Origin of the sequence: Aromatoleum toluclasticum ATCC 700605 (assembly GCF_000378245.1) — a bacterium.
Classification (GTDB): Bacteria; Pseudomonadota; Gammaproteobacteria; order Burkholderiales; family Rhodocyclaceae; genus Aromatoleum; species Aromatoleum toluclasticum.
The window spans coordinates 1-112,818 of record NZ_KB899501.1 but is presented as its reverse complement, the minus strand read 5'-3'; the positions used below and the strand labels follow the sequence as shown (position 1 = coordinate 112,818).

Annotated in this window: 110 protein-coding genes and 1 rRNA gene (1 of these 111 only partly in view); 48 read left to right on the top strand and 63 right to left on the bottom strand. The window is 65.8% G+C overall.

Features of this window, described 5'->3' with window-relative positions; all coding sequences use genetic code 11:
* Positions 1-17, top strand: partial view of an energy transducer TonB gene (locus F464_RS31895; protein ID WP_084600532.1) — the 3' end only. The gene continues 811 nt to the left of window position 1, outside the view; the window shows 17 of its 828 coding nt (coding positions 812-828); its start codon lies beyond the left edge, outside the window; the stop codon is at positions 15-17.
* 16 nt (positions 18-33) lie between these two features.
* Here the strand turns inward: F464_RS31895 and F464_RS0117975 are convergent, their stop codons facing one another.
* Positions 34-243: a heavy-metal-associated domain-containing protein gene (locus tag F464_RS0117975; protein WP_018991233.1), complete on the bottom strand. Its 210-nt coding sequence runs from the start codon at positions 241-243 to the stop codon at positions 34-36.
* 24 nt (positions 244-267) lie between these two features.
* Positions 268-2,649 (bottom strand): heavy metal translocating P-type ATPase, encoded by a 2,382-nt coding sequence (locus F464_RS0117970; protein WP_040395449.1) that lies wholly within the window; start codon positions 2,647-2,649, stop codon positions 268-270.
* Between the two features lie 141 nt (positions 2,650-2,790).
* Between F464_RS0117970 and F464_RS0117965 the strand changes: the two genes are divergently transcribed.
* Complete coding sequence (locus F464_RS0117965; protein ID WP_018991231.1) at positions 2,791-3,246, top strand: MerR family DNA-binding protein; 456 nt, start codon at positions 2,791-2,793, stop codon at positions 3,244-3,246.
* Positions 3,247-3,252: 6 nt separating this feature from the next.
* Here the strand turns inward: F464_RS0117965 and F464_RS0117960 are convergent, their stop codons facing one another.
* Both F464_RS0117960 and hemN read right to left on the bottom strand, forming a co-directional pair.
* Entirely contained in the window at positions 3,253-3,960 is a 708-nt protein-coding gene (locus F464_RS0117960; RefSeq protein WP_018991230.1) for a sulfite exporter TauE/SafE family protein, read from the bottom strand.
* Positions 3,961-4,092: 132 nt separating this feature from the next.
* Positions 4,093-5,484 (bottom strand): oxygen-independent coproporphyrinogen III oxidase, encoded by a 1,392-nt coding sequence (hemN, locus tag F464_RS0117955; protein ID WP_018991229.1) that lies wholly within the window; start codon positions 5,482-5,484, stop codon positions 4,093-4,095.
* A gap of 133 nt (positions 5,485-5,617) precedes the next feature.
* Here hemN and fnr point away from each other — a divergent pair, with 133 nt between their 5' ends.
* Positions 5,618-6,358 (top strand): fumarate/nitrate reduction transcriptional regulator Fnr, encoded by a 741-nt coding sequence (gene fnr / locus F464_RS0117950; RefSeq protein WP_018991228.1) that lies wholly within the window; start codon positions 5,618-5,620, stop codon positions 6,356-6,358.
* Between the two features lie 43 nt (positions 6,359-6,401).
* On the opposite strand, the gene F464_RS0117945 is transcribed toward fnr, so the two are convergent.
* From F464_RS0117945 to F464_RS0117935, 3 genes are read right to left on the bottom strand one after another with little or no spacing between them, the layout of a single operon-like run.
* The gene (locus tag F464_RS0117945; protein WP_018991227.1) at positions 6,402-6,932 is read right to left on the bottom strand and encodes a hemerythrin domain-containing protein; all 531 of its coding nucleotides are present in this window, start codon (positions 6,930-6,932) and stop codon (positions 6,402-6,404) included.
* On the bottom strand, positions 6,929-7,327 hold the full coding sequence (locus tag F464_RS0117940; RefSeq protein WP_018991226.1) for a SirB2 family protein: 399 nt from the start codon (positions 7,325-7,327) through the stop codon (positions 6,929-6,931). Before F464_RS0117940 ends, F464_RS0117945 begins: the two co-directional genes overlap by 4 nt.
* A gap of 5 nt (positions 7,328-7,332) precedes the next feature.
* Positions 7,333-8,556 (bottom strand): NnrS family protein, encoded by a 1,224-nt coding sequence (locus F464_RS0117935; RefSeq protein WP_018991225.1) that lies wholly within the window; start codon positions 8,554-8,556, stop codon positions 7,333-7,335.
* Between the two features lie 103 nt (positions 8,557-8,659).
* On the opposite strand from F464_RS0117935, the gene F464_RS0117930 reads away from it, so the two are divergent.
* On the top strand, positions 8,660-9,346 hold the full coding sequence (locus tag F464_RS0117930; RefSeq protein ID WP_018991224.1) for a Crp/Fnr family transcriptional regulator: 687 nt from the start codon (positions 8,660-8,662) through the stop codon (positions 9,344-9,346).
* A gap of 127 nt (positions 9,347-9,473) precedes the next feature.
* Here F464_RS0117930 and F464_RS0117925 read toward each other — a convergent pair whose 3' ends face one another.
* Both F464_RS0117925 and F464_RS0117920 read right to left on the bottom strand, forming a co-directional pair.
* A complete protein-coding gene (locus F464_RS0117925; protein ID WP_018991223.1) occupies positions 9,474-11,111 on the bottom strand; it encodes a PHA/PHB synthase family protein in 1,638 nt (545 codons plus the stop codon).
* 145 nt (positions 11,112-11,256) lie between these two features.
* The gene (locus F464_RS0117920; RefSeq protein WP_018991222.1) at positions 11,257-12,666 is read right to left on the bottom strand and encodes an MBL fold metallo-hydrolase RNA specificity domain-containing protein; all 1,410 of its coding nucleotides are present in this window, start codon (positions 12,664-12,666) and stop codon (positions 11,257-11,259) included.
* A gap of 145 nt (positions 12,667-12,811) precedes the next feature.
* On the opposite strand from F464_RS0117920, the gene F464_RS0117915 reads away from it, so the two are divergent.
* Entirely contained in the window at positions 12,812-13,255 is a 444-nt protein-coding gene (locus F464_RS0117915; RefSeq protein ID WP_018991221.1) for a universal stress protein, read from the top strand.
* Positions 13,256-13,318: 63 nt separating this feature from the next.
* Here the strand turns inward: F464_RS0117915 and F464_RS0117910 are convergent, their stop codons facing one another.
* The 13 genes from F464_RS0117910 to F464_RS0117850 all read right to left on the bottom strand — a co-directional run bounded on the left by F464_RS0117910 (position 13,319) and on the right by F464_RS0117850 (position 25,394).
* Positions 13,319-13,555 (bottom strand): hypothetical protein, encoded by a 237-nt coding sequence (locus tag F464_RS0117910; protein ID WP_018991220.1) that lies wholly within the window; start codon positions 13,553-13,555, stop codon positions 13,319-13,321.
* Between the two features lie 19 nt (positions 13,556-13,574).
* A complete protein-coding gene (locus tag F464_RS0117905; protein ID WP_018991219.1) occupies positions 13,575-14,087 on the bottom strand; it encodes a FixH family protein in 513 nt (170 codons plus the stop codon).
* A 14-nt stretch (positions 14,088-14,101) separates the two neighbouring features.
* Entirely contained in the window at positions 14,102-15,532 is a 1,431-nt protein-coding gene (gene ccoG / locus F464_RS0117900) for a cytochrome c oxidase accessory protein CcoG (protein ID WP_018991218.1), read from the bottom strand.
* 97 nt (positions 15,533-15,629) lie between these two features.
* Positions 15,630-16,535 (bottom strand): cytochrome-c oxidase, cbb3-type subunit III, encoded by a 906-nt coding sequence (gene ccoP, locus F464_RS0117895; protein WP_026296115.1) that lies wholly within the window; start codon positions 16,533-16,535, stop codon positions 15,630-15,632.
* Positions 16,536-16,537: 2 nt separating this feature from the next.
* Entirely contained in the window at positions 16,538-16,717 is a 180-nt protein-coding gene (locus F464_RS0117890; protein WP_018991216.1) for a CcoQ/FixQ family Cbb3-type cytochrome c oxidase assembly chaperone, read from the bottom strand.
* A gap of 17 nt (positions 16,718-16,734) precedes the next feature.
* A complete protein-coding gene (ccoO, locus tag F464_RS0117885) occupies positions 16,735-17,367 on the bottom strand; it encodes a cytochrome-c oxidase, cbb3-type subunit II (protein WP_018991215.1) in 633 nt (210 codons plus the stop codon).
* A gap of 15 nt (positions 17,368-17,382) precedes the next feature.
* A complete protein-coding gene (ccoN, locus tag F464_RS0117880) occupies positions 17,383-18,807 on the bottom strand; it encodes a cytochrome-c oxidase, cbb3-type subunit I (protein WP_018991214.1) in 1,425 nt (474 codons plus the stop codon).
* A 387-nt stretch (positions 18,808-19,194) separates the two neighbouring features.
* Positions 19,195-19,398, bottom strand: coding sequence for a cbb3-type cytochrome oxidase assembly protein CcoS (gene ccoS / locus F464_RS0117875; protein WP_018991213.1), 204 nt, complete (start codon positions 19,396-19,398; stop codon positions 19,195-19,197).
* A gap of 6 nt (positions 19,399-19,404) precedes the next feature.
* Positions 19,405-21,888, bottom strand: coding sequence for a heavy metal translocating P-type ATPase (locus F464_RS0117870; protein WP_026296114.1), 2,484 nt, complete (start codon positions 21,886-21,888; stop codon positions 19,405-19,407).
* A 181-nt stretch (positions 21,889-22,069) separates the two neighbouring features.
* Entirely contained in the window at positions 22,070-22,837 is a 768-nt protein-coding gene (locus F464_RS0117865) for a 3-hydroxyacyl-CoA dehydrogenase (protein WP_018991211.1), read from the bottom strand.
* Between the two features lie 94 nt (positions 22,838-22,931).
* Positions 22,932-23,474, bottom strand: coding sequence for a CoA pyrophosphatase (locus F464_RS28900; RefSeq protein ID WP_018991210.1), 543 nt, complete (start codon positions 23,472-23,474; stop codon positions 22,932-22,934).
* Between the two features lie 87 nt (positions 23,475-23,561).
* A complete protein-coding gene (locus tag F464_RS0117855) occupies positions 23,562-24,224 on the bottom strand; it encodes a retropepsin-like aspartic protease family protein (protein ID WP_018991209.1) in 663 nt (220 codons plus the stop codon).
* 99 nt (positions 24,225-24,323) lie between these two features.
* Entirely contained in the window at positions 24,324-25,394 is a 1,071-nt protein-coding gene (locus tag F464_RS0117850; protein WP_232428979.1) for a sensor histidine kinase, read from the bottom strand.
* A 190-nt stretch (positions 25,395-25,584) separates the two neighbouring features.
* On the opposite strand from F464_RS0117850, the gene F464_RS0117845 reads away from it, so the two are divergent.
* From F464_RS0117845 to F464_RS0117820, 6 genes are read left to right on the top strand one after another with little or no spacing between them, the layout of a single operon-like run.
* Positions 25,585-26,037: a type IV pilin protein gene (locus F464_RS0117845; protein WP_018991207.1), complete on the top strand. Its 453-nt coding sequence runs from the start codon at positions 25,585-25,587 to the stop codon at positions 26,035-26,037.
* Positions 26,034-26,537, top strand: coding sequence for a GspH/FimT family pseudopilin (locus F464_RS28895; RefSeq protein ID WP_018991206.1), 504 nt, complete (start codon positions 26,034-26,036; stop codon positions 26,535-26,537). Before F464_RS0117845 ends, F464_RS28895 begins: the two co-directional genes overlap by 4 nt.
* A complete protein-coding gene (pilV, locus tag F464_RS0117835) occupies positions 26,534-27,127 on the top strand; it encodes a type IV pilus modification protein PilV (RefSeq protein ID WP_018991205.1) in 594 nt (197 codons plus the stop codon). The genes F464_RS28895 and pilV overlap by 4 nt, the downstream gene beginning before the upstream one ends.
* Positions 27,128-27,133: 6 nt before the next feature.
* Positions 27,134-28,147 carry a PilW family protein gene (locus tag F464_RS0117830; RefSeq protein WP_084600530.1) on the top strand — a complete coding sequence of 338 codons (1,014 nt, stop codon included), beginning with the start codon at positions 27,134-27,136 and terminating at the stop codon, positions 28,145-28,147.
* On the top strand, positions 28,144-28,722 hold the full coding sequence (locus F464_RS0117825; protein ID WP_018991203.1) for a hypothetical protein: 579 nt from the start codon (positions 28,144-28,146) through the stop codon (positions 28,720-28,722). Before F464_RS0117830 ends, F464_RS0117825 begins: the two co-directional genes overlap by 4 nt.
* Before the next feature lie 34 nt (positions 28,723-28,756).
* Positions 28,757-32,197, top strand: a complete 3,441-nt coding sequence (locus tag F464_RS0117820) for a pilus assembly protein (protein ID WP_018991202.1) — start codon at positions 28,757-28,759, stop codon at positions 32,195-32,197.
* 49 nt (positions 32,198-32,246) lie between these two features.
* Here the strand turns inward: F464_RS0117820 and F464_RS0117815 are convergent, their stop codons facing one another.
* From F464_RS0117815 to F464_RS0117780, 8 genes are all read right to left on the bottom strand, one after another.
* On the bottom strand, positions 32,247-32,834 hold the full coding sequence (locus F464_RS0117815) for a GspH/FimT family pseudopilin (RefSeq protein ID WP_018991201.1): 588 nt from the start codon (positions 32,832-32,834) through the stop codon (positions 32,247-32,249).
* Between the two features lie 244 nt (positions 32,835-33,078).
* On the bottom strand, positions 33,079-33,276 hold the full coding sequence (locus F464_RS0117810; protein WP_018991200.1) for a YjfB family protein: 198 nt from the start codon (positions 33,274-33,276) through the stop codon (positions 33,079-33,081).
* A gap of 17 nt (positions 33,277-33,293) precedes the next feature.
* A complete protein-coding gene (locus F464_RS0117805; protein WP_018991199.1) occupies positions 33,294-33,779 on the bottom strand; it encodes a YajQ family cyclic di-GMP-binding protein in 486 nt (161 codons plus the stop codon).
* 21 nt (positions 33,780-33,800) lie between these two features.
* Entirely contained in the window at positions 33,801-34,124 is a 324-nt protein-coding gene (ppnP, locus tag F464_RS0117800) for a pyrimidine/purine nucleoside phosphorylase (protein ID WP_018991198.1), read from the bottom strand.
* A 14-nt stretch (positions 34,125-34,138) separates the two neighbouring features.
* Complete coding sequence (locus F464_RS0117795) at positions 34,139-34,369, bottom strand: DUF2788 domain-containing protein (protein ID WP_018991197.1); 231 nt, start codon at positions 34,367-34,369, stop codon at positions 34,139-34,141.
* 12 nt (positions 34,370-34,381) lie between these two features.
* Positions 34,382-35,611 (bottom strand): argininosuccinate synthase, encoded by a 1,230-nt coding sequence (locus tag F464_RS0117790; protein WP_018991196.1) that lies wholly within the window; start codon positions 35,609-35,611, stop codon positions 34,382-34,384.
* Positions 35,612-35,765: 154 nt separating this feature from the next.
* Positions 35,766-36,689, bottom strand: a complete 924-nt coding sequence (gene argF / locus F464_RS0117785) for an ornithine carbamoyltransferase (RefSeq protein ID WP_018991195.1) — start codon at positions 36,687-36,689, stop codon at positions 35,766-35,768.
* An 11-nt stretch (positions 36,690-36,700) separates the two neighbouring features.
* Positions 36,701-37,873 (bottom strand): aspartate aminotransferase family protein, encoded by a 1,173-nt coding sequence (locus tag F464_RS0117780; RefSeq protein ID WP_018991194.1) that lies wholly within the window; start codon positions 37,871-37,873, stop codon positions 36,701-36,703.
* Positions 37,874-38,224: 351 nt separating this feature from the next.
* Here F464_RS0117780 and F464_RS0117775 point away from each other — a divergent pair, with 351 nt between their 5' ends.
* Complete coding sequence (locus F464_RS0117775; protein WP_018991193.1) at positions 38,225-38,521, top strand: DUF3579 domain-containing protein; 297 nt, start codon at positions 38,225-38,227, stop codon at positions 38,519-38,521.
* A gap of 92 nt (positions 38,522-38,613) precedes the next feature.
* Here the strand turns inward: F464_RS0117775 and rpsT are convergent, their stop codons facing one another.
* Positions 38,614-38,880: a 30S ribosomal protein S20 gene (gene rpsT, locus F464_RS0117770; RefSeq protein ID WP_018991192.1), complete on the bottom strand. Its 267-nt coding sequence runs from the start codon at positions 38,878-38,880 to the stop codon at positions 38,614-38,616.
* A gap of 124 nt (positions 38,881-39,004) precedes the next feature.
* Between rpsT and murJ the strand changes: the two genes are divergently transcribed.
* Positions 39,005-40,540, top strand: coding sequence for a murein biosynthesis integral membrane protein MurJ (murJ, locus tag F464_RS0117765; RefSeq protein ID WP_018991191.1), 1,536 nt, complete (start codon positions 39,005-39,007; stop codon positions 40,538-40,540).
* A 109-nt stretch (positions 40,541-40,649) separates the two neighbouring features.
* Positions 40,650-41,279, top strand: coding sequence for a YbhB/YbcL family Raf kinase inhibitor-like protein (locus tag F464_RS0117760; protein ID WP_018991190.1), 630 nt, complete (start codon positions 40,650-40,652; stop codon positions 41,277-41,279).
* A gap of 43 nt (positions 41,280-41,322) precedes the next feature.
* Here the strand turns inward: F464_RS0117760 and ggt are convergent, their stop codons facing one another.
* From ggt to F464_RS0117720, 8 genes are all read right to left on the bottom strand, one after another.
* A complete protein-coding gene (ggt, locus tag F464_RS0117755; RefSeq protein ID WP_018991189.1) occupies positions 41,323-43,062 on the bottom strand; it encodes a gamma-glutamyltransferase in 1,740 nt (579 codons plus the stop codon).
* Positions 43,063-43,156: 94 nt separating this feature from the next.
* Positions 43,157-44,413 carry a 6-phosphofructokinase gene (locus tag F464_RS0117750; protein WP_018991188.1) on the bottom strand — a complete coding sequence of 419 codons (1,257 nt, stop codon included), beginning with the start codon at positions 44,411-44,413 and terminating at the stop codon, positions 43,157-43,159.
* Between the two features lie 85 nt (positions 44,414-44,498).
* Positions 44,499-45,152: an adenylate kinase gene (adk, locus tag F464_RS0117745; protein WP_018991187.1), complete on the bottom strand. Its 654-nt coding sequence runs from the start codon at positions 45,150-45,152 to the stop codon at positions 44,499-44,501.
* A 68-nt stretch (positions 45,153-45,220) separates the two neighbouring features.
* The gene (gene kdsB, locus F464_RS0117740) at positions 45,221-45,997 is read right to left on the bottom strand and encodes a 3-deoxy-manno-octulosonate cytidylyltransferase (RefSeq protein ID WP_018991186.1); all 777 of its coding nucleotides are present in this window, start codon (positions 45,995-45,997) and stop codon (positions 45,221-45,223) included.
* Positions 45,998-45,999: 2 nt separating this feature from the next.
* The gene (locus F464_RS0117735; RefSeq protein WP_018991185.1) at positions 46,000-46,191 is read right to left on the bottom strand and encodes a Trm112 family protein; all 192 of its coding nucleotides are present in this window, start codon (positions 46,189-46,191) and stop codon (positions 46,000-46,002) included.
* Entirely contained in the window at positions 46,172-47,185 is a 1,014-nt protein-coding gene (gene lpxK / locus F464_RS0117730; RefSeq protein WP_018991184.1) for a tetraacyldisaccharide 4'-kinase, read from the bottom strand. The genes F464_RS0117735 and lpxK overlap by 20 nt, the downstream gene beginning before the upstream one ends.
* Before the next feature lie 59 nt (positions 47,186-47,244).
* Complete coding sequence (locus F464_RS0117725; protein ID WP_026296111.1) at positions 47,245-47,664, bottom strand: ExbD/TolR family protein; 420 nt, start codon at positions 47,662-47,664, stop codon at positions 47,245-47,247.
* 15 nt (positions 47,665-47,679) lie between these two features.
* Positions 47,680-48,288, bottom strand: coding sequence for a MotA/TolQ/ExbB proton channel family protein (locus F464_RS0117720; protein ID WP_018991182.1), 609 nt, complete (start codon positions 48,286-48,288; stop codon positions 47,680-47,682).
* Positions 48,289-48,592: 304 nt separating this feature from the next.
* On the opposite strand from F464_RS0117720, the gene xseA reads away from it, so the two are divergent.
* The 23 genes from xseA to tal all read left to right on the top strand — a co-directional run bounded on the left by xseA (position 48,593) and on the right by tal (position 73,005).
* The gene (gene xseA, locus F464_RS0117715; RefSeq protein WP_018991181.1) at positions 48,593-49,969 is read left to right on the top strand and encodes an exodeoxyribonuclease VII large subunit; all 1,377 of its coding nucleotides are present in this window, start codon (positions 48,593-48,595) and stop codon (positions 49,967-49,969) included.
* Positions 49,970-50,108: 139 nt separating this feature from the next.
* Entirely contained in the window at positions 50,109-50,693 is a 585-nt protein-coding gene (locus F464_RS0117710; protein WP_018991180.1) for a superoxide dismutase, read from the top strand.
* Between the two features lie 172 nt (positions 50,694-50,865).
* Complete coding sequence (locus tag F464_RS0117705) at positions 50,866-51,876, top strand: sulfate ABC transporter substrate-binding protein (protein ID WP_018991179.1); 1,011 nt, start codon at positions 50,866-50,868, stop codon at positions 51,874-51,876.
* A 42-nt stretch (positions 51,877-51,918) separates the two neighbouring features.
* On the top strand, positions 51,919-52,602 hold the full coding sequence (locus F464_RS0117700; protein WP_018991178.1) for an RBBP9/YdeN family alpha/beta hydrolase: 684 nt from the start codon (positions 51,919-51,921) through the stop codon (positions 52,600-52,602).
* 266 nt (positions 52,603-52,868) lie between these two features.
* Complete coding sequence (locus tag F464_RS0117695; RefSeq protein ID WP_018991177.1) at positions 52,869-53,894, top strand: ABC transporter substrate-binding protein; 1,026 nt, start codon at positions 52,869-52,871, stop codon at positions 53,892-53,894.
* Positions 53,891-54,688 (top strand): ABC transporter ATP-binding protein, encoded by a 798-nt coding sequence (locus F464_RS0117690; RefSeq protein WP_018991176.1) that lies wholly within the window; start codon positions 53,891-53,893, stop codon positions 54,686-54,688. Before F464_RS0117695 ends, F464_RS0117690 begins: the two co-directional genes overlap by 4 nt.
* 22 nt (positions 54,689-54,710) lie before the next feature.
* Positions 54,711-55,541, top strand: coding sequence for an ABC transporter permease (locus tag F464_RS0117685; RefSeq protein ID WP_018991175.1), 831 nt, complete (start codon positions 54,711-54,713; stop codon positions 55,539-55,541).
* Between the two features lie 10 nt (positions 55,542-55,551).
* Positions 55,552-56,190, top strand: a complete 639-nt coding sequence (locus F464_RS30000) for a thioredoxin fold domain-containing protein (protein WP_051092316.1) — start codon at positions 55,552-55,554, stop codon at positions 56,188-56,190.
* A 201-nt stretch (positions 56,191-56,391) separates the two neighbouring features.
* Positions 56,392-58,044 (top strand): long-chain-fatty-acid--CoA ligase, encoded by a 1,653-nt coding sequence (locus F464_RS0117675; protein WP_018991173.1) that lies wholly within the window; start codon positions 56,392-56,394, stop codon positions 58,042-58,044.
* 237 nt (positions 58,045-58,281) lie between these two features.
* Positions 58,282-59,703 (top strand): ABC transporter substrate-binding protein, encoded by a 1,422-nt coding sequence (locus F464_RS0117670; protein ID WP_018991172.1) that lies wholly within the window; start codon positions 58,282-58,284, stop codon positions 59,701-59,703.
* Positions 59,704-59,714: 11 nt separating this feature from the next.
* On the top strand, positions 59,715-60,599 hold the full coding sequence (locus F464_RS0117665; protein ID WP_018991171.1) for an ABC transporter permease: 885 nt from the start codon (positions 59,715-59,717) through the stop codon (positions 60,597-60,599).
* Positions 60,596-61,432, top strand: a complete 837-nt coding sequence (locus F464_RS0117660; RefSeq protein ID WP_018991170.1) for an ABC transporter ATP-binding protein — start codon at positions 60,596-60,598, stop codon at positions 61,430-61,432. The genes F464_RS0117665 and F464_RS0117660 overlap by 4 nt, the downstream gene beginning before the upstream one ends.
* A gap of 53 nt (positions 61,433-61,485) precedes the next feature.
* Entirely contained in the window at positions 61,486-63,213 is a 1,728-nt protein-coding gene (locus F464_RS0117655) for a fumarate reductase/succinate dehydrogenase flavoprotein subunit (protein ID WP_018991169.1), read from the top strand.
* Between the two features lie 10 nt (positions 63,214-63,223).
* On the top strand, positions 63,224-63,457 hold the full coding sequence (locus tag F464_RS0117650) for a 4Fe-4S dicluster domain-containing protein (protein WP_018991168.1): 234 nt from the start codon (positions 63,224-63,226) through the stop codon (positions 63,455-63,457).
* A 6-nt stretch (positions 63,458-63,463) separates the two neighbouring features.
* Positions 63,464-64,414: a HEAT repeat domain-containing protein gene (locus F464_RS0117645; RefSeq protein WP_018991167.1), complete on the top strand. Its 951-nt coding sequence runs from the start codon at positions 63,464-63,466 to the stop codon at positions 64,412-64,414.
* A complete protein-coding gene (locus tag F464_RS0117640; protein ID WP_018991166.1) occupies positions 64,411-65,670 on the top strand; it encodes a 4Fe-4S binding protein in 1,260 nt (419 codons plus the stop codon). Before F464_RS0117645 ends, F464_RS0117640 begins: the two co-directional genes overlap by 4 nt.
* Before the next feature lie 471 nt (positions 65,671-66,141).
* Positions 66,142-66,978: a sulfate ABC transporter permease subunit CysT gene (gene cysT / locus F464_RS0117635; protein ID WP_018991165.1), complete on the top strand. Its 837-nt coding sequence runs from the start codon at positions 66,142-66,144 to the stop codon at positions 66,976-66,978.
* The gene (gene cysW / locus F464_RS0117630; protein ID WP_018991164.1) at positions 66,978-67,892 is read left to right on the top strand and encodes a sulfate ABC transporter permease subunit CysW; all 915 of its coding nucleotides are present in this window, start codon (positions 66,978-66,980) and stop codon (positions 67,890-67,892) included. The genes cysT and cysW overlap by 1 nt, the downstream gene beginning before the upstream one ends.
* Positions 67,889-68,989: a sulfate/molybdate ABC transporter ATP-binding protein gene (locus tag F464_RS0117625; RefSeq protein WP_018991163.1), complete on the top strand. Its 1,101-nt coding sequence runs from the start codon at positions 67,889-67,891 to the stop codon at positions 68,987-68,989. Before cysW ends, F464_RS0117625 begins: the two co-directional genes overlap by 4 nt.
* Positions 68,986-69,930: a CysB family HTH-type transcriptional regulator gene (locus F464_RS0117620; protein WP_018991162.1), complete on the top strand. Its 945-nt coding sequence runs from the start codon at positions 68,986-68,988 to the stop codon at positions 69,928-69,930. Before F464_RS0117625 ends, F464_RS0117620 begins: the two co-directional genes overlap by 4 nt.
* Positions 69,931-69,991: 61 nt before the next feature.
* A complete protein-coding gene (gene cysK, locus F464_RS0117615) occupies positions 69,992-70,969 on the top strand; it encodes a cysteine synthase A (RefSeq protein ID WP_018991161.1) in 978 nt (325 codons plus the stop codon).
* A 110-nt stretch (positions 70,970-71,079) separates the two neighbouring features.
* Entirely contained in the window at positions 71,080-71,811 is a 732-nt protein-coding gene (locus F464_RS31675) for a pseudouridine synthase (RefSeq protein ID WP_026296107.1), read from the top strand.
* 108 nt (positions 71,812-71,919) lie between these two features.
* The gene (gene tal / locus F464_RS31670) at positions 71,920-73,005 is read left to right on the top strand and encodes a transaldolase (protein ID WP_018991159.1); all 1,086 of its coding nucleotides are present in this window, start codon (positions 71,920-71,922) and stop codon (positions 73,003-73,005) included.
* A gap of 105 nt (positions 73,006-73,110) precedes the next feature.
* On the opposite strand, the gene F464_RS0117600 is transcribed toward tal, so the two are convergent.
* From F464_RS0117600 to F464_RS0117545, 12 genes are all read right to left on the bottom strand, one after another.
* A complete protein-coding gene (locus F464_RS0117600) occupies positions 73,111-74,997 on the bottom strand; it encodes a chemotaxis protein CheA (protein ID WP_018991158.1) in 1,887 nt (628 codons plus the stop codon).
* Between the two features lie 95 nt (positions 74,998-75,092).
* Complete coding sequence (cheZ, locus tag F464_RS0117595; RefSeq protein ID WP_018991157.1) at positions 75,093-75,965, bottom strand: protein phosphatase CheZ; 873 nt, start codon at positions 75,963-75,965, stop codon at positions 75,093-75,095.
* Between the two features lie 34 nt (positions 75,966-75,999).
* The gene (gene cheY / locus F464_RS0117590; protein ID WP_018991156.1) at positions 76,000-76,401 is read right to left on the bottom strand and encodes a chemotaxis response regulator CheY; all 402 of its coding nucleotides are present in this window, start codon (positions 76,399-76,401) and stop codon (positions 76,000-76,002) included.
* Between the two features lie 34 nt (positions 76,402-76,435).
* Positions 76,436-77,392 carry a chemotaxis protein gene (locus F464_RS0117585; protein ID WP_018991155.1) on the bottom strand — a complete coding sequence of 319 codons (957 nt, stop codon included), beginning with the start codon at positions 77,390-77,392 and terminating at the stop codon, positions 76,436-76,438.
* Between the two features lie 12 nt (positions 77,393-77,404).
* A complete protein-coding gene (locus tag F464_RS0117580) occupies positions 77,405-78,373 on the bottom strand; it encodes a chemotaxis protein (protein ID WP_018991154.1) in 969 nt (322 codons plus the stop codon).
* A gap of 196 nt (positions 78,374-78,569) precedes the next feature.
* Positions 78,570-79,205, bottom strand: coding sequence for a chemotaxis protein CheB (locus tag F464_RS28885; RefSeq protein WP_084600529.1), 636 nt, complete (start codon positions 79,203-79,205; stop codon positions 78,570-78,572).
* Positions 79,189-80,052, bottom strand: coding sequence for a CheR family methyltransferase (locus tag F464_RS28880; protein WP_018991152.1), 864 nt, complete (start codon positions 80,050-80,052; stop codon positions 79,189-79,191). Before F464_RS28880 ends, F464_RS28885 begins: the two co-directional genes overlap by 17 nt.
* A gap of 192 nt (positions 80,053-80,244) precedes the next feature.
* Positions 80,245-81,285 (bottom strand): flagellar motor protein MotB, encoded by a 1,041-nt coding sequence (motB, locus tag F464_RS0117565; RefSeq protein WP_018991151.1) that lies wholly within the window; start codon positions 81,283-81,285, stop codon positions 80,245-80,247.
* A 66-nt stretch (positions 81,286-81,351) separates the two neighbouring features.
* A complete protein-coding gene (gene motA / locus F464_RS0117560) occupies positions 81,352-82,206 on the bottom strand; it encodes a flagellar motor stator protein MotA (RefSeq protein WP_018991150.1) in 855 nt (284 codons plus the stop codon).
* 155 nt (positions 82,207-82,361) lie between these two features.
* Positions 82,362-82,964 (bottom strand): flagellar transcriptional regulator FlhC, encoded by a 603-nt coding sequence (gene flhC / locus F464_RS0117555; protein ID WP_018991149.1) that lies wholly within the window; start codon positions 82,962-82,964, stop codon positions 82,362-82,364.
* 112 nt (positions 82,965-83,076) lie between these two features.
* Complete coding sequence (gene flhD, locus F464_RS0117550; RefSeq protein WP_018991148.1) at positions 83,077-83,391, bottom strand: flagellar transcriptional regulator FlhD; 315 nt, start codon at positions 83,389-83,391, stop codon at positions 83,077-83,079.
* A gap of 160 nt (positions 83,392-83,551) precedes the next feature.
* Positions 83,552-85,585, bottom strand: coding sequence for a GGDEF domain-containing response regulator (locus tag F464_RS0117545; RefSeq protein WP_026296106.1), 2,034 nt, complete (start codon positions 85,583-85,585; stop codon positions 83,552-83,554).
* Positions 85,586-85,775: 190 nt separating this feature from the next.
* On the opposite strand from F464_RS0117545, the gene F464_RS0117540 reads away from it, so the two are divergent.
* Positions 85,776-86,327, top strand: coding sequence for an NUDIX hydrolase (locus F464_RS0117540; protein ID WP_018991146.1), 552 nt, complete (start codon positions 85,776-85,778; stop codon positions 86,325-86,327).
* A 10-nt stretch (positions 86,328-86,337) separates the two neighbouring features.
* Positions 86,338-87,630 (top strand): guanine deaminase, encoded by a 1,293-nt coding sequence (gene guaD, locus F464_RS0117535; RefSeq protein ID WP_018991145.1) that lies wholly within the window; start codon positions 86,338-86,340, stop codon positions 87,628-87,630.
* Between the two features lie 117 nt (positions 87,631-87,747).
* Here guaD and F464_RS0117530 read toward each other — a convergent pair whose 3' ends face one another.
* The 6 genes from F464_RS0117530 to F464_RS0117505 all read right to left on the bottom strand — a co-directional run bounded on the left by F464_RS0117530 (position 87,748) and on the right by F464_RS0117505 (position 97,122).
* Positions 87,748-89,736, bottom strand: coding sequence for an acetoacetate--CoA ligase (locus F464_RS0117530; protein ID WP_018991144.1), 1,989 nt, complete (start codon positions 89,734-89,736; stop codon positions 87,748-87,750).
* 19 nt (positions 89,737-89,755) lie between these two features.
* Positions 89,756-90,430: a glutathione S-transferase family protein gene (locus tag F464_RS0117525; RefSeq protein ID WP_018991143.1), complete on the bottom strand. Its 675-nt coding sequence runs from the start codon at positions 90,428-90,430 to the stop codon at positions 89,756-89,758.
* A 16-nt stretch (positions 90,431-90,446) separates the two neighbouring features.
* Positions 90,447-92,135 carry an AMP-binding protein gene (locus tag F464_RS0117520; RefSeq protein ID WP_018991142.1) on the bottom strand — a complete coding sequence of 563 codons (1,689 nt, stop codon included), beginning with the start codon at positions 92,133-92,135 and terminating at the stop codon, positions 90,447-90,449.
* Positions 92,136-92,325: 190 nt separating this feature from the next.
* Entirely contained in the window at positions 92,326-94,329 is a 2,004-nt protein-coding gene (locus tag F464_RS0117515; protein ID WP_018991141.1) for an acetyl/propionyl/methylcrotonyl-CoA carboxylase subunit alpha, read from the bottom strand.
* A gap of 13 nt (positions 94,330-94,342) precedes the next feature.
* A complete protein-coding gene (locus tag F464_RS0117510; protein WP_018991140.1) occupies positions 94,343-95,950 on the bottom strand; it encodes a carboxyl transferase domain-containing protein in 1,608 nt (535 codons plus the stop codon).
* On the bottom strand, positions 95,950-97,122 hold the full coding sequence (locus F464_RS0117505) for an isovaleryl-CoA dehydrogenase (RefSeq protein ID WP_018991139.1): 1,173 nt from the start codon (positions 97,120-97,122) through the stop codon (positions 95,950-95,952). The genes F464_RS0117510 and F464_RS0117505 overlap by 1 nt, the downstream gene beginning before the upstream one ends.
* A 165-nt stretch (positions 97,123-97,287) precedes the next feature.
* Between F464_RS0117505 and F464_RS0117500 the strand changes: the two genes are divergently transcribed.
* Complete coding sequence (locus F464_RS0117500) at positions 97,288-98,358, top strand: AraC family transcriptional regulator (protein WP_018991138.1); 1,071 nt, start codon at positions 97,288-97,290, stop codon at positions 98,356-98,358.
* Between the two features lie 114 nt (positions 98,359-98,472).
* On the opposite strand, the gene F464_RS0117495 is transcribed toward F464_RS0117500, so the two are convergent.
* Complete coding sequence (locus tag F464_RS0117495) at positions 98,473-99,783, bottom strand: DUF3422 family protein (protein WP_018991137.1); 1,311 nt, start codon at positions 99,781-99,783, stop codon at positions 98,473-98,475.
* A gap of 74 nt (positions 99,784-99,857) precedes the next feature.
* Positions 99,858-100,046 carry a hypothetical protein gene (locus F464_RS0117490; protein ID WP_018991136.1) on the bottom strand — a complete coding sequence of 63 codons (189 nt, stop codon included), beginning with the start codon at positions 100,044-100,046 and terminating at the stop codon, positions 99,858-99,860.
* A 199-nt stretch (positions 100,047-100,245) separates the two neighbouring features.
* On the opposite strand from F464_RS0117490, the gene gcvA reads away from it, so the two are divergent.
* Entirely contained in the window at positions 100,246-101,172 is a 927-nt protein-coding gene (gcvA, locus tag F464_RS0117485; protein WP_018991135.1) for a transcriptional regulator GcvA, read from the top strand.
* Between the two features lie 108 nt (positions 101,173-101,280).
* Here gcvA and F464_RS0117480 read toward each other — a convergent pair whose 3' ends face one another.
* Complete coding sequence (locus F464_RS0117480; RefSeq protein WP_018991134.1) at positions 101,281-102,357, bottom strand: ornithine cyclodeaminase; 1,077 nt, start codon at positions 102,355-102,357, stop codon at positions 101,281-101,283.
* A gap of 137 nt (positions 102,358-102,494) precedes the next feature.
* On the opposite strand from F464_RS0117480, the gene F464_RS0117470 reads away from it, so the two are divergent.
* Entirely contained in the window at positions 102,495-102,926 is a 432-nt protein-coding gene (locus F464_RS0117470) for an Lrp/AsnC family transcriptional regulator (protein WP_018991132.1), read from the top strand.
* 76 nt (positions 102,927-103,002) lie between these two features.
* Here F464_RS0117470 and F464_RS0117465 read toward each other — a convergent pair whose 3' ends face one another.
* Positions 103,003-103,605, bottom strand: a complete 603-nt coding sequence (locus F464_RS0117465; RefSeq protein WP_018991131.1) for a HutD/Ves family protein — start codon at positions 103,603-103,605, stop codon at positions 103,003-103,005.
* Positions 103,606-103,918: 313 nt separating this feature from the next.
* Here F464_RS0117465 and hutI point away from each other — a divergent pair, with 313 nt between their 5' ends.
* The 6 genes from hutI to hutC all read left to right on the top strand — a co-directional run bounded on the left by hutI (position 103,919) and on the right by hutC (position 111,703).
* Positions 103,919-105,160 (top strand): imidazolonepropionase, encoded by a 1,242-nt coding sequence (gene hutI / locus F464_RS0117460; RefSeq protein ID WP_018991130.1) that lies wholly within the window; start codon positions 103,919-103,921, stop codon positions 105,158-105,160.
* The gene (gene hutG, locus F464_RS0117455) at positions 105,157-106,095 is read left to right on the top strand and encodes a formimidoylglutamase (protein WP_018991129.1); all 939 of its coding nucleotides are present in this window, start codon (positions 105,157-105,159) and stop codon (positions 106,093-106,095) included. The genes hutI and hutG overlap by 4 nt, the downstream gene beginning before the upstream one ends.
* Positions 106,096-106,243: 148 nt before the next feature.
* Positions 106,244-107,584, top strand: coding sequence for a YjiH family protein (locus tag F464_RS0117450; protein WP_018991128.1), 1,341 nt, complete (start codon positions 106,244-106,246; stop codon positions 107,582-107,584).
* A gap of 35 nt (positions 107,585-107,619) precedes the next feature.
* The gene (gene hutU, locus F464_RS0117445; protein ID WP_018991127.1) at positions 107,620-109,299 is read left to right on the top strand and encodes a urocanate hydratase; all 1,680 of its coding nucleotides are present in this window, start codon (positions 107,620-107,622) and stop codon (positions 109,297-109,299) included.
* 10 nt (positions 109,300-109,309) lie between these two features.
* Positions 109,310-110,860 carry a histidine ammonia-lyase gene (gene hutH, locus F464_RS0117440; protein ID WP_198292292.1) on the top strand — a complete coding sequence of 517 codons (1,551 nt, stop codon included), beginning with the start codon at positions 109,310-109,312 and terminating at the stop codon, positions 110,858-110,860.
* 123 nt (positions 110,861-110,983) lie between these two features.
* On the top strand, positions 110,984-111,703 hold the full coding sequence (gene hutC / locus F464_RS0117435) for a histidine utilization repressor (protein ID WP_018991125.1): 720 nt from the start codon (positions 110,984-110,986) through the stop codon (positions 111,701-111,703).
* Positions 111,704-111,731: 28 nt separating this feature from the next.
* On the opposite strand, the gene F464_RS0117430 is transcribed toward hutC, so the two are convergent.
* Both F464_RS0117430 and rrf read right to left on the bottom strand, forming a co-directional pair.
* Positions 111,732-112,151, bottom strand: a complete 420-nt coding sequence (locus tag F464_RS0117430; protein WP_018991124.1) for a VOC family protein — start codon at positions 112,149-112,151, stop codon at positions 111,732-111,734.
* Positions 112,152-112,579: 428 nt separating this feature from the next.
* Positions 112,580-112,693 (bottom strand): 5S ribosomal RNA (rrf, locus tag F464_RS0117425).
* Positions 112,694-112,818 lie beyond the last annotated feature (125 nt).

Below are 112,818 nucleotides of genomic sequence, written 5' to 3'. Positions count from 1 at the left end.
TCCGTCTGGACGACTGACCCCTGCAGGCGCTCGTCAGGCAGGACAGCCGAATCCGGCATCCTCCACCGCCGCGCGCATCGCCTCGACCGACACCTTCGCCGGATCGTACCGGACCACGGCCTGAGCCGCTTCGAGCGACACCTGGGCATCGCTCACGCCCGGAAGCGCCTTGAGGACTGTCGTAACGTTGCGCACGCACCCGCCGCAGCTCATGTCCTCGACCTTGATCGTCACTTCCGCCATTTCAGTTTCTCCCGAGTAATCGGCTCACCGGTCCGGTGACCAGCGCCGCAGCAGCAGCGAATTGGTGACCGCCGAAACCGAACTCATCGCCATCGCTGCCGCCGCAATCACAGGATTGAGAAGTCCCAATGCCGCGAGCGGAATGCCCAACACGTTGTAGATAAAGGCGAAGAACAGATTCTGCCGGATCTTGGACAGCGTCGCCCGCGACAGCTCGATCGCGTCGGCAACCCCGTGCAGGCTATTCCTCACGAGGGTGATGTCGGCCGCGTCGACCGCGACGTCGGCCCCGACGCCGATCGCAAACGACACGTCGGCGGCAGCGAGTGCCGGCGCGTCGTTGATGCCGTCACCGGCCATCCCGACTCGCCCATGGCCGGCGAGCGCCTTCACTGCCGCGGCCTTGTCCCCCGGCATCACGCCCGCGCGCCAGTCCTCGATACCCGTCTGGGCCGCAATCGCAGCGGCCGTCGCCGGGTGATCGCCGGTCAGCATGACCACTCGCAGGCCGCGTGCCTTGAGGCGCGCCACCGCGGCGGCAGAATCGGCGCGGACGCGGTCTGCCACGCCGATGACGCCGGCAAACACACCGTCGACGGCGATCGCCACGAGGGTCTTGCCTCCCGCCGCAATCCGCTCGCATGCGCCTGCATCCGCCGCGACCTGCCGTTCGCCGAGAAAACCGGGCGTGCCGACCACCACGTCACGCCCGTCGACGCGGCCCGCGATCCCCTTGCCCGCCACGGCCATGATGTCCACAGCAGCAGGCAGCACCACTCCCGACTCGCGCGCCGCGCGGACGATCGCCGCAGCGATCGGGTGTGCGCTGGTGGCCTCCAGGGCGCCCGCGACCACGAGCAGCTCCTCGCGACTCCAGCCGCCCGCGGGCATCACCTCGCTGACCTCGGGCGAGCCCTCGGTCAAGGTTCCGGTTTTGTCGACCGCGAGCACCTTGATCTTCTCCGCCAGCTCGAGGGCCTCGGCATTCTTCACCAGCATGCCCTCCCGCGCGCCCTGCCCCGTTCCAACCATGATCGCAGTCGGCGTGGCCAGCCCGAGCGCACAGGGGCAGGCGATCACCAGCACCGCGACCGAGCTGATCAATGCCTGCGTGAAATCCCCCGCCAGCCACCACCATCCGACGAAGGTCAGCGCGGCGATCGCCACGACGACCGGCACGAACACGGCCGCGATACGGTCCGCAAGCCGCTGCACCGGCGCCTTCGAGCCCTGGGCCTGCTCGACCATACGGATGATTCCCGCGAGCAGCGTGTGCGCCCCCACCCCGGTCGCCCGGCAGCGCAAGACCCCCTGACCATTCAGGGTCGCAGCAAAGACCCTGTCGCCCGGGCGCTTGTCGATCGGCATGCTCTCACCAGTCAGCATCGCCTCGTTGATCGCGGACTCGCCCGACTCGACCTCGCCATCCACCGGGATTGCGTCGCCGGGACGCACGACGAACCGGTCATCCGGCTGCAGCGTCTCGACGGGCACGGAAACAATCTCGCCCTCGCGTTCGACGAATGCGAGTTTCGGCTGCAGGCGCAACAGGGCATCCAGCGCCGCCGTCGTGCGTGCCTTGGCTCGGGCCTCGAGCAACTTCCCGAGCAGGATCAGCGTGATGATCGTCGCCGATGCCTCGAAATACACGTGCAGGTCGTGGCGACCGAGCAGCGTCACCACCGTGCTGTAGATCCACGCCATCGACGTGCCGAGCACCACCAGGACATCCATATTGGCGCCACCGCCGCGCAGGGAGGACCACGCGCCGCGGTAGAAGCGCGCGCCGATCCAGAACTGTACCGGCGTAGCGAGCAACAACTGCAGCCAGCGGGGGACGAGTTCATGCGCGCCGGCCCACTGCCCTCCGAACATCAGCGGCATCTGCGCCAGTAAGGGCAAGGTGAGAAGGGCCGCGATCCAGAAGCGCTGCATCTCGCGCTTCCACGTCTGCGCCTGCTGCAGGCGTTGCTGCTCGCGTGCCGCCACGCCCGTCTCGACACCCGTGAAACCCGCACGGCGCACGGCCTCGCGAATGGCCTCCGGCACGACGAGGCCAGGCTGGTAACGCAGCGTCGCGCGCTCGGTCGCGAAATTCACCGTCGCATCCACGCCCGGCAGCCGGTTCAGGACTTTCTCCAGCCGAGTCGAGCACGCCGCGCAGGTCATGCCCGAGATCGCCAGGTCCATCGTGGCCCGCGGAACATCGAAACCCGCCTTGCGGATCGCTGCGATCACCTGTTCGGGGCCGCTGGCGGGGTCCGAGAAACTCACGCGCGCCTTTTCCGCAGCGAGATTGACCGTAGCATCGACGCCCGGCAGCCGCTTCAGCACCTTCTCTATCCGCGCCGCACATGCTGCACAGGTCATTCCAGAAACCGGCAGCTCCAGCGTCGGGCTTTTCATCGTTGTCTCGGGAGCACTCATCCGCACCACTCCATTCGGCATACCTGTTTCGTCCCGGGGTCCACGCATCCCGGCCGCCGATTGCGGAACGGAACGCCTGGTGGCAGTCTAGACCCCGTACCCGAGTACGGAGTCAACTCCATGAACGACCTCACGATCGGTGCGCTGGCGAAATCCGCCGGAGTCGGCGTCGAGACCGTGCGCTACTACCAGCGCCGCGGCCTGATCCCGGCGAACGGTGCACAAAAGGGCGCGTTTCGTGTCTACGGCAACCACGAATTCGCCCGCCTGCGCTTCATCCGCCGCGCCCAGACACTGGGCTTCAGCCTCGACGAAGTCTCCGAACTGCTCGCGCTGGACGAAGAGACAGACCGCGAACGGGCACGCGCGTTCGCCCGGGCCAAGATAGCGGACGTCGAGTCCCGCATCCGCCAGCTGGAGGAGATGCGCGGCGCGCTGCAAGGGCTCGTGACCTGTTGCGAGCACACCGAGGCACCCGCCCCCTGCCCGATTCTGCATGCCCTCGCGAACGCCCCCGAGCCACCGCCCGCGCCGCGGGGCAAGACTCGCGCCCGGTCCGCCACAAAGGCGCCCTGACTGCGCTCAGACCTCGCACACGACGCCGCGCCAGAGGGCGCCGCCGAGGCTGGGCGCATGAAACAACCCGAACACGCCGAACCCCAGCACGAGCATCCCGGCGACGAATCGCACACGGCGATTGCGCGTGATGTCCCGGAAACGCTTGAACACCATGCCAGCGAGCATCAGGTTCGGCAGCGTGCCCAGCCCGAAGGCCAGCATCAGCCCTGCCCCGCGCCCGGCCGAACCGGTCACCAGCGCCGTCGTGAGCACGCTGTAGACGAGGCCGCAGGGCAGGAATCCCCACAACAGCCCCAGCGGCAGCGCCTGCCCGACCGAACGGGCCGGGATGAAGCGCGCGGTGAAGGGCTGCACGCGCTTCCACAACACCAGGCCCGCCCGCTCGACGGGCGCGAGCAGGCGGGTGAAGCCGGTCAGGTACAAACCCAGGGCGACAAGCATCAGGTTCGCCAGTATGTACAGACCCATCTGCACCGGGAGGACGCCCGAGAACAGCATGCCGACCGTGCCGAGGGCACCGAGCGCGCCGCCGAGCATCGTGTAGGTCGCAACGCGACCGAGGTTGTAGGCGAGGTGCACCGGCCACTGCCGCCCGGCGCGGCCCGGCATGTTAACGGTGAGTGCGCCGACGATACCGCCGCACATGCTGACGCAGTGCGTGCCTCCCAGAAGGCCGATCAGGAAGGCTGCGATGTAACCGGTTTCGGGCATGGCGGTAGTAGGCAAGACGGGAAAAGCACGGGACCGCGGCACGAAAAAAACAAAGCGGGCGCCCGAGGACGCCCGCACTGTATCACCTTCTCCCGGCCCGCACAGCCCGCGGCCGCGGGCAGCAGGCCCGGCTCAGATGACCTTCGAATAGCGCGCGCGCTCGCGGTCGGCGCGCAGGTAGCGGTCGAATACCATCGCGATGCCGCGCACCAGCAGACGCCCAGGGGGCAGCACGCTGATCCACTTGTCGCTGACCTTCAGCAGGCCGGCTTCCTCCATCGCCTTCAGATCCTCGAGTTCGGAGGCAAAGTATTCGTCGAACTTGATCAGGTGCGCAATCTCGATCGAGTCGATCGACAGTTCGAAGTGGCACATCAGGGCCTGGATGATCGAACGGCGCAGCAGGTCGTCGGCGGTAAGCTCGACGCCGCGCAGCACGGGCAGCTCGTCGCGATCGAGGGCATCGTAGTACTCGTCGAGCGTCTTCACGTTCTGCGAGTACACCGGGCCGATCTTGCCGATCGCCGACACGCCGAAGGCCAGCAGGTCGCACTCGGCCTGCGTCGAATACCCCTGGAAATTGCGGTGCAGGCGTCCCTGGCGCTGCGCGATCGTCAGCTCGTCGTCCGGCTTCGCGAAGTGGTCCATGCCGATATAGACGTAGCCCGCCTCGGTCAGGCGGCGGATCGCCAGTTGCAGGATCTGCAGCTTGGTGTCCGACGTCGGCATGTCGTTGATCGCGATGCGGCGCTGCGGCTTGAACAAGCCCGGCAGGTGCGCGTAGCTGTATAGCGAGATGCGATCGGGCGACAGCTGCAGCACCTGCTCGAGCGTGCGATTGAAGCTGATGATGTTCTGGCGCGGCAGGCCGTAGATCAGGTCCATGCTGATCGACTTGAAGCCGGTAGCCCGGGCCGCATCGATGACGAGTTTCGTCTCGTCGTAGCTCTGGATGCGGTTGACCGCCTCCTGCACGTCTTCGTTGAAATCCTGCACGCCGACGCTCATGCGGTTGAACCCGAGGTCGGCGAGCAGCTTCACGGTATCGAAGTCGACCTTGCGCGGATCGACCTCGATCGAATACTCGCCGTTGGGCACCAGCGTGAAACGTCTGCGCACCGAATCCATGAGCTCGCGCAGCTCATCGTGCGACAGGAAGGTCGGCGTTCCGCCGCCGAGGTGCAGCTGCGTCACCTGATGGCTTCCGCCCAGTACAGCAGCCTGCATCTCGATTTCCTTATCGAGATATTTCAGATACTTGGCGGAACGCGCGTGATCCTTGGTGATGATCTTGTTGCAGGCGCAGTAGTAGCAGATCGTGTTACAGAACGGGATGTGGAAGTATAATGAGAGCGGTTTACTCACGCCCCCGACGCCGCGTTGCGCCAGCCAGTCCCGCAATGCACGAGCATCGAACGCTTCGACGAAGCGATCAGCCGTCGGGTAGGACGTGTAGCGCGGCCCGTTGATGTCGAACCGGCGAATCAACTGCTGGTCGAACACAAGATCTTTCTGACTGGTCATGGTTGTATCGCTTGAGTGCATTCCGTACGATCTCAAAAAGCCGCAGTTTCGTGGTTGACGTGGATCAACGGTCCATTCCGCCGGACGCCTGCCACTTCTCGGTCGATGTAGAAGGAACGATATTATCGTGCAAATGAAGGCGACGGTGCCGATTACAGTTGCGAGTCTGAAGGTCGCATGTTCCCAGTGCAACCTTGTCGAGTTGTGCCTGCCGTTCGGGATGTCGGAATCGGAAATCGACCGTCTCGACGAACTCGTCGGCGCGCGCCGCAAGATCAAGCGGCAACAGCATCTGTATCGCGCGGGCGATCCCTTCGAAGCGATCTATGCGATCCGCGCCGGGTCGTTCAAGACCGACGTGCTGCTCGAGGACGGGCGAGAGCAGGTCACCGGCTTCCAGATGACAGGCGAGATGCTGGGCCTCGACGGCATCAGCACCGAGGCGCACTCCTGCAACGCAATCGCGCTGGAGGACAGCGAAGTCTGCGTGATCGCGTACGGCAAGCTCGAAGAGCTGTCGCGGGTGGTCGAGGGGCTGCAGTTGCAGTTCCACAAGGTGATGAGCCGCGAGATCGTGCGCGATCATGGCGTGATGACGCTCCTCGGCTCGATGCGTGCGGAAGAGCGCTTGGCGGCCTTCCTGCTCAACATGTCGCAACGTTTCACGGCGCGCGGCTTCTCTCCGGCGGAGTTCCACTTGCGCATGACGCGCGAGGAGATCGGCTCCTATCTCGGCCTGAAGCTCGAAACGGTATCACGCGCCTTTTCGAAGTTCCAGGACGAGGGCCTGATCGCAGTGCAGCAGAAGCACATTCGCATTCTGGACATCGTCGGCCTGAAGCGGCTGATCCAGCACCCTTCGTCACGCCCCTGACGGGACGCTCCCCTTTCGCCCGGCAGATCGCCGGCTTCGTGCGCTATTGACGCCGCCGCGCGGTCATCGTTCCCGACAGGGCGGCGATGTCCTGCTCTGAGAGCAGAGCCCGTGCGATCGGCAGCAACTCCCCCTCCTCGCGCTGGATGTGACGACGGTAGGCATCGGCGAACGCCTCGACGTCTGCCGGTGACAGCTCGGCGTTTTCACCGCCGGCGATGCGCTCGAGCCGCGCCCGCATCCGCGCCCAGCCGGCAAAGAGCTTCTGGTGATCGGCCAGTATCCAGTCGATGAGCGTGCCGAGCTCTGCGCGCCGGGCTTCATCGGCACGTGCCCGCAGGACGGGAAGGAGGTCGTCCTCCTCGTCCTGATGGTGCTTCACGGCAGCGACATCGAAGTAGCGCATCACGTTGCTCGCCGCCTGCTGCGCCTGCCGGTCCGGACCATGCTCCGGCAGCCAGGCGGCGAGCCGCGCCAGAGTCGCAAGCTGCGCTTGCAGGCGCTCATGGCAGGCTTCGAGCATCTCGAGAGGCGTCTCGAAACCCGGGGATGAAGGAATCAGCGAATCGGTCATCGGAACACTCCGGCAAACGCGAGGAATCCTGCCGGGTCCTTGCTGAGAGCCACCGACACGATCCATGAAAAGGTAAGCAGGGCCGCGAACAGCGCCAGCACCCGGACGCGCATGGTGCGCCCCCAGCGCAGCGCTGTCGCGCCAAGCAGTATATAGACGACAAGCGCGGCGACCTTTGCCGTGACCCACGGCGCGACGAAGGGATACTGGCCGCTCATGGTCGCGAGCGTGATCGCGCTGCCGAAAAACACGCTGTCGATGACATGCGGCAGGGTGCGCGTGACGCGGTGATCGAGCAGCGGACTTCTCCGCATCATCCAGACCCCCTGCAGCAGGAAGCCGCTGATGCTCAGGACCGCGCACAGGACGTGCAGGTGCTTGATCGCCGGATACATGGCACTCAGCCCGGGCGTCCGTCGCTGCGCGGGCGCCAGTAGATCGGCAGGTAGCGCGACGCCCATGCGCCGAACACGCCCAGCCAGCCGAGCACGGCCAGCAGCATGACGACCGCCGACGAGCCCGCGGGGACGAGTTCCGCGGCAATGCGCACGACCACGACCCCTTCGAGACCGAGGAACAGCCCCCAGGTCAGACGATCCGCCGCGAGCTTGCGGCCCGAGTGCCCGAGGGTCACCCGCGACACCATCGCCATCAGGACGGATCCGAAGAATCCGACGCCCAGTGCGTGCAGCGGCGCCATTCCCAACACGCGGTAACCCAGCAGGGACGCGAGTCCCTGGATGGCGAAAAGCGCCAGCGCGATTCCAAGCCAGAGGAAACCGATGTGCAGCATCCCGAGCAGAGGCACCTTCATCGCCGGGACAGGCCTCCACTTCCATGACAGCCACAGGGCCGCGACGGCGGCCGGAGCATCCACGATCCAGCGCAGGGATTGCAGTTCCGCGACATCGAGCCCGGCATGCAGCACGCTGCCGCCGACGACGAGCACCATGACCCACGGCGGCCGCACCATCACGTAGGCCGGGATCACGCTGCTCGAAAAGAACGGCACCATGCGGTGGCACACGCCGAAGAACACCGGCAGCAGCGAGCAGAACACTGCAAGCTCGATCGCGACGCGCGCCCAGACCGGATTGCCGGTCAGCGCAAAGCCTATCCAGGCCAGCACGGCAGCCATCCCGGCGATCAGTGCATAGCACACGAGACGGGCATGCAGCGCCTCAAGGTCGCCGTGATGCGCGACCTGCCACAGGATGCGCTGCACCCCGCCCCATCCGGCAAGTACCAGCACCAGACCCGGAACGACAAGGCCGGGCACGACCATGCCCACGATGGCCAACGCCCATCCTGCCGCCAGCAGGCGCCAGGACCATACCCAGCGCCCCGACGCGATCTCGTCGTAGCCCTGCCAGCGCGGCATGGCAGTGAGGAGAAAGCCGAACATGAAGAATGGAAACACGCCGCTCGTCACGAGCAGGGCGTGCATCCACCCCGGCGGGAGCATCCAGGCGACTGCCGGCAGCAGTCCCGCACGCGCTCCAAGCTCCAAGGCCCACATCGCAAAGCTGACGAGAAGCATCACCCCGCCGGACAGGAACATTGTCCGGTGCGGCGCAACAAACAGCATGAATGAGGTGGAAGCGGGCTTCTCCGGCGCCTGCATCTTGTCTCCTGTCGCCCCCAGCGGAGACAGTTTGCGGGACGCCGGGTCGCGGCCCGTGTTGGGTTGCGGGTTAAAATGCACAAGTTTCTCCACGGAGTCCGAAATGCCCAACCGTCCAGTCGATATTCCCACCGCACTGCGCCAGGTTTCTTTCTTCAGCGAACTGACCGCAGAGGAGATCGACCGTGTTGCCCGCTTCACCCGCGAACGCCACCTCGAGAAGGGCGAAATCCTGTTCCAGCGCGGCGATCCCGTGCATGGCTTCTACTACATCGCCTCGGGTCAGATAAAGCTCGCGGTTTCGTCGGCGCAGGGTAACGAAAAGGTGGTCGAGATCATCAGCCCGATGCACACTTTCGGCGAGGCCGTGATGTTCCTCAACCGTCCCTACCCGGTTTTCGCCGAAGCCCTCACGTCGACGCAGCTGCTGCACATCGGCCAGGCCGTGGTGTCCGAGCTCATCGACCAGGATCCGGGATTTGCGCGCAAACTCCTCGCCGGCATGGCAATCCGCCTTCACGGCATGATCCAGGACGTCGAGACCTATTCCTTGCGCTCGAGCATGCAACGCGTGATCGGCTACCTGCTGCAGCAGGTCGATAGCGAAAGTGGCGTCGCCTGCGACATCGCCCTGCCGACCAGCAAGCAGGTCATCGCCTCGCGGCTCAATCTGACGCCCGAAACACTGTCGCGAATTTTTCACGACCTGTCCGAAGCGGGACTCATCACGGTACACGGCAAACACATCTCCCTGCTCGACCCCGCCCGCCTGGCCCGCCATCAGGGCTGACCGGCACCCGTTAGCGGGGTTTGCCGAGGAATTCTCGGTGCGCAGGCCCCGTGTGACCTTGACAGGGGTCAATCGGGCGAAACCACCCGGCCCCGCCTACGGATCCAGCCGCCGACCGGAGCGAGGATCAGCGCTCGAGGACGTACTGGCCGGGTGCTTTCGAAAGTTCGGGAAATGCCTCGGACGCGGCCGGACGGGCCTCGACAAGCTCGCCACAACGCGGTTTGAGCCAGTCCATCCAGTCCCCCCACCAGCTGCCGTCATGCTCGTCCGCGTGCTTGCGCCAGTCGTCGGCCTTGTCCGTGCGGCGCGCCGCCGCCGCCCAGTACTTGCGCTTCGGCGGATTCACCGGCGGATTGACGATGCCGAGGATATGGCCCGAGCTCGACAGCACGAAGCGCCGGGGGCCGGTGACGAGGTTGTTGATGCGATACGCCTGTTCCCACGGCGCGATGTGGTCGTCTTCGGCCGCCACGGCATACAAGGGCTGAACGATGCGGGACAGATCGATAGGCTGCCCGGATATCGTCAGCCCATCGACCGCGATCAGACGATTCTCAAGGTAGAGTTCGCGCAGGTACCACGAATGCATCGCATAGGGCATGCGCGTGGCGTCCATGTTCCAGTACAGCACGTCGAACGGAGCAGGCGCCTCGCCATACAGCCAGCCGTGCACGACGTAGTGCCAGATCAGGCTGTTGGAGCGGAGCAGGCGGAAGGCCGATGCCATTTCCTTGCCTTCAAGAAAGCCCTTGCGGGCCATGTTCTCCGACAGGTAGCGGACGCTCGCCTCATCGATGAAGACCTCGATGTCACCCGGACGATGAAAGTCCACAAGGGTCGTGAACAGGGTCCAGTCGGCCACCGGCACCTCGTCCGCCGCGAAGCGGCGATTTGCCCACGCCATGTACATCGCCAGGGCCGTCCCTCCGATGCAGTAACCGACAGCATGCACCTTCGGCGCGCCGGTCAACCTGCGTGCCGTTTCGACGATGGCGTGGACGCCATCCTCCAGATAGCTGTCGAAGGTGACGTCACGCATCGACGAGTCCGGGTTCTTCCAGCTCGTGATGAACACGTCCAGGCCCTGATCCAGCAGGTAGCGGACCATGCTCTTCTTCGGCGTGAGGTCGAGGATGTAAAACTTGTTGATCCAGGGCGTGACGATCACGACCGGCTCCGCATGCACCTTCGGCTGCGTCGGCGCGTAGTGGATCACCTCCAGCAGACGGTTGCGGAAGACGACCGACCCCTCGGTCGTGCCCAGAGTCACCCCCACCTTGAAATCGCCTGGACTGCTCAGGCGAATCTCGCCCGCCTCGAGGTCGGCGAGCATGTTGCGCACACCGTCCGCAAGGCTTTCGCCCTTCGTCTCGACGGCCTTGCGGATCGCAACCGGATTCGTCCAGAAGAAATTGGTCGGCGCAACGGCGTTGAGCCACTTGCGCCACCAGAACGCAGCGCGGCGACGCTCCTTGCTCGAGAGCCCCGGCGTGTCGAAGAGCATGTCCTGCATGTGGTGCGTGAGGGCGAGGTACCACTCCTTCGTCAGGTCCCACGTCGCCGAATCGGTCCACGCGGAATCGGCAAAGCGCGCATCGTCGGCATTGGGGACGACGGGATCCTTGCTGGCGAGCCCCATCGCGCGGCAGGCGGAATGCCACTGCAGGCGCCACAGATCGCTCGAGAGCTCCACCATGCGCTCGGCGAGTTCCTGGGGATGGGATAGCCATGCGAGCTGCGCATGCACGATGGGAGCCGCCATCCCCAGCGGATCGAGACTTCCTTCTACACTGTCGTGGATTTCTCGCAGCGCCCGCCGGACGGACCGCGGGGGATCACCTGAACCGTGTTTCCTGATTGCCGTTCCGTTCTTCATTCCTGGACGCTCCCGCACTTCTCGATGACGCTCAAGTCAAACTATAACAGCGCCCCGCAACGGGAACCGTGACATGCGGCCAGCCCAGTTGCTCATCGACGGCATCGGCAAGCGCAGATGCTGCTTGCTGTTCACCATGCACGACAAATGTATGCCGCGGCGGCCGCACGAACTTCGACAGCCATGCCAACAGGGCCGGCTGGTCGGCATGGGCGGACAGGCCACCAATCGTGTGGATCTCCGCCCGCACCGGTACCCGCTCGCCGAACAGGGTGACCGCACGGGCACCATCGACCAGGCGCCGGCCCAGCGTACCGGCCGCCTGGAAACCGCAGATCACGACACTGCATTCGCTGCGATCGATGTTGTAACGCAGGTGATGCTTGATCCGACCGGCCTCGCACATTCCGCTGGCCGAGATGATCACCAGTCCCGAGCGCTCGTTGTTCAGCGCCTTCGACTCTTCCACGTCCTGAACGAATCTGAGGCGCATGCGCTCGCCGTGCGCGCGAATCCATTCCAGCAACTCGCGCGTCTCGTCGTCCCACAGCTCGTCGTAGCGCAGCGTGAGTTCCGTGACCGCTGAAGCCATGGGCGAATCGACAACGACATCGAGCGCATCCACCTTACCCTGACGCACGAGGTTCGCCAGCACGAACACCATTTCCTGCGTGCGGCCAACCGCAAATGCCGGAATGATGACGTTACCCTTCCTGCGCTGCAGCGTGTCCCGCAGGACCGCGATCAGCTCCCTCTCCGTTTCAGCCATCGCACGGTGAGCGCGATTGCCGTAAGTCGACTCGACGACGAGGAAGTCCGCCTCCGGCACGGGAGTGGGATCGCGCAGTACCGGTCTGGCCGGCTGCCCGAGGTCGCCGCTGAACACCACCTTGCGCACAACGCCACCCGATTCGATATCGAGTTCGATCACCGCCGATCCGAGGATGTGCCCGGCGTCATGGAAACGGCATCGGACTCCCGGGTGCGGATTCAGCTCTTCGCCGTACGCCACCTTGCGCAGGCTCGTCAGGCTCGCCCGGGCCTGATTGACCGTATAGAGGGGCCCCGCCACGTAGCCGCGACGCAGATTTCGCTGGCGCTTGCCCCGGTTGATCCACTCCGCCTCCTTTTCCATGATGTGCGCGGAATCGAGCAACATCACGCCCAGCAGGTCAACAGTCGCTGCCGTGGCGTAGATCCTGCCCGTATAACCGAGCGACACAAGCCGCGGGACAAGACCCGAGTGATCCAGGTGGGCATGCGTCAGTAGCACGAAATCGACTCCGCGCAGATCGAAGTCGAGCGCCTGCAGATTCTTCCGGTCCGCATCCCGTCCGCCCTGGAACAGGCCGCAGTCGACGAGAAACGTACCGCCGTCGTAGTGCAGACGCGCACACGAGCCGGTAACTTCGCCGGCCGCCCCGAAAAATGTCAGATCCATGCTGCCTCCCACATGACCGTTGACTGCATGACGCGACAGCGACGAAGCTTGACGGGAATCAACAGCCTGGCTGCATTACCGTCGCTTTCGCACAAGCGGGCTCGCTATAATCGAGCCGTCCTTGCAAAACATTAGGAGATGCACGATGTTCAAGCACATACTGGTTCCCACCGATGGCTCTCTGCTTTCCGAGAGCACCGTGGCCCGTGCCGTGTCCTTCGCGAAGGACGCCGGTGCGCGTATCACGTTCTTCTATGCACAGCCCGACTTTCCCATGCCGATATACGGGGAAGGAGCGTTGATCGATCCCACCACGCCGGAGCAGTTCAGCAAGGCTGCCGCGGATGAGGCACAACGCATCCTCGATGCGGCGAAGAGCGCCGCCGATGAGGCAGGCGTCGCCTCCGACTCCGACACGATCGTCAACGAAGTACCGTATGAAGCCGTCATCGACGCCGCCCAACGCCATGGCTGTGACCTGATCTTCATGGCGTCGCACGGGCGTCGCGGCATCGCCGGCCTGCTCTTGGGCAGCGAGACGCAGAAGGTTCTCACCCACAGCAAGATCCCCGTACTCGTATACCGCTGACCCGCAGCGGACTGCGGACCAAATGCGCATCGGGCAGCGAAGGATCGCAGCCCGATGCCGACATTACGCCTTCCTGTTGATGTCCGCGGCGCTGCGCTGAAAGAACAGCGTCAGCAGGCTGGACGCTGCTCCCACCAGCCAGAATCCGAAGAAGCCGACCGAATATGTGGCCGTGAGCGAGTAATGCACGGGTTCGCCGAAGAGGTAGAGCTCCTGCGGATCGATCACCGCGAAGAAGACGGCCTCGGCAAGGCCGGCCACCAGAAATGACGGCCACAACACCTGTATCCATTTCAGCATTGCATCCCCTGGGCAGCGGTCAGGACTTGACGGGAACGATGCGGACCACAGAATCGGCCGGAATGTTCGCCGACCCGTTCATGCGCCAGTTGTGCGACTCGTCCTCCACCTGCAGCAGCCACCGTCCGGAAGACAGCGGTGCAAGCGGTGCCGCAAACACGCCATCACGACGCTTGAGCACTAGAACCTGGTCCATCCCGGCACGAGTCGGATGGGAAATCGTCAGCACGACGGTGGGCGGAAGTGGCGCATTGGCCGCGGACGAAAGTTCAAGCGTCACCTCGTCGGAGCGCAGCCTGACGTCGGCGAGCAATCCCAACTCTGCAGCCTTCAGCGACCGGGCGATCGTCTTTTCAATCGCCTTGCCCTCCTGATAATAGTCATCGACGACCAGACCGTCCCAGGAGGTCACCGCAAGCCACAGGGTCACCATCCCGGCGACCACGGATGCGGCAGGAACGGCGATCAGGAACCAGGGCCAGCCCTGCCGATACCAAGGTTCCAGAGTCTTGTGCATGTTTGCACTTTGCATGCGTCTACTCCTGATTAGCGCGGAAGGAGGAAAGTTGTACGTTCGCGGACGGCAACACCGGGGTCGCCCGGAACACCGAACTCGAAAACGATCTCGTGGCTACCCGGCGTCGCCGCCTCGGGCGGCACCTGCACCTGCACCGTTACCGATTCGGTCATGGCCGGCTTGATCTCGAACTCCTGCTGCCCTTCCAGCCGGATGCCCTCCAGACCGGACACGCGCACCACGACCGGGCGTGTGACCTCCTGCATGTTCATGATGCGTAACTGATAAACGTTCTCGATCAGTCCGCCCGGGACTTCGCGCGCCAGCGTTGCACGATCACGAATCACATCCACACGCAGGTCCGACCGCATTGCCAGGCTCCAAACCGTCGCCAGCAGAATCAAAGTCAGAACGCCGCCGTAGATCAGCGTGCGCGGACGCAGCACGTGCCGCACGATCTCGCTCCTGCCCCAATGACGGCGTACCGCATTCTCCGTCGAATAGCGGATCAAGCCGCGGGGATAGCCCATCTTGTCCATCACCTGATCGCAACCGTCGATGCAGGCGCCACACCCGATGCACTCGTACTGGAGCCCCTGGCGGATGTCGATACCCGTGGGGCACACCTGCACGCAGATGCCGCAGTCGATACAATCCCCCACTCCGACACTGCGTGGATCTACACCCTTGCGCCGGGTACCGCGCGGCTCCCCCCGCTCCTCGTCATAGGTGACGACGAGCGTATCGGCGTCGAACATGACGCTCTGGAAACGCGCATAGGGGCACATGTACTTGCACACCTGCTCGCGCATCACGCCCGCGAACAGATACGTGAAACCGCCGTAGAACAGGATCCAGAACAGCTCCCACGGTCCGAAGCCAAAGGTCCTGGCGGACTGCAGAAGCTCCGCGACCGGGGTGAAGTAGGCGACGAGCGTGAAACCCGTCCACAGGGAAAACACCCCCCACGCCGAAAACTTGGCGGCGCGCAGGCCGAACTTCCGCGCATCCATCGGAGCGGTCTCGAGCTTGCGACGCTTGTTGTGATCGCCCTCGATCTTCTCTTCGATCCACATGAAAATCTCGGTGTAGACCGTTTGCGGACAGGCATATCCGCACCACAGACGACCGGCGATCGCGGTAAAGAAGAACAGGGCGCAAGCCGAAATTATGAGCAGGATCGCAAGATAGAACACGTCCTGGGGCCAGAAGACCCAGCCGAAGATGTAGAACTTGCGTTCGGTGAGGTGGAACAGGACCGCCTGCCGGTCGTTCCAGGTCAGCCATGGCAGGCCGTAATAGATGATCTGAGTCAGCCAGACGAAGGCCCAGCGCCAGTTTGCAAAGACTCCTTTCGCCGACCGGACATGAATCTTCTGCCTAGCCACATACAGATCGTCGCCTTGCTCTTCCCGAAGCTGCGATTTCGAGACCACGCGCACGCGTACCGGATCGCTCATTATCGCTATATCCGTATCTTCTGATTTACCGGTGACAATTTTCCCCGGGGCATGCCCCGGGGACCAAGCAGCACTGCAACTAACTCAGGATTTCGACTTACTTGGCGACAGCTTGGTTCGACAGGCTATAAACATACGACGCCAGCAGATGAACCTTGGCCTCGCCGAGGAACTCGCCGAATCCGGGCATGCGGTTGGTGCGTCCAAGTTGCACGGTCTCCGTGATCGTGGCTTCCGACGAACCGTACAGCCAGTCGCTATCGGTCAGGTTCGGAGCACCCATTGCCTGGGTTCCCTTCGCCTCGGGACCGTGACACGCGACGCAGTTCTGCTGGAAAAGCTCCGCGCCGCGCTGGGCGCGCAGCGAATCGTGGGCGAGACCTGACAACGAACGCACGTAGTTCACGACGTCCTTGACCCCGTCCGGCCCGAGCACCGGTCCGAACGGGGGCATCATGGCCTGACGCCCGCCTGTGATTGTGGTCTTGATCGTCTCGGGCTCGCCACCCCAGTTCCAGACCTTGTCGCTCAGGTTCGGGAAGCCCTTCGCACCGCGGGCATCCGCCCCGTGGCACTGGGCGCAGTAGGTCACGAACAGGCGCTTGCCGGCTCCGCGTGCTTCCTCGTCGGCCGCGACCGCAGGGATTTCCATGCCTTGGAACTTGGCAAAGATCGGGGCGTAACGCTGTTCGGCCTGCCGCATTTCGGTTTCGTACTGACCGACGGCACTCCAGCCCAGCACACCTTTCGTATTACCAAAACCCGGATACATCGACAGATACACGACCGCAAAGATCAGCGTGATCCAGAAAAGGTATAACCACCAGCGCGGCAGCGGGTTGTTGTACTCGGCCAGGTTTTCGTCCCACACGTGGCCGTGCAGTTCCACCGGCCCGGTTTCCCGCTTGTTGTTCGACATGAGCACGAACAGACAGAACAGCAAGCTCAGGCCCACCAGGCCCATCACATACGCGTTCCAGAAGCCGCTAATAAAGTCAGCCATTTTTATCCTTCCTTGGTGTGCCGTCCCGCAGCAAGGGACGGCGCATCGTCATCGGTGAAGGGAAGTCGCGCCGCCTCCTCGAAACCTGCCCGCGCACTCTTGCTGTATGCCCATACGCAGATCGCGACGAAACAGGCGAGACCGAGCACGGTGATAAGGGATCGGAAATCGTTGATATCCACGGCGCGTCTCCTTTTTCTTACTTGAAGTTCGACAGAGCGATGCCCAAGCCCTGGAGGTAGGCCACGATGGCATCCATTTCCGACTTGCCTTCGAGCGCAGCCCGCGCACCGGCGATTTCCTCGGCGGTGTAAGGGTGTCCCAGCTTCTGCAGCGCGTGCATTTTGTCCTCGATGTCGTCGGACTTGACCGGGCGCAGCAGCCACGGGAACGCGGGCATGTTCGACTCAGGCACGACATCGCGCGGATTGTTCAGGTGTACGCGGTGCCACTCGTCCGAATAGCGGCCGCCGACTCGCGCGAGGTCCGGACCGGTACGCTTCGAACCCCACTGGAACGGACGGTCGTAGATGAACTCGCCTGCGACCGAGTAGTGGCCATAGCGCTCGGTTTCCGCACGGAAGGGTCGGATCATCTGCGAGTGGCAGTTGTAACAGCCTTCGCGCACATAGATGTCGCGTCCGGCCAGACGCAACGGATCGTACGGCTTGACGTCTAGCGGCTTGCCGGTGCGGTCGATCGCGGTTGTCGTGGTCTTCTGGAAGAACAGCGGGACGATCTCGACGAGACCGCCAACGCTGACCGTCAAAAGCGTCAGCACGATCAACCAGCCGACGCTGCGCTCGATAAATTCGTGTTTCGATTGAGCCATGTTCTGTCTCTCCGATTATGCGTGGGCAGCAGCGGGGGCGACCACGGGCGCCTCATACGCCTTCTCGCCTGCCATCGTCCGGACCATGTTGTAGAACATGATGAGCATGCCGGTCAGGAACAGGACACCGCCCAGCAGGCGGATCGTCCAGAACGGGTAGCTCGCCTTCACGCCCTCGACGAAGGAATAGGTCAGCGTTCCGTCCGGGTTCGTGGCGCGCCACATCAGACCCTGCATCACACCGGCAATCCACATGGAAGCGATGTACAACACGATACCGATCGTCGCGATCCAGAAGTGTGCGTTGATCAGGCCGACCGAGTACATCTGGGTCTTGCCGTACATGCGCGGGATCAGGTAGTACATCGAGCCGATCGAGATCATCGCAACCCAGCCCAGAGCGCCAGAATGGACGTGGCCGATGGTCCAGTCGGTGTAGTGCGACAGGGCATTGACCGTCTTGATCGACATCATCGGACCTTCGAAGGTCGACATGCCGTAGAAGGAAAGCGCGGTGATCAGGAACTTCAGGATCGGATCGGTGCGCAGCTTGTGCCATGCGCCCGAGAGGGTCATCACGCCGTTGATCATGCCGCCCCACGACGGCGCCAGCAGGATCAGCGAGAAGATCATCCCCACCGACTGGGTCCAGTCGGGCAGCGCCGTGTAGTGCAGGTGATGCGGACCTGCCCACATGTAGGTGAAGATCAGCGCCCAGAAGTGAACGACCGACAGGCGGTAGGAATAGACGGGGCGCTCGGCCTGCTTCGGCACGAAGTAGTACATCATCCCCAGGAAGCCCGCGGTCAGGAAGAAACCCACCGCATTGTGGCCATACCACCACTGGATCATCGCGTCCTGAACGCCGGCATAGGCGGAGTAGGACTTGGTCAGGGTGACCGGGAGTGCAGCGCTATTGACGATGTGGAGCAGCGCAACCGTGAGGATGAAGCCACCGAAGAACCAGTTCGCAACATAGATATGACTGGTCTTGCGCTTGGCGATCGTGCCGAAGAACACGATCGCATAGGACACCCACACCACGGCGATCAGGATGTCGATCGGCCACTCGAGCTCGGCGTATTCCTTGCCGGAGGTGAAGCCCAGCGGCAAGGTAATCACCGCCAGCACGATCACCAACTGCCAACCCCAGAATGTGAAGGCCGCCAGCTTCGGCGCGAACAGCGGCGTGTGACACGTCCGCTGCACGACGAAATACGAGGTCGCGAACAGCGCACAGCCACCGAAGGCAAAGATCACTGCGTTCGTGTGAAGCGGACGCAGCCTGCCGAAATGCAGCCACTCGCCCAGATTGAGCTCGGGCCAGACAAGCTGCGCCGCGACGATCACTCCCACCAGCATGCCCACCACGCCCCATACCACGGTCATGATGGAGAACTGGCGGACGACGTTGTAGTTATAAGTCGCCTGCGATTGCATGGAACTCCCCTTGAGATGAAGAAAACCTCTGCACCAGTCCGGGAGAGCATGTGCAACGGCTCGCCACGGACTCGTGACAACGGCCGACATTCTATTGCACTGCAGTAGTGGGTGAAAATACCCAATTACAAAAAAAACCTGTTGCCAGCATGGTTATGATTAATCCATCATACGCAAAAATGCCAGGCAAAAAAAAAGGGTGCGCATCAAGCGCACCCCCAACCCCAACAGAGAGACAAAAATTCCTTACCTGATTGGCGCGCTCGCATCGCGACGCACCAATCTCGAAAACCGTAGGAAAAGTATGCCAATCCTCGTCCTCGAGGGCGTTGACGTAGGTCAACAAACCCCTCGCGGCGAGCCGAAGGCGCGCCGCTGTCGCGGGAATCACTGTTTTTTGATCTGCGAGGGAGTGTCATCGGACTGTTCCGGCTTCCGGCTTTCGGGCAGGTCACGGTCGTCCATCAGCATGCGATAGGCGGGCCCTTCCATGTCATCGTACTGACCCGAGCGCAGCGACCACCAGAAGATCGCGCCGATCACGAACACCAGCACCACCGAAAGCGGCACGAGGATGTAAAGACTTTCCATGGATGGTCAATTTACCCGGCGGTTACCCTGCAGGCGTAGGGCATTTAGCACGACGAGCAGCGAACTGCCTGCCATGCCGATCCCCGCCATCCAGGGCGTGACCAGTCCCGCCATCGCGAGCGGAATGGACGTGAAGTTGTAGGCGAAGGACCACCACAGGTTCTGCCGGATGACCGTCAGGGTGCGCCGGGCGAGGTCCACGCCACGCCCAAGACCCGCCAGGTTCTCGCTCAGCAGCACGATGTCGCCCTGGTTGCGCGCGAGCTCGGTGCCTCCCCCCATCGCAACCGAAACGTGGGCCTGGGCAAGAACCGGCGCATCATTGACCCCGTCACCGACCATGACCACGACTGCCGACGGATCATGCTGCAACCCGGTAATGAAGTCGCGCTTGCCCTGCGGCGTCATTCCACCATGCGCGTCACCCAGCCCCAGGCGAACTGCGACCGAATCCGCGACGGACTGTGCGTCCCCGCTCAGCACGGTCGTACGGACGCCCTCGGCCGCCAGCTTCGCGCTCAACTGACCGGCCTCCGGCCGCGGAACGTCGGCCAGACGAAAGAGCCCTAGCCAGCGCCCCTGCCCGCCAAGTGCGACGACGGAGCCGCCGCGGCCCGACAGTTCATCGAGGCGCGCAGGCAGGCCGCAACCCAGATGCGCCGCCACGAAGTCCGGACGTCCCAGCCAGTAGGGTTCGTCATCCACCAACCCCGTGACCCCCTGCCCTGTTTCCGACGCGAGATTCCGGACAGCGGGGAGATCTGCATCGTCGCTCGAGCGGCGCAGGGCCCGGGCAACCGGATGCTCGGACGATTGCTCCAGCGCGCAGGCGATCGCCTGCAACTGTGGAACATCGAGATCGCCGAGCGGCAGCGTTTCCTCCAGCGTCGGGCGCCCCAATGTCAGAGTCCCGGTCTTGTCGAAGACAAAATGATTGGCGTTCGCCAGCGTCTCGATCGCGTGACCGCGGGTCACGAGCACGCCCATCCGCGCCAGCGCATCGGTCGCGACCGTGAGCGCGACCGGCGTCGCGAGCGACAACGCGCACGGACATGCCACGACCAGCACCGACACGAACACCCACAGGGCCCGCGAGGGATCGACGAAGTACCAGACAACTCCGGTAATGCACGCCAGGACCAGCAACGCAACGATGAAGACGACAGCGACCTTGTCCGACTGCCGGGCGATCGCCGGCTTCTCGCTTGCGGCGCGCTCCATCAGCCGCCGGATCGCGGCCAGCCGGGTCGAATCGCCCGTCTGCTCGACCCGGATTGCAAGCGGACTGGAGATGTTGATGCTCCCCCCCGTCACGTCGCTGCCGACCGATTTGGGCACCGGCAGGCTCTCGCCGGTGAGCAGGGCCTCGTTGGCATCGCTCCGACCGTCGATCACGGCGCCGTCGGCCGGAACAACCTCGCCCGGACGAACGCGCAGGACGTCACCCACCACCAGCTGCGACACGGGAACCCGCTCGCCGGTCAGGGACGGCCAGTCGGGAAGCCGTTCGGCGAAGGCCGGCAGCACCTTCCCGAGCTCTTCCACGCCGCGCACGGCCTTCTGCCGCGCGACCATTTCGAGGTAACGCCCGCAAAGGAGGAAGAAGACGAACATCGTCACGGAGTCGAAATACACTTCGCCCCCGGCCGTCAGCGTCGCCCAGACGCTTGCACCGAAAGCGCTGCCCACCCCGAGCGCGACCGGCACATCCATGCCCAGGCGACGCAGCCGGACGTCACGCCATGCTCGCCGGAAGAACGGCGCGGCGGAATACAGGACCACCGGCAGGGTCAGCACCAGGCTCGCCCAACGCATCAACAGTTCGATGTCGGGCGTCAGGTCGCCGCCGTCACCGGCGAGGTACGCCGGGAAGGCATACATCATCACCTGCATCATGCCGAAGCCGGCCACGAACAGGCGCCACAGCATCGAGCGACGTTCCCGCTGTGCGATCTGCTCGGAACGCTCCGCGTCGTAGGGATAGGCGCGGTAACCGATCGCCTGGATGGCCGCGAGGATTTCCGACAGCCGCGTGCGGCGCTCGTCCCAGCGCACCCGCGCGCGCCGCGTGGCGTAATTGATGTCGACCCGCGACACGCCCGGCTGGCGCGAGACATGCTGCTCGTTCAACCAGACGCAGGCTGCGCAGGTAATCCCCTCGAGGATCAGCGACGCCTCCCGCTCGTGCTCTCCGACAGGCTCGACGAAGCTCTTCTGGAAATCCGGGTGGTCGAACAGGCCGAGCTCTTGCAGTTCCGCGGGCAGGGCCTCCTTTTGCGGCTCCGGCATCGCGTCGCGATGCCGGTAGTAATCCGTGAGCCCGTTATCGACGATGGAGCGCGCAACCGCCTCGCAGCCCACGCAGCACATCCGCCGCTCGACACCGTCGATCGCAACGTGGTGGCTGGACTGCGACGGGACGGGCAGGCCGCAGTGGTAGCACTCCTCGGCAGGAGCTGACGCAGGGAGAGCGGTTTCGGATGAAGTCATCGGGACGGGCGGAAGGGAGCCGGACAGGTGGCCGCTGCAGCGCAGCATGAAACTGCGAGGAATGCACTTTTAGCACACTTCCCCGATCCCGACCAAGGCTGCATCCGTAGCCCCGAAAAAACGCGGGGGCGGCCGCAAACGGCGCGCCCCCTGCTCCGATCCGACAGCCCCGAATGTCGAATTACTTCGCGGTCATCCGGATAGCGCCGTCCAGGCGGATCGTCTCGCCGTTCAGGTAGGCGTTTTCCACGATGTGGCGAACGAGCGCCGCATATTCCGACGGACGCCCCATGCGCGACGGGAAGGGCACGGTCTTGCCGAGGGAGTCCTGCACTTCCTGCGGCATGCCCATCAGCATCGGCGTCTCCATGATTCCGGGCGCGATCGTCATCACCCGGATGCCGAAGCGGGCAAGCTCGCGCGCGACCGGCAGCGTCAGCCCGACCACCCCGGCCTTTGACGCCGCATAAGCAGCCTGGCCGATCTGGCCGTCGTAGGCAGCAACCGAGGCGGTACTCACGATCACGCCCCGCTCACCCTCTTCGTTCGGGGCCGCCTTGCTCATCACGTCGGCCGCAAGGCGCATCATGTTGAAGCTGCCGATCAGGTTCACACTGATCGTGCGGGCGAAGGTTTCCAGGCGGTGCGGCGCCTCGCGGCCCACGATCTTTTCCGCCGGAGCGATACCGGCGCAGTTGACGAGCCCGTGCAGTCCGCCGAATTCGCTCACCGCACGCGCGATCGCCGCCCGGGCGCTCTCCTCGCTCGTCACGTCGGTCTGCGCAAACACGGCGTTCGCCCCGAGTTCCTGCGCGACCGCTTCCCCACCCTCGCGGTTCACATCGGCAAGCACCACCCTGCCACCGGCCGCCACGAGCATGCGCGCCGTTGCCGCGCCAAGACCGGAGCCGCCCCCGGTCACCACGAATACGCTGTTTTCGATCTTCATGCCGAACTCCTCTCCATCGCCGTCCACATGCGGCACCACGGAGGCGGAACATAATTGCAGTTGACGTCAACGTCAACTGCAGCCGCCGGTCGCACTACCTTCCCTCGCCCAGAAATCTGTACAGCGAAACGAGAATTCCCGCGGTTGCGCCCCATATGAAGTACTCGCCATAGGGCATCGCGTAGTACTCGCGCATCCTTCCCTGGTACTCCGCCCGATGCTTCTGGTGCCGGGCCGGATCGAGAAAATGCGCCAGGGGCACTTCGAAGGCCTCGGCGACCTCGAAACTGTCGAGCGCCAGATCAAACGGCGGATGCACCAGCCCGACGACCGGCGTGATGCGAAACCCCGTACCGGTCCGGTATTCAGGCAACTCGCCCAGCAACTCGATGCAATCGGGATCGAGTCCGATCTCTTCTTCCGTCTCACGCAACGCAGTCATCACCGCCGAAACGTCGGTCTCCTCCACCCTTCCGCCGGGAAAACTGATCTGCCCGGGATGATGGTGCAGATGGTCGGTGCGGCGCGTCAGCAGCACGGTCAGCGCCTGTTCGCGCGCAACGACCGGCACCAGCACCGCTGCTGGCCGCAGACCACTCCCCGACGGGCTGCCATCGTCGTGCACGGCTTCGATCACACGTGCATCGGTGAATCGCCGCCGCAACCACTCCGCATCCCGGAGTACTTCCGAACGCGAATCTTCCTTCCTTGTCACGCCCACCTCTCAGAACCGTTTGCGCAGCGTCAGGCGGTCGCCTTCCCGCTGCATGTCCATGCGGCTGAGGAAGCTCATCCCGAGCAGGACGAACGGAAGATCATTCTCGTGGATCAGACCGTCGACGCCGTGCAACGTGACGTCGCCGACACGCACCGTATCCAGCCTCACTTTCCAGACCTTTGCCGGGCCGCTGGCTGTCTGGCTCACGCCGCCCACACCCTTGTGAAAGTCGATCCCCGCACGACGCGCATCCGATGCGCCCATCGAGACCATGCTCGCTCCGGTATCCACCAGGAAGCGCACCGATGCACCATTGATGCTGCCGCTGGAAAAATGATGTCCGCGAGCATCCGCGACGAGACTGACCGCAGCGGCACCGCCCTGGTCGCCCGAACTGCCGCGGACCGGGCCTGCGCCTAGCGCCACTTTCTGCCTTGCCCCGCCGATCTCGACGATCGCAGCACCTTCGGTCACGTCGAGCAAGCGCAGCCCGTCACGGGTCTGCTCGCCCACCGCGAGCGTGCGCGGAGCCCCGCCATCCACGACCAACACCGCCTTTCGTCCGAAAAGCCCGACCAATTCTACGTCTGCAGCCAGCACGGGATGCCACGCCGCAACGGCGGCGACCAGCAGAGGAATTCGATACATCTCGACCAGCCTGATCATCATTCACCTTACCGATGAAAACGCCACATGCGCACGGCGATACGCGCGTGCCTCCATCGACCAGCGTACCTTTTCGCCTCCCGCCTGCCAAATCGCGACGCCTCACGCCACCTTGCCGCCTGCGCGCCCCCCCCGCAACGGGACGCACACCTTGACGACGAAAAGCTTGTCCCGCGTCGAGATATGCAGGGTCCCCTCGGCGTCGAAATACAGGCCCAGACGCTCCTCGATGTTGGCCAGCGCAATCCGGTTCCCGGACGGGACCGGCGAGTCGCCGCCACATACCGAGTTGGTGACCTCGATGACGAGTTCGCTCGCCCCGGCGCGAATCGAAACATGCACGTCGCCACCCGCCGCGAACGGCTCCACGCCGTAACGCACCGCGTTCTCGAGCAGAGGCTGCAGGACGAGGACGGGAACACTTACAGCCAGAGGCGCACTGTCGCGCTCCCAATGCACCCGCAGGCGCTCCCCCAGGCGCAACTGTTCGATCTGAAGATAGGCCTCCGCGAGGCGGAGCTCGTCGGCGAGCGGAACAAGGGAGCGGCTGTCTTTCAGCAGCGCACGGAAAAGATCCGACATGTCGAGCAGCACCTGCTCCGCGAGGCGGGGATCCTGTCTCACCAGCGACACCGCAGTATTCAGGCTGTTGAACAGAAAATGCGGCCGGATGCGCGACTGCAGCGCGATCAGGCGTGCCTTCGCGAGGGCAGGCGAGAGAACCCGCTGGCGCCAGTTGAAGTAGCCCAGGATCAGCGCCGCGAGCAAACCGGCGATCGCAACTGACTTCAGCACCAGCCCCCAGGGAACCGCGCCCATCCACGCATGGAACGCGAGATCCAGCCCGCCGGCGACGGTGGCAGCCACTGCCACCACGGCGCCCACGCCACGCCGATACGGAAATCGCGCCAGAAGCGGCGAGAACAGGAACAACAGCAAGACAATCGCCAGCAGGGACAACTCAAAGGGCAGCGCCGCCGCCCCGATCCCCTTCAGGGCCTCGATCACATCCGGCGAGTGGGCCGCGAGCGTAACGAGATTTGCGGCCTCGGCGATGACGAGGATGCGCAGCAGTACGCCCAGGTTGCGGAAGTCCGGAAGGGTCACGATGTCGTGCGATGGTGCGCTGTCCAACGAATCAAGCTCCTGTAGAGAAACCAGCTGCCGCCACATGCATCGTGGGGCGACGTTACCGCCCGTCCGGCTCCTTGGAGCCGTCGGTAGCGCATGCATCGGGACGGGTCCGCCACTCGTGCGCCGAAAGCACTCGCTCATCGGACGCTGCTTCTGCGTCGGCCGGACTTTGAGTAGCCTCTATCCAGGATGCAGTTCCGACCATACCATCCACGTACCCCTTCATGATATGGACACGATCGTGAACTCGAAACAACTCGCACAGCAGCCGATGCGCAACGGCTTCACCCTGATCGAAGTGATGATCGTCGTCGCTGTCATCGGGATTCTCGCCGCCGTTGCCTATCCCTCCTACACGTCCTACCTTGTGCGCGCGAACCGCAGCGTCGCCACCGCCCATCTCCTCGACATCGCGACACGGCAGCAGCAATACCGGCTCGATGCACGCACATTCGGCTCGCTCAGCGACATCGGCATGGGGACAGCGCCGTCCGAAGTCAGCAAGCACTATGCGATCAGCCTCGACCCGGCGCCAACCGCCACCGAGTTCACTGCTCAAGCGATACCGACGGGGTCACAACTGACACAGGATGCCAAGTGCGGCACCCTGCGCATCAACCAGGCAGGAACCAAATCCGTCACCGGTTCCGGAAGCGTCGCGGACTGCTGGGGCGGGCGATGATCATGAAAACAACGGCCGCTGCGCCCCGTGTATCGCCGAGGCGCCACCGCTCGCGCGGATTCTCGCTCATCGAACTGATGGTGGCCGTGGCGATACTGGCGATCGTCGCGGCAATCGGTTACCCGTCATTTCAGGGACTGCTCGCCTCGCAACGAGTGCGCGCGGCCGAAGCGGCATTGTATGACTCCCTGTTGATCGCACGTAGCGAAGCACTGAAGAGCCACGCAAGCACAAACTTCGTCACGACTGATCTGGCCAGCGGATGGTCGGTTCAGGTCGGGGGCCAGGTCGTCCACGCCCAGTCAGCCCTCGCGGGCGTGAGCTTCAGCCCTTCCGCGCCCAACGTCGTTTATGACGCGACCGGCCGTCTGGGACTGGGGACCGACCCGCTTCCGATCACGGTGACGGTAACGGGGAGCGGATCGACGGCCAAGCTCTGCATCGAGATTCGCGATCAGACCGGCAGCGTGAAACGCAAGAAGGACGGAGCATGCCCATGACGACCATATGGACAACTCCCGTCGCACGGCGGGAACAGAACGGCTTCAGCCTCTTGGAGGTCCTTGTATCGATCGTGATCCTCGCCATCGGCCTGCTTGGACTCGCCGGTCTGCAGACGAAGGCGAACGAGGTCGAGATGGAGGCCTATCAGCGCTCGGTGGCCCTGATGCTGATCGAGGACATGGCCAACCGCATTGCTGCGGGCCGCACGTACGTCACCGACTTCCAGGGCGTGAGCCTCGCCGCCTACGGCGTGGGCGATACGCAGGCCGCCACCTGTCCGACCACCGGCGACGCCGCCGCGCAACTGTGCGAATGGAGCAACGCAATGAAAGGTGCTGCCGAGAAGAAGGGCAGCTCCAACATCGGAGCCCCCATCGGTATGCGTGGCTGCCTGATTTCGGTCGCACCGACCGGCGGCGCCCTCGGTGAATTCTTCGTCGTCGGCGTCTGGCAGGGCCTGATGCCTACGGCGTCCCCCCCGGCGAACACCCCGGGCGCGCAGTGTGCCGCAGATGTCGATTTCGGCACTGGCCTGCGCCGCGCAGTCGTGACTCGCGTCCTGATCCCCAGACAAGCTGCCGGGTAATCCGCCATGAAAAAACCTGGAATGTGCCCGCGCGCCCAAGAGTTCAACGATCGATCGGCCGAGAGCGGCATCTCGCTCATCGAACTGATGATCGCGATGACGCTGGGGCTGCTCGTCATCGGTGCGATGACTGCAGTGTTCATCAACAACAGCCAGGCCCGGCGCGAACTGGACAAGGCGGCGCAGCAGCTCGAAAACGGCCGCTATGCGATCCAGATCCTTCGCGACGAGATCTCGATGGCCGGCTACTACGACGCGATGGCAAGCGTCGCCAGCCCTCCTTCCACGACCGCCGGCCCCTGCTCGACCGACGTCGCGGGATGGAAGAGTTCGATGGATGTCGCCGTCGAGGGAATCAATTCCGGAAGCTTTGCATGCGTGACGTCGGCCCAGCCCGGCACCGGAATGCTCTTCGTCCAGCGGGTCTCGACTGCAGTCACCGACCCGGCCTCGCTGAAGGCGAATCTCGCCTATCTGCAAGTGTCGCTGTGCGGCGAGGAGTATGTCAGCGCGGTCGCCGACAAACCCTTCCGGGTCAAGCTGGGCACGGACCCGTTCGATCTCCAGAAGATAGACTGCAACGCCGCCAATCGCGCCCCCATTCGGCAGTATGTGCGGAGAGTGTTCTTTATCGACCGGAACAACGTGGCAGGCGACGGCATTCCCACCCTGAAGCGCGCGGATTTTCGCCCCGAGGCGCTTGGCGGCACAAACCCCGACATCCAGGCTCTCGTCGAAGGCGTCGAAGACCTGCACTTCGAATATGCAGTCGACACCAACGGCGATGGTTCACCGGACATATTCGACGAAACCCCGTTAGCCAACCAGCTCGTCAACATCGTCGGTGTCCGTGTCTGGTTGATCGCCCGCGCCCTCGACCCGACGCCAGGTTACGACGCGAGTACGAAGACTTTCAGTCTTGGTTCAAAAGCGCCCAATACCCCCAATGACGCTTTCAAACGGCACGTGTTCAGCACATACATCGAATTGATCCACCCCGTGGGGCGGAGAACCAAATGAACCACGCACACGCACACCCGAGGCAAGACGGCGCGGTCTTGTTCGTCGGCCTGATCATGCTGATCCTGATCACCCTGCTCGCTGTCTCTGCGATCAGGATGGCCAATACCAATCTTCTCGTCGTCGGCAACGAACAGTTCCAGAAGGAGGCGGAGGACGCCGCAAACTATCATCTCGATCTCGCGCTCAACTCGGACAAATTCACGGCGCTCAACCTCGACCAAAGCGCGCCTCTGCCTGCATTCTCCGGCGCCGCCACCACGGCCGAAACGAGTTATACCGTCAAGATTCCTCCGCCGGCATGCAAGCGCTACCGATACATAAAGAAGGGGGAGTTGGTCAATCCCGTCGATAACAGCGTACCGATGGATAACCTTCCATGCTTCGGCAGCAGTCCGGGCGGCGGCCTGACCATCGTGGAAACCACCGCCCTCAACGACAACTCCTTGTGCGCGACCTCGCTGTGGGAGATGACCGCCGACGTCGATCTGCCCGGCACCGGCGCGAAGGCCCAGGTCGTGCAGGGCGTCGAAATGCGGATCGACTACGCCGAAGCGAAGAACGCGTGTAAATAAATCGTCCGGACAGCAGCATGAATCGGAGTACAAAATGAGCAAACGACTGCACTTCACGCTGGCACTCGCCTCGCTTGGAATCGGCATTTCCGCACCTATCCACGCGGAAGATATCGACATCTACACGGCGCCTCCGAACGCGCTTGCAGCCCCCAACGTTCTCCTCGTCCTCGACAATACTTCGAACTGGGCGGCCACGGACCAGCAATGGACGTATACCGGCGCCAAAAGCAAATGCGGAACCGATACCGAATGCCTCCGATATGTCGAAGCCGTATTCGCGGGAATAACCAGTGGCCCCGTGACCCAGGGCGAAGTGGAAGCGCGTACGCTCAAGGTCGTGCTCGACGAAGTCGTATGCTCGGCGGCCGAGCCTTTGCCTGTAAACATGGGTTTGATGATGCTGTCCGACGGCGGGACCGCCGCACCGGGGAACGAAAAAGGGGTCGGAGCCTATATCCGGCGTGCGATCCAGTTTCTCGGCCCGACCACCGAAGGACTCGCAGGCTGCGCCAACCTGAAAGGCGAGCTGACCGATATTTATCAGAATATCACCGCACCCCGAAACAAAATCCAGTCTTCGGGTGATTACGGTGCGGCGATGTTCGAGGCTTTCAAGTATTTCGGAGGATATGCGAGAACGCAAGGTATCGCGGCCACAGTTGGCGGAACACCCACCGACGCAACGCACTTCGGACCTATCCGTTATTCAGCGCTGGACCCGAAAAACTTCCCCACCGACCGCGCCGCATTCACTTCGGACGCCATGACTACGTACGCGAGTCCACTCGCCACGAATTCCTGCGGAAAGAATTACATCGTTTTCATTGGAAACGCTTTCCCGAAAGAAGATTTCGGTACAGACAAGAAGGTAAGCCCTCCGTCCAACATCCTTCTCAAAAACCTGGGCCTGACTCCGAGCCAGCTGCCGGAGGCGAACGACCCCAACAACATCCGGTTCGCCGACGAATGGGCCCAGTTCCTGGCCCGTACCGATGTCAGTGAACTCTCGGGCTACCAGCCTCTCAAGACCTTCACGATCGACGTCTTCAACGCCAAGGAGGACAAGGCCGAGACGGCCCTCCTCAACAGCATGGCCAAACATGGCGGCACGGGGGCCGGCGGCGCCTTCATCGTCAATGGCAACATCAAGGCGCTGGTCGATGCCATCAAGACCATCCTCACGCAGATCAGCGCCGTCAACAGCGCGTTCGCGTCGGCCTCCCTTCCGATCAGCGTCAACACCCAGGGCACCTACCTGAACCAGGTCTTCATCGGCATGTTCCGCCCGGCCGAGAACGGTTTCCCGCGCTGGGCGGGAAACCTGAAGCAATACCAATTCGCACTGCGCGAAACCACCAGTGGCGGCGTCATTTCCCGCACGCTGTTTCTTGCCGACGCGAAAAACGATCCTGCCATCGACAACGCGAACACGGGCTTCATCAATGGATGCGCCCGAAGCTTCTGGACAAAGGACTCTTCCCCCCTCACCTACTGGCAAACCGTGAGCGGGGCGGAGCGGAACATTCCTGAAGGCAGTTGCCCCAGCTCCTCGGACGAGAATGCCGTGCACAACGACAGCCCGGATGGATGGGTCGTCGAGCGTGGGGGTAACGCACAAAGGCTACGCAGCATCGGAAGCGCCAGTTCGCGTACGATCGCGACATGCGCTCCCGCACCCAGTAACTGCGACTCCACAACGGCAACGACGTTCACTCCGTCGACAGCGGACGGGAACTGGATCCAGGGAGCCAATACCGGCGACGGCTACAACCTGTCAACGCCCATCGCCGACACCGAACAATACGGCAAGACGTCGACCGAGGTGCGACCCACGGTGCATGGAGGGGTGATCCATTCACGCCCGCTAGCCATCAACTACGGCTCCGGCACTAGCGATGCCGTGGTTGTATTTTATGGCGGCGACGACGGCTTCTTGCGCGCCATAGACGGAAACAAGGATGGCAAGAGCACCAACGGCAACGAATTGTGGGCCTTTCTTGCGCCCGAATTCAGCGCAGTAAATCCCGCCACCGGCAAATCGCGTCTCGCACGAAGCAGAGACAACTATCCGCAAATCACCTTCGCGGACGATCCGACCGCGCCGAAGGACTATTTCTTCGATGGCTCGATCGGTGCCTATATCGGCCCTCAGAACGCCGACGGCACTGGATCCCGGGTAACCTATATCTATCCCGCTATGCGCCGCGGCGGCCGCATGATTTATGCATTTGATGCAACCAAGAACCCCGCAACTAGCGCTCCCATCCCCATGTGGCGCTTCGGCTGCGACAACTTCGGAAAATGTTTCGGCGGCGATGACGCGGCCAAGCTCGGCCAGACATGGTCGGCGCCCCGAGTCATCCGCGTCAAGAACCAGACCACGCTTTACACCGTGTTTGGAGGCGGCTACGACAGCTGCGAGGACAAGCAGCCGCGAGACTGCACCTCCAGCAGCCCGGGAGCCGGAATCTTTGTGCTCAATGCGAAAACCGGCGAGAAACTTCGCCACATCGCCCTCGGTAACGGACGAGTCACAGCCGACCTGGTGCCGATCGACACGGACGGCGATGGCTATTCCGATTTGATCTACGCAGCCGATACGTCCGGTAACTTGTGGCGCGTCAATCTAAGGGACCCTAGCGACGCGTCCACATCGCAGAATCAAGATAACTGGACCGTGACGCAGGTCGCGAAAGTGGGTGAATGGTCCAGCACGTCGAACGGGAACGAGCGGAAACGCAAATTCCTGTTCGCACCCGATGTGGTCCAGGTAGGAAAGTACAACGTGGTTCTCATCGGCTCGGGCGACCGGGAAAAACCGCTGCTCAAGTCCGAAGCGACCACGGTCAGGAACCGTTTCTACGGTTTCTGGGACGAATACGGCGTAATCGGCAGTGGCGGTACGGGAAGGCAGAAATTCCCCATCGATGACAGCGCAGATTGTGACGTGGCGGGCGACACGCGGGTGAGTGCCAACTGCGACGACACACTGAATCTCTTGAATACCACGGATACCACACTCGACTACCTTCCCATATTCTCAGTCGAAGCCACCCGGCCGCGCGGATGGGTGATAGATCTTACCGTCACAGCGTCAGGACAACCGTGGGAACAGGTCGTTACGACACCCGCAACGGTTGGCGGACTCGTGAACTTCAGCACTTTCCAGGCCAACAATCCGAATAGCTGCTCCTCGCTCGGAATCGCACGCGGCTATGCAGCCTGCTTCATCCACGGAGGCGCGACCTGCGGAACGCCGTCTCCCGACGGCGCGGAGCGCTCGGCCGAGTTTGTCGGAGGAGGCATGGCCCCGTCCCCGGTCACGGGAACAGTTGTGGTCGACGGCAAGATCGTTCCCTTCATCATCGGCGGCAAGCCCGAGGGCACGGGCTCAGCGCTGGAAGCCAAGTTGCCCCCTATTCCGATCAAGAAAGACAGAACCAAGGTGTATCGTTACAAGAAGATCGATTGATCGCGTCACGCAGCGTCGTAAACGGGCCGCAGCTGCGGCCTTTTTTTTTTCAGCATGTCGCAGGCACGGTACGCGGGCGACCAACCCGATTGATGATGATCTGCCTCGCGATCCCTTCGCTGCACACGGTCAAGGTACCGGCCTGCCATGCCCCCGTGTTCAACTGCTGGGTACGCCCGGAACCGACGTAGGACACGTAGTTCCCCACGCTACCATCGCCGGAAATCGTCACCCGGCCGCCACGCGCCTCCCCTGTTCTGAGCAGCGCCTCATCCGCATCCCGCTGCCCACTTTCGTTTTCGTCGTTGAAAACGATCCAGCCGCTATCCCAGCGTATATCGTCGATACAGCGATTCAAATCCGCGCTCTTGCACAGAACGGCGCGTCCATGCCGCTTCAACGCTTCCGAGCGGGTCTGGATCACCGCTGCGAAAAGATCGCTGGAGGCGTCCCTGACACGCGTCTCGGCCAATAGCCGCGCAAATGACGGCGCTGCGATCGCGGACAGTACGCCGAGAACCGCTAGCACCATCATCAGTTCAACAAGGGAGTATCCGTATTCGAGCAGGCCCCCCGCACGACAACGAACCTCGACCCTGCCTGAGTGCTGACAGCCGTCACAGATTCCCTCCGACATCGCCTTCTCCCCCGAAAAATCAGAGGAGCAATTCTAATAGCATACACAGAGTCGATGCCATAGGCATTATCTCAAGGAAAGCGCGAGAAACCGCGCGACGACTGCCCAAACGTGTCGTATTGCACAGAATCGAATCGGGGTCCCGAAGACCAAGCGACTGCCAGCTCCCGAGAGGGCGCCAGCCAGATGCCGCTCAGCGAACGGAGTGAGATCTTTGCGCGACCTTCGTCGCACGAAGAGAAACTCAGACGAAGACGTCGATCGTCCCGCCGATGCTTGCGCCCGGCGTCGGACCTGCGGGAGTGGGAAAAGCCTGCAGGAGCTGCGCTGCGTTGAGCGTCTGCAGCTCCAGCGCTTTCCTGAGGACCAGGACGGAAGCCTGGGCCTGCAGGGAAGCCGAGGCGTTGGCGGAGGCGATGGAAGCGATCGTCGTGATGTCCATGCTACCGCCAACCGGTATCAGTCGCGGAAATTTCCGAACTGCAAGGGGAAGTCGTCTACGCCCTTCTTCACCAGTGCGATAGCATCCTGCAGCACGTCGCGCTTGGCACCGGAAACGCGCACCACGTCACCCTGGATCGCCGCCTGGACCTTCATCTTGCTGTCCTTGAGGAGCTTGACGATTTTCTTCGCCAGATCCTGATCGACGCCGACCCGCACCTTCACTTCCTGCTTGACCTTGTTGCCCGAAATCTTCTGCACGTCGCCGTAGTCGAGGCAGCGCACGTCGACCTTCTTCTTGGTCATCTCGGGCAGCAGGATGGTCTTCATCTGATCGAGCTGGAAGTCGGTGTCGCCGAACATCGTGATCAGCTTGTCACCAAGCTCGAGGTTTGCGCTGGTGCCCTTGAAGTCATGGCGCCCGGCGATCTTGCTGTTGGCGACGTCCAGGGCGTTCTTCAGCGAGGGCTGGTCGACCTCGGACATGATGTCGAAAGACGGCATGTTCGGCTCCCTGCGCGATAATCAGCCGAAGTGGCAGATGTAGTGGTAAGGCTCGCCGATCACTTCGATGTCGAAGCTCGAATTGCCCGGAACCTTGAACGACTCGCCCGCGCCCCAAGTCGTCCACTCCGTCTCGCCCTTCAGGCGTACGCGGCAGCTGCCACCGACGCCTTCCATGATTTCGGGCGCGCCGGTACTGAAGGTCAGCGCCGCCGGCATGATCACGCCGACCGACTTGCGGGTGCCGTCGGCGAAAGTGATGGCGTGCGAGACGCACTTGCCGTCGAAATAGACGTTGGCCTTGGTCGTGACGGCGATGCCGTCGATCTTCTCGGTAATGCTCATGAAACGACGCTTCCTTATTCGATACCCATTAATTTCTGGATGAAGCTCTTGGCGATGAAGCCGACGAAACCGAGGCCGAGCGCGACGAACAGCCAGATCGTTCCGTAGCGTCCTGCCTTCGACTGCTTCGCGAGGTTGCCGATGATAAACAACATGTACACGATCAGCGCGGAAACGAGGATCTTGAGCGACCAGTCCTCGAATTCCGCTACCGTCAGCCCGAATATGATCGGGTCGCCCTCCATCCAGACTGCTCCTTAACCGCGCTTATTGCGGGCGTTCGCCGCAATGCGCATGCGCAGCGCGTTGAGACGGATGAAGCCGTGCGCATCCTTCTGGTTGTACGCGCCCTGGTCGTCCTCGAAGGTCGCGATCGTCGGGTCGAACAGCGAATCGGTCTTCGAATCGCGGCCGGTGACGATGACGTTGCCCTTGTAGAGTTTGAGGCGGACCCAGCCGTTGACGGTCTGCTGCGTATGGTCGATGAGCGCCTGCATGGCCTGGCGCTCGGGACTCCACCAGTAGCCGTTGTAGATCAGGCTGGCGTAACGGGCGAGCAGGTCGTCCTTGAGGTGGGCGACTTCGCGGTCGAGCGTGATCGATTCGATGGCACGGTGCGCACGCAGGAGGATGGTTCCCCCCGGGGTTTCGTAGCAGCCGCGCGACTTCATGCCGACGTAGCGGTTCTCGACGAGGTCGAGGCGGCCGATGCCGTGCTTGCCGCCGAGCTTGTTGAGCTCCGCCAGCAGCTCGTGCGCCTTCATGCGCTTGCCGTTGATCGCGACGAGGTCGCCCTTCTCGAACTCGAGGTCGACGTATTCGGCGGCATCCGGTGCAGCTTCGGGCGACACGGTCCAGCGCCACATCGACTCTTCGGCTTCCGCGGCGGGGTTCTCGAGATGGCGGCCTTCGAAGGAGATGTGCAGCAGGTTCGCATCCATCGAGTACGGCGAGCCGCCCTGCTTGTGCTTCATCTCGATGGGAATGCCATGCTTCTCGGCATAGGCGAGCAGCTTCTCGCGCGAGAGCAGGTCCCACTCGCGCCACGGGGCGATAACCTTCACGCCGGGCATGAGCGCGTAGTAGCCGAGCTCGAAGCGCACCTGGTCGTTGCCCTTGCCGGTCGCGCCGTGCGACACGGCGTCGGCGTTGGTCGCGCGCGCGATCTCGATCTGGCGCTTGGCGATCAGCGGACGGGCGATCGAGGTGCCGAGCAGGTACTCGCCTTCGTAGACGGTGTTGCAGCGGAACATCGGGAAGACAAAGTCGCGCACGAACTCTTCGCGCAGGTCGTCGATGAAGATGTTTTCCGGCTTGATGCCGAACTTCAGTGCCTTCTGGCGCGCGGGTTCGAGTTCCTCGCCCTGGCCGAGATCGGCCGTGAAGGTGACCACTTCGCACTTGTAGGTGTCCTGCAGCCACTTGAGGATGACTGAGGTATCGAGTCCGCCCGAATAGGCGAGGACAACTTTATTGACGTCGCTCATGTGGATTTCCGCTCTTTCCTTACCGCTTGACTGAAGGCCGTGTTGCCACGACCGCTTTTCGTTCCGGGATCGGCGAAGTTTTCGCGTGCCCCGGCCAAATCCTGTTTCCTGGCCTCGCCCCGCCGCGGTCGCTCCGCGTGCGCAGGGCGACACCTCAGCTTTCGACCTTGCCGAGCACCAGATACTCCATCAGCGCCTTCTGCACGTGCAGTCGGTTCTCCGCCTCGTCCCACACGACGGACTGCGGTCCGTCGATCACTTCGGCCGTGACCTCCTCGCCGCGGTGTGCCGGCAGGCAGTGCATGAACAGCGCACCGGGGTTGGCGGCCGCCATCATGTCGGCATCGACGCACCAGTCGGCAAAGGCCTTCATGCGCGCATCGTTCTCGGCTTCGTAACCCATCGACGTCCACACGTCGGTGGTAACGAGGTCGGCACCGCGGCACGCCTCCATCGGATCGTCGAACAGTTCGAAGTGTCCGCCGCCGGCGAGACCGGCGCGCGCGGGGTCGATCGCATAGCCCGGCGGCGTGGATACGCGGACCTTGAAGTCGAGGACCTCGGCGGCCTGCAGCCAGGTGTAGGACATGTTGTTGGCGTCCCCGACCCAGGCGACGGTCCTGCCCTGGATCGAGCCGCGATGCTCGATGAAGGTGAAGATGTCGGCCAGGATCTGGCAGGGATGGTATTCGTTGGTCAGCCCGTTGATCACGGGCACGCGGGAATTCCCGGCGAAGCGGTCGATGATGTCCTGCTCGAAGGTGCGGATCATCACGACATCGCTCATGCGCGAGATCACCTGTGCCGCGTCTTCGACGGGCTCACCGCGGCCGAGCTGCGAGTCGCGCGTGTTGAGGTAGATCGCCGAGCCGCCGAGCTGCTGCATGCCGGCCTCGAAGGACAGGCGCGTGCGGGTACTGGCCTTCTCGAAGATCATGACCAGCGTACGGTCGAACAGCGGGTGATACGGTTCGTAGCGCTTGAACTTGTCCTTGATCCAGCGCACGCGGCCGAACAGGTAGTCGTATTCCTCGCGCGTGAAATCCTTGAACTGCAGGTAGTGCCGCGGGGTGTTCATCCGGTGCCTCCTTATTGCGCGAGGAACTTGCGCACCAGCGGCGCGAGCGCCGACACGAGGGCTCCGGCGTCCTGCTCGGTGAACACGAGCGCGGGAAGCAGCCGGATGACGCGTTCGGCCGTGACGTTGATCAGCAGGCCGGCGTCGAGCGCCTGGCGCACGAGATCGCCGCAGGGGCGGTCGAGTTCGATGCCGATCATCAGACCGCGGCCGCGGATGTCGACGACCCCGGCCACGCCGGCCAGCGCTTCGCGCATGCCGTTGCAGATGGCGGCACCGACACGGACGGCGTTGTCCCGCAGCGCCTTGTCCTCGATCTCGTCGAGCGTCGCAAGGCCTGCAGCGCATGCGAGCGGATTGCCGCCGAAGGTGGAGCCGTGGTTTCCGGGCCCGAACAGGCCCGCCGCGCGCCCCGCAGTGACACATGCACCAATCGGCACGCCCGAACCGAGGCCCTTCGCCAGCGTCATGATGTCCGGCTTGACACCCGATTGCTGGAAGCCGAACCAATGGCCGGTGCGGCCGATGCCGCACTGCACTTCGTCGCAGATCAGCAGCCAGCCGCGCTCGTCGCATATCGCGCGCAGCTCGCGCTGGAAGGCGTCGTCGGCGATGTTGATGCCACCTTCGCCCTGAACCATCTCGAGCATGATGGCAACGACGTTGTGGTTATGCTCGCCGACCGCGCGGATCGCCGCGAGGTCCTTGTACGGGACGCGCACGAAGCCCGTCACGAGGGGCTCGAAGCCGGCCTGCGTCTTGCGGTTGCCCGTTGCAGAGAGGGTGGCGAGCGTACGGCCATGAAAGGCGTTTTCCATGACGATGATCTCGGGATGGTCGACGTTCTTCTTGTGGCCGTAGAAGCGCGCGAGTTTGATGGCGGCCTCGTTGGCTTCGCAGCCGGAATTGCAGAAGAACACTTCGTCCATGCCGGACAGGGCGGCTATGCGGTCGCCCAGTTCCTCCTGACGCGGGATGCGGTACAGGTTGGACGTGTGGAGCACGCTCGCGGCCTGTTCGGAAATGGCGCGCACAAGCCGCGGGTGGTTGTGACCGAGCGTAGACACGGCAATGCCCGAAAGCGCATCCAGATAGCGCTTGCCGGTCTCATCAAAGAGCCAGACGCCCTCCCCATGCGTGAAAGCAACGGGCAATCTGGCGTAGGTATTCATGAGATGCGACATGGGGGACCCCGTTCAGGATGTAGCAGAAACGCGCACGGCGGCACATGCCGCCGTGAATTGGTTGAAGGTCGATGTTAAGCGAAAACCGCAGGCGTTGTACAGGTTCGGGATCGACAGGCGGGTGATCCGGGCCGCTACCGGGCAAGGACGACGCGGGGCAGCGAGGGGCCGGTACGTGCGTGTTTTTTTCGGGGCCCGGCGACACCCGCATTCCGGAATCATCTGTCGCATCGCGGGATAAAGAGGGGCTTTTCTGCTAAAATGCGCCCCGTCTTTCGCGGTGCCAGCAGTTCCGGCTCCAGCCGGCGCACCATTCCCCAGGAAACACCCGCAGCCGCCGAGCCCCGCCCTATGAATCAATCGATCGAAAGCTTCGTCATCATCGGAGTCACGCGCGAAGGGAAGACCTTCCGCCCGAGCGACTGGGCTGATCGGTTATGCGGAATCATGTCGGCCTTCGGCTCCGACAACCGGATGATGTATTCGCCCCATGTGCGGCCGGGATGCACACTCAAGGGCCACAAGGCCGTGCTGGTGGACGCCCGGCTGTATGACGTCGAACCGCTCGCTTACAAGTTCCTGATCAACTTTGCGAAAGACAACGATCTGATCATCGACAGGATCGATGACGATCAGATGAAGATCTGAGGCAGGCGCGGACCGCAAGCGCGCGGCAAATGAACCGGAAATAAAAAACGGCGACCAGGGTCGCCGTTTTCTTTATCGCAGGAACGCGCGGATCAGGCAGCCATCGCCTTGATCGCTGCGGACAGGCGGCTCTTGTGACGCGAAGCCTTGTTCTTGTGGATGATCTTCTTGTCGGCGATGCTGTCGATCGTGCTCATCGAGGTGCGGAACACCGCTTGGGCAGCAGCCTTGTCGCCACCGACGACGGCCTTTTGCACAGCCTTGATCGCGGTACGCAGACGAGAACGGAGGCTGCCATTGTGAGCGCGGGCCACGACCGCCTGACGGGCGCGCTTGCGGGCTTGTGCCGAGTTGGCCATATCTATGTTCTTCCGTTGAGTGGTTCTTGAAAACGCGCGAGTTTAACCATTCGATCGACAAGGCGCAAGTGCACCAGCGGGCAACAGCGGCTATCATCGCGTCTTTTCCCACGGCACCCCCCCGATGAACCTGTTGCGCGCCCTCGCCACCGTCAGCAGCATGACCTTGCTGTCGCGTATCCTCGGCTTCGTCCGGGATTTCGTGATCGCGCGCACCTTCGGTGCCGGCATGGCGACCGACGCCTTCTTCGTCGCGTTCCGGCTGCCCAACCTGCTGCGACGCATGTTCGCGGAAGGGGCGTTCTCGCAGGCCTTCGTGCCGATTCTTGCAGAATACAAGAACCGCCAGGGCCCCGAGGAGACACACAAGCTGGTCAGTCGCGTGGCCACGGCCCTCGCGCTGGCCGTAACGGCGGTGACCGCGATCGGCATCGTCGCCGCGCCGCTGATAATCTGGGCATCCGCGCCAGGTTTCGCGGATGAGCCCGACAAGTTCGCGCTGACGGTCGAACTGACCCGCATCACTTTCCCCTATATCCTGTTCATGTCGCTGGTGGCACTGGCCGGCGGCGTGCTGAACTCCTGGAGCCGGTTCGCCATTCCCGCGTTCACGCCGGTGCTGCTGAACATTTCGTTCATCGGCATGGCGCTGTTCGCCGCCCCGTGGTTCGACCCGCCGGTCCTCGTACTGGCCTGGGCAGTGTTCATCGGCGGCATCCTGCAACTGGCGCTGCAGCTGCGTCCGCTCGCACGCATCGGGCTACTGCCGCGCTTCGACCTGAACCTGTCCGACCCGGGCGTGCGCCGCATCGGCAAACTGATGCTGCCGGCAATGCTCGGCGTTTCGGTGAGCCAGGTGTCGCTGATCATCAACACGATCTTCGCGTCCTTCCTCGAAAGCGGCAGCGTGTCGTGGCTGTATTACGCCGATCGCCTGATGGAGTTCCCGGCCGGGCTGCTTGGTGCCGCGCTAGGGACGATCCTGCTGCCCAGTCTGTCGAAACTGCATGCGGACGAGCAGCCAGAAGCGTTCTCGTCGCTTCTCGACTGGGGACTGCGCCTGACGCTGATGCTGACGCTGCCGGCCGCCCTCGCGCTGGCCCTGCTGGCCGTGCCGCTGCTGTCGACGCTGTTCCAGCACGGTGCCTTCACGGCGGCGGACGTGCAGCAGACGCGCCTCGCGCTCGTCGCCTACAGCGTGGGGCTGAGCGGCCTGATCCTGGTGAAGATCCTCGCGCCCGGCTTCTATGCGCGACAGGACATCCGCACGCCGGTGAAGATCGCGCTGATCACGCTGGCTGCGACGCAATTGATGAACCTGGCGTTCATCGTGCCGCTCAGGCATGCCGGCCTCGCCCTGTCGATCGGGCTCGCCTCGCTGCTGAATGCGGCGCTGCTGTACCGGGGATTGCGCCGGCGCGGGGTATATCTTCCGCTGCCGCGCTGGGGGCTTTTCGCGCTGCGCCTGCTGGTCGCGCTGGCAGCCCTGGGGGTCGTGCTGTGGTTCGGCATGGGTGAGGAGACGTGGTGGTACGCGCAGCCTGCGACGATGCGCGTGCTGCGCCTGTCCGCGGTCGTGCTGGCGGGCATCGCGGCCTACTTCCTGACGCTGTTCGCGCTCGGGATCCGCGTGCGGGACTTCCGCCGGCGCGCGGCCTGACGGACGCACACCTGCCGGCTGCCTCGCGGGCACGGCGCCACTGGACGCGTGCGCGGCATTACAATGAAATGGTTGCCATTCCCGACTGACATGTAAGGAGTTCCCTGGCATGAAACTCAGCAGCCAAAGCTTCGCCGACGGTGCGCGCATCCCCGACGAATTCTCGTTCTGCATTCCCGCTGCCGAGGGCCACGCATGCCTCGGCAGCAATCGCAATCCGCATCTGGCCTGGAGCGGCGTACCGGCGGGCACGCGTTCCTTCGTGCTGATCTGCCACGATCCGGACGTGCCGAGCAAGGGTGATGACGTCAACCAGGAAGGTCGCGTCGTGCCGGCAAGCCTGCCGCGCGTGGACTTCTTCCACTGGGTCGTCGTCGACCTCCCGGCAGACCTGCGGGAGATCGCCGCCGGCAGCTTTTCGGGCGAAGTGACGCCGGGCGGGAAGAACGGGCCGGAAGGGCCGCTCGGCTCGCGCCAGGGCATCAACGATTACACGGCATGGTTCGCCGGGGACGAAACGATGCGCGGGAACTACCACGGCTACGATGGCCCCTGCCCGCCGTGGAACGACGAACTCGTGCATCGCTACGTGTTCACGCTGTATGCGCTGGACAAGGAATGCAGCAGCGTCGACGGCCAGTTCGGCGGAGCGCAGGTGCGCAATGCGATCGCCGGCCATGTGCTCGCGGAGGCCAGGCTCACGGGCACCTATACGCTGAACCCCGCGCTGCTCGGCTGAAACGCGCACGGGAGACGGCAGCGGCCCGGCGCCGGCAATTCATTCAGAATCCGGCGGCAACGCCCTCGCGACGCGGGTCGGCCGCACCGACCCACTCGCCGCCACGCCTTACGATCACGCCCAGCCCGCTGGTCAGGTCGCGCATCACGGTTTTGTGGCCGAAGGCGGCGAGGCGGTCCGCCAGCGGCCGCGCGTCTGGGCGATCCTCGATCTCGGTGGGGCCGTTGCGGCTGCCGACGTGCGGACGCGCGAGCAGGATGTCGGGCGCCATATGCCAGTCAAGCAGACCAACGAGGTTTTCCGCGACGTAGTTGATGATCTGGCTGCCGCCCGGAGAGCCCGTCACCGCGTACAGTTTTCCTCCGGCGTCGAACACGAGCGTGGGCGACATCGAGCTGCGCGGGCGCTTGCCCGGACCGACGCGGTTCGGGTGAGGGCCGCGCTCATCGGCGGGCACGAAGGAAAAATCGGTGAGCTGGTTGTTGAGCAGGAAGCCCCGCACCATGCGTCGGCTGCCGAAGGCATCCTCGATCGAGGCGGTCATGGAAACCGCGTTACCCGCGGCATCGACGATCGAGACGTGGGAGGTCGCCGGCTGCTCGACGTTCACTGCCCGCGGCGCCACCGCCTTGCCCGGCGTGCCGGGCAGTGCCCGGTCGAGGCTGTCGGCAAGGCGGATCTGTCGTGCGCGGCCGTCGAGATAATCCCGCGCGAGCAGTCGCGCCGGCGCGAGCGGCATCGCAGCGGGGTCGCCGTACCATGCATCGCGATCGGCAAACGCAAGGCGCCCCGCCTCGCTGAACAGATGCGCGGCGAACGCCGAATCGGGTGGAATGTCGGCGAGCCGGAAGCGTTCGAGCATGCCCAGCATGGCGAGCACGGTCGCCGCGCCCGAGCTGGGCGGGGGCATGCCGCAGACACGGTAGGCGCGGTACGGGCCGCACAAGGGGGTGCGCTCGACGGCACGGTAGCCGGCGAGATCGTCGGATGACAGCGCCCCCGGGTTCGGAGCGGAGGTGACGGCAGCGACGATGTCCCGCGCGATCGGTCCGGCATAGAAGGCATCGGCCCCCTGCTCCGCCACCGTGCGCAACACCTCCGCCAGCGCGGGGTTGCGCAGCGTGGCGCCCTGCGCCAGCGGACGCCCCTCGGCGTCGAAGAAGAACCGCCGCGCAGCCGGATCGCGGATCAGGAAGCGATCCTGCGCGATCAGCGTGTGCAACCGTGGCGACACCGGGAAGCCCTCGGCGGCGAGGCGGATCGCGGGCGAGAACAGGCGCTGCCAGGGCATCCGGCCATGACGGGCATGGACTTCTGCAAACATGCGCAGCAGCCCCGGCACGCCTACCGAACGCCCGCCCACGACGGCTTCGTAGAACGCCATCTTGTCCCCTTGCGGCGTGAGGAAGAGACCCTCGTCCACGGCGCGGGGTGCCGTCTCGCGGCCATCCCACGCGCTCGTCCTGCCCCTTCGCGCATCATGGTGGACGAGGAATCCCCCTCCTCCGATTCCGGATGACTGCGGTTCGACGACATTGAGCACCAGCGCGGCAGCGATCGCGGCATCGACGGCACTGCCGCCGTCGCGCAGCACGCCCACGGCGGCGTCGGTCGCGTGCCGGTTCGCGGTAACGACCATCGCCCGGGGCGCAACGACGGCCGGCCGCATGTTGAATCCGGTCGCCGCTTCCGGCTGCACGGGGATCTGCCCGAAGACCGCGCCGGGCGCGGACAACGCCGCCAGCGCCAGGATTGCAGCAAACCTCGCTCGCGATACGTTCATGGTCCCTCCCGGCCCCGCATGCCGTCGGATTGGCATGCCGGAACGATACGCGCAGCCGACACAGGCCGGGCTGCATGGAGTGTATCGCGACGTTTCAGGGGACGTAGGCGGCAAGCTGGCGCGCGACCGACGACAGATGCAGCCGCCGGTAGTCCGGTACGCCCGCGACGAATGCGGGATAGACCTCGCCTTCGATCAGGGGGTGCAGATAGCGCCTTGCCGCGTCTGTGACGTGAAGGCCATCGGCGCGGATGAAATGGGCGGGTACCCGGCGCTCCAGGTTGGCGATCGCGGCCACGTCCGGGAACACGATATCCCAGCAATAGGGATCGTCCGACAGGCGACGGATCGCCGGCATGACGCAGTCACGTCCGGCGAGGGCGGCTTCGACGGCAGCGCGCCCGACGGCGCACGCTTGGGCGTGATCGACGGCGGAAACGAGGTGCCCCGCCGCGCGCTGCAGGTAATCGGGAATCGCCCAGTGGTGCTTGTGGCCGAGACGCGCGTGAATCAAGCGTGCGATGCATTGGCCCGCACCGCCGAGTTGAACGTGCCCCTTGCGGTCGTGATCCTGTTCCATCAGGAGCGTGCCGTCGGCGCGACGGACCCCCTCCGAAACGGTGATGGCGCAGAAGCCGAGACGTTTCACGGTGGCGTCGACGGCGGCGAGGAAAGCCTCTTCGTCGAACGGAACTTCCGGCATCAGGACGATGTGTGGCGGCTCGTCCGCCGTACGGGCAGCGAGCGCACTGGCCGCGGCGATCCACCCGGCGTTGCGCCCCATCACCTCGAGCACGAAGACGCGCCCGGTGCTGCTGGCCATCGATGCGATGTCGATGCCGGCTTCCAGCATCGCCACTGCCGCATATTTGGCGGCCGACCCGAACCCGGGCGAGCAGTCGGTGCCTTCGAGGTCGTTGTCGACCGTCTTGGGCACGCCCACGCACACCAGCGGATATCCCCGCGCACGCGCGGCTGCGGAGATCTTGGCGACCGTGTCCATCGAGCCGTTTCCGCCGTTGTAGAGGAAGTAGCCGATATCGTGGGCGGCGAAGACCGCGAACAGGCGGTCGTACTGGGCCGGGTTCCGGTCGGGCGGATCGAGGTCGAAGCGGCACGAGCCGAAGGCACCGCCCGGCATGTGCGCCAGCGCATCGAGATCGTCCGCGCCGAGCGCGGCCGTGTCGATCAGATCCTCGTCGAGGGCACCGAGAATGCCGTGGCGCGCAGCGAGCACCGTCCCGATGGTGTCGGCACGTGCGCGGGCCGCGGCGATGACCGCAGCAGCGGTGGCGTTGATGACCGCAGTGACGCCCCCGGACTGCGCGTAGAGTAGATTGGTCCTGGCCATCGCCTTCTCGTGTGATGCAAAAGAAAACGCGGCGAGGAACGGGATGATTCCCGCTGCTCGCCGCGCCAGTGCCGGAGAGGCCTGCTTACTTCAGCGCTTCGAAGGCACGCGCGGTGATCGCGTCGACTGCGCCGAGCCCAGCGATCTTGCGGACCTTCGGAGCCGTCGCCGCACCGGAGGCAGCCCACTTGGTGTAGTAATCGACCAGCGGCTTGGTCTGGGAATGATAGACCTCGAGGCGCTTCGTCACCGTTTCCTCGCGGTCGTCGTCGCGCTGGATGAGGTCCTCGCCGGTCACGTCGTCCTTGCCGGCGACCTTGGGCGGGTTGTACTTGACGTGGTAGGTGCGGCCCGAGGCGACGTGCACGCGGCGGCCGCTCATGCGCTCGACGATCTCGCTGTCGGGAACGTCGATCTCGAGCACGAAGTCGATCGGCACGCCAGCCTCCTTCATCGCGTCAGCTTGCGGAATCGTGCGCGGGAAGCCGTCGAACATATAGCCGGACTTGCAGTCGTCCTGCTGCAGGCGATCCTTCACCAGGCCGATGATGATGTCGTCGGAAACCAGGCCGCCCGCATCCATCACCTTCTTGGCTTCGATACCCAGCGGGGTGCCGGCCTTGACCGCGGCGCGCAGCATGTCGCCGGTGGAAATCTGCGGAATGCCGAACTTTTCCTTGATGAAGTTCGCCTGAGTACCCTTGCCTGCGCCCGGGGGCCCCAACAGAATCAAACGCATGAATCCTCTCCTCCCTGTCATGCCGCGCCAATCCGGCCGCATGGTTCCCAAAAAATGAAGCCCGAAACTTACTCGACTCGCCCCGCGCGGTCAAACGCGGCTCGGACCCGTTCAAGGTCTTCCGCGGTATCGACGCCCGCAGCCGGCGCGCGTTCTACCGAAAGTACCCGAATGCGGTAACCGTGCCACAGCGCGCGCAACTGCTCGAGCGCTTCCCAGTTTTCCAGCGGCGACGGCGCGAGGCCTGCGTAGCGGCGCAGGAAGTCCACGCGGTAGGCGTAGATGCCGACGTGGCGCTGCACCGGAAGGCCGGACGGGATCGCGTCCCGCGACTTCGCGAAGTCGTCGCGTGCCCAGGGGATCGGGGCGCGCGAGAAGTACAGCGCCTGATCGCGTGCGTCGCACACGACCTTGACGACGTTCGGATTGAAGAGTTCGGCGGCATCACGCAGCGGATGCGCAGCCGTCGCGATCGCGGCGTCCGGTGCATCGGCGAGCGCACGGGCGACGTCGGCGATCAGGGCCGGATCGATCAGCGGCTCGTCGCCCTGGACATTGACGACGATCTCGTCATCGCCCCAGCCGAGCGCAGCGACGACCTCGGCGAGGCGATCGGTGCCGCTGGGGTGGTCGGCGCGCGTCATCAGCACGTCGCCGCCGGCAGCCTTCACGGCATCGACGACGCGCGCATCGTCGGTCGCGACCCACGCGGACAGCGGCGCTGCCTTGCGCGCCTGTTCGAGCACGCGCACCACCATCGGCTTGCCGCCGATGTCAGCGAGCGGCTTGCCCGGCAGGCGGGTCGACGCGTAGCGCGCCGGAATGACGACGTGGAAGCCCGCCATGCTCAGCGGCGCAGGGCGTCGACTTCTTCGGCAGGAAGCTGGCGCGCCTCTTCCTCGAGCATCACCGGAATGCCGTCGCGGATCGGGAACGCGAGACGGTCGGCCTTGCAAACGAGTTCCTGCTTGTCCTTGACGAAGTCGAGGGGGCCCTTGCAGACGGGGCACACGAGGATTTCAAGCAGTCTGGCGTCCATGCGGCAATTTCTCCAGGATAAGTTCGGCAGCGCCTGCCGGGATCTGTGCCCTGACCGGGAACTCCCAGGTGTCGGCAGGCGCGAAAGCCGAGCATTTTACCGCATCCTTGCTGGTCAGGACTTTCGCCTCGCCCGGCGCGAACGCGAGGTCGGCGGCAGCGAACGGGTGATGATCGGGGAAGGGGTGCGGCACCACGTCCAGCCCCATCGCCCGCAGCTGATCGAAGAAGCGCTCCGGGCGCCCGATGCCGGCGACCGCGTGCACGGGGCGCCCGCGGAATGCGCGGGACTGGCAGCGTTTCGCGGCATCGTGCAGGGAGATGAAGGTATCGCCTTCGAGCCGCATCGGAAACACCGGCGTGTCGCCGAGCGCCTGTTTCAGCCCGACCGAGAGCGGCCCGTGCGCGATCACGGCATCGACTTCGCGTAGCCGGGACACCGGTTCGCGCAGCGGCCCCGCGGGCAGCAGCCATCCGTTGCCCAGCGTGCGTTCGTCGACGACCACGAGTTCGATGTCGCGCGCGAGGCGGTAGTGCTGCAGGCCGTCATCGGAGACGATGACGTTGCACGCAGGATGTTCGGCGAGCAGCGCGCGCGCGGCGGCGGGGCGGTCGGCGCCGACGGCGACGGGACAGCTTGTCAGGCGCGCGAGGAGGACGGGCTCGTCGCCATATAGTGCCGGATCGCCGTCTGCGGGGACGACAGCAACACCGCCGACCCTGCCGCCATAACCACGGCTGACGACGCCGGGCACCCAGCCGGCTGCGCGCAGTTGGCGCACAAGCCAGTCGACCACCGGGGTCTTGCCGCTTCCACCGACGGCGATGTTGCCCACGACGATGACGGGAACGGGAAGACGCTCGACGCGCCGCGGATCACTGCGGTAACGCTCGCGCCGGGCCGCGGCGAGCGCGCCGAACAGCGCCGACAGGGGACGAAGCAGGAACGCTCCGGGCGAACGGCGCCGCCACCAGCCCGGGCTGCTGTGCGCCATGGATCAGGTGCGCGGCAGCGGCGATTGCGGCGTCGGCGACGCCCCGGCAGCGAAACCGCTCACCGGGCGGACTGGGTGGCGAAGGTGATGTGCGGCAGGCCCGCACGCTGCGCCGCCTGCATCACGTCGATGACGTTCTGGTGCGCAGCCTTGGCGTCTGCAGTGATGACCACGACCGGATCCTTGCTGCCGGCGGGAGCGGCACGGGCGAGCGCCGCACCGATCGCGTTGATGCTCTTGTCGCCGACCGGCTGACGATTGACCAGCACGTCGCCGGCGGCGTTCACCGCGACGACGATTTCGTTCGGCGTGACTTCCGCCTCCTTGGTGTCGGCCGTCGGCAGATTGATTTCCAGCCCCGAGACCTTGGAATATGTCGTCGTCAGGACGAGGAAGATGATGAGCACCAACAGGACATCGATCAACGGGATCAGATTGATGTCAGGGGCTTCGTGCTTGCGTCCGCGCTGGAAGTTCATGCGCTGCATTCCCGCTCAGTGGCGACGTTCGCCGTGCACGACCTCGACCAGCTTGATCGCCTGCTGCTCCATGTCGACGACGAAGCCATCGACCGTGGCGCGATAGTGGCGCCAGAAGATGATCGAGGGGATCGCGATGATCAGGCCCAGGCCCGTGGCGTAGAGGGCAGTCGAGATGCCCTGGGCGAGCTGCTGCGGGTTGGTCGTGGCCGCGCCCTGGGCGGCGAAGATGTCGATCATGCCGATGATGGTGCCGAACAGCCCCATCAACGGGGCGACCGACGCGATGGTGCCGAGCGTGTTGAGGAAACGCTCGAGCTCGTGCGCGACGGCGCGACCGGTTTCCTCGATCGCCTCCTTCATGACTTCGCGCGAGCTGCTGACGTTGCGCAGGCCCGCGGCGAGGACACGCCCGAGCGGGGAATGGGCGGCGACGTGGCTGGCCATCTCGGACGTGGCGCCCTTCTGGCGCAGGTCCGCGAGAACCTTGTCGAGCAGGCCGTCGGGCACGATGCGCGAACGGCGCAGGGTCACTCCGCGTTCGATGATGAGGGCGACGGCAACGATGGATACCAGCAGGAGGGGCCAGACGGGCCAGCCCGCGGACTGGATGAGCGCGAACACGCAGAAACTCCGGAAGCTCGAAAAAAGATGAACTCTAAACCCCGGCAGCGAACACGGCAAGGGCGCACCCTTTTGTCATGGATACGGGAAGAATCCACAAAACCTGTGGATAAGTTTGTGGATTCTTCGAGAATTAGTCGCCAAATAACTGGTGCAACAAGCACTTCCTTACTGCGCTGAAAAATTAAGCAACATTTTATTCGTTTAAAAACAATAACTTAAAAATCCACTTAATTACTTCACGAGTCCGTAAATACACCATTGACAGAACGGGCGCCTTGTGGATTCCGTTACAATCGCGGCCATGCAAAATACCGTTTCCTTCCCCGCCGGCGGCCCCGGCGACACGAATGGCGCCGGCCGGGCAATCAGCGTTTCCGCGCTCAACCGGGTCGCACGCGAGGCGCTCGAAGCGCGCTTCCCGCTGCTGTGGGTGAGCGGCGAGATTTCCAACCTGACGCGGGCGCCTTCTGGCCACCTGTACTTCACGCTGAAGGACGCGCAGGCGCAGGTTCGCTGCACGATGTGGCGCAATCGCGCCCAGTTGCTGCCTTTCCGCCCGGAGAACGGCATGCGCGTGGACGCCCGCTCCCTGGTGACGCTGTACGAGGCACGCGGCGATTTCCAGCTCAGCGTCGAGGCCTTGCGCCAGACCGGGCAGGGCAACCTGTTCGAGGCCTTCCTGCGCCTCAAGGAAAAACTTGCGGCGGAAGGCCTGTTCGATCCGGCTGCGAAGCGGGAACTGCCGCCCTACCCGCGCCGCATCGGCGTGGTGACTTCGCCTGCGGCCGCGGCATGGAAGGACGTGTTGGCGGCGTTGCAGCGGCGTGCGCCGCACTTGGCGGTGGTCCTCTACCCGTCGCCGGTGCAGGGCGCGGACGCCGGCGCGAAGCTCGCGGAAGCCGTGCGGACGGCGGATGCGCGCGCCGCGGAAGACGGCATCGACCTGCTGCTGGTGGTACGCGGCGGCGGCAGCATCGAGGACTTGTGGGCCTTCAACGACGAGGCGCTGGCGCGCGCAATCCGCGCGTGCACGGTGCCGGTCGTGAGCGGCGTCGGCCACGAGACGGACTTCACAATCGCCGATTTCGCGGCGGACGTGCGCGCGGCAACGCCCACGGGGGCAGCCGAGCTGGCGAGCGCGGGCTACCACGCCGCGCGGGCCCGCACGGGCGAACTGGAGCGATCGCTGTCCGCGGGGATGGAGCGGCGTCTGCACGGACTGGCGCAGCGGCTGGACCGGGCGGCGCTGCGGCTGGTGCATCCACGCGAGCGGCTGGGGCTCGCGCACGAGCGCAGCGAACGGCTCGCCGTCCGCCTGAGCACGGCGATGACGCGCCGCATCGAGCGCCTTGAAGGGGCGCGACGCATCCTGGAGTTGCGCCTTGGCGCGCGCAAGCCCGACCTGCGCCGGGAAATGGAACGCTGCGCCCGCGCGGCACAACGGCTCGGCGCCGCGGGCGAGCAGGTGGTGCAGCGCCGCGCGGAGCGGCTCGCCGCGCTGGCGACGCACCTGCAGCACCTGGCGCCGCAGGCGGTGCTGGCGCGCGGCTACAGCATCACGCGCGACGCGGAGGGCCGCATCCTGCGGATCGCCGATGAGGCGGCCGCAGGCGAGGAAATCTCGGTGGAACTCGCAATCGGGCGCCTGCGTGCTATCGTGAATAGCACGGAAGCATGAAGCACGCACCGTCGCGTGCTAAAGGATCCTCCTGCGGACAGGCTGCACGGCCCGCCGGATTGCCAGCGGGGTCAAATCCCGACTAGAATAGTCAGGCTTTAACCCCGACAAACCTGAAACGAAACAGGAAGGAGAACAAATGGAACATACCCTGCCCCCCCTGCCCTACGCGAAGGACGCCCTGGCTCCGCACATCTCGGCCGAGACCATGGAGTTCCACTACGGCAAGCACCATCAGGCCTATGTAACCAACCTGAACAACCTGATCAAGGGTACCGAGTACGAGAACCTCGACCTCGAGGCGATCATCAAGAAGGCCCCGGCTGGCGGCGTGTATAACAACTCCGCGCAGGTGTGGAACCACACCTTCTTCTGGAACGGCATGAAGCCGAACGGCGGCGGGGAGCCGACGGGCGCGCTGGCCGAGGCGATCAAGGCCAAGTGGGGCTCGTTCGAGGACTTCAAGAAGGCCTTCACGACCTCGGCCGTGGGCAACTTCGGTTCGGGCTGGACGTGGCTGGTGAAGAAGGCCGACGGCAGCGTCGACATCGTCAACATGGGCGCCGCCGGCACCCCGCTGACGACCGGCGACAAGGCCCTGCTCTGTATCGACGTGTGGGAACACGCCTACTACATCGACTACCGCAACCGTCGTCCCGATTTCGTCGCGACCTTCCTGAACAGCCTCGCCAACTGGGACTTCGCCGCGAAGAACTTCGCCTGATCCCGGCCTGTTGTTCGACCGGCCTGGCATGGGCCGGGCACGTGGCCTCCCCCGCCCGGCGGGTGGAGGCCACGTCGTTTCTGAATATGCATTCCATTTTTTCTTCGTTCGGGTAATAAGCGCGAGCCGGTAGATTTTCTCCATCGAATACCACTCATCGGAGAAAATCATCATGACGCTCAACATCCTTCGCCGCAGCCTGCTGGCCTTGGCACTCACCGCAAGTCTCGTCGGCACCGCACAGGCGGAGACGACGCTGCTCAACGTTTCCTACGATCCGACGCGCGAGCTGTACCAGGCGTTCAACCCCGAGTTCGCGAAGTACTGGAAGGCGAAGACCGGCCAAGACGTGACGATCAAGCAGTCGCATGGCGGCGCAGGCAAGCAGGCGCGCGCGGTGATCGACGGGCTGGAGGCGGACGTGGTGACGCTGGCGCTGGCCTACGACATCGATGCGATCGCGGCGAAGACGGGCAAGATCCCGGCGGACTGGCAGAAGCGGCTCGCGCACAACAGCTCGCCCTACACCTCGACCATCGTTTTCCTGGTACGCAAGGGCAATCCGAAGGGCATCAAGGACTGGGGCGACCTGGTGAGGCCGGGCGTGGAGGTGATCACGCCGAACCCCAAGACGTCCGGTGGCGCACGCTGGAATTACCTTGCGGCGTGGGGTTACGCATTGCAGCAGCCGGGCGGCGACGAGGCGAAAGCGAAGGCGTTCATCACGGAACTGTTCAAGCACGTCCCGGTGCTCGATTCGGGGGCACGCGGCGCAACCAATACCTTCGTGCAGCGCGGGATCGGTGACGTGCTGCTTGCGTGGGAGAACGAGGCTTTCCTGTCTGTGAACGAACTGGGGCCGGACAAGTTCGAAATCATCGTGCCATCGGTGACGATCGTCGCCGAACCGCCGGTCACCGTCGTCGATGGCGTGGCAAACAAGCGCGGCACGACCGAGATCGCGAAGGCTTACCTCGAGTACCTGTACTCGCCGGCCGGCCAGAAAATCGCGGCGCAGCACTACTATCGCCCGGTGAAGCCGGAACTGGCCGACCCGAAGGACGTGGCGCGCTTCCCGAAGGTGAAGACCTTCACCATCGACGGCCTGTTCGGCGGCTGGGCGAAGACGCAGAAGGCGCACTTCGACGACGGCGGCGTGTTCGACCAGATCTTCACGCGTTGAAGCGCACATCACGACAGACGAAAAGTGCACGGAGAGCCGCGTATGCGACACACGACGCTGATCGTTCCGGGCTTCCACGGTAGCGGGCCGGGCCACTGGCAGACGTGGCTGGAACAGGGCCTGCCGGACGCGCGGCGCGTGCGCGGCGTTGATTGGGAGGCGCCGGTGCTGGCGCGCTGGGCGGCGGCGGTGCGGCGCGAGATCGACGAATCGGCGCATGCGGTGTGGCTCGTCGCGCACAGCTTCGGCTGCCTGGCGAGCGTGGTCGCGGCGGCTGACCGGCCCGAACGGGTGGCCGGGGCGCTGCTCGTCGCGCCGGCCGATCCCGCCCGTTTCGGGCCGCTCGGTCTGCTCGAGGAGGCGCCGGCACCCGCCGACGACTTGGGGGCGTGGCTGCCGCAGGGACAGCTCGGCTTTCCCGTTGCGGTGATCGCGAGCACCAACGACCCCTGGGTGCGGCTGACGGTGGCGGCCTACTGGGCTGAGCGCTGGGGGGCGCGCTTCATCAACATCGGCGCGGCCGGGCACATCAACGTCGACGCCGGCTTCGGCGCCTGGCCGTATTGCCGTGATCTGCTCGACGGCATGCAACAGGCGCACGAGGATCTGCCGCTGGGGTCGATCTCCGGCCGGCGCGAATCGCACAAGGGCAGGCGCAGTGCGCTCGCACGCCTGCGTCACCACACGCGCAGTTCGATCGAACTGCGGCCCACCGATCAGGACTAGGTCCCGCCGCCCACATCCCGGCTCATCGACCACAGAAACTTCAGCGGCGCCCGCCATCGGGCGGACTTCGGTCCGTTCGCTGGCGGGCGCAGTGCCATGCGGCCTTATCACATTTGGTGATAAGGCCGCGCTTTCCTCGCGCTGCAATACTTCCGAATTCTTCTTGGTTCGTCGCCGATCGGCGGCCGCGTAGATTTTATGCATAGGACGGCGGCAGCGCATGAGCGCTGGCCGCGGACGTCGCGCCTCGCCCAGGGAGAGTTCCAATGGATCCATTTCGAATCGCACACGCCGGCATCGTCGCGCTGTCGCTGTTTGCCGCAACCGGCCTCGCGCAAGCGGAAAGCCTGAAGGTGGGCTATCTGCCAGTCACGGGCCACGCCAAGTTCTTCGTTGCGAAGGAATACGGCCTGTTCACGCAGGAGGGGCTGGACGTCGAGCTGATCGAGTTCCAGAACTCGGCGGACGGGCTCAATGCCGTCACCGCGGGCAAGCTCGACGTCGGCGCCTTCGGCACCACTGCGCCGCTCGCGCACTACGCGAAGGGGGCCGACCTGAAGGTGATCGGCGGCATCATGGGGCTGGATGCGGCGCTGGTGGTGACGCCCGACAAGGCGGCGTCGATCCGCAACATCGGCGACCTGCGGGGCAAGAAGGTCGCGACGGTGCGACTGGCGACGGGCGACGCGGTGCTGCGCGGGGCGCTGAAGGACGAGAAGATCGACTGGAAGAACGACCTGAAGATCTTCGAGTTGAAGAATCCGCCGGCGGTGATCGAGGCGGTGAAGTCGGGCCAGGTCGATGCGGGGGTGGTGTGGGGCCCGCACGATATCCGCGCCGAGCGCCAGGGACTGAAGATCGTCGTGCGCTCGTCGGAATTGCAGCCGGGGCATCCGTGCTGCCGCATCGTCGTGACCTCGGACAAGCTCAAGCAGGGCGACACGCACGTGCGCTTCCTGCGGGCGATCCTGAAGGCGGAGAAATTCACCGCCGAGAAGAAGAAGGAGACGATCGACGCGATCCAGAAGTACGTGAAGCTCGATCGCGACGTGCTCGAACAGGGTTATTACTCGCCCTTCCTCGACCAGAGCTCGGATCCGAATGTGCAGGGGACGCAGAAGTTCTGGACGACGCTGGTGAGCTCCGAGGTCGTCGACGGCACGCGGCCCCTCGCGCCGATCTTCGACGTGGCGCCTTACCGGAAGGCGCTGGAAAGCCTGGTGAAGGAGAACCCGCGCGAGGCCTTCTGGCAGACCCGGCTCAAGAGCGAACCCGCGAGGAACTCGCTGTGAGCGGCGAGACGACTGGGGCCTTGCGCGTGGAGGGACTGCGCTTCGGCTATGGCGGGACGACCGTGCTGGACGGCATCGACCTGGCGGTGGAGGAAGGCAGCTTCCTCGCCCTGCTGGGGCCCAGCGGTTCGGGCAAGAGCACGCTGCTGCGCCTGATCGCGGGCCTGGAACAGCCCGGACGCGGGCGAGTGCTCACCGGGGACCGGCAGGTCGCGGGGCCGGGCATCGAACGTGCGGTGGTGTTCCAGAACTATGCGCTGTTTCCGTGGATGCGCGTGGTGGACAACGTCGCAGAGGGCGTGCGCAAGGCGGCGCCCGGCATCTCGCGGGCCGAGGCGCGTGTGCGGGCGGTCGACTACCTCGAACGGGTGGGGCTGCGGGACGTCGCGGAGCGCTACCCGTTCGAGCTGTCCGGCGGGATGCAGCAACGGGCGGCCATCGCCCGCGCGCTGGCGCTGGAATCGCCCTTCCTGCTGATGGATGAGCCCTTCGGGGCGCTGGACCCGGTCAACCGCGCGCGCCTGCAGGATCTTTTGATCGGGCTGTGGCAGGCGCGTACGCCGCGGCCGACGGTGGTGTTCGTGACGCACGACGTCGACGAGGCGCTGCTGCTCGCCGACCGCGTCGCCGTGCTGGGGGCCTCGCCGGGACGGGTGATCGAGGACTTCGCAGTGCCCTTCGAGCGTCCGCGCTCGCGGGCAGCGCTGTTCGCCGACGATCGCTTCCATGCGCTTCGGGAATCGATCGCCGAGGCGCTCGACGCCGACACGCTCGCCCGCCTCGCCTCGGCCTGAAACCTCATCTGGAGTGTTGTTCATGATTTCCGAAACCTCGACGCTTGACGCCGTGTCGCTGCCGGCTCAGCAGCGGGAACGTGCCGAGGCGGCGTCCGTGCGTCCCGGCCGACTGGCCTTCGCGTGGGAACCGTGGCTGCTGTGGGGGGCGCTGGTCGCCGCGTGGCAGGCCATCGCCGGCGCCATCGCCGGACAGGGCAATCCGCTGCTTCCGCCTCCCGCGGTGGTCCTCGATGCGCTGTGGCAGTCGCTGCCGGAACTGTTCACGGGGACGTGGTCGTCGCTGCTGATCCTCATGCCCGGCTTCGCACTGGCGGTCGTCGCCGGCGTCGCACTGGGCCTCGTGACCGGGACCTCGCCGCGGCTGGGACGCGCGTTCTTCCCCTTCGCGAAGGTGGCCGCGCCGGTGCCGCCGACGGTCTATATCCCCTACGCGATCGCGGTGCTGCCGACCTTCCACCTGTCGGCGACCTTCGTCGTGTTCGTCGGCGCGTTCTGGCCGGTATTCCAGAACACGGTGGCCGGCGCCCATGCGGTCGAGGGTCGGCATCGCGACAATGCGGCGGTGCTGGGATTTTCCCGGTTCGAGTACCTGCGCAAGGTGGTCTTCCCGGCGAGCCTGCCGCACATCTTCTCCGGAATGGGCGTGGGGCTGGGCTTCGGTTTCATCCTGCTGACGGTCGCCGAACTTTTCGGAGCGAACGCGGGACTCGGGCGCTTCGTCCAATACTACGCGGACTTCGCCGACTACCCGCGCATGGTGGCAGGCATCCTGTACACGGGGGTCGTCACCTGGGCTGCGATGACCGCGCTGGAACGGGTTCGCGCACGCGCGCTCTTCTGGCTGCGCTGAGGGGGCGGCGATGAGCACTTTTCTGCGCAAGCACGATTTTCGGGGGAGCACGGTCATGCCCGAAGCGCCACGCCCTGACGACGAGGAAGAAAAGGAACGCTACGTTTCACGCCAGCTGTGGTGGGCGCTGGCCGGCCTGCTGCTGTTCGCGCTGACGCTGCTGTTCGGCTGGGGCGGCGCGCAGGCCGCGGGTACGCATGCCGCGGTCAACGCCCCCCTCTTCCCGCCGACCGCCGACCTCGCGGCCGCGCTGGCCGACGCGCGCCGCGCTGGGCGCAAGGGCGTGGCGGTACTGTACGAGATGGAAGGTTGCGGGGAATGCGCGCGCGCCAAGGCTTCGACCTTTCGGGATCCCGCGCTGCAGCGCGAGCTGCGCACCCATTTCGTGCCGGTGAGCCTGCGTGCGGACGAGCCGGCCGCGCTGCGCGACTTCGACGGCGGCGCGACGACGCAGGCCTCGTTTGCCAACGCCCAGCGCGTGTTCGCCCTCCCGACGGTGGTGTTCTACGACCTCGACGGCATCGCCGTGGCGCGCCAGCCCGGCAGCCGCTGGCCGCCCTCGGAATGGCTGCGACTGGCGCGCTACGTGCGCGACGGCGGCTACGAGAACGCGCCCTTCGAGCCGAGAGCGGCGTCGATCGAACGCTGATCGCCGCTCGCACGGTCTCCCCCGTAGCTCGCACGGCGCCGGGCTCGCGCAGGGCTGCGCGCACTTCCCCTTCAGTGCTACCAACCCGGCAATGCCGTGCCGTTCGGGCGGGGCCACTCGAGGGCCCCGCCATTGCCCGTCGACCGGCTCAGGGCGAACGGCGGGATGCGATTGCCACATCAACAACAGGAGATTTTGAGAATGCAGGGATTGATGATGCAGCTGCCGCTGCTGATTTCCGGCCTGATCGCCCATGCCGATCGCAATCACGGCGATACCGGGATCGTCAGCCGGCTCGCCGAAGACCCGCATGGCCCGCTGCACCGCACGACCTGGCGCGAAACCCACCGCCGGGCACGCCAGCTGGCCAACGCGCTCGCGCACCTGGGGGTTCGCCGCGGCGACCGCGTCGCGACGCTGGCGTGGAACACGCACCGCCATGTCGAGCTGTATTACGCCGTCGCGGGCAGCGGCGCCGTCTGCCATACGGTGAACCCGCGCCTCTTCGACGAGCAGATCGCGTGGATCCTCGCGCATGCGGATTCGCAGGTGCTGTTCTTCGATCTGACCTTCACGGACATCGTCGCGCGCATCGCGCACAAGCTGCCGCAGGTGACGCACTTCGTACAGATGACGGGCCGCGAACACCTGCCGGCGAACTTCCCGCGCGAGCTCCTCGCCTACGAGGATCTCGTGCATCGCCACTCGGAGCATTACGCGTGGCCGCAGCTCGACGAGAACGCGGCGTCCAGCCTGTGCTACACGTCCGGCACGACCGGCCATCCGAAGGGCGTGCTGTACAGCCATCGCTCGACGGTGCTGCACGCCTATGCCTGCGCCCTGCCGGACAGTTTCGGCATCTCCGCGCGCGATACGGTGATGCCCGTCGTGCCCATGTACCACGTCAATGCCTGGGGCCTGCCCTACCTCGCGGCACTCACGGGCTCGCGTCTCGTGTTGCCGGGGCCGCTGCTCGACGGTGCCTCGCTGCACCGGTTGATCGTCGACGAGGGAGTGAGCTTCTCGAACGGCGTGCCGACCGTGTGGTCCGGCCTGTTGCAGCATCTCGCGCAGCATGGCGGCGGGCTCGGGGAGCTGCGCCGCCTGGCGATCGGCGGGTCTGCGTGTCCACCGGCCATGGCCGAATTCTTCGCGCATCGCGGCATCGAGGTGCTGCGCACCTGGGGCATGACGGAGCTGTCGCCGATCGGCACCGTGAATGTGCCGCGCGCCGACGACGCAACGCTTGCCCCGGACCGGCGCGAAGCGCAAAGGCTGACGCAGGGACGGCCGCTGCCCGGGGTGGAACTGGCGATCCTCGACGACGACGGCCAGCCGCTGCCGCAGGACGGGGAGTCCTTCGGCGAGTTGGTGGTGCGCGCACCGTGGGCGCTGCGCCAGTATTACGGCCGCGAGGGAGGCGACGGCTTCACCGCCGACGGCTGGTTCCGCACCGGCGACGTCGCGACGATCGACGCCGGCGGCTTCATGCAGATCACCGACCGCGCCAAGGACGTGATCAAGTCAGGCGGCGAGTGGATCAGCTCGATCGAGCTGGAGAACATCCTCGCCGCACATCCGGCCGTCACCGAAGCCGCCGCGGTAGCGGTGCCGCATCCGCGGTGGGACGAGCGCCCCTTGATGGCGGTGGTGCTGAAGCCGGGGAAGACGCTGGAGCGCGACGCGATGCGCCGCTACTTCAGCGGCAAGATCGCGCACTGGTGGCTACCCGACGATCTCGTGGTGGTCGACGAGATTCCGCACACCGCCACCGGCAAGATCAACAAGCTCGCGCTGCGCGAGCGTTTCAGGCATCACCGCTGGCCGGAGCGCATCGCATCGACCACGGCGTGAGCGGCCGCCAAGCGTCCTGGCCGCGCGTCCGGGGCGCTGCCACGCGGCTATCGGGCGGCTTCGCATCCGCCCGCCTGCAGGCAATCCATCATGCGCGATCTTCGTCATCCGTTACCTGCGGCCTGATAAGCATTGCAACCCGATCCGGATATGCAAAGCAGAAATTATTGGTTCTGCGCGAGAAAGCCGGCTCTTAGCATTTGCATCGAATTCACATCGATCATGCAAAGGAAAGCCATGAAATTCCGTTCGACGCTGGCCGGCCTCGGCCTCCTGCTCCTCGTGGGCAATGCGCACGCTGAAACGATCCGGGTCGCGATCGGCACCCAGGATCCGACCATCAACACCGCCACCGGCGGCCTGATCATCCGCGAGCTGAAGTTGCTCGAAAAATACCTGCCCAGGGACGGCAAGTACAAGGACGTGCAGTGGGACATCCAATGGAAGAGCTTCACCTCCGGCCCGCCGCTGACGAACGAGCAGGTCGCAGGCAAGCTCGACATCGGCTCGATGGCGGACTTTCCTGCCGTGCTGAACTACGCCGCCCACCTCAAGGCCGGGAAGAAGACCTTGTTCATCACGGCGTTGTCGGGCAGCACGACGGGCAGCGGCAACGGCATCGTGGTGCCGGCCGGCTCGTCGGTGCATAGCCTCGCGGACCTCAAGGGCAAGCAGATCTCGGTCCCCTTCGGCTCGACCGCCCACAACCTGCTGCTGCGGGCGATCACGGCGCAGGGCTGGGATCCCGAGAAGGACGTGAATCTGGTGTCGCAGGCGCCGGACGTGGGTGGCAGCGCGCTGCAGGCCAACAAGATCGACGCGCACGCGGACTTCGTGCCCTTCGCCGAGTTGTTCCCCTACCGGGGCTTCGCCCGCAAGATTTACGACGGCGCGCAGGCGAAGAACCCGACTTTCCACGGCACGCTCGTCGATGCGGAATACGCGGCCAAGTATCCGGAAGTGATCGTCGCCTACCTGCGTGCATCCATCGAAGCCGACCAGCTCGTCGCGGCGGAGCCGGAGAAGTTCAGCGAACTGATCGAAAAGATCACCGGCGTCGAAGCCGAGGTGAACTACCTCTTCCACGGCCCGCTGGGCATCCAGACGCGCGACCAGACGTGGAAGCCCGAGTACCGCGCGGCAACGAAAACGGCTGCGGACACGCTGAAGCTGCTCAAGCGCACCGACACCGACCTCGATATCGACGCCTTCATCGACGACCGCTTCATCCGCGCCGCTTACAAGCAGGCGGGCCTCGACTACGACGCGCGGCTCAAAGACTACGGCAAAGCGCCGCTGAAGGCGAAGAATGCGAAGACCGGCGAGACGATCGCGGATCCCCTTCAGGTGGCACAGGTGTGGGTCGCCGGCGAACCGCAGGTGCGCCACTACGCGTCCCCGCGCAACGCGCTGGAAGCGGCCAGGGCGGCGGAGGCCGCGGGCAGGAAGGTGCGTGTGGTGTATGCCCACGACCGCAACACCGGCATCAAGCTCTTCGCCAACCAGGCGTGGTTCGCCCGCGATGCCAAGGGCAATCTTTCCGCCTTCCTGCTGAAAGAGGATGCCGAGGCCTGGACCAAGGCCAAGGGCGGCGCGGTGCTCGACTATGCGGCCGCGTCGGCGGGCGCGGCGACGGCTGCCGTCGCGTCGGCGAAGTGAGCGGGATTGCCATGTCCGCCAGCTCCATCGCGCTTTCCGCAGCGAGCACGACAGCGACGCCACCGGCCGTGCCGGAAATCCCCGCCACGGGACTCGTGACGAAGTGGCGGGCAGCCTTGCGGCTCGACCGGGTCGCGCTGCGTGTGCTCGCGCTGATCCTGTGTGTCGCCTTGTGGCAGGCGGCCTCCGTGCATCACCTCGACCTTGGCGTCCTCACCTTCCGCTTCGTGCCGGCGCCGACCGAGGTGGCGGCCGCCGCCTGGGCCCTGTTCCAGTCACCCAAGCTGTCCGCCCATGTCACCAACAGCCTGATCCGTGTCTTCGCCGGCTTCGGCGTCGCGGCCCTGCTGGGGATAGCACTGGGCCTCGTGATCGGGCGATCGCGCCGGCTCGAAGACGCCTTGCTGCCACCGCTGGAGGTGCTGCGTCCGATTCCGGGGGTGGCGTGGATTCCGCTCGCGATCCTGATGTTCCCGTCGTCCGAGCTGAGCATGATCTTCATCACCTTCATGGGCGCGCTGTTTCCGGTGCTGCTCAACACCATCCACGGCGTGGAAGCGATTGACCGCCGCCTCGTCGCGTCGTCGCGCAGCCTGGGGGCCGGGCGCTGGTCGGTGTTCGCCGAGGTGGTGCTGCCGGGCGCGCTGCCCAGCATCGTCACCGGCCTTGCGATCGGCATGGGCACGTCGTGGTTCTGCCTGGTCACCGCGGAGATGATCGCGGGCCAGTACGGCATCGGCTACTACACCTGGGAGTCCTACACCTTGCAGAACTACGCGGACATCGTCGTCGGGATGCTTTTCATCGGCGCCTTCGGCATGGCCAGCAGCGGCCTGATCAAGCTCGTCGGGCGGCTGCTGATGCCGTGGCATCGCATCCAGGAGCGCCACACATGACCACGTTTGGCACGCAAAAAGCGGGGCGCATCGAGCTGCGCGACATCGCGATCCACCTGCCGGGGAAGCAGCGCTTCGAGGCCGTCCGCAACATCGGCACGACGATCGCCGGCGGTGAGTTTGTCAGCATCATCGGTCCGTCGGGTTGTGGCAAATCGACGCTGCTCAACGCGGTCGCTGGTTACCTCAAACCGAGCAGCGGACGTCTGCACGTCGATGGCGAAGCGGTGTCGGGCCCGGGCTCCGATCGCGGCATGGTCTTCCAGCACCATTCGCTGCTGCCGTGGCGCACCGCATTGGACAATGTCGCCTTCGGGCTGAAGATGAGCGGCGTCGGCCGGCGCGAACGCCGCGCGCGGGCGGAGGAATTCCTGCGGCTCGTGGGGCTCGCAGAATTCTCCGACCGCTACCCGGCGCAGCTCTCCGGCGGCATGCAGCAGCGGGTGGAGATTGCCCGCGTGCTGATCAACAACCCGCGCGTGGTGCTGATGGACGAGCCCTTCGGCGCCCTCGACGCGCAGACGCGCGAGCGCATGCAGCAATTGCTGCTGGAAATCTGGGGACGCCTGCAGCCGACGGTGCTGTTCGTCACGCACGACATCGACGAAGCCCTGGTGCTGTCGGACCGCGTGCTTGTCATGACGCATCGTCCGGGACGGATACGCGAGGAGATCCTCGTCGACCTGCGCCGCCCGCGACCGGAGGACATCACCGTGTCACCCGACTTCATCGCGCTCAAGAAGCGCTGCCTCGCGCTCGTGCAGGACGAGGTGCGCCAGTCGCTCGTCGGCGGCCTCGAAGCTGCACGCATCGAGCTTCCGGTCGAAGCTTGACCACATCGACTCGGGCGGGACGCCCCGCCGAAACATTCACAGGAACACCCACCATGAGCACCAGAGAACAGACGGTCGACATCCTCGTCATCGGCGGTGGAACCGCCGGCCCCATCGCGGCGATCAAGGCGAAAGCCAAGGCCCCGCACCTGAAGGTGCTGCTGCTCGACAAGGCCAACGTCAAGCGCGCGGGTGCCATCGCCGAGGGCATGGACAGCGTCAATAACGCCGTCATTCCCGGCCACGCCACGCCCGAGCAGTACGTGAAGGAAATCACCATCGCCAACGACGGCATCGTGAACCAGGCCGCGATCAACGCCTATGCCGTGCGCAGCCACGACATGATCCGCGAACTCGACTCGTGGGGCGTCAAATTCGAAAAGGACGAGACGGGCGACTACGCGGTCAAGAAGGTGCATCACCTGGGTGCCTACGTGCTGCCCATGCCCGAGGGCTACAACGTCAAGAAGGTGATCTTCAAGCAGTTGCGGAAGCAGGGCGTGGCGGTCAGCAACCGCCTGACGACGACGCGCCTGCTGGTCGGCAGCGACGGCCGCATCGCCGGTGCGATGGCGCTCGACTCGCGCAGCGGCGAGTTCGTCGTAATCCGCGCCAAGGCGGTCGTGCTGTGTACCGGCGCCGCCGGGCGACTCGGCCTGCCCTCCTCGGGCTACCTCTTCGGCACCTACGAGAATCCCACCAACGCAGGCGACGGCTATAGCATGGCTTACCACGCCGGTGCGGAGCTCTCGGGTCTCGAATGCTTCCAGATCAACCCGCTGATCAAGGACTACAACGGCCCCGCATGCGCCTACGTCACCGGCCCTTTCGGCGGCTACACGGTCAATGCGAAGGGCGAGCGCTTCATCAAGAGCGACTACTGGAGCGGCCAGATGATGCTGGAGTTCTGGCGCGAGCTCGAAGGCGGCAACGGCCCCGTCTTCCTCAAGCTCGACCACCTCGCCGACGAGACGGTGACGAAGATCGAGAACGTCCTGCACATCACCGAGCGCCCGACGCGCGGCCTGTTCCACGAGGGGCGCGGCACGGACTACCGCACGGATCTGGTGGAAATGCACATCTCGGAGATCGGCCTGTGCGGCGGTCACAGTGCGTCCGGCGTGTGGGTGGACGAACACGCGCGCACGACGGTGCCCGGTCTATACGCTGCCGGCGACCTGTGCAACGTCGCGCACAACTACATGCTCGGCGCGATGGTGTTCGGGCAGATCGCGGGCGAGGATGCGGTGGACTTCATCGCCGACAAGGAACCGGCGGAAGTGGACGCCGCCGCCGTCGCCGCCGAGCGCGAGCGCATCTTCGCCCCGCTGCTGCGCGAGGAAGGCATTCCGCCGACGCAGGTGGAATACAAGCTGCGCCGCCTGGTGAACGACTACCTGCAGCCGCCCAAGGTCACGCGCAAGATGCTGATCGGGCTGCAGCGCTTCGCCGAAATCCGCGCAGACCTCGCGCAGATGAAAGCCGAAAACCCGCACGAACTGATGCGCGCGATGGAGGCGCACGCGATCCTCGACTGCGCCGAGCTCGCCGCGGCGGCCTCGCTCTACCGCACCGAAAGCCGCTGGGGCCTGTACCACTACCGCACGGATTACCCGGAGCGCGACGACGCCGAGTGGTTCCACTTCGTGCAGGTGAAGAAGGGCAACGACGGCCGGCCGCAATGCTTCAAACGCGCCGTGCCACCCTATCTCTATCCCATCGACGCCGACGAACGCGACGCATACGACCAGTTGCGGGTCGACGCGCCCCTGGCCGCCTGAGGAAGAACCCATGCCCTCCATCCAGAATCGCAACATCGCCTCCGTCATCGTCGACGCGGACAAGTGCATCGCCGACAAGGGCTGCCGCGTCTGCATTGACGTGTGCCCCACCGACATCCTCGTGCTCGACCCCGCGCAAGGGAAGGTCCGCATGGCCTATGACGAATGCTGGTACTGCCTGCCCTGCGAACACGATTGCCCGACCAAGGCCATCCGGGTTGAAATCCCCTACCTGCTGCGTTGATGCCTCATGAATCACTACGATCCCGAAATCGCCGCAGTCCTGCCACGCCTGACGGCCCCCGACCCCGCGGTGCGCCGCCTCGCCCTGCGCGAGATCGCCGACCTTGCCGACGACTACCCTGAGCCGTTCACCCGCGCGGCCCGCGATGCCGACGCGGGAGTGCGCCTCGAAGCCGCCCTCGCCCTCGATGGCACGACCGACGACGACGCGATCGATGCGCTGGTCGGGCTGCTCGATGACGTCGACGAGGACGTCGTCGCGGCGGCAGGCACGGCCTTGGCCGAGATCCTCGACCCGGCCGCCGCACCCGCGCTGCTGCGCAACCTGACGGCCGCACGCGGGGCAACTCGCGCGACAGTGCTCACCGGCCTGCGCCAGTTGCGCCATCCCGACGCGCTCGCACCCGCCCTGGCGGCGCTCGACGACGCGCTGCCCGCGGTACGTCGCGCAGCGGTCGGCGTGCTCGCCTACCTGAAAAACGAGAGCGCGCTGCCCGCGCTCGAGCGACGCGTCGCCAACGATGGCGACGCCGCGGTACGCACTGCCGCGGTCGCCGCGCTCACGTTCGCGCCGGTGGGCACGCCGCTGGCCTCGCTCCTCGTCGCGCTGCGGGACAGAGACTGGCAGGTGCGCCACGAAGCGGCCATCACGCTCGGCCGGGTGCGCCCGCCCGGTGCCACCGACGCCTTGATCGCCGCCCTTGCCGACCCTTCATGGGAGGTGCGGCAGAAGTCGGCCGCCACACTCGGCGCCTGCCGCGCGACGAAAGCGATTGCCGCCCTCGCCAAGGCGCTCGACCACCCGATCAGCAACGTGCGCAAGGAAGCCGCCAGCGCCCTCGATGCCATCGGCGATGCGGCGGCGATTCCTCACCTCGAGCGGGCCTTGGCGGACCCCGACGTCGAGGTGCGCAAGATTGTCGCACGTGCCCTCGCCCGTCTGACCACCCAGGCATGAAGCACTCACCGGCCACCCTCCCCCTGCCCCGCCGCTTCGGTAACGCCCTGCGCGACAACCGACCGGCGATTGCCGCGCTGCAGTGGACCTTCGTCGTTCTCTACCTCGTGCTGCTGATCACGCCGGCGCTCTTCCCGGACGATGACGCGAATACCGGCGCCCTCCACACCCTTGGCCGCTTCGCCGAGGTGCTGTTCTGGGGCGTGTGGTGGCCGGGCGTGATCCTGTCGGTGATGCTGATCGGGCAGTTCTGGTGCGGCCTGTTGTGCCCCGACGGCACGCTGACGGAATTCGCCAGCCGCCACGGCAAGGGCGGCAAGATCCCCGGCTGGTTGCGCCGGCCGGCGCTGCCGCTCGCGACCTTCGCCTTCATCACGGTCTTCGAATACGCGCTGCAGGCGCACGACACGCCGCGGGGCACCCTGCTCGCCGTCGGCACAATGACCGCCTTTGCGCTCGCCTGCGGTGCGTTCCTCGGCCGCGGCAAGCGCGTCTGGTGCCGTTATGCCTGTCCGATCGGCGGCCTCTTCTCGCTGCTTTCCCGCTGCGCGGTGCTGCACTTCCGGGTGGACCGGGCGGCGTGGGACGCAGCGCCCCGCCCCATTCCGAAGCCGGTGGATTGTCCCGCCCTGCTCGACATCCGGCGCCTGCGCAGCAACGAGAAGTGCAACATGTGCGGGCGCTGCAGCGATCACCGGAACGCCGTCGCCCTGGCGTGGCGCAAACCGGGCGCGGAGTTCGCTGCGCTGCACGACGGCGACGCACGCGCCTGGGAGGCGGCAGGCATCGTCTTCGTCCTCATCGGCCTGCTCTACGGCGCCCTGCACTGGCAGCACAGCCCCTGGCACCACTCGCTGCTCGCCCTGGGCGTTTCTGCAGTACCTGCCGCCTTCGCCGCCGTCCTGCTGCCGGCGATCGTGCTGGGCAGCGGCACGGCCCTGCTGCTTGCGGTCGCCAGCGGCGGCCAGCGCCTCACCGCAATCCGCCTTGCCTACGCGCTGATTCCCCTCGGCGGTTTCGGGCTCTTCCTGGGCGCCCTGGAGCATGCGCTCGACATCCTGCACGACGCAGGCTTCACCGTCGCGCCGCTGCTGCCCTGGCTGCGCGCCGCCGTGCTGCTGCCCGCCACCATCTGGTCGACCCGCGCGGGCTGCACCATATTGGGTAAGGGCAGCGCTGCACGCACCAGCTTCGGCGCCGGAACGGCGGTGCTCGCCCTCACCTGGCAGTTCGCCCCCCAACCGCTCTCGGCCTGACCAGTGCCGACACGCCGGACCTGGCACGCCCCGGGTGAGCCCGGACTCACATGCCGCACAAGAGAGCGCCGCGCTCGCATTTCCCGCCACGGCGTCGGCGACCAATGGCGATTTCGCGCATGACATCGGCGCGTGCTAAATAGCCGCTCGATATCGCGGGGGAGTGGGATCCGTCGCTCACCCTCGTGATTATCAGCGCCATCGCTACGGCTCGGCCTCGCCGCCGCCGAGCGCCGAAACCACACATGGCTCGGTGCTGCGATGCAGTTGCCTGCGCGTCTGTCGCAGCCCGCCAACGCGGGCTTGCGCCGGATCGCTCTTAGCAAGATTTCGAATAAGAAACCCGCTTTTTATTATTTATCGCGCACACCGCCCCCCACTTAGACTTAAATCGTCAATTGCATAGGAGCGCGGCATGAGCGCCTCGTCACGAACAACCCACGCCTCCGGGCACGGCGGAGGGCAAGGCTGATGGCCGCGGCCCAAACCTTTCGCGTGCTGCCGGGGTTCCGGCTGACGCTCGGCTACACCCTCGCCTACCTCTCGCTGATCGTGCTGCTGCCGCTCGCGACGGTGTTCCTCAAGACGGCCAGCCTGAGCGCCGCGGAATTCTGGAACGTGATCAGCGCGCCGCGCGTCGTCGCAAGCTACAAGCTGTCCTTCGGCGTGTCGCTCGCTGCTGCCGCGATCAACGCCGTGTTCGGGCTGATGCTGGCATGGTCGCTGGTGCGTTACGGCTTCCCCGGCAAACGCTTCGTCGACGCCCTCATCGACCTGCCCTTCGCGCTCCCCACCGCAGTCGCCGGCATCGCGCTGACGGCCCTGTACGCGAAGAACGGCTGGATCGGGCAGTACCTCGATCCGCTGGGGATCCAGGTGGCGTTCAAGCCGCTGGGCGTGCTGGTCGCGCTGGTGTTCATCGGCCTGCCTTTCGTCGTGCGCACCGTGCAGCCGATCCTCGAGGACCTCGACACCGAGCTGGAGGACGCCGCCGCCAGCCTGGGCGCGGGGCGCTGGCAGATCTTCCGCCACGTGATCCTGCCGGTGCTGCTGCCGGCGCTGCTGACCGGCTTCGCGCTCGCCTTCGCCCGCGCCGTGGGCGAATACGGCTCGGTGATCTTCATCGCCGGCAATATCCCGATGGTGTCGGAGATCACGCCGCTGATGATCATCACGAAGCTCGAACAGTACGACTATGCCGGCGCGACTGCGATCGCCGTGGTGATGCTGGTCCTGTCCTTCCTGCTGCTGCTGCTGATCAACGGCCTTCAGGCGTGGACCGCCAGACGAACGGGGAGGGATCGCTGATGTCCGCTGCAACGACGCTCAACTGGACGGCCGCGACGCAGACCGCCGACCGATTCGAATCGCGCGAGGCCACGCGCGAAGCGCCGTGGGTCAAATGGACCATCCTCGGCGTCTCGCTCACTTTTTTCGCGGTGTTTCTCTTGATGCCACTGGTCGCAGTCTTCGTCGAAGCGCTGCGCAAGGGTTGGGACACCTACTGGAGCGCGCTGATCCACGAAGATGCGCTGTGGGCGATCAAACTCACCCTCATCGCCGCTGCGATCTCGGTGCCGCTCAACCTGGTGTTCGGCGTATGTGCCGCATGGGCGATCGCGAAGTTCGAGTTCCGCGGCAAACATCTCCTCATCACGCTGATCGACCTGCCCTTCTCGGTGTCGCCGGTCATCGCCGGCCTCATCTACGTGCTGATCTTCGGCGCGCAGGGCTGGCTCGGCCCGTGGCTTGCCGAACACGACGTCAGGATCATCTTCGCGGTGCCCGGCATCGTGCTCGCAACCGTGTTCGTGACCTTCCCCTTCGTCGCACGCGAACTCATCCCGCTGATGCAGGCGCAGGGCCGTGAGGAAGAGGAAGCGGCGATCGTGCTCGGCGCCAACGGCTGGCAGACCTTCTGGTACGTGACGCTGCCGAACATCAAGTGGGGCCTGCTGTACGGCGTGATCCTGTGCAACGCGCGGGCGATGGGCGAGTTCGGCGCAGTATCGGTGGTGTCCGGGCACATCCGCGGCCAGACCAACACGCTGCCGCTGCACGTCGAGATCCTCTACAACGAGTACCAGTTCGCGGCCGCCTTCGCGGTGGCCTCGCTGCTGGCGCTGCTCGCGCTGGTCACCCTCGCAATCAAGACCTGGGTCGAACACCACGCCGGCAGCGCAACCCCCTCACGCGAACCCCGTCAGGACGCTGCATCATGAGCATTCAGGTCAGAAACATCCGCAAGACGTTCGGCGACTTCATCGCCCTCGACGACGTCTCGCTCGATTTTCCCGCCGGCGAACTGGTCGCCTTGCTGGGGCCGTCCGGCTGCGGCAAGACCACCCTGCTGCGCATCATTGCCGGCCTGGAGCAGGCCGATGCGGGCCGGGTCATGCTGGACGGCGCCGACGCCTCGGGCACGCACGTGCGCGAGCGCCAGGTCGGCTTCGTGTTCCAGCACTACGCGCTGTTCCGCCACATGACCGTGTTCGACAACGTCGCGTTCGGCATGCGCATGAAGCCGCGCGGTCAGCGCCCATCCGAGAAGGAGACCCGCACCAAGGTCGAGGAGCTGCTCACGCTGGTGCAGCTCGAATGGCTCGCCGACCGTTTCCCCGCCCAGCTCTCGGGTGGACAACGCCAACGCATCGCACTTGCCCGCGCACTGGCGGTGGAGCCGCGCGTGCTGCTGCTCGACGAACCCTTCGGTGCGCTCGACGCCAAGGTGCGCAAGGAGCTGCGCCGCTGGCTGCGCAAGCTGCATGACGAGCTGCACATCACGTCGATCTTCGTCACCCACGATCAGGAGGAAGCGCTGGAAGTGGCCGATCGCGTCGTGCTCATGGACCGCGGGCACGTCGAGCAGATCGGCACGCCGGAAGAGGTCTACCGCCAGCCGGCGACACCCTTCGTGTATGGCTTCCTCGGATCGGTAAACTTCTTCCACGGCCGCGTCGACGGCGGCAACCTGCGCGTCGGCGAAGACCTGTTGCCGCATGCGCCGCACGAGCTTGATGCCGGATCGGAGGTGATTGCGTTCGCGCGCCCTCACGAACTCGACCTCGTTCCCGACACGCACACCGACACCGGCGTTGCCGCGCGCGTGATGCGCATCCATGCCTTCGGCGTCAGCGTGCGCGTCGAACTGGAGGGCCTCAACGGCCTCAGTGGCATGAGCAGCGGCCAGCATTTCGAAGTCGAACTGACGCAGCAGCGCGTCGCCGAACTCGCCCTCGCCGAGGGGCAGAACGTGCGTCTGCTACCCTCTCGCCTCAAGGTCTTCCAGCGCAACGACGCCATCGGAGCAAGTGCATGAACTTCCAGCAGCTACGCATCATCCGCGAGACGGTGCGGCGCAACTTCAACCTCACGGAGGTCGCCAACGCGCTCTTCACCTCGCAATCGGGCGTCTCCAAGCACATCAAGGACCTCGAGGACGAACTGGGCGTCGAGCTCTTCGTGCGCAAGGGCAAGCGCCTGCTGGGGCTCACCGACCCGGGCCGCGAACTGGTCGTGATGGTCGAGCGCATGCTGCTCGACGCCGGCAACATCAAGCGGCTGGCCGAGCAGTACAGCAACCGCGACGAGGGCCGCCTGACGGTCGTCACCACGCACACGCAGGCGCGCTACGCCCTGCCCAAGGTCGTGACCGAATTCAAGAAGGCTTATCCCAGGGTGCTGCTCAAGCTGCACCAGGGCAGCCCGGAGGAGATCGTGTCGATGCTGCTGGACGGCCAGGCCGACATCGGCATCGCGACCGAGGCGATCGCGGACGTGGCCGAACTGGCGTCCTTCCCGTACTACTCCTGGCACCATTCGGTGATCGTGCCCGCCGGTCATGCGCTCGACGGCGCAACGCCGCTGACGCTCGAGGCGATCGCCGAATACCCGCTGATCACCTACCACGAAGGCTTCACCGGACGCTCCATCATCGACCGCGCATTCGCCGCCGCAGGCCTTGCGCCGGACGTCGCGATGTCGGCGATGGACGCGGATGTCATCAAGACCTACGTCGAACTGGGACTGGGCGTCGGCATCGTTGCGTCGATGGCCTTCCAGCCCGGCCGAGAGGGCGAACTTCGCCAGCTCGACAGCAGCCACCTGTTTTCTGCCAACACGACGCGCATCGCGGTACGGCGCGGGCACTACCTGCGCGGCTTCGCCTACCGCTTCATCGAGATGTGCTCGCCCACGCTCGGCGAAGCGACGGTGCGCCACAACGTCACCCCGACGGCCAACGGCCTCGTCGAAGAATGAAGCAGCGCGCCGCACGCTGCCGCCTGCTATTCTCCAACTTCCGGACCATGGAGCCCACAAAATGTCGAATTGGTATCCTGATAACGCCGAATCCATCGGCAAGACGCCGCTGGTCAAACTGAATCGCATCACCGATGGAGCCCCGGCGATCGTGCTGGGCAAGATCGAAGGGCGCAACCCTGCCTACTCGGTGAAGTGCCGCATCGGCGCGGCGATGATCTGGGACGCCGAAAAGCGCGGTCTGCTCGGCCCCGGCAAGGAGATCGTCGAGCCCACCAGCGGCAACACCGGCATCGCGCTGGCCTTCGTCGCCGCCGCGCGCGGCATTCCCATCACGCTGACGATGCCGGACACGATGAGCGTCGAGCGGCGCAAGCTGCTGGTCGCCTACGGCGCGAAGCTCGTCCTCACCGAAGGCGCCAAGGGCATGAACGGTGCGATCGCGAAGGCCGAAGAGATCGCCGCGTCCGACCCGAACAAGTACGTGCTGCTGCAGCAGTTCACGAATCCCGCGAACCCGGCGATCCACGAAGCGACAACCGGCCCCGAGATCTGGAACGACACCGACGGCAAGATCGACATCCTCGTGTCGGGCGTCGGCACCGGCGGCACCATCACCGGCGTGTCGCGCTACATCAAGCAGACCCAGGGCAAGGCGATCCTGTCGGTCGCCGTCGAGCCGACCGCCAGCCCGGTGCTCACGCAGACCCGCGCGGGCGAGCCACTGAAGCCTTCGCCGCACAAGATCCAGGGCATCGGCGCAGGTTTCGTGCCGCAGGTGCTGGACCTCTCGCTGATCGACGCGGTCGAGACCGTCAGCAACGAGGACGCAATCCTCTACGCCCGCCGCCTCGCGCGCGAGGAAGGCATCCTGTCGGGGATCTCCTGCGGCGCCGCGGCCGCCGTCGCAGCGCGTCTAGCGCAGCGGCCCGAGAACGCCGGCAAGACCATCGTCGCGATCCTGCCGGACTCGGGCGAACGCTACCTCAGCTCCATCCTGTTCGAAGGCCTGTTCGACGCGACCGGCACGGCACTTTGAACGGCGCCGTTTCGACGGCAGCCGCGGGGGTGCCCGCCCCCGCGGACGGCGCCACCACCGTCATCGGCCCGCAGGAAGACCCGCCCGCCGCAGAACTACCGGCGGAAACCCTGCCCATCCTGTACCGCGACGACTTCCTCGTCGCCGTGCACAAGCCCTCCGGGCTGCTCGTTCACCGCTCCGTCCTGGACGTGCATGAGGAGCGCTTCGCGGTGCAGATCCTGCGCGACCAGATCGGCCGCCACGTGCACCCCGTGCACCGCCTCGACAAGGGCACCTCCGGGGTACTGCTGTTCGCCCTCGATCGCGAGACGGCCGCCCTGGTGTCGTCGACCTTCGAACGGCAGGCCGTGTGCAAGACCTACCTCGCCGTCGTGCGCGGCCATCCGCCCGCGGAAGGCGTCATCGATCACCCGCTGACGCGCCGCTTCGACGACGCCGAGCGCCGCCCCGAAACCGCGGCGGACGCCCCCGCGCAGGACGCCGTGACGCGGTTTCGCCGCCTCGCCGCCACCGAACTGCCCTACCGCGTCGACCGCTACCCGACGAGCCGCTACGCACTCGTCGAACTCAGCCCCGCCACCGGCCGCCGCCACCAGATCCGGCGCCATCTGAAGCACATCTCGCACCCCATCATCGGTGATGCGACCTTCGGCAAGGGGCGGCACAACCGGCTGTTCGCGCAGCTCTTCGGCGTCTCGCGCCTGCTGCTCGCCTGCACCCGCATGCAGCTCGAGCATCCGCACACCGGAGAAGCGCTCGACCTGCACGCGCCCCTCGCGGAAGACTTCGCCCATGTGCTCGACGCACTGGCGTGGCGCGATGCTGCGGGCGCTGCCTGACGACGGACACGCCCCGCAACACCCCCACGTGCGCGGACTCTTCTTGCCGTCGCCGATTCGTTGCACAATGAATCTCCACGACTACACACACGACACCGGCTCCAGCTCATGAATCCCCTGCTCCAGGTCCGCGCCCAGGGTCAGCAAGTCTGGCTCGACAACCTCTCCCGCACCCTGCTCAACGAAGGCCAGCTCGCGAAGATGATCGCCGAGGATGGCGTCGATGGCATCACCACCAACCCCGCGATCTTCCACAAGGCCATCGCTGGCGGGCGCTATTACGAGGACGACCTCGCGGCACTGAAGCAACAGCCTCTGGACGCGGAGACGCGCTACGAAGGGCTGGTGATTCCCGACGTGCAGCGCGCCTGCGACCTGCTGCGGCCCACCTGGGAACGCAGCGGCGGCAACGCCGGCTACGTGAGCCTCGAGGTGTCGCCCGCCCTCGCTCACGACGCTGCCGGCACGGTGGCCGCGGGCGTCCGGCTGAAGGCTGCCGTCGCGCGCGACAACCTGCTGATCAAGGTGCCGGCGACCGTGGCCGGGCTCGACGCGATCGAACTGCTGATCGGCCGCGGCGTGAGCGTCAACGTGACGCTGATGTTCTCGCTCGCCCACGTCGATGCCGTCGCCGACGCCTATGTCCTGGGCCTGCAGCGGCTGCGCCAGGCCGGCGGCGACGTGCGCAAGGTGATGTCGGTCGCGAGCCTGTTCCTGTCCCGCGTCGACAGCCTCGTCGACAAGCAGCTCGACGAACTCGGCGGCGACGCGCCGGCCCTGCGCGGCAAGGCCGCCGTGGCGATGGCGAAACTCGCCTACCAGCGCTATCGCGAGCGCTTCCATGGGGCGGCATTCGCGGAACTGCGCGGGCTGGGCGCACGCCCGCAGTACATGCTGTGGGCAAGCACCGGCACCAAGAATCCGGCCTACAGCGACCTGCTCTACGTGGAGCCGCTGATCGGGCCGGAAACCGTGAATACCCTGCCCGACGCCACGCTCGCGGCGCTGCGCGACCACGGCAAGGTCGCTGCGACCCTAGCCGAGGACGTCGGCGCCGCGCGCTCGACCTTCGATGCGCTGGACGACCAGGGCATAGACATGACGGCCGCCGGGGAGCGCCTGCAGCGCGAAGGCCTGGCGCAGTTCGAGGACGCGTTCACGCAGCTCATGCAGCTCATGCAGCTTACGGGCTGACGCACGCGGACCGGACGCAACAACGACTACAAGACAAAGCCCGGACAAAGCCCGGCGGAGGTCATCCCTCCCGCCGGGCTTTTCGTTTCCCGCGCCAGCCGGCGCTCAGGCGGTCGCGACCTGCTTGGCCATCATCGTCACGCGACTCAGCCAGCGCTGGTCGCCGGCGCTGCCGAGCAGCTCCTTCATGTCGAGGATCAGCACGATCTGGCCGTTCGACAAGGTCGTCACCCCGGCGACGCCCTTCGGGCGGAAGTCGTCGAGCGACTTGATCACCGCATCTTCGCGGCCCGCGAACGTGTCGATGCCGAGGATGAAGGACATTTCCGCGGTCTGCATCAGCACGCCGTAGCACGGCGCGCGCTCCAGCGGCCAGCCCAGCAGCCCGGCCAGCGGCATGATCGGCAGAACCTCGCCGCGCACGACCATCGTCGCGCGCCCGCCAACCTCCTGCACCTCCTTCGCCTCGATCGGCAGGATCTCGCGCACCATCGAGAGAGGCACCGCGAAGGGCTGGTCGCCCAGGCGCACGAGCAGCACCGGCAGGATGGCCAGCGTCAGCGGCAGGCTGATCACGAAGGTCGTGCCCTTGCCGAGCTGCGACTGGATCTCGATGTTGCCGTTGAGCTTCTGGATGTTGGTGCGCACGACGTCCATGCCGACGCCGCGGCCCGACACGTCCGACACCTGCGCCGCCATCGAGAAACCCGGCAGGAAGACGAGGTTGAAGCTCTGGCGCTCATCCATCGCGTTGGACTCTTCGTCGGTGATGAGTCCCTTCTCGACTGCCTTCGCACGCAGGCGCTCGGCATTCATGCCGCGGCCGTCGTCGGCGACGAGGATCACGATGTGGTCGCCCTCCTGACGCGCCTCGAGGCGGACGATCGACTTCTCCGGCTTGCCGTTCGCGACCCGCTCGGCCGCATCCTCGACGCCGTGGTCGACCGCATTGCGGATCAGGTGGATGATCGGATCGGCGAGGTCCTCGATCATCGTCTTGTCGATCTCGGTCTCCTCGCCCGCCAGCACCAGCTCGACGTCCTTGCCCATGTTGCGTGCGAGGTCGCGCGCGATGCGCGGATACTTCTGGAACAGGCGCCCGATCGGCTGCATGCGCGTCTTCATGACCGCGTTCTGCAGGTCGGACACGAGGAGGTCGAGCTGGCTGACCGCAATATCCAGCGAATGCAGCGTCTCGGTGTCGTTGCGGCCGGAGAGGATGTCGCTGCGTAGCGCGTTCAGGCGGTTTTTCGTCAGGCCGATCTCGCCCGACAGGTTGAGCACCTGATCGAGGCGTGTCGTATCGACGCGGATCGAGTTGTCGCGCTGCTTCTCGCCATCGCGCCGTCCGGTGCTGACCGGCGCACCCGGTTTGTCGCTCACACGGCGACCCACCGCCGCCTTGATGACTTCCTCGGGCGGACGCACCGGGGCGGCCGGGACGACCGCCGCAAGCGGCCCGGCTTCACGCACCGGCGACATCACGCGCGCCACGCCGGTGACGACGCCGTGCAACAGCTCCCAATCGGGAGCACCACCGCCCGCAGACTGGCCGCCCGGCGTTGCCGGTGCGCAAGCCTCGCTCGCGCTGCCGACCAGGTCCCCCGCGATCGCCTGCCTGAGGCGAGCGATCAGGTCCGGATCGGCCGCCGCCGGCTGCATGCCCTGCTCGAGGCTCGCGAACATCTCCCGCACCGTCGCCGTCGCGGCCAGGATCACGTCCATGATTTCCGGCGTCACGGCGAGTTCGCCATTGCGCAGGTTGTCGAACAGGTTTTCCGTCAGATGGCACAACGTGACCAGCTCGGTCGCGTTGAGAAAGCCGGCACCACCCTTGATCGTATGGAAGCCGCGAAAGATTTCGTTGAGCAGGCCGCGGTCGTCGGGCGAGCGCTCCAGATCCACGAGCTTGTTGTCGACCCCGGAGAGCAGGTCTCCCGCCTCGATCAGGAAATCCTGAAGAAGGTCTTCCATTCCGGCGAAGTCACTCATCACGTTCTCGCTTTCTTGTTGCGGGCCGGCGGCCCCAGTCATTCGCCGGCCCGGTCATCCCGTTGCCCGGACCGGTAAACCCGGGCATCGACCGTTCAGAAGCCCAGGCTGTCCAGCAGGTCGTCGACCTGCTCCTGCGTCGTAACCACGTCATCGCGGCCCTCGGTGCTGACGACGGGGCCATTCATCAGCCCGCTGTGCTTGTCGCCGCGCTTTTCCGCCGGCGTCACCTCGAGCAGCACCTGCAGGAGTTCCGTCTCCAGCTTCTGCGCGAGATCGACGACCTTCTTGATCACCTGGCCGGTCAGATCCTGGAAATCCTGCGCCATCATGATTTCCATCAGCTGCGCGTTGGTCGCACGGCTCCCCTCGACCACTTCGCCGAGGAATCCGCGCGTCTCCCCGGACAGCGCCTTGAACTCCTCGACCGACAGCTGGTTGGCGAAGAGCTTGTCCCAGCGGGCTTGCAGCGCGGCAGCGCCCGACTGGATACGGCCCTGGATCGGCTGTGCGATGTCGGTCGCGTTGAGCACGCGGCTCGCCGCCTGCTCGGTCATCTGCGCGATGTAGGTCAGGCGCTGGCGTGCGTCGGGAATGGCCTGCACGGCATCCTGCAGGCCGTCGTCGGTACCCAGCTCGCGCAGCGTGTTATGCACTTGCCGTGTCATCTGTCCGATTCGCGTGAACACCGCGTCGCAGCTGTGCTCGGACTGAACCGCCGGGGCTGCGGATGCCGCGGGCGCGGCCGTCTGTTCGGCGCCGAACCCGGCATCGAAGCCCGCGGCAACGGAATCGAACAGCGCCTGCAGTTCCGCGTCGTCGCCGCCGGAATCTCCCGCCGGAGCGGGGACGGTCGCAGCCCGCGCCGCCACCGGCACCGGCTGCGACCTGGTGTTCGCGATGCTGTCGAACAGGGCCTGGAGTTCGTCCGAATCCCCGACCTCGTCCTGTTTCAGCTTCTTCGCCATTATCGGCCTCCCTGATCGTCTCTTTTCCCGCCCTTCAGGCGGTGGCCTTCTTGCCCATTTTTTCGAAGATCTTTTCCAGCTTTTCGGACATCGTCGCCGCAGTGAAGGGCTTGACGATGTAGCCGCTGGCGCCGGCCTGTGCCGCAGCGATGATGTTTTCCTTCTTCGCCTCGGCGGTCACCATGAGCACCGGCAGGTGGCGCAGATGGGGCGTCTGGCGGATCGTCTGTAGCAGCGTCAGCCCGTCCATGTTGGGCATGTTCCAGTCCGTCACAACGAAGTCGAAGGGCGCGCTGTTGAGCTTCTGCAGGGCGACGGCGCCATCCTCGGCCTCGTCGACGTTCGTGAAGCCCAGCTCCTTGAGCAGGTTGCGCACGATACGGCGCATGGTCGAAAAATCGTCGACGACGAGGAATTTCATTTTGGGGTCGGACATTCTTGTACCTCCGTAATCTTGCGCACGACCCGGGTCAGCCTTGGCGCCCCCGGGTCAGCAGCGGGCGCAGGGTATCTGCGAGCGCATCGGCGTCGAATTTTGCCACGTAGGCGTCCACGCCGACCCGCTTTCCCATCGCCCGGTTCGCTTCCGACGACAGCGATGAATGCATCACGACCGGAATGCCGTCGAAGCGCCTGTCCGCCTTGATATTGCGCGTCAACACGTATCCATCCATTTCGGGCATTTCTGCATCGACGAGAATCAGGTCGAGCTCGTCGCTCAACCGGTGGCCGATCTGCTGCGCGTGACTGGCAATGCCCTGGAGGCGCGTCCAGGCCTCCAGGCCATTGACCGCGTGCTTGTGCTTGACCCCCAGCTTGTCCAGTACTTCCGAGATCTTGCGCCGGGCGACGCCCGAGTCGTCGACGTAGAAGACCTCGTAGTCCTGGCCGTCGGGGATCGGCGAGATGTTGCCGACCACCGCGTCGCCGAAGGTCGTCGCCAGCACGGTCTCGACGTCGACGATCGACACCAGCTTGCCGTCGGGCAGTTCGGTGATCGCGGTGATGTAGTTATGCACGCTGCTCGCTACGTTGTCCGGCGCGCGCACCTTGTCCCAATCGACGCGGATGATGCGATCGACTCCCGACACCAGGAAGCCGAGCGTGCGCTTGCTGTATTCGGTGACCATCATCGACGCGCCGAGCGGATCGCCAGCGCGCGCCAGGCCCAGGATCTTCGCCAGCGACAGCACCGGGATGACGTTGCCACGCAGCGAGATCAGGCCCTCCACGCCCGTCGGCATGTTGGGCGCGCGCGTGATGAAGGGTGCGGCCGACACCTCCCGGACCTTGAACACGTTGATGCCGAAAGTTTCCGTGGTTCCGAGCGAGAACAGCAGGATCTCCATGCGGTTCGAGCCGGCGAGACTGGTGCGGCCATCGACGACGTTGAGCACGCCGTCTTCTTCGGTCTGGTAACTGGACATGACAGGAATTCCTCAGGACGCGCGGGTTTGCTGCTCGTCCCGATTGAGCAGGCGGCGCAGCGTCTCGGCGAGACGCTGAGGTTCGAACTTGGGAACGTACTCGTCGACACCGACCGACTTGCCGAGTTGCTGGTTGGACATGCCCGACAGCGACGAGTGCATGATCACGGGGATGCCCGCGAAACGCGGATCGGACTTGATCGACTTGGTAAGGATGTAGCCGTCCATCTCCGGCATTTCGACGTCGGTGAGAACCAGGCTCACCACATCGCTGACATTGCGCCCGGTGGCCTCGGCGAAGCGAGCCGCCTTCAGCAGTTCCTCCCACGCCATGCGACCGTTGATCGCCCCGACGTAGGGCACGCCCAACACCTCGAGCGTACGCTCGATCTGGCGGCGCGCAACCGAGGAATCGTCGGCGAAATACACGGTATGCGTACTTCCCTCGATCGGTTCGATACCCTTGAAGAGGTACTGGTCGTCCTGGTTCGTCGTTTCGGCCAGTACCTTCTCGACGTCCAGCATCATGACCAGCCTGTTGTCCTTGAGCTCCGTGACCGCCGTGACCAGCCCCCCCATGTTCGCCGTGAGCATGTCCGGAGGCACGCGCATCTGCGACCAGTCGAGGCGCAGGATGGTATCGACCGCCTCGACGAGAAAGCCCTGCGTGTGCCCGTTGTATTCGGTGACGATCATGATCTCGCGCCTGGCGTCGGCTCCGACGCCGACATAACGGCCGAGATCGACCACAGGCACCAACACGCCGCGCAGGCTGACCATCCCCACGACCGAGGACGGCATTTCCGGTGCTGCGGTGATGGCCGGGGTGCGCATCACCTCGCGCACCTTGAACACGTTGATGCCGAAGGTCTCGCGGCGTCCGGTGCGTTGGTCTACGCCGAGCGTGAACAGCAGGATTTCCAGCTTGTTCGTGCCGGCCAGCCGTGTGCGGGCCTCGATATTCTTGAACAGTTCGGACATTTCACTCTCCGCGATACGCGGCAATATGATCGGGGCGGCATCCCTGCGCCGTGATTACAATCAAGATAACGTCAGTGACCTGAAATACTTGAGGCCCCGCATCACGGAATGCGTACCGCTTCCCGTCTGCCGGGGATTTTCGCATTATGGTCGCGCCCCGGGTGAACCGCCCCCGGCCCGCCTCGAGGCCCGCATGTCAATGCGCATCGCGCACACCGCCGGGCATCGCCTGCCGCACCACATGCCGCGCAATGCCGTCGAGCGGGACGACCTCGCACGCCGCGCCGATCATCGCGGCCTCGCGCGGCATGCCATACACGACGCATGAGCCTGCGTCCTGGGCGATGGTCCACGCACCCGCGCGCCGCATCTCGAGCAGGCCCCGTGCGCCGTCCTTGCCCATGCCCGTGAGCAGGACACCCACCGCCGCAGCCCCCGCCAGCACCGCCGCCGACGAGAAAAGCACATCGACGGAGGGCCGGTGCCGATTGACGGGGTCCGCCCGCGACAGCTCGCACTGAAGACCGCCCGGCGGCGCACGCCGGATCAGGAGGTGCGAATGCCCCGGTGCGATGTAGGCCGTGCCCGGCACCACCGCCTCGCCATTCTCGGCCTCCTTCACCCGCAGCGCACACAACCCGTCGAGGCGACGCGCGAACGCGCCGGTGAACATTTCCGGCATGTGCTGCACGATCAGGATCGGCGGCGAGTTCTCCGGCATGCCGAGCAGGACCTGCTTGATCGCCTCGGTTCCGCCTGTCGACGCGCCGATGAAGATCACGCGGCCACCGGACACATGGCCCGAGGGCGGCGTTCTAGCTGCCGTTGGCATCGGTGCGCTGATAGACGGTACGGCCCGTGGAACGGAACAGGTCGCCCGCGTGCATGAAGCTCTCGGAATGGCCCGCAAACAGCGCGCCGTCCTTGCGCAGCAGGGGCACGAAACGCTTGAGGATGCCGTACTGGGTCGTCTTGTCGAAGTAGATCATGACATTGCGACAGAAGATCGCATCCAGGGGCCCCTGCACCGACCACACCGGATCGAGCAGGTTGATGCGCCTGAAGCTCAGCAGGCGCTTCAGTTCAGGCCGCACGCGATGCTCGCCGGCCGCCAGCCCGGCCCCCTGTTCGAAATAGCGCCGCAGCATCTCCGGCGCCATGCGCGCCACGCGGTCCTCGCGATAGACGCCGCGCTCGGCGTGCGCGAGGACGCTGGTATCGATATCGCTGGCGATGATCTGGACAGGCGGGCTGAGCGTATTGAACGCCTCGCATGCGGTGATGGCGAGCGAGTACGGCTCCTCGCCAGTCGATGCCGCATTGCACCAGATGCGCAGCGTGCGGCGTTCGGCGACGCGGCGCATGCGCTCGGCCAGGATGTCGAAATGGTGCGCCTCGCGGAAGAACGAAGTGAGGTTGGTCGTCAGCGAATTGACGAAGGTCTCCCATTCGGTGCGATCCCGCTCCAGGCGGACGATGTACTGCGCGAAGCTGCGGTCCCCGCACGCACGCAGCCGCCGCGCCAGCCTGCTGTAGACCATGTCCTGCTTCGCCGGCGACAGGACGATGCCCGCGTGGTCGTAGATGAGCTTGCGGATGCGCTCAAAATCGGCCTGCGTCAGTTCGAACTCGCGCTCACCGGACGCCGACAGTGCCGACGCGGCCGCTGCGGCAGCCATCGCGGCCAGCCCGGGCGCGGAATTCAGCGTGGAACCCGCCGCGGCATGAGGGCGAGCAGGAGCGCCCGCCACTGTGCGGGCAGGAACTCCCGTCGTTGCGGGCTTGCGGCCGAAAGGGGAGTCACCAGCGGGCATCTTCAGACCACCTCACAGGCCATTTCCGGACGGCAACCCATCACGCGAACCATTGCGTCAGGGCGACTTCACGGGCGGAAGCGGGAGCGGCAACGGACTGCGTCCCCTCACCGGCGCAGCGGGCGCCTGGTTCCTGCTCTCGATGTTTTCGCGCAAATCCCCACCGTCGAGCGGCGCGGACAAGCCGATATCCAGCGCGCCCGCCTGATTGCGCACGGCCTCCTCGGTCTTCTTGTTCATCACGATGATGCTGATGCGACGATTCATCGGATGAAGCAGATCGTCCTTGCGCAGCGGAACCATGTCCGCGAGGCCCACGACACGGATCACCTTGCCGGCCTCCAGTCCTCCGGCGACCAACTCGCGGCGCGAGGCATTGGCGCGGTTGCTCGACAGCTCCCAGTTCGAGAAGCCGCGCTCGCCGCCGGCGTAACGCGCCGAGTCGGTGTGCCCCGAGAGGCTCAGGCGGTTGGAAACGTCGTTGAGTGCGCGCCCGATCGCCCGCAACAGCTCGCGCGTGTGCGGCAGCAGTTCGTCGCTTGCGGTGTTGAACATGGGGCGGTTCTGCGCATCGACGATCTGGATGCGCAGACCTTCCGACGTGATGTCGAGCAGGATCTGGCTGCGGAAGGGGCGCAGCTTGGGATCGGCCTCGACGAGCGCCTCGATGCGCCCCTTGAGGTCTTCGAGGCGTGCACGCTCGCGCGTCGCTTCCACGCCTTCGTCTTCACCCTCGACGCGATACACCTCGCGCCCCTTCGCGGCGTCGAGATTGATCGACCGGCGCCCTTCGACTTCGCCGCGCTTGCGCTGGCCGAGGGAGCGGGTGAGGTCCTCGCCGCCGCCCTGGATAACGCTGGAGCTGTCGCCCGCCCCGCTGCCGCCCTGCATCGAGACCTTGAGCGGGTTCATGAAGTGGTCGGCGATGCCCTCGAGGTCGCCCTGGGCCGTGGAGCCGAGCAGCCACATCAGCAGGAAGAACGCCATCATCGCCGTGACGAAGTCGGCGTAGGCGATTTTCCATGCGCCGCCGTGCGCTGCACCGGTGACCTTGTTGATGCGCCGGACGACGATGGGCTGCTGGGTATCGTCGCTCACGGCCGCCCCTTGCCGCGGCGGTAGTCAGCGTCGAGCGTTCGCAGGGCGACGGTGGTCATCGCGGCCTCACCCCTTGCGGCTCTTGATGTCCTGCTCGAGCTCGGTGAAGGTCGGACGCTCGCTCGAGTACAGCGCCTTGCGTCCGAACTCCACGGCGACCTGCGGGGCATAGCCGTTCATGCTGGCGAGCAGGACCAGCTTGATGCATTCGAATATCTTGCCGCTTTCCTCCACGCGCTGTTCGAGCTGGCTCGCGATCGGCTGCACGAATCCGTATGAAAGCAGGATACCGAGGAAGGTGCCGACCAGCGCGCCGCCGATCATCTTGCCGAGCACGGCCGGCGGCTGGCCCACCGAGCCCATCACGTTCACGACGCCCATCACTGCGACGACGATACCGAAGGCCGGCAGCGCATCGCCGAGCTTGGCCACGACATGCGGTGCGATATGGGTTTCCTGGTGGTGCGTCTCGATTTCCTTGTCCATCAGGCCTTCGATCTCGAAGGCATTCAGGTTGCCGCCGACCATCATGCGCAGGTAGTCGGTGAGAAACTCGACCGCATGGTGGTGGGCCATGATCGTGGGGTACTTGGTGAAGATCGGGCTCGACTCGGGATTGTCGACGTCGTTCTCGATCGACATCAGGCCTTCCTTGCGCACCTTCGCAAGCACCTCGTACAGCAGGCCGAGCAAGTCCAGATACATGGCCTTGGTGTAGGGCGAGCCCTTGAACAGGCCGGGAATGGCCGTCATCGTCGCCCTGAACGCCTTGGGTCCGTTACTGCCGACGAAGCCGCCTATCATCAGGCCGACGATGGCGAGATATTCCATCGGCATCCACAGCGCCATGAGACTGCCATGGACGGAGTAGGTGCCGACTGATGCTGCGAGGATGATCAGATAACCAATGATGAGGAACACCGGGAAGCCCCCGTCGATTCGACACGCGCGGCAACGCCACCGCACGCCGGAAGATTTATTGCGATTCTAACGTCACTCGGCGTGCAAACTTGAACCCGGAAATGAAAAGGCCGCCGGCAGTGCGGCGGCCCCTTGCGCGGACGGAATTCCGCCGTTCAACCGGCCGTGGCGAGCGCCTTGGTCTTGGCGACGCGCCTGGAGGCCGTGGCGCGCTTGGTGCCCGTCGCCCGCGCGGCCTCGGCAGCGCGCTTGGTCTTGCCGGCGCGCGAAGGCATGTTGCACAGGCCGCATACGAATTCGTGCGTCGGGTCGTAGGCGTGCGCGACGAAGTGGCCGCCGCAGCTCGTGCACGAGGTCATCTGCAGCAGGTCGGCATCGAAGAAGCGCACCAGCGTCCAGGCGCGGGTGAGGCTCAGCGCCGGCTCGATCACTTCGGCCTCGATGTGGTCGAGGTACAGGTGATAGGCCTTCAGGATCGCGTCCAGCCCCTTGAGGCCGGTGCTTTCCTGGAAGAACCTGAAAAAGTTCATGAACAGCGAGGCATGCACGTTCGGCTGCCAGGTCATGAACCAGTCGGTGGAAAACGGCAGCATGCCCTTCGGGGGCGACATGCCGCGGATTTCCTTGTAGATCTTGAGGAGACGCTCGCGACTGAGCCTGGTTTCGGCTTCCAGCATCTGCATGCGGGCACCGAGGCGGACCATTTCGGCTGCGCGCTGGATGTCCTCTGCCTCTTCGATGATGCTCTTGTTCTTCATCGTTCTCTCCTTGCCGCCCCACCCGGGGGCGCTCCGCCGCGATCCTGCAGTGGCCGGCGGCATCCCCTGCCCGCCCTTGCGCCCTGCACCTCCCGCAGCGCCGTGCCGGCGCCTATCCCGCCAGCCGCTTCACCGGCTTGCCCGCGGCAAGGATCGCCGCATGCAGGCTGGAACTCGTCTCGTCGCGGCCCTTGCCCGCGAGCAACCCGGCGAGCATTGCATCGTCGAAGCGGAACAGCAGCATCTGGCTGCTGGCCATCTTGACCAGCTTCGCGCTCGAAAGTCCCTCGACGAGATCGGCGATGTCCTTGTCGATACCCAGGCGGAACATCGCGGTCTCCCGATCGCTGCGCAGCATCTGCTGGGCCAGCATCAGGTACGCGAGGTTCAGTTCCTTGATTTCCGCCTGAAAATCAGGACGTTTCATTTCCGCTCCCTTTCAGGGACAAGCGCGGTAAAGTTAAAGTGAATTGTGAGCAATTGCAAGAAAATACCCCTGATGGCATGTTGCGGATAAGCCACAGGCAATATCCGCAATACATCCAACAGGCTGTATTGAAAGGGAAATACGAGAAGACCGAAGTTCTTCAGGCGACAGTGTCGACGCCGCTCGACTCGTCGGTTTTCTGGACCGTCGCAACACGGTTGCGCCCCTTCTGTTTGGCGAGATAGGCGCCCAGGTCGGCCTGTTTGATCAGCGCATCGACGTCGGGCATCCAGTGTTCGCGCATCGCGACGCCGATGCTGGCACTGATCGCCACACGCGCGTCGCCGGCCTGCAGCGAAAGGCTGTCGAGTGCGGTGCGCAGCCGCTCGGCGCAGCTCAGCGCGTGGTCGAGATCCGTTTCCGGGCAGATCGCGAGGAACTCGTCGCCGCCCGTGCGGCAGACGACATCCTGGCCGCGCAGTGCACCGCGCAGCGCGTCGGCCGCGCTGCGCAGGACCTCGTCGCCGACATCGTGACCAAAGGTGTCGTTGATCTGCTTGAAGTTGTCGAGGTCGATGATCATGCACGACACGGGGCGCCCCCAGCGCTGCGCGGCCGACCATTCCTGCTGGACGCGGTCGATGGCGTAGCGGCGATTGGGGAAGCCGGTCAGCGCATCGGTGAGGGCCGCCTCGTGCAGGCGGCGGTTGGTGACGGCCAGCTGCGACGCGAAATGACGGATTTCCTCGTGCTCGCGCTCGACCTCCTGCTGCAGGCGCACGACGCGCTGGCCGGCCCTGAGGCGCGCGCCGAGCACGCGCGGACGCAAGGGCTTGGCGATGAAGTCATCTGCGCCGGCCTCGAAGGCTGCGACGAGGTGTTCGTCGTCGTCGCTGTGCGTGAGCAGGATCATGTAGATCGCCTGACCGATGCGCGTCTGGCGCAGCGAGCGGACGAGGTCCGGACCGTCGAGTTCGGGCAGGTTCCAGTCGAGGATCATGATCTGCGGTTGCAGTTCGAGGGCGAGCTCCATGCCCTCGCGGCCGTCGCCCGCCTCGTGCACTTCGTAGTGCGCCTGCTCGAGCACGGCGCGCAGGCCGGCGCGGGTGCGCGCCTCGTCGTCGACGATCAGCGCACGCTGGACGGGCGCAACCGGCTCGCCCGAGGTGGTCCCGGTAGCCTCTGTGATCTCGGGCGTCGCGGGCAACCGGCCCGGGCTCCGGGCGCGGGCGGGTGACGCGGCAGGCGCCCTTCCCGTCGCTGCGGTCACGGGACCGGCCTCGACCAGGTCGCCAAAGCACGGGGCGCCGGGCTGTTCGAGCTGGAGCATGCGGCCCCATTCCGCCCACAGGGCGGCAATGCGCTCGCAATCCGCAACGATGCACTCGCGCTCCATGCCCAGGCGCGCGCCTTCCGCGAAAAGCGTGACCGCAAGCGCGCTCCGTGCAGTGTTATCGTCGGAAACGCAGATTTCGGCCACGCAACGCGCCGCGACGAGGACCTGAAGCACCCGGCGCGCCCGCGATCCATCGGCAAGATGGCTCTCTTCCGGATCGCGGGCGTGCGCGACGGCATCGATGAAGATCCGCGGCAGCCCCCAGTCTTCGAGCATCGCGCCGGTCAGCTCGCGATGGTCCATTGCGAACTGCACCCGTTCCAGTTCGAGCAGCGGCGCAGCGCCGGTCTTGCTTGCCCCTTCGAGCACGGCCGCGTAATCGGCAGGATAGAGCGTTGCGAGAGCGAGCTCGCCGACGCTACCGAGCAAGCCGACGGCGAATAGCTCGTCCGCCGGCGCGGCGCGGGTGCGTTCGGCGAAGACCTGGGCCGCGAGCGCGCGGGCGAGTGAAATACTCCAGAAGCGGTTGTAGTCGAAGGCCTGACAGGCCCCGCGCCGGTAATGCGACAGCAGCGAGAAACCCAGCACCATGGTCCGCACGGCGGGCAGGCCGAGGACCATGAGCGCCTCGTGCACCGAGGCGACCGGGCGGCGGCTGAAGGCGACGAGGCCGTTGGCCGCCTTGATGAGCCGGCCGACGAAGGCGGGGTCGGCACCGATCACCCGCGCGAGTTCGGCGGTCGACACGTCCTGCTGGCGCGTCAGGCGGATCACCGCGAGCGCGATTCCCTTCGGCGACGGGAGATCGCCGGAAGCGCGAATCTGTTCGAAACGGGTCGAATCCAACGGGGGGGACATCGGCGGCGGTATGCGGGTGGGAGGAGTGTCGCCGCGGCGCAGGTGCGCCAAGGACGGCGTTCGGGTCGGGCTAACTGTACCGTGCCGGCCGACCGGCTGTCACGAGGGACGATCGGCCAAGCGTCGCCGGGCGGTCTCGGGGGCTGTTTAGGCGCTAGAATTTATCCGAACGAACAGCTCGGCGAACACGATGAAATACTGCTCAGATTGCGGCGCAAGCGTCACGCTGCGCATCCCGCCCGGCGACACCCTGCCGCGCCACGTGTGCGCGAGCTGCGGGACGATCCATTACCAGAATCCCAAGATCGTCGTCGGCGCGATCCCCGAATGGGGCGAACACATCCTGCTGTGCCGCCGCGCGATCGAACCGCGCCACGGCTACTGGACGCTGCCGGCGGGCTTCATGGAGAACGCGGAAAGCACGGCCGAGGCGGCTGCGCGCGAGACGCTGGAGGAGGCGTGCGCGCGCATCGAGGTGGGCGATCTCTTCACGCTGATCAGCGTGCCGCACATCAACCAGGTGCATATCGTGTATCGCTCGCGCCTGCTGGACCTCGATTTCGGCCCGGGCGAGGAATCGCTGGAGGTGGCGCTGTTCGAGGAGAAGGACATCCCCTGGGACGACATCGCCTTCCGCACGATCTCGCTGACGCTGCGCCATTACTTCGAGGACCGGCGCCGGGGCAGCTTCGGCACGCACAACACGAGCATCGCATTGCCGCCGATGGCGACGATTCCCTGAGGATGTGACGATGCGTGCGGTCCGCGGCGAGATCCTGCACTTCACCGGCGATCCGGCCGTTGCGGGGACGGATGCGCTGCGGCATTTCGCGGACGGATTGCTGATCGTGCGCGACGGGCTGGTCGCGGAAGTCGGGCCGGCGGATGCCCTGCTCGCGAAGCTGCCCGCTGACGCGCGCATCGAGGACAGGCGCGGACGGATGATCGTGCCGGGCTTCGTCGACACGCACATCCACTTCGCGCAGATCGACATCATCGCGAGCCCCGGCGGGCAGCTGCTCGAATGGCTCGAACGCTACACCTGGCCGGCCGAACGGCGCTTTGCCGACCCGGACCATGCGGCGGCGGTCGCCGGCTTCTTCTGCGACGAACTGCTGAGGAACGGGACGACGACGGCCGCCGTCTTTCCCACCGTGCACCGGGTCTCGGCCGACGCCCTGTTCGCGGCAGCACTGCAGCGGCGCATGCGGGTGATCGCGGGCAAGGTGCTGATGGACCGCAACTGCCCGGACCTCCTGTGCGAAAGCTGCGAGGACGGATACGTCGCATCAAGGGCGCTGATCGAGCGCTGGCACGGACGCGGGCGGCTGCTGTACGCGATCACGCCGCGCTTCGCGGCGACCTCGACACCGCAGCAGATGCAGCTCGCGGGGCGCTTGTTCGCCGAACATCCGGGGGTCCATCTTCAGACCCATCTCGCCGAGAACCGCGCCGAGGTCGCGTGGATCCGCGAACTCTACCCCGAGGCGCGCAGCTATCTGGATGTCTATGAACGCTTCGGGCAGCTCGGCCCGCGCAGCGTGTTCGCGCACTGCGTGTGGCTGGACGACACTGACCGCGGGCGCATGGCGGCAACCGGCGCGGCGATGAGCTTCTGCCCGACCTCGAACCTGTTCCTGGGATCGGGACTGTTCGACCTCGCACTGGCTGACGCCGCGGGGGTGCGTGTGGGCATCGGCACCGACGTGGGTGCGGGGACGAGCTTTTCGATGCTGCAGACGCTCGCCGAGGCGTACAAGGTGCTGCAGATGAACGGGCAGTCCTTGTCGGCAGAGCGGGCCTTCTACCTCGCGACGCAGGGCGGAGCGCGCAGCCTGTATCTGGACGATCGCATCGGCAACTTCCTGCCCGGGCGCGAGGCGGATTTCGTCGTACTCGATCCCGCCGCAACGCCGCTGCTCGCGCGGCGTTCGGCTGCGTGCGGGACGCTCGCCGAGCGGCTCTTCGTGCTGATGATGCTGGGCGACGACCGGGCCGTCGCCGAAACCTGGGTGATGGGCGAGCCGGCCTGGCGCCGGCCTTGAGATGAGGGTTTCGCTGGGCGGGAGCAGCGCAGCGAATCCCGCCAATCCCGACGCGGGAATTCGCGCGGGCGGCACATGGCGGGATACGCCTTCGGCTCCTCCCGCCCTACCGCCGGATCATGAAGCGAGTTCCGGGCGGCTGTCGAACAGCGCAAGCGCCTCCGGGTTTGCCAGCGCCTCGATGTTCTTCACCGGCCGATGGTGCACGACGTTGCGCACCGCGAGCTCGACGAGCTTGCCGCTCTTGGTGCGCGGTACATCCGTGACCTGGACGATCTTCGCGGGCACGTGGCGCGGCGTGGCGTTGTCGCGGATCGCCTGTTTGATACGCGCGGCCAAAGCCTCGTTGAGCGCGACGCCTTCGCGCAGGCGCACGAAGAGGACCACGCGCACGTCGGTCGGGTCCTGCGGCGGCCAGTCCTGGCCGATCACGATGGATTCGAGAATCTCGGGCAGCTTCTCGACCTGGCGGTAGATCTCGGCCGTGCCGATGCGCACGCCGCCGGGGTTGAGGGTCGCGTCCGAGCGGCCGTGGATGACGAGACCGCCATGCGCGGTGATCTCGCAGAAGTCGCCGTGGCACCAGACCCGGTCGAAGCGCTCGAAGTAGGCCGCGCGATACTTTGCACCGTCGGGATCGTTCCAGAAGCCGATCGGCATCGACGGGAAGGGTTTGCTGCAGACGAGTTCGCCCTTCTCGGCCGCGACCGGGCGCCCCTCGTCGTCCCACACCTCGACGGCCATGCCGAGGCCGCGGCACTGGATCTCGCCGCGCCACACCGGCAGGGTCGGGCTGCCGAGGACGAAGCAGGAGACGATGTCGGTGCCGCCGGAGATCGACGCGAGCTGGACATCGGCCTTGATGGATTCGTAGACGAAATCGAAGCCCTGCGGCGCGAGCGGGCTGCCGGTGGAGAGCACGGCGCGCAGCGCGGTGAGATCGTGGGACTCGGCCGGGCGCAGCGCGCTCTTGCCCAGGGTCTCGATGTACTTCGCGGACGTGCCGAAATGCGTGATGCGCTCCTGCTCGGCGTAGTCCCACAGCACCCGTCCATCATCGACGAAGGGGTTGCCGTCGTAGAGCATCAGCGTCGCGCCGGCGGCGAGCCCGGACACGAGCCAGTTCCACATCATCCAGCCGCAGGTGGTGAAGTAGAACAGACGGTCGCCTTCTCTCACGTCGGCGTGCAGCTTGTGTTCCTTGAGATGCTGCAGCAGCGTGCCACCAGCGCCATGCACGATGCACTTGGGCACCCCGGTCGTGCCGGAGGAGTACATCACGTAAAGCGGATGGTTGAAGGGCAGGCGCGCGTAGCGCGGAACGGTTTCGCCGGCGTGCGGGGCGAGGAAGTCGGCATAGGCGACGGCGTCGCGGATGCCTGCGAGTTCCGGCGCAGTGTCGCCCGCGAGATAGGGCACGACGACGAAGCGCTCGACGCTGGGCAACTGCGGCGCGAGTTCGGCGAGCTTGCCGAGGACGTCGATGGGCTTGCCGTTGTACCAGTAGCCGTCGCAGGCGATCAGCACCCTGGGCTCGGTCTGGCCGAAGCGGTCGAGCACGCCTTGCACGCCGAAGTCGGGCGATGCGGAGGTGAAGGTGGCGCCAAGGCTCGCGGCGGCCAGCATCGCGACCAGCGTCTCGGGCAGGTTGGGCATGTACGCGGCGACGCGGTCGTGCGGGCGGACGCCGGCTTCGCGCAGCGCGGCGGCGAAGCGCGCGACTTCGGCGCGCAGTTCCGCGCGGGTCATGCTGCGCTTGACCTTGTCTTCGCCCCGGAAGACGAGGGCTTGCTCGTTGCTGCTGTCGCGCAGCAGGTTCTCGGCGAAGTTCAGACGTGCGTCGGGGAACCAGGCGGCTCCCGGCATGCGATCGCCATCGATGAGAGCACGCGCGCCGCGCTCGCCGATCACGCCTCCGAAGTCCCAGACTTCGCGCCAGAAGTCGGTGGAGTGCTTCACCGACCACGCATGCAGCGCGTCGTAGTCGGGAAGTTGCAGGCCGGACAGTGCGCGCGCGCGTTCGGCAAAGGCGGCCATGCCGGTCGCGGCAATCTGTTCGGGGCGCGGCGACCACAGAGGACGGTCGTCGAATTCCTTGTTCGTCATGTTTCCGGTGTCTCCTCGTTCAGAACGGGCCGGTCGCCTGCGCGACCGAGTGCGTCGGCACACCCTGCTCCGCGGCGGCGCGCTCTTGCGCGGCCAACGCCCGGCGATAGGCTTCGCGCGCCTGCAGGCGCTGCCAGTAGGCCAGCACCGCGGGCTTGAAGCGGTCCCTGAGTCCGATGTCGTCGGCGAGCAGCAATGCATAGCCGACGGAGATGTCGGCGGCGGTGAAGCGCCCGGCACACAGGAACTCCTGCCTTTCCAGCAGCGGTTCGAGCGTGCGCAGGCGCGACAGGAACCAGCGCGTGTAGTCCTCGACGATCTGCGGCTGGCGGCGCTCCTGCGGTTCGAAGCGCGAATAGCGCAGCACCAGCGTCTGCGGGAAGGTCAGCGTGGCCTCGCCGAAATGCAGGAAGTTGAGGTAGGGACCGAAGTCCGGCTCGTCGGTCTCGACGTTCAGCGTGCGAGGCGAGTGTCGGGCTGCGAGGTAGTGGCAGATCGCCGCCGACTCGGTCATGCGCGTCACGCCGTCGAAGAACGCCGGGATCGTGCCGAGCGGATTGACTTCGAGGTAGGGTTCGGCGTCGCGGCGCGGCGGAAACGGCAGCACCTTCAACTCGTAGGGCAGGCCAAGCTCCTCAAGCATCCACAGCGGCCGGAACGAGCGCGCGTTGACGCAGTGGTACAGGGTGATCATGGGCTCTCCGCTTCGTTCAGGCGGTCTTCGCTTCGGCCAGCCCCAGCTCCTGCTTCATCTTCTCGCGGATCTGGAATTTCTGGATCTTGCCGGTCACGGTCATCGGGAAGCTGTCGACGAAGCGGATGTAGCGCGGCACCTTGTAGTGCGCGATCTGGCCCTGGCAGAAGTCGCGCACTTCTGCTTCGGTAAGCGTCTGACCTTCGCGGACGATGACCCAGGCGCACAGTTCCTCGCCGTATTTCTGGTCGGGCACGCCGACGACCTGCACGTCGAGAATTTTGGGATGGCGGTAGAGGAATTCCTCGATCTCGCGCGGGTAGAGGTTCTCGCCGCCGCGGATCACCATGTCCTTGATGCGGCCGACGATGTTGCAGAAGCCCTCGTCGTCGATCGTCGCGAGGTCGCCGGTATGCATCCAGCCGCCGGCGTCGATCGCCTCGCGCGTCTTCGCTTCGTCTTCCCAGTAGCCGAGCATCACCGAGTAGCCGCGCGTGCACAGCTCCCCCGGCGTGCCGCGCGGGACGATGCGGCCTTCGTTGTCGACGATCTTCACTTCGAGATGCGGCTGCACGCGGCCGACGGTGGACACGCGGCGATCGAGCGGGTCGTCGGTGCCGCTCTGGAAGCTGACCGGCGAGGTCTCGGTCATGCCGTAGGCGATCGTGACTTCGCGCATGTTCATCTTGTCGATGACGCGCTTCATCACTTCGATCGGGCACGGGCTGCCGGCCATGATGCCGGTGCGCAGGCGCGAGAGATCGAAGTCGGCGAAGCGCGGGTGGTCGAGCATCGCGATGAACATTGTCGGCACGCCGTAGCTCGCGGTGCAGCGTTCTTCGGCCAGGGTTTCGAGCACCGCGAGCGGTTCGAAGGCTTCGGCCGGATAGATCATCGTCGCGCCGTGCGTGAGGCAGCCGAGGTTGCCCATCACCATGCCGAAGCAGTGATACAGCGGCACCGGGATGCACAGGCGGTCGCCTTCGACGAGGCGGATCGCTTCGCCGACGAAGAAGCCGTTGTTGAGGATGTTGTGGTGCGACAGCGTCGCGCCCTTGGGCTGGCCGGTGGTGCCGGAGGTGAACTGGATGTTGATCGGGTCGTCGAACTGCAGTTCGTCGCCGAGGGTTTCGAGCGCGTCGAGTTCGTCCCCGGTCGGCGCATGCAGCAGCTCGTCGAAGTTCAGCATGCCGTGGGTCTTGTCGACGCCCATGCGGATGACGAATTCGAGGGAAGGCAGTTTTGCCGCCTTGAGCTTGCCCGCTTCGGACTGCGCGAGTTCGGGCGCGAGGTCGCCGAGCATTTCGAGGTAGTTGCTGGTCTTGAAGGCGGGCGACATCACCAGCGCGCGGCAACCGACCTTGTTCAGCGCGTATTCGAGCTCGGCGCGGCGGTAGGCCGGGTTGATGTTCACGAGCACGAGGCCGGCCTTGGCGGTCGCGAACTGGGTCAGCGCCCATTCCACATTGTTCTGCGACCAGATGCCGACGCGCTCGCCGCGCTTGAGGCCGAGGCGCATCAGGCTGCACGCGAGGGCATCGACGCGCAGCTTGAGCGCCGCATAGGTGAGGCGCACGTTCTGGTGGCGCACGACGAGGGCTTCGCGCGCGGCGTGGCGGGCGCAGGCCTCGTCGAAGAAGCGGCCGATGGTCTGGCCGATCAGGCGCTTTTCGGACGCGCCGTGGACGTAGCTCAACTGGGTCATGTGTCTCTCTCCAATTTCCGCGGTCTGGATATTTTTTGTGGCGATGTGCAGAGCGGGAGGAACGAAGCGCATCCCGCCACGCGGCGATCACGATGCCGCAACGGCTGGATTGGCGGGATACGCCTTCGGCTCCTCCCGCCCTACGATGACGCGAGCGGGCGGGAAGGCGGAAGGCGCGTCCCGCCGCTCCTCACTTCTTCGCCGGCTCGAACTCGACGAGTTCCGCGCCGTCGCTGACCTGGTCGCCGACCGCGAAGCGGTAGGCCTTGAGCAGCCCCGCCGCGGGCGCGGTGATGGTGTGCTCCATCTTCATCGCCTCGAGGATCAGCAGCGGCGCGCCCTTCTCGACCGTCGTGCCGGCCTCGGCCAGCAGCGCGATGACCTTGCCCGGCATCGGCGCCAACAAGCCGCCTTCCGCACCGCCACCCTCGCCCGCGTGGTGCAGCGGGTCGACATTGGAGAGCTGCCAGGTGCGGCCGTCGAGGAAGATATGGCGTTTCTCGCCGGCGACGATCACCGTCGAGTCCATGCGCGTGCCGTCGAACTCGACGCGCATGCGATGGCGCTCGTACATCCGGCCGCGCGCGACCGTGGAGCGGCCATCGACGCTCAGCGTGTAGCGGTCGCCGCGGTAGGCGACAGTGACGCTCTTCTGCATCTCGCCGAAGCGGAAGATCAGCTCGCGGCTCGCGGTGGCGTTGAGCCGCCAGCCGTCGCGGGCGTGCCACGGCGAACCGGGGTCATTGCCGCGTTCGGCCTCCTCCTCGGCCCACGCGGCCTCGCGCAGCAGCTCGCCCAGTGCAGCGACGAACCAGACCTCGGCCGGGGGCACTTCGCCTTCGGGGAAGAGGTAGGCCTTCTCGCGCTCGATCAGGCCGGTGTCGAGGTCTGCGCTCGAAAACGCGGGGCAGTTCGTCAGGCGCGACAGGAACTCGATGTTGTTCGCGACGCCGACCACGCGGTAATCCGCCAGCGCCTGCAGCATGCGGGCCAGCGCCTGATCGCGGTTCTCGTCCCACACGATGAGCTTCGCGATCATCGGGTCGTAGAAGGGGCTGATCTCGTCGCCCTCCTCGACGCCGGTGTCCACGCGCACGTGCATGTTCTCGGCGGGCGGGGCGAGGTGCAGCAGCTTGCCGGTCGAAGGCAGGAAGCCCTTGGCGGGGTCTTCGGCGTAGATGCGCGCTTCGAGCGCGTGGCCGCGGATCTGCAGTTGTTCCTGCACGAGCGGCAGCGACTCGCCCGAGGCGACGCGCAGTTGCCATTCGACGAGATCGAGCCCGGTGATCATCTCGGTGACCGGGTGCTCAACCTGCAGGCGCGTGTTCATCTCCATGAAATAGAAGGAGCCGTCCTGGTTGGCGATGAACTCGACGGTGCCGGCGCCGACGTAGCCGACGGCCTTCGCCGCCTCGACCGCGGCGTTGCCCATCGCAGCGCGGCGCTCGGGCGTCATGCCGGGCGCAGGGGCTTCTTCCAGCACCTTCTGGTGGCGGCGCTGCACCGAGCAGTCGCGCTCGAAGAGATACACGCAGTTGCCGTGCGTGTCGCCGAACACCTGGATCTCGATGTGGCGCGGGCGGGTGATGTACTTCTCGACCAGCACGTGCTCATCCCCGAAGGAGGATGCGGCCTCACGCTTACACGAGGCGAGCGCGGCGATGAAGTCGTCGGACTTCTCCACGAGACGCATGCCCTTGCCGCCGCCCCCGGCCGCGGCCTTGATCAGCACCGGGTAGCCGATCTTGTCGGCCTGTTCGTGCAGGTAGGCGGGCTCCTGGTTGTCGCCGTGGTAGCCGGGCGTGAGCGGTACGCGGGCCGCTTCCATCAACTTCTTCGCTTCGGACTTCGAGCCCATCGCGCGGATCGCCGACACCGGCGGGCCGATGAAGACGATGCCTTCGCGCTCGCAGGCGTGGCAGAAGTCCTCGTTCTCGGACAGGAAGCCGTAGCCGGGGTGGATCGCCTGCGCACCGGTCTGCTTCGCCGCGGCGATGATGCGGTCGATGACGAGGTAGCTTTCTTTCGCCGCGGCCGGGCCGATCAGCACGGCCTCGTCGGCGAGGCGCACGTGGCGGGCGTTGGCGTCGGCCTCGGAGTAGACGGCGACGGTCTTGATGCCCATGCGGCGCGCGGTCTTGATGACGCGGCAAGCAATCTCGCCTCTGTTGGCGATCAGGATCTTTTCGAACATTCTTGTCTCCCCCTTACATCCGGAACAGGCCGAACTTCGTCTGCGGGATCGGCGCGTTGAGCGTCGCCGACAGCGACAGCCCGAGCACTCGGCGGCTCTGCGCCGGATCGATCACGCCGTCGTCCCACATCCGCGCGGTCGCGTAGTAGGGGTGGCCCTGCACTTCGTATTGCTCGCGGATGGGCGCCTTGAAGGCCTCCTCGTCCTCCTTGCTCCACGTGCCGCCCTTGGCTTCGATGCCATCGCGACGCACGGTCGAAAGCACGCTCGCGGCCTGTTCGCCGCCCATCACGGACACACGCGCGTTCGGCCACATCCACAGGAAGCGCGGCGAGTAGGCGCGGCCGCACATGCCGTAGTTGCCGGCGCCGAAGGAGCCGCCCATGATCATCGTGAGCTTGGGCACCTGGGCGGTCGCGACCGCGGTCACCATCTTCGCGCCGTCCTTGGCGATGCCGCCGTTCTCGTACTTGCGGCCGACCATGAAGCCGGTGATGTTCTGCAGGAAGAGCAGGGGGATGCCGCGCTGCGCGCACAGTTCGACGAAGTGCGCGCCCTTCTGCGCGGATTCGCCGAACAGGATGCCGTTGTTCGCGACGATGCCGACCGGATAGCCGTAGAGCTGCGCGAAACCGGTGACGAGCGTCGTGCCGTAGCGCGACTTGAATTCGTCGAAGCGCGAGCCGTCGACGACGCGGGCGATCACCTCGCGCACGTCGTAGGGCTTCCTCGGATCGGCGGGGATGATGCCGTATAGCTCCTCGGGGTCGTACAGCGGCTCCTCGCCGGCGCCGATCTTGAGCGAGACGGGCTTCTGGCGGTTCAGGTTCGACACGATGCGGCGCGCGATGTAGAGCGCGTGCGCGTCGTTCTCGGCGAGGTGGTCTGCGACACCCGAGATGCGCGTATGCACATCGCCGCCGCCGAGATCCTCGGCGCTGACGACTTCACCGGTCGCGGCCTTCACCAGCGGAGGCCCACCGAGGAAGATCGTGCCCTGGTTCTTGACGATCACCGCCTCGTCGCTCATCGCCGGCACGTAGGCGCCCCCCGCGGTGCAGGAGCCCATCACCACCGCGATCTGCGGGATGCCCTGCGCGCTCATGTTCGCCTGGTTGAAGAAGATCCGACCGAAATGATCGCGGTCCGGGAAAACCTCGTCCTGCGTCGGCAGGTTGGCGCCGCCCGAATCCACGAGGTAGACGCAGGTCAGGTTGTTCATCTGCGCGATCTCCTGCGCGCGCAGGTGCTTCTTCACCGTCATCGGGAAGTAGCTTCCGCCCTTCACCGTCGCGTCGTTGGCGACGATCATGCATTCGACGCCCTTCACGCGGCCGATGCCCGCGATCACGCCCGCCGACGGCGCATCGTTGTCGTACATGCCGTACGCGGCCATCTGGCCGATCTCGAGGAAGGGTGTGCCCGGGTCGAGCAGGTGATTGACGCGGTCACGCGGCAGCAGCTTGCCGCGCGCGGTGTGCTTCGCGCGCGCCGATTCGCCGCCGCCGAGCGAGACTTCCGCCGCCTTGTCGCGCAGGTCGCCGACAAGCTTGCGCATCGCCTCGGCGTTGCCCGCGAAGTCCGGGCTGCGCGTGTTGATGGAGGATTTGATGACACTCATCACATCGTCTCCGCGAAGAGTTCGCGACCGATCAGCATGCGGCGGATCTCGCTCGTACCGGCGCCGATCTCGTACAGCTTCGCGTCGCGCCACAGGCGGCCGGTGGCGTATTCGTTTGTATAGCCGACGCCGCCCAAGGTCTGGATCGATTCGCCCGCCATCCAGGTCGCCTTCTCGGCCGAGTACAGGATCGCGCCGGCGGCGTCCTTGCGCAGCGTGCGGGCGTGGTCGGCGCGGTCGCAGGCCTGGCCGACGGCGTATACATAAGCGCGCGTCGCGCTCCACACCGAATACATGTCGGCGACCTTACCCTGCATGAGCTGGAACTCGCCGATCGCCTGGCCGAACTGCTTGCGCTCGTGCAGGTAGGGCACGACGACGTCCATGCACGCCGCCATGATGCCGAGCGGTCCGCCGCACAACACGGTGCGCTCGTAGTCGAGGCCGCTCATCAGCACCTTCACGCCGCCGCCGACCGCGCCCAGCACGTTCTCTTCCGGCACCTCGACGTCGTCGAAGAACAGCGGGAAGGTGTTCGAACCCCGCATGCCGAGCTTGTCGAGGTGGGTGCCGTGCGAGAAGCCCTTCATGCCCTTCTCGATGATGAAGGCGGTCACGCCGCGCGGGCCGGCGTTGATGTCGGTCTTCGCGTAGACGACCAGCGTGTCCGCGTCGCCGCCGTTGGTGATCCACATCTTGGCGCCGTTGAGCACGTAGCGGTCGCCCTTCTTGTCGGCGCGCAGCTTCATCGACACGACGTCGGAGCCGGCATTCGGCTCGCTCATCGCCAGCGCGCCGACGTGCTCGCCCGAGATCAGCTTCGGCAGGTACTTGTCCTTCTGCGCGGCGTTGCCGTTGCGGCGGATCTGGTTCACGCACAGGTTCGAGTGCGCGCCGTAGGACAGCCCCACCGACGCCGACGCGCGCGAGATCTCTTCCATCGCGATGATGTGCGCGAGGTAGCCCATGCCGGTACCGCCGTATTCCTCCTCCACGGTCATCCCGAGCAAGCCCATGTCGCCGAACTTCTTCCACAGGTCGGCGGGGAATTCGTTCTCGCGGTCGATCGCGGCTGCGCGCGGGGCGATCTCGGCCTCGGCGAACTGGCGCACCGCATCGCGCAGCGCATCGATGGTTTCACCGTGGTGGAAATTCAGACAGGGGATGTTCATCGGGGGTCTCCTCGTTCCTTGGTGGCTGTTCGTATTCGGGACGTCGACAGATGCAGCTTAGACGCCCGCGGGCAAGACTGTTTGACTGCGTAAGAGTAGGCCCGCGGGCGACGCAGCGGGCGCCAAGGTGGTTGCAAATCCTGCCAAGCAACTTATGATGCCCCGATGGCAACCGTAATCCCTTCGGTTGGCGACCCCACGCGCGGCCCCGCAGCAACGCCCGTCGCCTTCATCCGCGCGATCGTCGCGGCCTACCGCCGCTACGGGATCAATCCTGCCAACGCCTTGCGCGAGGCACAGATACCACCGGCGGCGCTCGACGACCCCGCCGCCCGCGTGACCGCGGCGCAGATGGAGATCATGTCCGCGGTCGCGATGCAGGAACTCGACGACGAGGCGCTGGGCTGGTTCTCGCGCCGCCTGCCTTGGGGCAGCTACGGCATGCTGTGCCGCGCGTCGATCACCGCGCCCGAGCTCGGCGTCGCGTTGAAGCGCTGGTGTCGGCATCACCGCCTGCTCACCGACGACATCCTGCTGCAGCTCGGCGACGACGGCGCGATCGCCACGCTGCGCATCGAGGTGCGCCGCTACCTCGGCGACATGCACGAATTCTGCCTCGTCACGCTGCTGCGCTACGTGCTGGGCTACGCCTGCTGGGCGGTCGACTCGCGCATCCCGCTGCTCGCGGCCAGCTTCCCCTTCCCCGCGCCGCCACACAAGAACGTCTATCCGCTGCTGTTCCAGGGCCCGGTGCATTTCGACACCGACCAGGCCGAGATCCGCTTCGACGCCCAATACCTGCGCCTGCCGCTACGGCGCGACGAGGCGGCGCTGCAGCAGATGCTGCGCCGCGCACTGCCGCTGACCGTGCTGCAATACCGCCGCGACCGCCTGCTGGTGCAGCGCGTGCGCCACCTGTTGCGCGAACGGCTCGACGAGGGCGCGACCGCCGAAACGCTCGCCGAACGCCTGCACCTGTCGCCACGCACGTTGCACCGCCAGCTCGACGACGAAGGAGCATCGCTGCAGGAATTGAAGGACGAAGCGCGGCGAGAGCGCGCGGTAGAGTTGCTGAACCGCACGAGCCGGCCAATCAAGCAAATCGCGCAGGCAGTCGGATTCACCAACGAGAAGAGTTTTTCACGCGCCTTCCGCCAATGGACCGGCGAATCGCCGAGTGCCTTCCGGGAGCGCGCAGTGGCAACGACGGACCCCGGTTCCCGCAGCGACATGTAGGGCGGGAGCAGCGCAGCGAATCCCGCCACACAGCCGCCGTGAGGGCTTTGGCGGCGCCCCCGGGGCCGAACGGCGGAAGTCCATCCCGCCCGACGCGCAGCGGAGTCCGCGCAGCTACGGGCGCACCACGCCCACCTTGTCCACGCCCAGCCTGTGCAGCTTCCCATGCAGCCGCCGCGTCCCGTACCACGTCGCTGCACACACCAGCGGCAGAGCGAGACCGATCGCTTGGTCGACCGCGACGTCGACGCCCCACCCTTTCAACGCCTTCAGCCCATACGCCGCGAGTCCGATGCCGTAGTAGGAGATCGCTACCACCGACAGCCCTTCCACCGCCTGCTGCAGCTTCAGCTGCAGGCGCGCGCTGCGACTCAGACTCTCCAGCACGCTCTGGTTCTGCCGCTCCTGCGCGAGGTTCACGCGCGTACGCAGCATGTCGTTGGCGCGGCTCACCTTGTGGGCGAGCGCGTCCTGCCGCGCGGCCACCGACACGCAGGTATCCATCGCCGGCGCGAGGCGCCGCTCCATGAACTCGCCTATCGTCGGCACCCCCTCGATGCGCTGCTCGCGCAATTCGCCGATGCGCGCCTGCACGATACGGTGGTAGGCCTGCGCGGCACTGAAGCGATAGCCGGTCGCGTGCGACATCGCACGCATGCGCGCGTCGAGGCGCGAGATCTCGTGCAGCAGCTGCTCGGCGTCACCGTCGATGTCGAGTTCGCACAGTTGGGTGCCGACATCGCTCAGATCCTCTTCGATGCCGTCGAGGCGCACGATACCTTCGCGCGCGAGCGGCAGCGCAAGCAGCGCCATCATCAGGTAAGTCTCGATCTCGCAGATGCGCTGCACGAGCCGCCCCATCTGCGCCTCGCGCAGGCCGGTGTCGCGCACCAGATAGCGCGAGAAACCGTCCGGCCCGACCTGGAAGTCCGTCCAGATCTCGCCCCCGGACAGCACGCGACTCCCGACCAACGGCGGCATCGGAAACAGCGTGTGCAGCCGTTCGTCGGCGAGATCCAGCGGTTCGCCCTGCTCCGCATGGATATGCGAGGCGACCACGACCGACGCGCCGAGCGACTCGAGCCAGTCCATCGGCACGTGGCGCATCGCCGTCTGCGCGAAATCGGCGCCGCCGCGCCCGGGCTCGACGAAGGTGAAGGTCGCGAATTCGGTGTGCCGCTCCCACTTGATGCGGAAATGGCCGAAGTCATGGAAGAAGTGCTGCGCCCCGGCCCGGGGCCCGGACACGCCGAAACGCGCGCACAGCCCCTGCAGCGCACGCTCGTGCCACTCACCCCCCTCCTCGCTGTGGATCGCGAGGTGGGACACGCGCGCCGGCGCGCCGATGACCATGAAGGGCCGGGAATGGATCTCGCTCGCGATCGCGAGCCGCTGCGGGTGATTCAGACTGCGGGGAAGATTCATCACAGGATGCCGCGGCGGGCGCGCTACGCGCCGTTCCGCGCGGAGCCGACGGGCTCAGCGCGCCCACCGGCCGGTCAGTTGTAGCCGAGCACGACCACCGCGGCGAGGTCGCGGCGCTCCGCCTCGACCTGGGTTTCATAGTCCTCGCAGCGCGGATCGACACGGCGCTTCAACCGGCTCGCGAGCTCGCCGCCGAGCTTTGCACCAGTCTTGCCGGCGATGAATCCGAAATCCTTGATGGCTGCCTGTTGCTGGGAAATCATTTTGCTGTCTCCGATTCGAGCGTCTTGAAAAGAAGGAAAACAATCGGCTTTCCCGGAGCGCTGCTCCGCCCTCCCTGCACGCACATTGGCGTCGTGTTTCCTTATCGGGGTGCCGACTGGCCGATACGAATTCTTGTTCAAGCGCCGGACAGGCTCAAACGAAATAAACTACGAAGATCATGACTCGGAGGAAGTATCCATGCGCCGGCGCATTCCCAGCATCGAGGCCCTCGTTGCATTCGACGCCGCCGCACGCCACCTCAGTTTCACGCGCGCGGCCGATGCGCTGTCGCTCACGCAGAGCGCAGTGTGCAAACAGATCGCCTCGCTGGAGGATTACCTCGGCGTGCCGCTGTTCAACCGCATCAAAAAGCGCATTTCGCTGACCGAGGCCGGCGCGATCTACGCGAAGCGCGTGGCGGAGGATCTCGACCGGCTGGAGCGACATACGGTCTCGCTGATGTCGCACCGCGGCGAACGCAACGTGCTGGAACTGGCTGTGATCCCGACCTTCGGGTCGCGCTGGCTGATCCCGCGGCTCGCGCACTTCCACGCAGCCAATCCGGGGATCACTGTGAATCTGAGGACACGCTCCGACCCCTTCGTCTTCACCGAAACCTCGTTCGACGCCGCGATCCATTTCGGATCCCCGGCATGGGCGGGCGCGATCTCGCACCCGCTGTTCGGCGAGGAGATGGTACCGGTGTGCAGTCCCCAGCTGCTGCACGAGCAGCCGTGCCGCGAACCGCGCGACCTCGCGCGCCTGCCGCTGCTCCATCAGGTGAATCGCCACGCCGCGTGGCAGCGCTGGTTCGAGGCGGCAGGCGTGAAGGACGTGGACGCGATGGGCGGCCCGCGCTTCGACCTGTTCTCGATGCTCGTGGAAGCCGCCTGCGCGGGACTGGGCGTTGCGCTCGTGCCGCGTTTCCTGGCGCTGAGCGAACTGGAGTCGGGGCAGCTGGTCATTCCCTTCGAGCTGCCGCTGCGCTCCGAGATGGGCTACCACCTCGTCTACCCCGACCCGCCGAGCGCGAACCCGGCGCTGAAACGCTTTACCGAATGGCTGCTGGCCGAGGCCGCAGCCTACCGCGACGCCCCGAAACCCGCCGCGGAACGGGCGGCGTAAAGGCACACCGACAACGCTTCATCGGCGCGGAATGCGCCCCGCTCTCGCCCGCGATGAGGGCGAACGCGGGGATGGTCGAGCCGCCGCATGGAGCGAACCCGGTACGGCTCAGGCGGCCTGCAACTCGCGCACCGCAGCATGCGGGGCGGCGCTGACCGGCACCGAACCGAACAGGTTCTTCGGGTCGGCGAGATCGGGAATCAGCGAAATTTCTTCCTCGACACCCAGCTCGATCGCGAGGTCGCGCATGAAACGCAGCGCGGAGAAATCCTCCAGCGCGAAGCCGACCGAATCGAACACCGTCACTTCGTCCGCGGCCTGACGACCCGGCACCGTGCCGGCAAGCACATTCCACAACTCCGTCACCGCGAAGTCTGCCGGCATCTGCTGCATGTCGCCCTCGACGCGCGACTGCGGCTCGAATTCGCAGAACACGCGCCCCATGCGCAGCACGTCGGCGTGCAACTCGGTCTTGCCCGGGCAATCGCCGCCCACCCCGTTGATGTGCATGCCCGGCTCGATCATGTCCGGCGTCAGGATCGTCGCGTTGGACTTGTCGGCCGTCACGGTGGTGACGATGTCACAGCCCTTCACGGCATCCCGCGTGCTGCCGAAGCGCTTGGCGGACAGGCCCATGCGCTCGAGGTTGCGCATCAGCTTGTCGGTCGCCGCGGCATCGACGTCGAACAGGTGGAACTCCGTAATGCCCAGGAGGTGATGGAAGGCCAGCGCCTGGAACTCGCTCTGCGCACCGTTGCCGATCAGCGCCATGCGCTTGCTGTCCGGGCGCGCCAGTGCGCGGGCTGCGACCGCGGAAGTCGCGGCGGTGCGCAGCGCCGTCGTGAGGGTCAGTTCGCTGACCAGCGTCGGGGCGCCGGTATCGACATCGGCGAGCACACCGAACGCCATCACCGTGCTCAAGCCGAAGCGATGATTCTTCGGATGGCCATTCACGTACTTGAAGGAGTACAGGGAGTCGTCCGAGATCGGCATCAGCTCGATCACGCCGTCGTCGGAATGATTGGCAACGCGCGCGGTCTTCTCGAAATCGTTCCAGCGCAGGAAGTCCTGGCGGATGTACTCGGCCATGCCCGCGAGGCAGTGCGCGAAGCCCTTCCCGGCAACCAGTTCGGCGGCGCGCTCCGCGCTCAGGAAACGGGTGGGGATACGGTTGCTGGTTTTCATGGTCTCGCTCCTCGTTGGTGTCTTGCAATTCAGTGTCGACATGATCGACCAGTTCCGCGTCAATAAAAATGACACCAACTGTGCTATTTTGATAACAAATTGATCAATTCGATAACACTTACTGACAGTTCGACAAAATGGACAGCCTGGACCAGCAACTGATCAGCCTCCTGCGCAACGACGCGCGGATGAGCGTCGCGCATCTCGCGCACAAGTTGAAGGTGTCGCGCGGCACCGTCACGAACCGCATCACCAAGCTCGAGAACGACGGGATCATCGTCGGCTACACGGTGAAGCTGCGGCCCGACTCGCACCCCAACGAGATCCGCGCGTGGATGAGCATCGTCGTCGCCGGCAACGAGACGCGTTCGGTGATCGCCAGCCTGCTCGGCGAGCCGGGCGTCGCATCGCTGCACGACACCAACGGCCGCTGGGACCTGCTCGCGGAACTGCGCGCGGAGAACCTCACGGAGCTGTCGAACGTGCTCGAACGCATCCGGCTGATCCGCAGCATCCAGCACACCGAGACCAGCATCCACCTCGCCAGCTATCGCGGCGAAAGCTCCTGACGGCGCCGCTCCGCTGAGAGGGAAAGCGGGAGGAAGAACGCGGCGCGGATCTCCGCGATCAGCCTCCGCACCGCCGTCATCGCGAGGACACGGTCCGTGCGCCGCGCGATAACTCGGCGACGAGCAGCGAAACCGCGCCTGAGGGTGCGAGCTGCACGATGAGCGGCGCCACGCCCTCGACCTGCAGCGCGTCCCCGACCTCCAGTACCAACGGCCCATACCCCTCGGCGCGCACTGTCAGACGACCCGAAGCACAGTAGAGCAAGGCGACGTCAGCATCGGTCTGCAGCTCACGGGCGGTATCGAGGCGCATGCGCGTCAGCCGATGCGTCCAGCGGCCGCGACGGCTCATCACGTTGAAGTCCGTCACGGGCCCCACCGGCAGTTCCGCGCGGGCCGCGGCGCCCCCGTCGAAGGCGCATACCGGCCCGTCCTGTGCGAGGGCTGCACGCCGCCCGTCCACGACGAGGTCCATCCCCGCGCCACCGAGCAGCGCCAGGCTGCGATCGATGCCGGGAAACGTGGAGAACGGCCCCGCCACTTCGACGTGTGCGCTGCTGATGCGCCACTCGAAGTCATAGAGCCCTGCGCCGGCCGGCGCGACGGCAATCTCCAGCGTCACGCCTCCACCGTTCTTCCAGGGCATCCGGCGATACGCCTCGGCCGCGAGTTTCAACATCCTCATACCCCTCCCTGCGATCAGTTCGTCGATGGCGGCACCTTCCGCCGCCCGACAAGATGTATATACATTAAATCCTGGAGCTCCGATCCGGCAAACAGCCGCACGCACGAGCCGCCGCTCCGGCAAGCTCCCATCCGGAGCACACGGCACTCAAACCTGCTCCATACCCGAAGAATACGGGCAGATGAAGCCGACGCGCGCATCGGCCGGACGCTCCAAAATCGCCACAGCCGATCGGAAAGAAATCCCTTGACGCCTCACCGTCGCGACTCTATTGTATATACAAGTCAACCAACACGGAGACACCGCGATGCCCGCCCCCCACCCCCGCCTCCTCTGGCGGGACGTCACGATCTTCGACGGCGAACGGGAACTGCCCGCCCCGATGGCGGTGCTGGTCGAAGGCGGTCGCATCGCGAAGCTGTGCCCGAGCGAGGCCCTGCCCGCAGCTGACGCAGCCAGCGTTCGCGACATGGGCCGAGGCGGCGTGATGACCCCAGGCCTCGTCGACTGCCACACCCACCTCGTGTTCGGCGGCAACCGCGCCGACGAGTTCGCACGGCGCCTCGAAGGCGCGAGCTACGCCGAGATCGCGCAGGCCGGCGGCGGCATCCTCAGCACCGTGCGCGCGACCCGTGCCGCGAGCGAAGACGAACTCCTCGCCGCCGCACTGCCCCGCCTCGCCGCGCTCGTCGCCGACGGCGTGACCACGGTCGAGATCAAATCCGGCTACGGCCTCACGCTGGCCGACGAACTGAAAATGCTGCGTGTCGCGCGCCGCCTCGGCGAACGCCTCCCCGTGCGTGTATTGACGACACTGCTCGGCGCGCACGCCCTGCCGCCCGAATACAAGGGCGACCAGGACGGCTACATCCGCCTCGTGTGCGAGGAAATGATCCCCGCCGCCGCGGCCGCAGGGCTCGCCGACGCGGTCGACGTCTTCTGCGAAGGAATCGCTTTCAGCCCCGCACAGTGCGAACGCGTGTTCGCCGCCGCCGCGCGCCACGGCCTGCACGTAAAAGCGCACGCCGAACAGCTCTCCAACCTGGGCGGCGCGGCACTGGCGGCACGCCACGGCGCATTGTCGGCCGATCACATCGAATACCTCGACGAGACAGGCGTGCGCGCGCTGGCTGAAGCCGGCACCGTCGCGACCCTGCTCCCCGGCGCCTTCCTCACCCTGCGCGAGACGCAATTGCCGCCCGTCGACGCCCTGCGCCGCCACGGCGTGCCGATCGCGATCGCGACCGACGCCAACCCCGGTAGCTCGCCGCTCTTCATGCCGACGCTGATGCTCAACCTCGCCTGCACGCTGTTCCGCCTGACCCCGCGCGAGGCGCTCGCCGGCATGACCGCGAACGGCGCCCGCGCGCTAGGGCAGACCGACACCGGGCGCATCGCCGAGGGGATGTGCGCAGATCTGTGTGTGTGGGACGTCGCGAGTCCGACAGAACTCGCCTACGCGGTCCAGCCCGGACGCCTGCGCCAGCGCGTGTTCAAGGGCGAGATCACGCACAACCGCAGCGACGAATGCACGCAGGAGGCGCAATGAACCCTGACCGCAAGAACATGGACGTGTGGACCGGGCGCATTGACCCCGAACCCGATAGCCCGCGCTGGCACCAGGCCATCCGCCCGCTCGACACCGCCGCCGCCCCCGGCGTCGCCCTGCTTGGTTTCGCGTGCGACGAAGGCGTACGCCGCAACAAGGGCCGCCCCGGCGCGGCGGACGCCCCGGTCGCGATCCGCAAGGCGCTCGCGAGCCTCGCCTGGCATCGCGAAAATCCCGCCTACGACGCCGGCGACCTCCCCTGCGACGATGGCGATCTCGAAGCGGCCCAGGCGCGCCTTGCCGGAAATGTCCGCGCCCTGCTCGCCGCGGGACACTTCCCGGTCGTGCTGGGCGGCGGACACGAGGTCGCGTGGGGAAGCTGGCAAGGCCTCGCCGCCCATCTTGCCGACACCGCCGATCACGCCCCGCGCATCGGCATCGTCAATTTCGACGCCCACTTCGACCTGCGCGACCCGACCCACGTGCATTCGTCCGGCACGCCCTTCGCGCAGATCGCCGACGCCTGCGCCGCGCGCGGCTGGCCCTTCCGCTACGCCTGCCTGGGCGTGAGCCGCGCCGCCAACACCCGCGCGCTGTTCCGCCGCGCAGCCGAACTCGACGTACTGGTGCGCGAGGACCGCGAGATCACCCCCCTGAGCCTCGAGCACATCGGAGAGGATCTCGACGCCTTCGTCGCCGCCTGCGACCACGTCTACCTCACCATCGACCTCGACGTCCTGCCCGCCTGCGAAGCCCCCGGCGTCAGCGCCCCGGCCGCGCGCGGCGTGCCGCTCGCGCTGCTCGAACCGCTCGTCGAGCGCGTGCGGGACAGCGGCAAGCTCCGACTCGCCGACCTCGCCGAGCTGAACCCCGAATTCGACATCGACCACCGGACCGCCCGCGTCGCGGCGCGGCTGATCCAACTGATCCCCTGAACGGCTCACGCCAAGGCCGTCGTTTCAAACAAAACAGACCGGAGGAGACCCGCATGCCCCCCACCCATCGACAAGCCCCGCCCTCGCCACGCGACAGTCTGCGTCCCGCCACGCGGGGCGAGCCGACAAGCTCGCGCGAGGAGGCGAAATGATGGCCGATCAGATCTCGCTGAGCGTCGCGCCAGCACACACCCGCACGCTCGCCGGCACGCTTGCCCGCCTGCTGGGCTACAGCCTGATCGGGCTGGTGCTCTTCTTCCTGCCCGTCGACATCGCCGGCAAATCGACGATCCTCCTCGACCATGCCGCGAGCTACCTGCTCAAGGAGACGAGGCCGCTCGTGATCGGCATCGCACTCGTACTCATGGGCTACGGCGCGATCCATCCCTGGGTGAGCGGCACATGGCGGCACAACGCCGTCACGATGACGTTCTCGGTGCTGAAGGTACTGGGCCTCGCGATCGGCATCGCCTACCTGTTCAAGGTCGGCCCCGAGGCGGTGTACGCGCCCGGCATGCTGCCCTTCCTGTTCGAGAAGCTGGTACTGCCGCTCTCGCTGATCGTGCCGCTGGGTTCGCTCGCGTTGGTGTTCCTGATCGGCTTCGGCCTGCTCGAACTGATCGGCGTGCTGATGCAGCCGGTGATGCGGCCGATCTGGCGCACACCGGGCAAGTCCGCGATCGATGCCGTGGCGTCCTTCGTCGGCAGCTACTCGGTCGGCCTCCTCATCACCTCCCGCATGTACTCCCAGGGCCACTACACGCAGCGCGAAGCCGCGATCATCGCCACCGGCTTCTCCACCGTGTCCGCCCCCTTCATGGTGATCGTCGCCAAGACGCTCGACCTGATGCCGGCTTGGAACCTTTACTTCTGGGGCAGCATGGCGGTCACCTTCGCCGTCACCGCCGTGAGCGCGCGCCTGTATCCGCTGTCACACCAGCCGAGCGAAGGCCAGCCCGATCCGGAACTGCCTCCCGGCCAAAGCCGCGTCCAGGCCGCGTGGTATGCCGGCGTCACGCAGGCCCGGAGCGCCCCGGCGCTTTCGGCCACCCTGCGCGATACCTTCGCCGACGGCGTGCGCATGACCGCCGCGATCCTGCCGAGCATCCTCGCCGTCGGCCTGTTGGGCCTGCTCGCCGCGAAGTACACGCCGCTCTTCGACCTTATCGGCCTGCTGCTCTACCCCGTCACCTGGGTCTTCGGCCTCGCCGAGCCGATGACGGTCGCCCGCGCAATCGCCGCCGGCCTCGCCGAGATGTTCCTGCCCGCGATGCTGCTCAAGGACGCCGACGTGGTCGTGCGCTTCGTCGCCGCCACGGTGTCGGTGAGCAGTGTGCTGTTCCTCTCGGCCTCGATTCCCTGCGTGCTTGCCACGCGGATCCCCATGCGCCTGCGCGACCTGCTCGTGATCTGGTTGCAGCGCACCGTCCTGAGCCTGGTGTTCACCATCCCGCTGGCCCAGCTCGCACACCACCAGGGCTGGCTGTGACCGCCATCCACAACGATCGAAACAAGGAGCCCCCAATGAGCAAGTTCCGCGACACCGAAATCCGCGCCCCCCGCGGCACCGAACGCAGCGCGAAAAGCTGGCTGACCGAAGCCCCACTGCGCATGCTGATGAACAACCTCGACCCCGAAGTGGCCGAGAACCCGAAGGAGCTGGTCGTCTACGGCGGCATCGGCCGCGCCGCACGCGACTGGGCCTGCTTCGACAAGATCGTCGAAGTCCTGCGCCGCCTGGAGGACAACCAGACCCTGCTGGTCCAATCCGGCAAGCCCGTCGGCGTGTTCGAAACCCACCGCGATGCCCCGCGCGTGCTGCTCGCGAACTCCAATCTGGTGCCCGCTTGGGCGAACTGGGAGCACTTCAACGAGCTCGACCGCAAGGGCCTGATGATGTACGGCCAGATGACCGCCGGTTCGTGGATCTACATCGGCTCGCAAGGCATCGTGCAGGGCACCTACGAAACCTTCGTCGAAGCCGGGCGCCAGCACTACGGCGGCAGCCTCGCCGGCCGCTGGGTGCTCACCGCCGGCCTCGGCGGCATGGGCGGCGCGCAGCCGCTCGCCGCGACGCTCGCCGGCGCCTGCTCGCTGAACATCGAATGCCAGCAATCGCGCATCGACTTCCGCCTGCGCACCCGCTACGTCGACGAACAGGCCACGGACCTCGACGACGCGCTGGCCCGCATCGCGCGCTACACGCAGCGCGGCGTGGCCAAGTCGATCGCCCTGTGCGGCAACGCCGCCGACATCCTGCCCGAGCTCGTGCGCCGCGAGGTACGCCCGGACATGGTCACCGACCAGACCAGCGCCCACGACCCCCTGCATGGCTACCTGCCCTCCGGCTGGACCTGGGACGAATACGTGGCGCGCGGCAAGACCGAACCCGAAGCCGTCGTCGCCGCCGCCGCGAAGCGTTCCATGGCGCAGCACGTGCGCGCGATGCTCGCCTTCAAGGAGCGCGGCATCCCGACCTTCGACTACGGCAACAACATCCGCCAGATGGCCTTCGAGGAAGGCGTCACCAACGCCTTCGATTTCCCCGGCTTCGTGCCCGCCTACATCCGCCCGCTGTTCTGCCAGGGCATCGGCCCCTTCCGCTGGGTCGCGCTCTCGGGTGACCCCGAGGACATCTACAAGACCGACGCCAAGGTCAAGGAGCTGATCCCGGACAACCCGCACCTGCACCACTGGCTCGACATGGCGCGCGAGCGCATCAGCTTCCAGGGCCTGCCCGCGCGCATCTGCTGGGTCGGCCTGAAGGACCGCGCCCGCCTCGGCCAGGCCTTCAACGAGATGGTCGCGAAGGGAGAACTGAAAGCCCCGATCGTGATCGGCCGCGACCACCTCGACTCCGGGTCGGTCGCTAGCCCCAATCGCGAGACCGAGAGCATGCTCGACGGCTCGGATGCAGTCTCCGACTGGCCGCTGCTCAACGCGCTGCTCAACACCGCCGGCGGCGCGACTTGGGTGTCGCTGCACCACGGCGGCGGCGTCGGCATGGGCTACTCTCAACATGCGGGCGTCGTGATCGTTGCCGACGGCACGCCCGAAGCCCACGCCCGCCTCGGCCGCGTGCTGCACAACGACCCGGGCACCGGCGTGATGCGCCACGCCGATGCCGGTTACGACATCGCCCGCGACTGCGCGCGCGACAACGGGCTGGATCTGCCGATGCTCGACGCCGTGAAAGGAGCCTGAGGTGACCGAAATGACTTTCGACCCGAGCATTGAACTCACGCTCGTCCCCGGTGAGCTGACGCTGGCCCAGTTGCGCCAGGCCTACGAGCACCCGATCCGCGTGACCCTGCCCGAGAGCGCCTCCGACGCCATCGAACGCAGCGTCGCCTGCGTGCGCCGCGTGATCGACGAGGACCGCGTCGCCTACGGCATCAACACCGGCTTCGGGCTGCTCGCGCAGACACGCATCGCGCACGAGGACCTCGAGATCCTGCAGCGCTCGCTGGTGCTGTCACACGCCTGCGGCGTCGGCGAGGCCCTCGACGACGCAACCGTGCGCCTGATCATGCTGCTCAAGGTGAATAGCCTCGCCCGCGGCTTCTCCGGCATCCGCCGCCGGGTCATCGACGCGCTGATTGCCCTGCTCAATGTGGGCGTCTATCCCGAGATCCCGGCCAAGGGCTCGGTCGGCGCCTCGGGCGACCTCGCGCCGCTCGCCCACCTGTCGCTCACCCTGCTCGGCGAAGGCCGCGCGCGTCATCAGGGCAAATGGCTGCACGCCGTCGAGGCGCTCGCCGTGGCCGGACTCGAACCGCTGACGCTGGCCGCCAAGGAAGGCCTCGCGCTCCTCAACGGCACGCAAGTCTCCACCGCTTACGCGCTGCGCGGCCTCTTCGACGCCGAAGACCTGTTCGCCGCCGCCACCGTCTGCGGCAGCCTCACCGTCGAAGCCGCGCTCGGCTCGCGCGTGCCGTTCGACGCCCGCATCCACGCCGCGCGCGGCCAGCGCGGCCAGATCGACGCGGCCGCGGCCTATCGCCACCTGCTGGAGGACACCAGCGAGATCGCGCAGTCGCACGTCGCCTGCGGCAAGGTGCAGGATCCCTACTCGCTGCGCTGCCAACCGCAGGTCATGGGCGCCTGCCTCACGCAGATCCGCCAGGCCGCCGAGGTGCTCGCCGCTGAAGCCAACGCGGTGTCCGACAACCCGCTGGTGTTCGCCGACGAAGACGACATCCTCTCCGGCGGCAACTTCCATGCCGAACCGGTCGCGATGGCCGCCGACAACCTCGCACTCGCCATCGCCGAGATCGGCGCACTCGCCGAGCGGCGCATCTCGCTGATGATGGACAAGAACATGTCCCAGCTGCCCGCCTTCCTCGTCGCCAACGGCGGCGTGAACTCCGGCTTCATGATCGCGCAAGTCACCGCCGCCGCGCTCGCCAGCGACAACAAGGCGCTCGCGCATCCCGCCAGCGTCGACAGCCTGCCGACCTCGGCCAACCAGGAAGACCACGTCTCGATGGCGCCCAACGCCGGTCGCCGCCTCTGGGCGATGGCCGACAACGTGCGCGGCATCCTCGCCGTCGAATGGCTCGCCGCCTGCCAGGGTCTCGACTTCCGCGATGGCCACAAGAGCTCCCCGCAGCTCGAAGAGGCCCGCACCGCACTGCGCGCGCAAGTACCCTTCTACGACGTCGACCGCTTCTTCGCCCCGGACATCGCCGCGGCGACCGAACTGCTCGCCGCACGCACCCTGTCCCCGCTGATACCCCCGGGACTCCTCCCCTCACAGGCCTGAAAAGCGACGCCTCAAGAAGCAGGCCCCGCTGCGTTAACGGCGCCTGCCTCAATCACCCATATCGCATGCCGATCTCACCCTGCCGGCTGTATCATGACGATCTCGCATCAGCCACAAAAAGGAATGGCCGTGGCCAGCCCCGCCCCCCGCTACCGCCAGATCGAGGAATTCCTGCTCGAAAAGATTCGCAGCGGCGCATATCCGATCCATCATCAGATCCCGCCTGAAGAACAGCTCGCCCGAGACTTCCGCGTCAGCCGCATGACCGCCAACAAGGCGATCCGCGATCTCGTTCAGGGCGGCTACCTCGTGCGCCAGCCTGGCCTCGGCACCTTCGTCACCGACCGCAAGGCCGAATCCTCGTTGCACGAAGTCCTCAACATCGCCGCGGAAGTCCGCGGCCGCAACAATACGTACAGCAATACGGTGCTGCGCTGCGAAGCCATCGAGGCCGACGACGAAGTCGCCCTGCGTCTCGGCGTGCGCCTCGGCACGCGCGTCTTCCACACGACGATCGTTCATCGCGAAAACGACATCCCGATCCAGTTCGAGGAGCGCTTCGTCAATCCGAAGTGGGTCCCCGACTATCTAGACACCGATTTCACGCGCCACACCCCGAACGAAGTTCTCGTAGCCGCCTGCCCGATCTCGGACGTCGAGCATGTCGTCGAGGCCATCCTCGCGGACGCACAGACCGCCGCCGCGCTCGACACCACGACCACCACCCCCTGCCTGCTGATGATCCGCCGCACCTGGTCGGAGGAACACCTCATCAGCTACGCGCGGCTCACTCACCCGGGCGACCGCTATAAGCTGCGTTCCTCGATGCACTACAGGCCCTGAACGCCGGACATCGGTAAGCGGCGCGCACTCACCCCTCGGGCGCCGCCATTACCATCCACGACACCCCAAAGCGGTCGGCAAGCATCCCGAAGCGCGGAGACCAGAACGTCCTCTCGAGCGGCATCTGCACCTGCCCGCCGTCTGCCAGCGCCCCGAACACCCGCTCGACCTCCGCGACGTCAGCCAGATTCACCGTCAGCGCAAACCCCTGGAAACCCGGCTGTCCCGTGCATCGCCCATCCGACACCATCACCTGAGTATCGCCGAAACTCAAATTCGCGTGCATCACCTTATCTTCCGATCCCACCGGAAGAACGCCCGACGGAGCCGGATCGGGACTTTCTCGAAAGCGCATCAGCATCGTCACCTCAGCACCGAGCACCTTACGATAAAGCGCGATCGCCTCGTCGCAACGGCCATCGAAGAACAGATACGGCTGAACCAGCATCTCACACCTCCTTCGGAAACGCCGCAACGCCCGCTCACCGGCACCTACCGCGACAGACAGTTCCCCGGAGTCAGCCGCGCGCGTCGAAGCTGACGCCACGCTGCGTTATATGCACCGAACCCCCTCACGGCAACCACGAATCTGTGACAGTTGTCACGTCGTCGCCCGCTCAAGCTTTCGAAGCACGGAATCACCCCAGCGGGCGATGTGTCACAGTACCGAATGGGGGAGAGGATTGGCCGAAAGCGAATCCGGAGCGGAATTCATGATGACAGCACATCCCGGTCGAACGGATCCGATCCCGCTGAACAGCGGACGAAGTGGAACGACTTGCGAGCCGAAGGAGCCGTTTGGGGTTGTGCGCGACGGGTAGGCGTAAAAAAGCCGCTCATCCTGTGTTTGGAGAGCGGCTTTTTTGGCGTGGGGTAGTCTGACGATGACCTACTTTCGCACTCACGAAGAGCACTATCATCGGCGCGGACCTGTTTCACTGTCCTGTTCGGGATGGGAAGGAGTGGTTCCAGGACGCTATGGTCGTCAGACTGTAAAGGGTCACAAAGGGGAGAAGTAGAGTGTGTGGGGAGTGTGATTGTTGTGTAGCGTGTTGAGTTCGCTGAGATCCAGGGTTATAGGATCAAGCCTCACGGGCAATTAGTATCGGTTAGCT

Bases quoted from the DNA above. Each gene is read 5' to 3' on its own strand.
- F464_RS0117975 (WP_018991233.1), bottom strand. From the start codon at position 243: ATGGCGGAAGTGACGATCAAGGTCGAGGACATGAGCTGCGGCGGGTGC.
- F464_RS0117970 (WP_040395449.1), bottom strand. From the start codon at position 2,649: ATGAAAAGCCCGACGCTGGAGCTGCCGGTTTCTGGAATGACCTGTGCA.
- F464_RS0117965 (WP_018991231.1), top strand. From the start codon at position 2,791: ATGAACGACCTCACGATCGGTGCGCTGGCGAAATCCGCCGGAGTCGGC.
- F464_RS0117960 (WP_018991230.1), bottom strand. From the start codon at position 3,960: ATGCCCGAAACCGGTTACATCGCAGCCTTCCTGATCGGCCTTCTGGGA.
- hemN (WP_018991229.1), bottom strand. From the start codon at position 5,484: ATGACCAGTCAGAAAGATCTTGTGTTCGACCAGCAGTTGATTCGCCGG.
- fnr (WP_018991228.1), top strand. From the start codon at position 5,618: ATGAAGGCGACGGTGCCGATTACAGTTGCGAGTCTGAAGGTCGCATGT.
- F464_RS0117945 (WP_018991227.1), bottom strand. From the start codon at position 6,932: ATGACCGATTCGCTGATTCCTTCATCCCCGGGTTTCGAGACGCCTCTC.
- F464_RS0117940 (WP_018991226.1), bottom strand. From the start codon at position 7,327: ATGTATCCGGCGATCAAGCACCTGCACGTCCTGTGCGCGGTCCTGAGC.
- F464_RS0117935 (WP_018991225.1), bottom strand. From the start codon at position 8,556: ATGCAGGCGCCGGAGAAGCCCGCTTCCACCTCATTCATGCTGTTTGTT.
- F464_RS0117930 (WP_018991224.1), top strand. From the start codon at position 8,660: ATGCCCAACCGTCCAGTCGATATTCCCACCGCACTGCGCCAGGTTTCT.
- F464_RS0117925 (WP_018991223.1), bottom strand. From the start codon at position 11,111: ATGGCGGCTCCCATCGTGCATGCGCAGCTCGCATGGCTATCCCATCCC.
- F464_RS0117920 (WP_018991222.1), bottom strand. From the start codon at position 12,666: ATGGATCTGACATTTTTCGGGGCGGCCGGCGAAGTTACCGGCTCGTGT.
- F464_RS0117915 (WP_018991221.1), top strand. From the start codon at position 12,812: ATGTTCAAGCACATACTGGTTCCCACCGATGGCTCTCTGCTTTCCGAG.
- F464_RS0117910 (WP_018991220.1), bottom strand. From the start codon at position 13,555: ATGCTGAAATGGATACAGGTGTTGTGGCCGTCATTTCTGGTGGCCGGC.
- F464_RS0117905 (WP_018991219.1), bottom strand. From the start codon at position 14,087: ATGCAAAGTGCAAACATGCACAAGACTCTGGAACCTTGGTATCGGCAG.
- ccoG (WP_018991218.1), bottom strand. From the start codon at position 15,532: ATGAGCGATCCGGTACGCGTGCGCGTGGTCTCGAAATCGCAGCTTCGG.
- ccoP (WP_026296115.1), bottom strand. From the start codon at position 16,535: ATGGCTGACTTTATTAGCGGCTTCTGGAACGCGTATGTGATGGGCCTG.
- ccoO (WP_018991215.1), bottom strand. From the start codon at position 17,367: ATGGCTCAATCGAAACACGAATTTATCGAGCGCAGCGTCGGCTGGTTG.
- ccoN (WP_018991214.1), bottom strand. From the start codon at position 18,807: ATGCAATCGCAGGCGACTTATAACTACAACGTCGTCCGCCAGTTCTCC.
- ccoS (WP_018991213.1), bottom strand. From the start codon at position 19,398: ATGGAAAGTCTTTACATCCTCGTGCCGCTTTCGGTGGTGCTGGTGTTC.
- F464_RS0117870 (WP_026296114.1), bottom strand. From the start codon at position 21,888: ATGACTTCATCCGAAACCGCTCTCCCTGCGTCAGCTCCTGCCGAGGAG.
- F464_RS0117865 (WP_018991211.1), bottom strand. From the start codon at position 22,837: ATGAAGATCGAAAACAGCGTATTCGTGGTGACCGGGGGCGGCTCCGGT.
- F464_RS0117855 (WP_018991209.1), bottom strand. From the start codon at position 24,224: ATGATGATCAGGCTGGTCGAGATGTATCGAATTCCTCTGCTGGTCGCC.
- F464_RS0117850 (WP_232428979.1), bottom strand. From the start codon at position 25,394: ATGTGGCGGCAGCTGGTTTCTCTACAGGAGCTTGATTCGTTGGACAGC.
- F464_RS0117845 (WP_018991207.1), top strand. From the start codon at position 25,585: ATGGACACGATCGTGAACTCGAAACAACTCGCACAGCAGCCGATGCGC.
- F464_RS28895 (WP_018991206.1), top strand. From the start codon at position 26,034: ATGATCATGAAAACAACGGCCGCTGCGCCCCGTGTATCGCCGAGGCGC.
- pilV (WP_018991205.1), top strand. From the start codon at position 26,534: ATGACGACCATATGGACAACTCCCGTCGCACGGCGGGAACAGAACGGC.
- F464_RS0117830 (WP_084600530.1), top strand. From the start codon at position 27,134: ATGAAAAAACCTGGAATGTGCCCGCGCGCCCAAGAGTTCAACGATCGA.
- F464_RS0117825 (WP_018991203.1), top strand. From the start codon at position 28,144: ATGAACCACGCACACGCACACCCGAGGCAAGACGGCGCGGTCTTGTTC.
- F464_RS0117820 (WP_018991202.1), top strand. From the start codon at position 28,757: ATGAGCAAACGACTGCACTTCACGCTGGCACTCGCCTCGCTTGGAATC.
- F464_RS0117815 (WP_018991201.1), bottom strand. From the start codon at position 32,834: ATGTCGGAGGGAATCTGTGACGGCTGTCAGCACTCAGGCAGGGTCGAG.
- F464_RS0117810 (WP_018991200.1), bottom strand. From the start codon at position 33,276: ATGGACATCACGACGATCGCTTCCATCGCCTCCGCCAACGCCTCGGCT.
- F464_RS0117805 (WP_018991199.1), bottom strand. From the start codon at position 33,779: ATGCCGTCTTTCGACATCATGTCCGAGGTCGACCAGCCCTCGCTGAAG.
- ppnP (WP_018991198.1), bottom strand. From the start codon at position 34,124: ATGAGCATTACCGAGAAGATCGACGGCATCGCCGTCACGACCAAGGCC.
- F464_RS0117795 (WP_018991197.1), bottom strand. From the start codon at position 34,369: ATGGAGGGCGACCCGATCATATTCGGGCTGACGGTAGCGGAATTCGAG.
- F464_RS0117790 (WP_018991196.1), bottom strand. From the start codon at position 35,611: ATGAGCGACGTCAATAAAGTTGTCCTCGCCTATTCGGGCGGACTCGAT.
- argF (WP_018991195.1), bottom strand. From the start codon at position 36,689: ATGAACACCCCGCGGCACTACCTGCAGTTCAAGGATTTCACGCGCGAG.
- F464_RS0117780 (WP_018991194.1), bottom strand. From the start codon at position 37,873: ATGTCGCATCTCATGAATACCTACGCCAGATTGCCCGTTGCTTTCACG.
- F464_RS0117775 (WP_018991193.1), top strand. From the start codon at position 38,225: ATGAATCAATCGATCGAAAGCTTCGTCATCATCGGAGTCACGCGCGAA.
- rpsT (WP_018991192.1), bottom strand. From the start codon at position 38,880: ATGGCCAACTCGGCACAAGCCCGCAAGCGCGCCCGTCAGGCGGTCGTG.
- murJ (WP_018991191.1), top strand. From the start codon at position 39,005: ATGAACCTGTTGCGCGCCCTCGCCACCGTCAGCAGCATGACCTTGCTG.
- F464_RS0117760 (WP_018991190.1), top strand. From the start codon at position 40,650: ATGAAACTCAGCAGCCAAAGCTTCGCCGACGGTGCGCGCATCCCCGAC.
- ggt (WP_018991189.1), bottom strand. From the start codon at position 43,062: ATGAACGTATCGCGAGCGAGGTTTGCTGCAATCCTGGCGCTGGCGGCG.
- F464_RS0117750 (WP_018991188.1), bottom strand. From the start codon at position 44,413: ATGGCCAGGACCAATCTACTCTACGCGCAGTCCGGGGGCGTCACTGCG.
- adk (WP_018991187.1), bottom strand. From the start codon at position 45,152: ATGCGTTTGATTCTGTTGGGGCCCCCGGGCGCAGGCAAGGGTACTCAG.
- kdsB (WP_018991186.1), bottom strand. From the start codon at position 45,997: ATGGCGGGCTTCCACGTCGTCATTCCGGCGCGCTACGCGTCGACCCGC.
- F464_RS0117735 (WP_018991185.1), bottom strand. From the start codon at position 46,191: ATGGACGCCAGACTGCTTGAAATCCTCGTGTGCCCCGTCTGCAAGGGC.
- lpxK (WP_018991184.1), bottom strand. From the start codon at position 47,185: ATGGCGCACAGCAGCCCGGGCTGGTGGCGGCGCCGTTCGCCCGGAGCG.
- F464_RS0117725 (WP_026296111.1), bottom strand. From the start codon at position 47,664: ATGAACTTCCAGCGCGGACGCAAGCACGAAGCCCCTGACATCAATCTG.
- xseA (WP_018991181.1), top strand. From the start codon at position 48,593: ATGCAAAATACCGTTTCCTTCCCCGCCGGCGGCCCCGGCGACACGAAT.
- F464_RS0117710 (WP_018991180.1), top strand. From the start codon at position 50,109: ATGGAACATACCCTGCCCCCCCTGCCCTACGCGAAGGACGCCCTGGCT.
- F464_RS0117705 (WP_018991179.1), top strand. From the start codon at position 50,866: ATGACGCTCAACATCCTTCGCCGCAGCCTGCTGGCCTTGGCACTCACC.
- F464_RS0117700 (WP_018991178.1), top strand. From the start codon at position 51,919: ATGCGACACACGACGCTGATCGTTCCGGGCTTCCACGGTAGCGGGCCG.
- F464_RS0117695 (WP_018991177.1), top strand. From the start codon at position 52,869: ATGGATCCATTTCGAATCGCACACGCCGGCATCGTCGCGCTGTCGCTG.
- F464_RS0117685 (WP_018991175.1), top strand. From the start codon at position 54,711: ATGATTTCCGAAACCTCGACGCTTGACGCCGTGTCGCTGCCGGCTCAG.
- F464_RS30000 (WP_051092316.1), top strand. From the start codon at position 55,552: ATGAGCACTTTTCTGCGCAAGCACGATTTTCGGGGGAGCACGGTCATG.
- F464_RS0117675 (WP_018991173.1), top strand. From the start codon at position 56,392: ATGCAGGGATTGATGATGCAGCTGCCGCTGCTGATTTCCGGCCTGATC.
- F464_RS0117670 (WP_018991172.1), top strand. From the start codon at position 58,282: ATGAAATTCCGTTCGACGCTGGCCGGCCTCGGCCTCCTGCTCCTCGTG.
- F464_RS0117665 (WP_018991171.1), top strand. From the start codon at position 59,715: ATGTCCGCCAGCTCCATCGCGCTTTCCGCAGCGAGCACGACAGCGACG.
- F464_RS0117660 (WP_018991170.1), top strand. From the start codon at position 60,596: ATGACCACGTTTGGCACGCAAAAAGCGGGGCGCATCGAGCTGCGCGAC.
- F464_RS0117655 (WP_018991169.1), top strand. From the start codon at position 61,486: ATGAGCACCAGAGAACAGACGGTCGACATCCTCGTCATCGGCGGTGGA.
- F464_RS0117650 (WP_018991168.1), top strand. From the start codon at position 63,224: ATGCCCTCCATCCAGAATCGCAACATCGCCTCCGTCATCGTCGACGCG.
- F464_RS0117645 (WP_018991167.1), top strand. From the start codon at position 63,464: ATGAATCACTACGATCCCGAAATCGCCGCAGTCCTGCCACGCCTGACG.
- F464_RS0117640 (WP_018991166.1), top strand. From the start codon at position 64,411: ATGAAGCACTCACCGGCCACCCTCCCCCTGCCCCGCCGCTTCGGTAAC.
- cysT (WP_018991165.1), top strand. From the start codon at position 66,142: ATGGCCGCGGCCCAAACCTTTCGCGTGCTGCCGGGGTTCCGGCTGACG.
- cysW (WP_018991164.1), top strand. From the start codon at position 66,978: ATGTCCGCTGCAACGACGCTCAACTGGACGGCCGCGACGCAGACCGCC.
- F464_RS0117625 (WP_018991163.1), top strand. From the start codon at position 67,889: ATGAGCATTCAGGTCAGAAACATCCGCAAGACGTTCGGCGACTTCATC.
- F464_RS0117620 (WP_018991162.1), top strand. From the start codon at position 68,986: ATGAACTTCCAGCAGCTACGCATCATCCGCGAGACGGTGCGGCGCAAC.
- cysK (WP_018991161.1), top strand. From the start codon at position 69,992: ATGTCGAATTGGTATCCTGATAACGCCGAATCCATCGGCAAGACGCCG.
- tal (WP_018991159.1), top strand. From the start codon at position 71,920: ATGAATCCCCTGCTCCAGGTCCGCGCCCAGGGTCAGCAAGTCTGGCTC.
- F464_RS0117600 (WP_018991158.1), bottom strand. From the start codon at position 74,997: ATGAGTGACTTCGCCGGAATGGAAGACCTTCTTCAGGATTTCCTGATC.
- cheZ (WP_018991157.1), bottom strand. From the start codon at position 75,965: ATGGCGAAGAAGCTGAAACAGGACGAGGTCGGGGATTCGGACGAACTC.
- cheY (WP_018991156.1), bottom strand. From the start codon at position 76,401: ATGTCCGACCCCAAAATGAAATTCCTCGTCGTCGACGATTTTTCGACC.
- F464_RS0117585 (WP_018991155.1), bottom strand. From the start codon at position 77,392: ATGTCCAGTTACCAGACCGAAGAAGACGGCGTGCTCAACGTCGTCGAT.
- F464_RS0117580 (WP_018991154.1), bottom strand. From the start codon at position 78,373: ATGTCCGAACTGTTCAAGAATATCGAGGCCCGCACACGGCTGGCCGGC.
- F464_RS28885 (WP_084600529.1), bottom strand. From the start codon at position 79,205: ATGCCAACGGCAGCTAGAACGCCGCCCTCGGGCCATGTGTCCGGTGGC.
- F464_RS28880 (WP_018991152.1), bottom strand. From the start codon at position 80,052: ATGGCTGCCGCAGCGGCCGCGTCGGCACTGTCGGCGTCCGGTGAGCGC.
- flhC (WP_018991149.1), bottom strand. From the start codon at position 82,964: ATGAAGAACAAGAGCATCATCGAAGAGGCAGAGGACATCCAGCGCGCA.
- flhD (WP_018991148.1), bottom strand. From the start codon at position 83,391: ATGAAACGTCCTGATTTTCAGGCGGAAATCAAGGAACTGAACCTCGCG.
- F464_RS0117545 (WP_026296106.1), bottom strand. From the start codon at position 85,585: ATGTCCCCCCCGTTGGATTCGACCCGTTTCGAACAGATTCGCGCTTCC.
- F464_RS0117540 (WP_018991146.1), top strand. From the start codon at position 85,776: ATGAAATACTGCTCAGATTGCGGCGCAAGCGTCACGCTGCGCATCCCG.
- guaD (WP_018991145.1), top strand. From the start codon at position 86,338: ATGCGTGCGGTCCGCGGCGAGATCCTGCACTTCACCGGCGATCCGGCC.
- F464_RS0117530 (WP_018991144.1), bottom strand. From the start codon at position 89,736: ATGACGAACAAGGAATTCGACGACCGTCCTCTGTGGTCGCCGCGCCCC.
- F464_RS0117525 (WP_018991143.1), bottom strand. From the start codon at position 90,430: ATGATCACCCTGTACCACTGCGTCAACGCGCGCTCGTTCCGGCCGCTG.
- F464_RS0117520 (WP_018991142.1), bottom strand. From the start codon at position 92,135: ATGACCCAGTTGAGCTACGTCCACGGCGCGTCCGAAAAGCGCCTGATC.
- F464_RS0117515 (WP_018991141.1), bottom strand. From the start codon at position 94,329: ATGTTCGAAAAGATCCTGATCGCCAACAGAGGCGAGATTGCTTGCCGC.
- F464_RS0117510 (WP_018991140.1), bottom strand. From the start codon at position 95,950: ATGAGTGTCATCAAATCCTCCATCAACACGCGCAGCCCGGACTTCGCG.
- F464_RS0117505 (WP_018991139.1), bottom strand. From the start codon at position 97,122: ATGAACATCCCCTGTCTGAATTTCCACCACGGTGAAACCATCGATGCG.
- F464_RS0117500 (WP_018991138.1), top strand. From the start codon at position 97,288: ATGGCAACCGTAATCCCTTCGGTTGGCGACCCCACGCGCGGCCCCGCA.
- F464_RS0117495 (WP_018991137.1), bottom strand. From the start codon at position 99,783: ATGAATCTTCCCCGCAGTCTGAATCACCCGCAGCGGCTCGCGATCGCG.
- F464_RS0117490 (WP_018991136.1), bottom strand. From the start codon at position 100,046: ATGATTTCCCAGCAACAGGCAGCCATCAAGGATTTCGGATTCATCGCC.
- gcvA (WP_018991135.1), top strand. From the start codon at position 100,246: ATGCGCCGGCGCATTCCCAGCATCGAGGCCCTCGTTGCATTCGACGCC.
- F464_RS0117480 (WP_018991134.1), bottom strand. From the start codon at position 102,357: ATGAAAACCAGCAACCGTATCCCCACCCGTTTCCTGAGCGCGGAGCGC.
- F464_RS0117470 (WP_018991132.1), top strand. From the start codon at position 102,495: ATGGACAGCCTGGACCAGCAACTGATCAGCCTCCTGCGCAACGACGCG.
- F464_RS0117465 (WP_018991131.1), bottom strand. From the start codon at position 103,605: ATGTTGAAACTCGCGGCCGAGGCGTATCGCCGGATGCCCTGGAAGAAC.
- hutI (WP_018991130.1), top strand. From the start codon at position 103,919: ATGCCCGCCCCCCACCCCCGCCTCCTCTGGCGGGACGTCACGATCTTC.
- hutG (WP_018991129.1), top strand. From the start codon at position 105,157: ATGAACCCTGACCGCAAGAACATGGACGTGTGGACCGGGCGCATTGAC.
- F464_RS0117450 (WP_018991128.1), top strand. From the start codon at position 106,244: ATGATGGCCGATCAGATCTCGCTGAGCGTCGCGCCAGCACACACCCGC.
- hutU (WP_018991127.1), top strand. From the start codon at position 107,620: ATGAGCAAGTTCCGCGACACCGAAATCCGCGCCCCCCGCGGCACCGAA.
- hutH (WP_198292292.1), top strand. From the start codon at position 109,310: ATGACTTTCGACCCGAGCATTGAACTCACGCTCGTCCCCGGTGAGCTG.
- hutC (WP_018991125.1), top strand. From the start codon at position 110,984: ATGGCCGTGGCCAGCCCCGCCCCCCGCTACCGCCAGATCGAGGAATTC.
- F464_RS0117430 (WP_018991124.1), bottom strand. From the start codon at position 112,151: ATGCTGGTTCAGCCGTATCTGTTCTTCGATGGCCGTTGCGACGAGGCG.